This is a genomic window from Streptococcus australis, from assembly GCF_015553625.1.
GTDB classification, from domain to species: Bacteria; Bacillota; Bacilli; order Lactobacillales; family Streptococcaceae; genus Streptococcus; species Streptococcus australis_B.
Window position 1 is genome coordinate 172,800 of record NZ_JADNGY010000002.1, and the last position, 115,343, is coordinate 288,142.

Annotated in this window: 112 protein-coding genes, 3 pseudogenes, 2 riboswitches and 1 other annotated feature (1 of these 118 only partly in view); of the genes and pseudogenes, 4 read left to right on the plus strand and 111 right to left on the minus strand. The window is 39.3% G+C overall.

From position 1 onward, the window contains the following. The 41 genes and pseudogenes from I2D56_RS02320 to I2D56_RS02520 form a co-directional block, all read right to left on the minus strand. The coding region (locus tag I2D56_RS02320) for a BMC domain-containing protein (protein ID WP_195347952.1) at positions 1-155 on the minus strand (155 nt) is incomplete at its 3' end. 31 nt (positions 156-186) lie between these two features. Further along, complete coding sequence (locus I2D56_RS02325) at positions 187-1,671, minus strand: acetaldehyde dehydrogenase (acetylating) (RefSeq protein WP_195347892.1); 1,485 nt, start codon at positions 1,669-1,671, stop codon at positions 187-189. Positions 1,672-1,682: 11 nt separating this feature from the next. Further along, positions 1,683-2,315, minus strand: a complete 633-nt coding sequence (locus I2D56_RS02330) for a BMC domain-containing protein (protein ID WP_195347893.1) — start codon at positions 2,313-2,315, stop codon at positions 1,683-1,685. A gap of 14 nt (positions 2,316-2,329) precedes the next feature. Next, positions 2,330-2,983, minus strand: a complete 654-nt coding sequence (gene eutL / locus I2D56_RS02335) for an ethanolamine utilization microcompartment protein EutL (RefSeq protein ID WP_009730856.1) — start codon at positions 2,981-2,983, stop codon at positions 2,330-2,332. A gap of 16 nt (positions 2,984-2,999) precedes the next feature. After that, positions 3,000-3,923, minus strand: coding sequence for an ethanolamine ammonia-lyase subunit EutC (gene eutC, locus I2D56_RS02340; RefSeq protein ID WP_195347894.1), 924 nt, complete (start codon positions 3,921-3,923; stop codon positions 3,000-3,002). A 16-nt stretch (positions 3,924-3,939) separates the two neighbouring features. Beyond that, a complete protein-coding gene (locus I2D56_RS02345; RefSeq protein ID WP_006596184.1) occupies positions 3,940-5,310 on the minus strand; it encodes an ethanolamine ammonia-lyase subunit EutB in 1,371 nt (456 codons plus the stop codon). Between the two features lie 27 nt (positions 5,311-5,337). Then, positions 5,338-6,768, minus strand: coding sequence for an ethanolamine ammonia-lyase reactivating factor EutA (gene eutA, locus I2D56_RS02350; RefSeq protein WP_195347895.1), 1,431 nt, complete (start codon positions 6,766-6,768; stop codon positions 5,338-5,340). Between the two features lie 105 nt (positions 6,769-6,873). Beyond that, a complete protein-coding gene (locus I2D56_RS02355) occupies positions 6,874-8,310 on the minus strand; it encodes a sensor histidine kinase (protein ID WP_195347896.1) in 1,437 nt (478 codons plus the stop codon). Next, positions 8,297-8,875: an ANTAR domain-containing response regulator gene (locus tag I2D56_RS02360; protein WP_195347897.1), complete on the minus strand. Its 579-nt coding sequence runs from the start codon at positions 8,873-8,875 to the stop codon at positions 8,297-8,299. Before I2D56_RS02360 ends, I2D56_RS02355 begins: the two co-directional genes overlap by 14 nt. Before the next feature lie 22 nt (positions 8,876-8,897). Beyond that, positions 8,898-9,242, minus strand: a complete 345-nt coding sequence (locus tag I2D56_RS02365) for a BMC domain-containing protein (RefSeq protein ID WP_006596180.1) — start codon at positions 9,240-9,242, stop codon at positions 8,898-8,900. Between the two features lie 128 nt (positions 9,243-9,370). After that, positions 9,371-10,564: an acetate/propionate family kinase gene (locus I2D56_RS02370; protein ID WP_195347898.1), complete on the minus strand. Its 1,194-nt coding sequence runs from the start codon at positions 10,562-10,564 to the stop codon at positions 9,371-9,373. A 142-nt stretch (positions 10,565-10,706) separates the two neighbouring features. Beyond that, the gene (locus tag I2D56_RS02375) at positions 10,707-11,420 is read right to left on the minus strand and encodes an MIP/aquaporin family protein (protein WP_195347899.1); all 714 of its coding nucleotides are present in this window, start codon (positions 11,418-11,420) and stop codon (positions 10,707-10,709) included. Between the two features lie 17 nt (positions 11,421-11,437). After that, positions 11,438-11,923, minus strand: coding sequence for a GlcG/HbpS family heme-binding protein (locus tag I2D56_RS02380; RefSeq protein WP_229050171.1), 486 nt, complete (start codon positions 11,921-11,923; stop codon positions 11,438-11,440). Positions 11,924-11,955: 32 nt separating this feature from the next. After that, complete coding sequence (locus I2D56_RS02385) at positions 11,956-12,336, minus strand: glycerol dehydratase reactivase beta/small subunit family protein (RefSeq protein WP_195347901.1); 381 nt, start codon at positions 12,334-12,336, stop codon at positions 11,956-11,958. Further along, the gene (locus tag I2D56_RS02390) at positions 12,317-14,176 is read right to left on the minus strand and encodes a diol dehydratase reactivase subunit alpha (RefSeq protein WP_195347902.1); all 1,860 of its coding nucleotides are present in this window, start codon (positions 14,174-14,176) and stop codon (positions 12,317-12,319) included. The genes I2D56_RS02385 and I2D56_RS02390 overlap by 20 nt, the downstream gene beginning before the upstream one ends. 26 nt (positions 14,177-14,202) lie before the next feature. Next, on the minus strand, positions 14,203-14,712 hold the full coding sequence (locus I2D56_RS02395; protein WP_195347903.1) for a diol dehydratase small subunit: 510 nt from the start codon (positions 14,710-14,712) through the stop codon (positions 14,203-14,205). A gap of 15 nt (positions 14,713-14,727) precedes the next feature. Beyond that, the gene (locus tag I2D56_RS02400; RefSeq protein ID WP_195347904.1) at positions 14,728-15,399 is read right to left on the minus strand and encodes a propanediol/glycerol family dehydratase medium subunit; all 672 of its coding nucleotides are present in this window, start codon (positions 15,397-15,399) and stop codon (positions 14,728-14,730) included. A gap of 12 nt (positions 15,400-15,411) precedes the next feature. After that, the gene (locus I2D56_RS02405; RefSeq protein WP_009730844.1) at positions 15,412-17,076 is read right to left on the minus strand and encodes a propanediol/glycerol family dehydratase large subunit; all 1,665 of its coding nucleotides are present in this window, start codon (positions 17,074-17,076) and stop codon (positions 15,412-15,414) included. 18 nt (positions 17,077-17,094) lie between these two features. Further along, complete coding sequence (gene pduB / locus I2D56_RS02410; RefSeq protein ID WP_009730843.1) at positions 17,095-17,799, minus strand: propanediol utilization microcompartment protein PduB; 705 nt, start codon at positions 17,797-17,799, stop codon at positions 17,095-17,097. 42 nt (positions 17,800-17,841) lie between these two features. After that, positions 17,842-18,984 (minus strand): 1-propanol dehydrogenase PduQ, encoded by a 1,143-nt coding sequence (locus I2D56_RS02415; RefSeq protein WP_195347905.1) that lies wholly within the window; start codon positions 18,982-18,984, stop codon positions 17,842-17,844. Between the two features lie 276 nt (positions 18,985-19,260). Next, positions 19,261-19,406, plus strand: a riboswitch (adenosylcobalamin (AdoCbl) riboswitch). A gap of 310 nt (positions 19,407-19,716) precedes the next feature. Further along, positions 19,717-20,319, minus strand: a complete 603-nt coding sequence (locus I2D56_RS02420) for a cob(I)yrinic acid a,c-diamide adenosyltransferase (protein ID WP_006596169.1) — start codon at positions 20,317-20,319, stop codon at positions 19,717-19,719. Between the two features lie 21 nt (positions 20,320-20,340). Then, the gene (cobT, locus tag I2D56_RS02425) at positions 20,341-21,405 is read right to left on the minus strand and encodes a nicotinate-nucleotide--dimethylbenzimidazole phosphoribosyltransferase (RefSeq protein WP_123160357.1); all 1,065 of its coding nucleotides are present in this window, start codon (positions 21,403-21,405) and stop codon (positions 20,341-20,343) included. Beyond that, positions 21,398-22,273 carry a kinase gene (locus I2D56_RS02430; RefSeq protein ID WP_243634244.1) on the minus strand — a complete coding sequence of 292 codons (876 nt, stop codon included), beginning with the start codon at positions 22,271-22,273 and terminating at the stop codon, positions 21,398-21,400. Before I2D56_RS02430 ends, cobT begins: the two co-directional genes overlap by 8 nt. Further along, complete coding sequence (gene cobD / locus I2D56_RS02435; RefSeq protein ID WP_195347906.1) at positions 22,270-23,355, minus strand: threonine-phosphate decarboxylase CobD; 1,086 nt, start codon at positions 23,353-23,355, stop codon at positions 22,270-22,272. Before cobD ends, I2D56_RS02430 begins: the two co-directional genes overlap by 4 nt. Before the next feature lie 50 nt (positions 23,356-23,405). Continuing rightward, positions 23,406-23,840: a EutP/PduV family microcompartment system protein gene (locus I2D56_RS02440; protein WP_195347907.1), complete on the minus strand. Its 435-nt coding sequence runs from the start codon at positions 23,838-23,840 to the stop codon at positions 23,406-23,408. 9 nt (positions 23,841-23,849) lie between these two features. Further along, complete coding sequence (locus I2D56_RS02445; protein WP_195347908.1) at positions 23,850-25,169, minus strand: haloacid dehalogenase-like hydrolase; 1,320 nt, start codon at positions 25,167-25,169, stop codon at positions 23,850-23,852. Between the two features lie 391 nt (positions 25,170-25,560). Beyond that, on the minus strand, positions 25,561-26,262 hold the full coding sequence (locus I2D56_RS02450) for an MIP/aquaporin family protein (RefSeq protein ID WP_195347909.1): 702 nt from the start codon (positions 26,260-26,262) through the stop codon (positions 25,561-25,563). A gap of 69 nt (positions 26,263-26,331) precedes the next feature. After that, entirely contained in the window at positions 26,332-28,158 is a 1,827-nt protein-coding gene (gene glpO, locus I2D56_RS02455; RefSeq protein WP_195347910.1) for a type 1 glycerol-3-phosphate oxidase, read from the minus strand. Between the two features lie 33 nt (positions 28,159-28,191). Continuing rightward, positions 28,192-29,700 carry a glycerol kinase GlpK gene (gene glpK, locus I2D56_RS02460; RefSeq protein WP_195347911.1) on the minus strand — a complete coding sequence of 503 codons (1,509 nt, stop codon included), beginning with the start codon at positions 29,698-29,700 and terminating at the stop codon, positions 28,192-28,194. Between the two features lie 309 nt (positions 29,701-30,009). Further along, positions 30,010-31,449 (minus strand): annotated as a pseudogene (locus tag I2D56_RS02465) (helix-turn-helix domain-containing protein). Between the two features lie 132 nt (positions 31,450-31,581). Further along, on the minus strand, positions 31,582-32,256 hold the full coding sequence (locus tag I2D56_RS02470) for an ankyrin repeat domain-containing protein (RefSeq protein WP_195213809.1): 675 nt from the start codon (positions 32,254-32,256) through the stop codon (positions 31,582-31,584). Positions 32,257-32,439: 183 nt separating this feature from the next. After that, positions 32,440-33,189: a type II CAAX prenyl endopeptidase Rce1 family protein gene (locus I2D56_RS02475; protein ID WP_195213808.1), complete on the minus strand. Its 750-nt coding sequence runs from the start codon at positions 33,187-33,189 to the stop codon at positions 32,440-32,442. After that, positions 33,186-33,940, minus strand: a pseudogene (locus I2D56_RS02480) (CPBP family intramembrane glutamic endopeptidase). The gene I2D56_RS02475 and the pseudogene I2D56_RS02480 overlap by 4 nt, the downstream one beginning before the upstream one ends. A 61-nt stretch (positions 33,941-34,001) precedes the next feature. After that, the gene (locus tag I2D56_RS02485; protein ID WP_195213807.1) at positions 34,002-34,853 is read right to left on the minus strand and encodes a CbrC family protein; all 852 of its coding nucleotides are present in this window, start codon (positions 34,851-34,853) and stop codon (positions 34,002-34,004) included. Between the two features lie 67 nt (positions 34,854-34,920). Beyond that, entirely contained in the window at positions 34,921-35,310 is a 390-nt protein-coding gene (locus I2D56_RS02490; RefSeq protein WP_195213806.1) for a hypothetical protein, read from the minus strand. Positions 35,311-35,363: 53 nt separating this feature from the next. After that, positions 35,364-35,555: a hypothetical protein gene (locus tag I2D56_RS02495; protein WP_195213805.1), complete on the minus strand. Its 192-nt coding sequence runs from the start codon at positions 35,553-35,555 to the stop codon at positions 35,364-35,366. 53 nt (positions 35,556-35,608) lie between these two features. Beyond that, entirely contained in the window at positions 35,609-36,496 is an 888-nt protein-coding gene (locus I2D56_RS02500; protein ID WP_195213804.1) for a DUF4300 family protein, read from the minus strand. 211 nt (positions 36,497-36,707) lie between these two features. Continuing rightward, complete coding sequence (locus tag I2D56_RS02505; RefSeq protein WP_117744347.1) at positions 36,708-37,019, minus strand: hypothetical protein; 312 nt, start codon at positions 37,017-37,019, stop codon at positions 36,708-36,710. Positions 37,020-37,502: 483 nt separating this feature from the next. Beyond that, positions 37,503-38,195 carry an Ltp family lipoprotein gene (locus I2D56_RS02510; protein WP_117744348.1) on the minus strand — a complete coding sequence of 231 codons (693 nt, stop codon included), beginning with the start codon at positions 38,193-38,195 and terminating at the stop codon, positions 37,503-37,505. 144 nt (positions 38,196-38,339) lie between these two features. After that, entirely contained in the window at positions 38,340-38,879 is a 540-nt protein-coding gene (locus tag I2D56_RS02515) for an RDD family protein (RefSeq protein ID WP_117744349.1), read from the minus strand. Positions 38,880-38,958: 79 nt separating this feature from the next. After that, positions 38,959-40,710 (minus strand): annotated as a pseudogene (locus tag I2D56_RS02520) (glycoside hydrolase family 13 protein). Between the two features lie 174 nt (positions 40,711-40,884). On the opposite strand from I2D56_RS02520, the gene I2D56_RS02525 reads away from it, so the two are divergent. Beyond that, a complete protein-coding gene (locus I2D56_RS02525; protein WP_195213803.1) occupies positions 40,885-41,475 on the plus strand; it encodes a hypothetical protein in 591 nt (196 codons plus the stop codon). Positions 41,476-41,568: 93 nt separating this feature from the next. Here the strand turns inward: I2D56_RS02525 and I2D56_RS02530 are convergent, their stop codons facing one another. From I2D56_RS02530 to I2D56_RS02625, 20 genes are all read right to left on the minus strand, one after another. Then, positions 41,569-42,588: a DNA/RNA non-specific endonuclease gene (locus I2D56_RS02530; protein ID WP_195213802.1), complete on the minus strand. Its 1,020-nt coding sequence runs from the start codon at positions 42,586-42,588 to the stop codon at positions 41,569-41,571. A gap of 379 nt (positions 42,589-42,967) precedes the next feature. Next, on the minus strand, positions 42,968-43,459 hold the full coding sequence (locus I2D56_RS02535; RefSeq protein WP_195213801.1) for a phosphoribosylanthranilate isomerase: 492 nt from the start codon (positions 43,457-43,459) through the stop codon (positions 42,968-42,970). Between the two features lie 20 nt (positions 43,460-43,479). Continuing rightward, complete coding sequence (locus I2D56_RS02540) at positions 43,480-43,641, minus strand: hypothetical protein (protein ID WP_195213800.1); 162 nt, start codon at positions 43,639-43,641, stop codon at positions 43,480-43,482. A gap of 112 nt (positions 43,642-43,753) precedes the next feature. After that, entirely contained in the window at positions 43,754-44,164 is a 411-nt protein-coding gene (locus I2D56_RS02545; protein ID WP_195213799.1) for a DUF7668 domain-containing protein, read from the minus strand. A 298-nt stretch (positions 44,165-44,462) separates the two neighbouring features. Beyond that, positions 44,463-45,341 (minus strand): aminoglycoside phosphotransferase family protein, encoded by an 879-nt coding sequence (locus I2D56_RS02550; RefSeq protein WP_195213798.1) that lies wholly within the window; start codon positions 45,339-45,341, stop codon positions 44,463-44,465. Positions 45,342-45,447: 106 nt separating this feature from the next. Further along, positions 45,448-46,494, minus strand: a complete 1,047-nt coding sequence (locus tag I2D56_RS02555; protein WP_195213797.1) for a DMT family transporter — start codon at positions 46,492-46,494, stop codon at positions 45,448-45,450. A 342-nt stretch (positions 46,495-46,836) separates the two neighbouring features. Continuing rightward, positions 46,837-47,562 carry a CPBP family intramembrane glutamic endopeptidase gene (locus tag I2D56_RS02560; protein ID WP_229038959.1) on the minus strand — a complete coding sequence of 242 codons (726 nt, stop codon included), beginning with the start codon at positions 47,560-47,562 and terminating at the stop codon, positions 46,837-46,839. A gap of 196 nt (positions 47,563-47,758) precedes the next feature. Beyond that, complete coding sequence (locus I2D56_RS02565; protein ID WP_123160375.1) at positions 47,759-48,082, minus strand: TfoX/Sxy family protein; 324 nt, start codon at positions 48,080-48,082, stop codon at positions 47,759-47,761. Positions 48,083-48,252: 170 nt separating this feature from the next. Continuing rightward, the gene (rlmD, locus tag I2D56_RS02570) at positions 48,253-49,611 is read right to left on the minus strand and encodes a 23S rRNA (uracil(1939)-C(5))-methyltransferase RlmD (RefSeq protein WP_195213796.1); all 1,359 of its coding nucleotides are present in this window, start codon (positions 49,609-49,611) and stop codon (positions 48,253-48,255) included. A 62-nt stretch (positions 49,612-49,673) separates the two neighbouring features. Then, a complete protein-coding gene (locus I2D56_RS02575) occupies positions 49,674-50,999 on the minus strand; it encodes an LCP family protein (RefSeq protein WP_195347912.1) in 1,326 nt (441 codons plus the stop codon). Continuing rightward, positions 50,996-51,850: a prephenate dehydratase gene (gene pheA, locus I2D56_RS02580; protein WP_195347913.1), complete on the minus strand. Its 855-nt coding sequence runs from the start codon at positions 51,848-51,850 to the stop codon at positions 50,996-50,998. Before pheA ends, I2D56_RS02575 begins: the two co-directional genes overlap by 4 nt. Further along, on the minus strand, positions 51,841-52,326 hold the full coding sequence (locus tag I2D56_RS02585) for a shikimate kinase (RefSeq protein ID WP_195347914.1): 486 nt from the start codon (positions 52,324-52,326) through the stop codon (positions 51,841-51,843). Before I2D56_RS02585 ends, pheA begins: the two co-directional genes overlap by 10 nt. After that, the gene (gene aroA, locus I2D56_RS02590) at positions 52,319-53,602 is read right to left on the minus strand and encodes a 3-phosphoshikimate 1-carboxyvinyltransferase (protein ID WP_195347915.1); all 1,284 of its coding nucleotides are present in this window, start codon (positions 53,600-53,602) and stop codon (positions 52,319-52,321) included. The genes I2D56_RS02585 and aroA overlap by 8 nt, the downstream gene beginning before the upstream one ends. A 275-nt stretch (positions 53,603-53,877) precedes the next feature. Continuing rightward, complete coding sequence (locus I2D56_RS02595) at positions 53,878-54,216, minus strand: YlbF/YmcA family competence regulator (RefSeq protein ID WP_123159111.1); 339 nt, start codon at positions 54,214-54,216, stop codon at positions 53,878-53,880. A 99-nt stretch (positions 54,217-54,315) separates the two neighbouring features. Beyond that, the gene (locus tag I2D56_RS02600; RefSeq protein ID WP_195347916.1) at positions 54,316-55,422 is read right to left on the minus strand and encodes a prephenate dehydrogenase; all 1,107 of its coding nucleotides are present in this window, start codon (positions 55,420-55,422) and stop codon (positions 54,316-54,318) included. Positions 55,423-55,434: 12 nt separating this feature from the next. Next, positions 55,435-56,601, minus strand: coding sequence for a chorismate synthase (gene aroC, locus I2D56_RS02605; protein WP_195347917.1), 1,167 nt, complete (start codon positions 56,599-56,601; stop codon positions 55,435-55,437). A gap of 20 nt (positions 56,602-56,621) precedes the next feature. Continuing rightward, the gene (gene aroB, locus I2D56_RS02610) at positions 56,622-57,686 is read right to left on the minus strand and encodes a 3-dehydroquinate synthase (protein WP_154853199.1); all 1,065 of its coding nucleotides are present in this window, start codon (positions 57,684-57,686) and stop codon (positions 56,622-56,624) included. A 101-nt stretch (positions 57,687-57,787) separates the two neighbouring features. After that, the gene (aroE, locus tag I2D56_RS02615; protein ID WP_195347918.1) at positions 57,788-58,663 is read right to left on the minus strand and encodes a shikimate dehydrogenase; all 876 of its coding nucleotides are present in this window, start codon (positions 58,661-58,663) and stop codon (positions 57,788-57,790) included. Next, complete coding sequence (gene aroD, locus I2D56_RS02620; RefSeq protein ID WP_006596075.1) at positions 58,653-59,330, minus strand: type I 3-dehydroquinate dehydratase; 678 nt, start codon at positions 59,328-59,330, stop codon at positions 58,653-58,655. The genes aroE and aroD overlap by 11 nt, the downstream gene beginning before the upstream one ends. Further along, positions 59,327-60,490: a class I SAM-dependent rRNA methyltransferase gene (locus I2D56_RS02625; protein WP_195347919.1), complete on the minus strand. Its 1,164-nt coding sequence runs from the start codon at positions 60,488-60,490 to the stop codon at positions 59,327-59,329. Before I2D56_RS02625 ends, aroD begins: the two co-directional genes overlap by 4 nt. A 243-nt stretch (positions 60,491-60,733) precedes the next feature. Here I2D56_RS02625 and I2D56_RS02630 point away from each other — a divergent pair, with 243 nt between their 5' ends. Next, on the plus strand, positions 60,734-62,923 hold the full coding sequence (locus tag I2D56_RS02630) for an LTA synthase family protein (protein WP_154853211.1): 2,190 nt from the start codon (positions 60,734-60,736) through the stop codon (positions 62,921-62,923). A gap of 414 nt (positions 62,924-63,337) precedes the next feature. Here the strand turns inward: I2D56_RS02630 and pulA are convergent, their stop codons facing one another. The 4 genes from pulA to I2D56_RS02650 form a co-directional block, all read right to left on the minus strand. After that, positions 63,338-65,635 (minus strand): type I pullulanase, encoded by a 2,298-nt coding sequence (gene pulA, locus I2D56_RS02635; RefSeq protein WP_154853214.1) that lies wholly within the window; start codon positions 65,633-65,635, stop codon positions 63,338-63,340. Positions 65,636-65,703: 68 nt separating this feature from the next. After that, positions 65,704-66,672, minus strand: coding sequence for a diacylglycerol kinase family lipid kinase (locus I2D56_RS02640; protein ID WP_154853217.1), 969 nt, complete (start codon positions 66,670-66,672; stop codon positions 65,704-65,706). 8 nt (positions 66,673-66,680) lie between these two features. Then, positions 66,681-68,639: an NAD-dependent DNA ligase LigA gene (ligA, locus tag I2D56_RS02645; RefSeq protein WP_154853220.1), complete on the minus strand. Its 1,959-nt coding sequence runs from the start codon at positions 68,637-68,639 to the stop codon at positions 66,681-66,683. A 136-nt stretch (positions 68,640-68,775) separates the two neighbouring features. Next, positions 68,776-69,285, minus strand: coding sequence for a QueT transporter family protein (locus I2D56_RS02650; RefSeq protein ID WP_006596069.1), 510 nt, complete (start codon positions 69,283-69,285; stop codon positions 68,776-68,778). Beyond that, positions 69,283-69,418: riboswitch (PreQ1 riboswitch) on the minus strand. Its footprint overlaps the gene before it by 3 nt. Positions 69,419-69,446: 28 nt before the next feature. On the opposite strand from I2D56_RS02650, the gene I2D56_RS02655 reads away from it, so the two are divergent. Continuing rightward, positions 69,447-69,884 carry a GtrA family protein gene (locus I2D56_RS02655; protein WP_120701852.1) on the plus strand — a complete coding sequence of 146 codons (438 nt, stop codon included), beginning with the start codon at positions 69,447-69,449 and terminating at the stop codon, positions 69,882-69,884. A 201-nt stretch (positions 69,885-70,085) separates the two neighbouring features. Here I2D56_RS02655 and I2D56_RS02660 read toward each other — a convergent pair whose 3' ends face one another. The 21 genes from I2D56_RS02660 to I2D56_RS02760 all read right to left on the minus strand — a co-directional run bounded on the left by I2D56_RS02660 (position 70,086) and on the right by I2D56_RS02760 (position 87,393). Beyond that, positions 70,086-70,793 carry a B3/4 domain-containing protein gene (locus tag I2D56_RS02660; protein ID WP_117744374.1) on the minus strand — a complete coding sequence of 236 codons (708 nt, stop codon included), beginning with the start codon at positions 70,791-70,793 and terminating at the stop codon, positions 70,086-70,088. Further along, entirely contained in the window at positions 70,790-71,254 is a 465-nt protein-coding gene (locus I2D56_RS02665) for a MarR family winged helix-turn-helix transcriptional regulator (protein ID WP_120701850.1), read from the minus strand. The genes I2D56_RS02660 and I2D56_RS02665 overlap by 4 nt, the downstream gene beginning before the upstream one ends. A gap of 120 nt (positions 71,255-71,374) precedes the next feature. Further along, positions 71,375-72,343, minus strand: a complete 969-nt coding sequence (locus tag I2D56_RS02670; protein ID WP_154853223.1) for a YihY/virulence factor BrkB family protein — start codon at positions 72,341-72,343, stop codon at positions 71,375-71,377. Between the two features lie 89 nt (positions 72,344-72,432). Next, a complete protein-coding gene (locus I2D56_RS02675; protein ID WP_154853226.1) occupies positions 72,433-73,293 on the minus strand; it encodes a methionyl aminopeptidase in 861 nt (286 codons plus the stop codon). 18 nt (positions 73,294-73,311) lie between these two features. Then, positions 73,312-74,589, minus strand: a complete 1,278-nt coding sequence (spxR, locus tag I2D56_RS02680; RefSeq protein ID WP_125330046.1) for a CBS-HotDog domain-containing transcription factor SpxR — start codon at positions 74,587-74,589, stop codon at positions 73,312-73,314. Then, positions 74,582-75,133 (minus strand): GNAT family N-acetyltransferase, encoded by a 552-nt coding sequence (locus tag I2D56_RS02685; RefSeq protein WP_154853229.1) that lies wholly within the window; start codon positions 75,131-75,133, stop codon positions 74,582-74,584. Before I2D56_RS02685 ends, spxR begins: the two co-directional genes overlap by 8 nt. 12 nt (positions 75,134-75,145) lie before the next feature. Next, positions 75,146-76,408: a UDP-N-acetylglucosamine 1-carboxyvinyltransferase gene (locus I2D56_RS02690; RefSeq protein ID WP_154853232.1), complete on the minus strand. Its 1,263-nt coding sequence runs from the start codon at positions 76,406-76,408 to the stop codon at positions 75,146-75,148. A 261-nt stretch (positions 76,409-76,669) separates the two neighbouring features. Next, a complete protein-coding gene (gene copZ, locus I2D56_RS02695) occupies positions 76,670-76,876 on the minus strand; it encodes a copper chaperone CopZ (RefSeq protein ID WP_126404419.1) in 207 nt (68 codons plus the stop codon). 47 nt (positions 76,877-76,923) lie between these two features. Beyond that, entirely contained in the window at positions 76,924-79,152 is a 2,229-nt protein-coding gene (locus tag I2D56_RS02700) for a heavy metal translocating P-type ATPase (protein ID WP_195347920.1), read from the minus strand. Next, positions 79,149-79,583 (minus strand): CopY/TcrY family copper transport repressor, encoded by a 435-nt coding sequence (locus I2D56_RS02705; RefSeq protein WP_195347921.1) that lies wholly within the window; start codon positions 79,581-79,583, stop codon positions 79,149-79,151. Before I2D56_RS02705 ends, I2D56_RS02700 begins: the two co-directional genes overlap by 4 nt. A gap of 305 nt (positions 79,584-79,888) precedes the next feature. Beyond that, positions 79,889-81,079, minus strand: coding sequence for a methionine adenosyltransferase (metK, locus tag I2D56_RS02710; protein ID WP_154853242.1), 1,191 nt, complete (start codon positions 81,077-81,079; stop codon positions 79,889-79,891). Between the two features lie 194 nt (positions 81,080-81,273). Next, positions 81,274-81,888 (minus strand): hypothetical protein, encoded by a 615-nt coding sequence (locus I2D56_RS02715; RefSeq protein WP_154853245.1) that lies wholly within the window; start codon positions 81,886-81,888, stop codon positions 81,274-81,276. A gap of 194 nt (positions 81,889-82,082) precedes the next feature. Next, positions 82,083-82,532, minus strand: a complete 450-nt coding sequence (locus I2D56_RS02720) for a solute carrier organic anion transporter (RefSeq protein WP_154853248.1) — start codon at positions 82,530-82,532, stop codon at positions 82,083-82,085. Between the two features lie 422 nt (positions 82,533-82,954). Then, entirely contained in the window at positions 82,955-83,446 is a 492-nt protein-coding gene (locus I2D56_RS02725) for a hypothetical protein (protein ID WP_195347922.1), read from the minus strand. A gap of 135 nt (positions 83,447-83,581) precedes the next feature. After that, positions 83,582-84,010 carry a hypothetical protein gene (locus tag I2D56_RS02730; RefSeq protein ID WP_023026979.1) on the minus strand — a complete coding sequence of 143 codons (429 nt, stop codon included), beginning with the start codon at positions 84,008-84,010 and terminating at the stop codon, positions 83,582-83,584. A gap of 310 nt (positions 84,011-84,320) precedes the next feature. After that, positions 84,321-84,788, minus strand: a complete 468-nt coding sequence (locus I2D56_RS02735) for a deoxycytidylate deaminase (RefSeq protein WP_123159093.1) — start codon at positions 84,786-84,788, stop codon at positions 84,321-84,323. 130 nt (positions 84,789-84,918) lie between these two features. Then, entirely contained in the window at positions 84,919-85,278 is a 360-nt protein-coding gene (rplT, locus tag I2D56_RS02740) for a 50S ribosomal protein L20 (protein WP_000124834.1), read from the minus strand. 49 nt (positions 85,279-85,327) lie between these two features. After that, on the minus strand, positions 85,328-85,528 hold the full coding sequence (gene rpmI, locus I2D56_RS02745; protein WP_001125942.1) for a 50S ribosomal protein L35: 201 nt from the start codon (positions 85,526-85,528) through the stop codon (positions 85,328-85,330). A 33-nt stretch (positions 85,529-85,561) separates the two neighbouring features. Continuing rightward, a complete protein-coding gene (infC, locus tag I2D56_RS02750; RefSeq protein ID WP_006597373.1) occupies positions 85,562-86,092 on the minus strand; it encodes a translation initiation factor IF-3 in 531 nt (176 codons plus the stop codon). Between the two features lie 15 nt (positions 86,093-86,107). Continuing rightward, positions 86,108-86,238 (minus strand) — a sequence feature (ribosomal protein L20 leader region). Between the two features lie 20 nt (positions 86,239-86,258). Further along, on the minus strand, positions 86,259-86,942 hold the full coding sequence (gene cmk, locus I2D56_RS02755) for a (d)CMP kinase (protein WP_195347923.1): 684 nt from the start codon (positions 86,940-86,942) through the stop codon (positions 86,259-86,261). Between the two features lie 10 nt (positions 86,943-86,952). Continuing rightward, positions 86,953-87,393 (minus strand): SAG1386/EF1546 family surface-associated protein, encoded by a 441-nt coding sequence (locus I2D56_RS02760; protein ID WP_129821971.1) that lies wholly within the window; start codon positions 87,391-87,393, stop codon positions 86,953-86,955. 45 nt (positions 87,394-87,438) lie between these two features. Between I2D56_RS02760 and I2D56_RS02765 the strand changes: the two genes are divergently transcribed. Next, entirely contained in the window at positions 87,439-87,636 is a 198-nt protein-coding gene (locus tag I2D56_RS02765; RefSeq protein ID WP_023023647.1) for a ferredoxin, read from the plus strand. Here I2D56_RS02765 and I2D56_RS02770 read toward each other — a convergent pair. The 25 genes from I2D56_RS02770 to thrB all read right to left on the minus strand — a co-directional run. Then, positions 87,633-88,121 carry an EbsA family protein gene (locus I2D56_RS02770; protein ID WP_023023648.1) on the minus strand — a complete coding sequence of 163 codons (489 nt, stop codon included), beginning with the start codon at positions 88,119-88,121 and terminating at the stop codon, positions 87,633-87,635. The two genes, I2D56_RS02765 and I2D56_RS02770, sit on opposite strands and share 4 nt — an antisense overlap. Before the next feature lie 129 nt (positions 88,122-88,250). Then, positions 88,251-90,725: an LTA synthase family protein gene (locus tag I2D56_RS02775; protein ID WP_195347924.1), complete on the minus strand. Its 2,475-nt coding sequence runs from the start codon at positions 90,723-90,725 to the stop codon at positions 88,251-88,253. Between the two features lies 1 nt (position 90,726). Beyond that, entirely contained in the window at positions 90,727-91,587 is an 861-nt protein-coding gene (locus tag I2D56_RS02780; RefSeq protein ID WP_195347925.1) for a rhamnan synthesis F family protein, read from the minus strand. Further along, positions 91,588-92,787 carry an ATP-binding cassette domain-containing protein gene (locus I2D56_RS02785; protein WP_195347926.1) on the minus strand — a complete coding sequence of 400 codons (1,200 nt, stop codon included), beginning with the start codon at positions 92,785-92,787 and terminating at the stop codon, positions 91,588-91,590. After that, positions 92,787-93,596: an ABC transporter permease gene (locus I2D56_RS02790; RefSeq protein WP_003006678.1), complete on the minus strand. Its 810-nt coding sequence runs from the start codon at positions 93,594-93,596 to the stop codon at positions 92,787-92,789. Before I2D56_RS02790 ends, I2D56_RS02785 begins: the two co-directional genes overlap by 1 nt. Continuing rightward, positions 93,596-94,537 carry a glycosyltransferase family 2 protein gene (locus I2D56_RS02795; RefSeq protein WP_195347927.1) on the minus strand — a complete coding sequence of 314 codons (942 nt, stop codon included), beginning with the start codon at positions 94,535-94,537 and terminating at the stop codon, positions 93,596-93,598. Before I2D56_RS02795 ends, I2D56_RS02790 begins: the two co-directional genes overlap by 1 nt. After that, a complete protein-coding gene (cps2T, locus tag I2D56_RS02800; protein WP_195347928.1) occupies positions 94,534-95,682 on the minus strand; it encodes a beta 1-4 rhamnosyltransferase Cps2T in 1,149 nt (382 codons plus the stop codon). The genes I2D56_RS02795 and cps2T overlap by 4 nt, the downstream gene beginning before the upstream one ends. 143 nt (positions 95,683-95,825) lie before the next feature. After that, positions 95,826-97,073, minus strand: a complete 1,248-nt coding sequence (locus I2D56_RS02805) for a glycosyltransferase family 4 protein (protein ID WP_195347929.1) — start codon at positions 97,071-97,073, stop codon at positions 95,826-95,828. A 9-nt stretch (positions 97,074-97,082) separates the two neighbouring features. Continuing rightward, positions 97,083-98,381, minus strand: coding sequence for a DUF2142 domain-containing protein (locus I2D56_RS02810; protein ID WP_195347930.1), 1,299 nt, complete (start codon positions 98,379-98,381; stop codon positions 97,083-97,085). Further along, on the minus strand, positions 98,368-101,319 hold the full coding sequence (locus tag I2D56_RS02815; RefSeq protein ID WP_195347931.1) for a rhamnan synthesis F family protein: 2,952 nt from the start codon (positions 101,317-101,319) through the stop codon (positions 98,368-98,370). Before I2D56_RS02815 ends, I2D56_RS02810 begins: the two co-directional genes overlap by 14 nt. 195 nt (positions 101,320-101,514) lie before the next feature. Beyond that, entirely contained in the window at positions 101,515-102,732 is a 1,218-nt protein-coding gene (locus tag I2D56_RS02820) for a beta-carotene 15,15'-monooxygenase (protein WP_195347932.1), read from the minus strand. Positions 102,733-102,755: 23 nt separating this feature from the next. Further along, on the minus strand, positions 102,756-103,532 hold the full coding sequence (locus I2D56_RS02825) for a glycosyltransferase family 2 protein (protein WP_195347933.1): 777 nt from the start codon (positions 103,530-103,532) through the stop codon (positions 102,756-102,758). After that, positions 103,522-103,878 (minus strand): DUF2304 domain-containing protein, encoded by a 357-nt coding sequence (locus I2D56_RS02830; protein ID WP_195347934.1) that lies wholly within the window; start codon positions 103,876-103,878, stop codon positions 103,522-103,524. Before I2D56_RS02830 ends, I2D56_RS02825 begins: the two co-directional genes overlap by 11 nt. Next, positions 103,878-104,594: a glycosyltransferase family 2 protein gene (locus I2D56_RS02835; RefSeq protein ID WP_195347935.1), complete on the minus strand. Its 717-nt coding sequence runs from the start codon at positions 104,592-104,594 to the stop codon at positions 103,878-103,880. Before I2D56_RS02835 ends, I2D56_RS02830 begins: the two co-directional genes overlap by 1 nt. Next, entirely contained in the window at positions 104,595-105,563 is a 969-nt protein-coding gene (locus I2D56_RS02840) for a glycosyltransferase family 2 protein (protein ID WP_195347936.1), read from the minus strand. Positions 105,564-105,679: 116 nt separating this feature from the next. After that, complete coding sequence (locus tag I2D56_RS02845; protein ID WP_195347937.1) at positions 105,680-106,984, minus strand: oligosaccharide flippase family protein; 1,305 nt, start codon at positions 106,982-106,984, stop codon at positions 105,680-105,682. Between the two features lie 132 nt (positions 106,985-107,116). Next, positions 107,117-107,968, minus strand: a complete 852-nt coding sequence (gene rfbD, locus I2D56_RS02850) for a dTDP-4-dehydrorhamnose reductase (protein WP_195347938.1) — start codon at positions 107,966-107,968, stop codon at positions 107,117-107,119. Between the two features lie 65 nt (positions 107,969-108,033). Beyond that, positions 108,034-108,960, minus strand: a complete 927-nt coding sequence (locus I2D56_RS02855) for a glycosyltransferase family 2 protein (protein ID WP_195347939.1) — start codon at positions 108,958-108,960, stop codon at positions 108,034-108,036. Positions 108,961-109,137: 177 nt separating this feature from the next. Continuing rightward, a complete protein-coding gene (locus tag I2D56_RS02860) occupies positions 109,138-110,208 on the minus strand; it encodes an ABC transporter substrate-binding protein (protein ID WP_195347940.1) in 1,071 nt (356 codons plus the stop codon). Beyond that, positions 110,205-110,978 (minus strand): ABC transporter permease, encoded by a 774-nt coding sequence (locus I2D56_RS02865; protein WP_048687979.1) that lies wholly within the window; start codon positions 110,976-110,978, stop codon positions 110,205-110,207. Before I2D56_RS02865 ends, I2D56_RS02860 begins: the two co-directional genes overlap by 4 nt. Next, positions 110,975-111,781 (minus strand): ABC transporter permease, encoded by an 807-nt coding sequence (locus tag I2D56_RS02870; RefSeq protein WP_048687974.1) that lies wholly within the window; start codon positions 111,779-111,781, stop codon positions 110,975-110,977. The genes I2D56_RS02865 and I2D56_RS02870 overlap by 4 nt, the downstream gene beginning before the upstream one ends. Beyond that, positions 111,762-112,919 (minus strand): ABC transporter ATP-binding protein, encoded by a 1,158-nt coding sequence (locus I2D56_RS02875; protein ID WP_129821952.1) that lies wholly within the window; start codon positions 112,917-112,919, stop codon positions 111,762-111,764. Before I2D56_RS02875 ends, I2D56_RS02870 begins: the two co-directional genes overlap by 20 nt. Before the next feature lie 205 nt (positions 112,920-113,124). Continuing rightward, positions 113,125-114,027, minus strand: a complete 903-nt coding sequence (gene murB / locus I2D56_RS02880; protein WP_195213770.1) for a UDP-N-acetylmuramate dehydrogenase — start codon at positions 114,025-114,027, stop codon at positions 113,125-113,127. Positions 114,028-114,161: 134 nt separating this feature from the next. Continuing rightward, positions 114,162-115,088 (minus strand): hypothetical protein, encoded by a 927-nt coding sequence (locus tag I2D56_RS02885; protein ID WP_195347941.1) that lies wholly within the window; start codon positions 115,086-115,088, stop codon positions 114,162-114,164. Between the two features lie 156 nt (positions 115,089-115,244). Further along, positions 115,245-115,343: the 3' end of a homoserine kinase gene (gene thrB / locus I2D56_RS02890; RefSeq protein ID WP_195347942.1), read on the minus strand. The gene runs 777 nt beyond the window's last position; 99 of the gene's 876 nt are visible here — the last part of the coding sequence; the start codon falls outside the window, past its right edge; the stop codon is at positions 115,245-115,247.

Consider the following 115,343-nt stretch of genomic DNA (forward strand, 5'->3'; position numbering starts at 1 on the left):
ACATCACCGCGAACCATTACAGTTACCAATCCAGCACCAACTTGTTGTTTACCGATCAATGTAACGTTTGCTGCTTTCACCATAGCATCTGCTGCTTCGATAGCACCTACTAAACCTTTTGTTTCAACCATTCCTAATGCATTTGCGTTTGCCATTTTAATTTCCTCCAATTATGAAATGAATAAGTTATTTAGTTAATTTTGATAACACACGTTGAACAAGCAGATCAACTAATTGTTCTTCATCTACTTGCTTATCAACTTCACAGCGTTGACAGTCAAGATTTTCTTGATTTTCAGCCTTTCTCAGATCTGACAATTCTGCAGTACCATAAGCGACACGGCGAATATTAATCAAATTCAACGGGCTGACATTATCAGATGTTGCGCTTCCACCTACAGCTCCACAACCTAAAGTAAAGGCTGGGAACAAACCTGTTGTAGCACCAACTCCTCCTAAAGCAGCAGGAGTATTGACCAAAAGTCTTGAAACAGGTTTTCTTAAGGCAAATTCTCGAACGACACTTTCATCTTGGGTGTGGATAGCTAATGTGTGTCCAGCTCCTTCATGATGAAGAATTCGAATACTCAACTCACAAGCTTCTTCCCAATTTTTAACAGTGTAGAAACCAAGGACAGGAGCAAGTTTTTCCATAGAATATGGATATTGTTTTCCAACTCCTTCACCGTCTGCAATCAAGACGCGGGCATCATCTGGAACAGAGATTCCTGCTAGTTTAGCAATCACTTGAGGTGTTTTACCTACCATTTTTGGATTCATTGCTCCACTAGGTAGAATAATGAAGGAACCAAGTTTCTTAGCATCTTCTTTTGGAACGAAGTAAGCACCTTGACGTTTGAACTCTTCAACAACCTTATCTTTTGTTTCTTCTTCGACAATGATTGATTGTTCAGAAGCACAGATCACACCATTATCAAACGTTTTTGAATCTAGGATTTGACGAACTGCTTTAGGAATATCTGCAGTTTTTTCGATAAAGGCTGGACCATTACCAGGACCTACCCCAATAGCAGGTGTTCCTGATGAATACGCAGCTTTTACCATCGCATTCCCACCGGTTGCCAAAATTAGGTTTGTATCTTTGTGTTTCATCAATTCATTGGTTGCTTCAATAGAAACACGTTGAATCACACCGATTGCACCTTCTGGACAGCCTGCAGAAACTGCTGCTTTTTTAATAATATCTACAGTTTCATTGATACATTTTGCTGCGTGTGGGTGTGGAGAGAAAACAATACTGTTTCCACCCTTTAAAGCGATAAGAGCTTTATACATGACTGTCGAAGTCGGATTGGTTGAAGGGATTAGCCCTGCAACGACTCCAACTGGAACTCCAACTTCAATAACTTTATTTTCCTTATCTTCGCTCAAAATTCCTACTGTACGCATATCCTTGATTTCTTCAAGAATACCTTTTGAAGCAAGGGCATTTTTTAAAACCTTATCTTGCCACTTACCAAATCCAGTTTCTTCAGCAGCCATTTTGGCTAAACGTTCTCTTTGATCATAACAAGCTTTAGCTACAACTTTTACGATCGTATCAATTTGTTCTTGACTCATCAATGCGAGTTTTTGTTGAGCTACTTTTGCTCGTTGAATCAAATGGCGAACTTCTTGAATAGATAAGAGATCTTTATCTTCAATATACATTCAACTTTCTCCTATGATTTCAATTTTAGTAAAGCTTGAATTAGTAATTGTTTGTTCGCAAATTTAATTTCTTTCTTAGATAGATTGATTTTATTTTCCCGATAAGCAATACTTCTTAATTCAACAACTTTGAATTTATTTAATTCTTCCTCAGAATATTTCAGCTGTTCTTCTGTTGATTTTTCCTCTTCAACCACAATATCAGAAACAATATCGGAAACAATTTCTTCAATGCTAGTTTCTTCAACTTCTGACACTAAAGGTTCTGGACTTACCTCAGTTATTTCTAATGAATCAAGATCATTTGATTCACTTTCTTCAACAGATGAGGTAGTTTCAACTTTTGACACTTCTTTATTCTCTTCCTTACGAATTGGAATGAGGATTGAATCTGTTTGTGAGTCTAGTCGTGCAATCACATGACTATGAAGATAGTAAGGTTGATCCTGTGCAATCTCAACTGCAGCTTCTACAGCTGATCTTACTGCACTAACGTCGCCTACTAACTGAACTGTGTTCAAACCTGACTTAACAGTTTCTACATTTAATAGTGAGACATTTGCAGCTTTCAAAGCAGCATCTGCTACAACAATTGCTCCAAGAAAACCTCGCACTTCAATTAATCCAAGTGCCTTTTCTACCATGAGCATACCTCATCTTAATAATTCTGCGGATTGTCTGCAATACTAATAACAGTTCGTGCAAATGCATCACACGCAGCACGACAAGCAGATTGAGATCCAGTCAATAAACCACCAGCAAAGTTTGTTTCACTTGGTGGACCATAGAAGGCTCCAACCGTCACATCAGCAGCTTTTAAAGCAGCATCCAAACCTACCATAGCTTCAGCAGGAGGGGCAATCAAGTAAGCAATTGCTGTACCTTCTTGTGCATTAGCACCTTCAGACAAATAAGTACCTGCTCTTGAAATACAATGAGCAAAATATGGAATACTATCATCATCATTTGCGCTATAGAAGCTAGCTCCGTTTTCAATTTCATAGACCACAACATCCAAGCCACTGCGAACTTCTTCTGGATTTGGCCCAGCCAAGATACCGATTACTTCACCAGCTAGTTTAGTTGAGGCATTTCCAGCTCCAGCATACATACTGCGAGCGTAAACAACTTCAACATCGGCTGCCTTTGTCGCTTCATCCAAAGCAACATAGGTTACATCATCGCAGTCAGAGGTAACAATTCCCAAACTTCTGTGATGTGGTTTCAATTCCAATGATGCTGCTAACCCTGCATCTACATTAGAAATCAATAATGCACTTAATACGTTAGCGCCAAGTCTATCATTTCTCAAAATCTAAACCCCTTTTCTATTTTAATTCTACACCTGACTTCTTATTATCAAGAATCTTCTTAATAATTTCAGCCACGTAGGCACCAGCTTCAACTGCTGGAGTTCCACCTTTATGGATATTTGATACTACTGTACGACGAGATTCTGGCATACCAACTGTAGGTTTATAAGCCATGTAAGCACTCATAGATTCAGCTGTTACCAAGCCAGGACGTTCACCTACAAGCATACAGATCACTTCAGCACCTGTTAGTTCAGCAATTTGGTCCATTGCTGCAACACGAGCATGTTTGATGAAAAGAACTTCATTATATTCAAGACCAAACATTTTTAAACCTTGTTTCAAAGCTGGCAAGAAATCCTTTACGTTTGCTTCAATGGCTGATGAACTCAATCCATCACCAACAACGATCTGGACTTTAGGATTTGATTTACAAGATTCTTTAATGATTTTTTGTTGATCTTCTGGGAATACACGACCATAGTCTGGACGAGTTAAGTATTCATCCTTAGTTGCTGCTTTGGTTTGAACTGGAATGAATCCCATTTCTTTAACAAAATCATCTGATACATAAGAAAATACTGCATCTTGTGCCGCCGCATGGTCAGCACGGAAACGAAGAACTGTTTCAGTCTTGTAACGGTTACCAGCTCTCCACAATCCCAAACGAGCTGGTGTGAATTTTTTAATTTTACGATAAGCTTCTTCGTTAATGGCATTCGGAATCAAAAATTGTTCCTGAATATCCACTTCTGTGATATCTGGAATCATTCCATCCTCAATGAGGCTTTCTTCTTTATCAGGTTGAACACCATTACTCACAGGCGCCTTCAAATCAGAGTTAACTGTTTGCACCTCTTTTTCAGGCTCTGTTATAGCATTCGTATCTAATTCACTTAACAAAGAACGAATCATTTCTTTCAAATCTTGTTCATTCACTGTCAGTACCTCCTCACTAATTTCGTTTCATAAAGACAGATCCATCTCCACCGATTTCAGTAAGATGTCCATCTTTCATCAATCCCATGCCTTCCATCCATTCTTCAAATTCTTTGATTGGACGTTTGTTCAAGAGATCACGCATTGTTGCAGTTTCATGGTAACCAGTAGTTTGGTAGTTCAACATGATATCATCTCCATGAGGAATTGCCATGATGTAGTTAACGTTTGCTGCACCAAGTAGAACCAATAGATTTTCAGCATCATTTTGATCGGCTTTCATGTGGTTAGTGTAACAGATGTCACAACCCATAGAAATACCAGTCAGTTTACCCATGAAGTGGTCTTCCAAACCTGCACGAATAACTTGTTTTGAATCGTACAAATATTCAGGTCCGATGAATCCTACTACTGTATTTACCAAGAATGGATCAAAGCGTTTTGCAAAACCATAACAACGTGCTTCCATTGTTACCTGGTCAGCACCATGGTGAGCGTCTGAAGACAATTCAGAACCTTGACCAGTTTCAAAGTACATCACGTTTGGACCAGCTGCAGTACCAACTTTTTGAGCCGTATCTTTAGCTTCCTGAATCACTTTAGCATTAAAACCAAAGGCTTCATTTCCTTTTTCAGAACCAGCGATAGATTGGAAGACCAATCCTGTTGGAGCGCCTTGGTTCATTGCTTCAATTTGAGTTGTAACGTGAGCTAGTACACAGTGTTGTGTTGGGATCTTATACTCTTCAATAAAGTCATTGAATTTATGAAGAACACGTTTTGTACTTTCTACAGAGTCATCAACTGGGTTTAACCCTAGAAGAGCATCCCCACATCCATAGGCAAAACCTTCCATTGTAGAAGCCATGATACCATCAGGATCATCTGTAGTGTGGTTTGGTTGCAAACGAGATGAGAAGGTTCCAGGCATACCGATAGTTGTATTAGCGCGTTTAGTGATGATTATCTTATTCGCAGCGACAATCAAGTCAAGGTTAGTCATCAACTTAGCAACGGCTGCGACCATTTCTGAAGTCAAGCCACGAGATAGCCATTGAATGTCTACATTTTGGTGTTTGTTATCCAAAATCCACTCACGAAGTTCAGAAACTGTCCAGTTCTTAATTTTTTCATAAGTTCGAAGGTTTACATCATCAATAATAATGCGTGTTACTTCGTCTTCTTCGTATGGTACAACTGGGTTGTTAAACAAATCGGAAAGTTTTAATTGTGATAAAACTACCTTAGCTGCCACACGTTCTTCAGAAGATTCAGCAGCTACGCCCGCAAGTTGGTCACCCGACTTGTATTCATTCGCTTTAGCTAGAACTTCTTTTACTGATTTGAATTCATAGACTCTTCCAAATAATTTTGTCTTTAAAATCATTTAAAGTCTCCTCCTTTAATAATCTTCTTAATTAAAAACTAACGTTTTAACGACGACCGGTAAAACAGATCCCTCAATCACTGGATTACCAATGTCTATATAGTCCCCATTTTGAACATCAACGGAATCTATACATACAAATGGATAATCCTTTGGTAAAATAGCAAATAAACATTGTCCCAAAACTTTAGCCATATCTTCTCTCACGACCACAAGTAAGGGAATATTTTTTCGAATCGTTTCACCCATTCCTTGGACGATTGCTGTAGCATATTCTTGTACTCTTACAAAACTTGGACTTTTTTCTCCATTAAGTGCTAAAGCAACCTGTTGGACCTCATTTTCCAAAGTAAACCATTCTAATTTATCACGAATGATCTTGGTTAATTTTTCGCAACTTTCTAGTTCATCGTCCTTGGCTAATTTCAAAACAGGAATGTTACGTATCGGTAATGTTTTGGATATATAAGTAATGGTACTTCCACTAACTTCTGTTGTATGGCTACCAGCACCAACAACTGTTGCCCGAATAGTTTCGGCCGATTCAATTACTTTCTTTTGTTCGAAAATTTTTGATTGACGAATGGCGCGTCCAAGTATGATACCAATGTCCCCGTAAGCGAAATCATTAGCTACAGCTTCTTCAGTAATAGTATCTGCTACTCCGCCAGAAAACGAAACACAATTAATTTCATAATCCAGCCTCAAACCATGGTTGGTTTGTAAGAATTCATAGTATGGAGCATCAACATCTAGACCAACAGCCTTTTCTAATACACGGACCATAATTTGAATGACTTTATTCAACTCATCCTTATTAACAATATCATTTAAGAACAATCTTAAATTCTCTTGTTTAATAATTTCTTGTAATTTTGGTGCAATGTATTGGATTTTATAGGTCGTGGGATCAATTTTGATCAAGCGTCCACCAATATCTAGACATCCAGTATCTATTACGTCCCCTTCGCGAAACACTGCGAAGTTTGAAGTTCCACCTCCAATATCAATATTTACTACGGACGTATGGTGTTCTTGAGAATATTGATGAGCACAAGCGCCCTTGCCTGCGATGATACTCTCAAGGTCTGGTCCAGCAGTAGCAACTACGAAATCACCTGCGTAACCACTCAAGGCTTGTAAAACCTGACTAGCATTTTCCTTTCTAGCCGTTTCACCAGTAATGATCACAGCCCCCATTTGAATATTTTGCTTTTCAATTCCTGCTTTTTTATATTCTTGAATAACAAAGTCTTTTATCTTATCAACTTCTATCAAAGATTGATGAGAAATGGGTGTAAAAATAATTTCACTCTTATAAAGGACTTTTTTATCCGTTATATAAACTCGCGGAATTGTAAATACTGAAGCAATATTTTCAATTGTAAGTTCAGATAGGACTAGTTGAGTAGTTGCAGTTCCTAGGTCTAACCCAACACTCAAAATTTTATCCGACATAGGAAACCTCCAAAAAAGACGCTTAAAGAATGCACTGAAACATCGTTTCTGCATTCTTTAAGCGTCATTGCTTTTCGACTGACTTCATTGTTAGTCTTTAATTATTTACACTTTAAAAATTATCTTAACTTGCGTTCCCTCATAATTTGAGGTTGTTACAAGTCTTCCGGATAATTTGCTATCTACAAATCGTTGAACAAGGATTAAACCAAGATGCTCTTGGCCCACGGTTTCGACATTGTAACCGCTACCATTATCAATTACTTGTATACGTATTATATCATCATTTTTCGTCATTTGCAAACGAATACATTGATTTTTTTTATTTTTTTGATATTTTTTATTGGAAAAAGCATGCTCATAAGCATTTTGTAATAATTCATTAATAACCAGTGCTAGCGATGATGCTCTATTATGATCTAGATAGATTTGATCACATAATTCCAATTTTAATTGAATATCAGGTCTTTCTGAAAAACAGCGTTGAAGATTAGATGAAACAATTTCAATCAGGGACTTCAGATCGATTTGCTCATGTTCTTGACTAGAAAGAAGCTCATAGGTAGCAGCAATCGACAATATCCGGTTAATACAATCTTCGAAAGCAACCTTTGTACCCGATTCTTTGACCTGTGCTCCTTGCAATCGCAATAAAGAAATAATAGTTTGAAGGTGATTTTTAACTCTGTGATTAATTTCTCGAGACGCTATCACACTCTCTTGGATCTCTTTGTCTTTTTCTTGAAGGTCACTGATATCCCTTATGGTAATAACGGTTTGATGATTGCGAGCATTGGGGTAACACTTTACTTGAAAATAGTGCTTCCCATACTTAACAGTTTTATTACTATCTGAAAAATGATCTTCTACTAATTCAGAAAAGATGGTTCCATCCAAGGAAAGATTATCATAATGCATTCCTTGAACACTATCCAAGTAGCCTAACTTCGTTCGATATAAGATAACAGCAGACTGATTACAATGGAGTAGAAATCCTCCTTGATCAAACACTAATACTGCATCTTCTACATAATCTAATAAGGATACTTCGTCTTCTCGACTTGATTCTGAAGGAGCCTGAAAAATGTAGGAATTATCACCTTTAGAAGGCTTGAGAGAGAAGCCAGACGAAAAGCTATTTGAAAAATCACTTTCAACAATTAAAGTAGCAATGACTTTTTCTCCTCTAGTAATCGGAAAAACAGTCTGTTCAATTGCAACTCCTTCTTGCGATTGTCCACGGAGTCCAACAGAAGGAACTCCTGTCTGGAGAGTTCGTAGCACCCCTGGTTCGTTTTCCAAAAATGCTGATTGCCCTACCACTGTCTTTTCATACAAGCTTTCCTTTGTATGAGGCTTTCTATGAAAAACAACAATTGCATGGTCCGAATAAATATTTTTGACATCGATGAAGACGTCCTTATCCATAAACTCTTTGCTAGATAAAACCGCCTCTGATTGCCGAATCAAGTAATCAATATCCGCCTCATTTAAATCCGTTTTATCTTCACAAAATTTTTTTATTTGATTATTGTGCTTCATTATTTAATAACAGCAATTTTGCAATTTCAATCATTGGAACGCGTTTTTGCATACTAATGGTCCTAATCTGTTTAAAAGCTTCAGGTTCTGAAAGATTATCTCTTGACATCAGGAGCCCTTTTGCTTTTTCTAAAAGAATTCGATCGTCGAGCTTTTTACTAATTTTGATTAATTCCTTTGAAAGTAATTGCTGTTGCCGCCCTTTCTCTATACAAACTGCTATTGTAGGAATTAACGATTTTGCATCCAACGGTTTTACTAAATAAGCACTCGCACCCGTTAAACTCGCTTTTTGAACATAATGATCATCATTAAATGCAGAGAGAATAATCACCCCATACGCTAATCCATCATCTAGTATCTTTTTCCCCGCAGATAATCCGTCCAGTAATGGTAATTTAATATCCATAATGACTAGATCGAAAAAGTGTTTTTGGCAAAGTTCGATAGCTTCAAAACCATCACTTGCTTCTGCAGCCACTTCATAATCTGACTGTTCTAAAATTTGTCTGATATCTAAGCGAATAATTGGATCATCATCACAAATTAGTATTCTGCCCTTCATGAAATCCTTCCCTCGTTTGAAATTATGTTCTTGTTACAATGGTACTTGAAAAGCCTAGTATTTCCTCTAAGCCATTTAGAACCGCATGGAGTGAAGCATCTACTGATGCAACATCTCCAGTCATGACAACCGATCCACTAAAGCGATCGACAAAACCAATCTGTACTCCCGCTGCTTTCGTAGCAATATCCACAGCAATAATAGCTGCCTCACTTGGAGTGATGGTTAATATTCCAATAGCATCTTGAAAATCAGTCTGTAACCCCAATTTTTCAAAAATTACTGGATCAGGACTCGCAATCAAATGAGCTAATGTGACTTGTTTCCCAGGGACATATTCCTGAATCATTCTTTGTTTTTCCGACATATATTACCACCTCTGGATTGGTTTTACACTAAATATAGTTCTAAATAATATGATTATACTATAATTGGTATCCGCTTTCAACTCAAAAATTTCACAATCTTTGTTTCAAACGTCTATCTGCCATCTAGCTATAGGCTTAAACGATAGGTTTCTCGAGCAATCATCAATTCTTCATTAGTTTGGACGATAAGGATTTTACATTTGGAATTGGCATCTTGGATATACAAACTTCCATTTTCATTTAGCTCTTTGTTCACAGACATTCCGAACACCTGTAATTTATCAACGATCAAGGAACGGATTAGAGCTGCATTCTCTCCAATTCCTCCAGTAAATACTAAGGCATCAAGTCCATCAAGATCTACTATATAGGATGCTATTGTATGGGCCACACGATTCACAAACATCTCAATAGCTAATATTGCTTTTTGATTCCCTTCCGTCACGGCTTGAATCAAATCACGCATATCATTGCTCATTTCGGAAATTCCAAGAAGACCTGAAGCTTCATTCAGTAGTTTCTTAACTTCATGGATTGGCATCTTCTGTCTTTCAACCAAGTAAGGGATGATCATTGGGTCAATACTTCCACATCGCGACCCCATCATTAATCCATCAATAGGGGTGAAGCCCATACTCGTATTCACTGACTGCTGCTCTTTGATCGCACAAATACTTGCACCATTTCCTAAATGACAACTAATGATTTTTACATTTTGGTTAGGAAGCTCTTCTTGTTGAAATATCTTTTCTACCGTTTCTGCAATATAGGCGTGGCTGATGCCATGAAAACCATATTTTCGAACATGAAACTTTTCGTACAAACTATATGGTAAAGGATAAAGATAGTGAACTGGGTCCAGGGTTTGATGAAAAGAGGTATCAAAAACAGCGACATTTGTGATGCTAGGAAAATGAGTTTTAAATGACTTGATGACAGATAGACTGATCGGATTATGACTCGGTGCCAAATCTCCTAAATCTGAAATGATCTCCTCATTTTTTTCATCTACCAATACAGATCCCTTAAAACACTCTCCACCATGAGCAACCCGATGACCAACTCCAACAATCTCTTCTATTGAATGAATTTCTCCACTCTCTACAAGGGTCCCTAGCAATACTTGTACTGCAAATTCATGACTAGGAATACAAACATTTTTTTGAACTTGGTTTCTTTTGGTTTGATACTTTACTTTACCATCTTTAAAACCGATTCGATCAAAGATCCCTTTAGCTATAACTGCTTCACTTGGCATTTCTAGTAACTGAAATTTCAAAGATGAGCTTCCTGCATTGATTGCTAATATTTTATCCGACATTTTTTCACCTTCTAAATAAAGAAGTAGGACAGACCTTATTTCAATAGCTTCTGTCCTACAATCTATTATGTACAACTTTTTAAACTATCATGCTTGTTCTCATCAAGTTGTATATTTTTCTGCCTTTTTCTGTATTCCACGATTACATGACATTGACAAGTAGGACAGCTAAAATCGCTCCAATAGTAGGACCTACGATTGGAATCCAGGCATAAGACCAATTTGCATCCCCTTTATTTGGAATTGGTAAAATAGCATAGGCTAAGCGAGGACCGAAATCACGGGCTGGATTGAGGGCAAATCCTGTAGTTGATCCCAAAGACAGACCCACTGCCATGATTAATAAACCAACTAATACAGGTGTCAATCCAGGTGTGATTTCACCATGGGTAATCATCAGTAAAGCAAAGATAAAGAAGAAAGTCGCAATAATTTCACTTAGTAAATTATAGAAAGGATTTGGAATCGCTGGACCCGTTGCAAAAATGCCCACTGAATTCCCTTCTTCCTGACTGGTTTCCTTAAAGTGTGTATGGTACATCACCGTTATAATCGTAGCACCAACGAAAGCTCCTGCTACTTGCGCAATGATGTAACCAAACACTTGATCCCAAGGGAATGATCCGCCAATCGCAAATGCAATAGTAACTGATGGATTTAAATGACCACCTGAATTATAAAATCCTGCCGTATAAACGCCTAGAGTAACTGCTAAGCCCCAAGCAAAGACTGCTGTGAACCAGCTAGGAGCAAAATTTTTAGCGATTGCCTTATTTAAATTGAGAGATGCTCCAAGGCCATTACCAAAGACTATCAGGACCATTGTCCCTAAGAATTCACCTAAATATTTTTCCATAATGATACCTCTACTTATTATCTATCAATAGCATATAACGCAATTTCTTGGTCTTGTATAGAATTTCCACCACTGACTCCAATGGACCCCAGTAGATGTTCTCCCTCAAAAATTGGAACCCCTCCAGAAAGACTGACAATTTTATTGTCCAACATCATTTCCAATTGATATAACCATTGTCCTGGTTGAGTTAATGGTTTTAAATCTTTTGATTCCATTTTCATTCCTACAGCAGTATATGCTTTTTTATAAGCCATCTCATCGCTAACTAATAACGCATGTTCCATTCTATAAGTCATGATGACGCGAGCACTTGAATCAAGAACTGTAATGACCACATCAACTTGTAAGTCTTTTGCTTTTTTTACTGCTCTTTGTACAATATCCCACGCCTTTTGATAGAGTGGATTGGAATAATTCGAATGATTTGATTCAACAGGATAACGATTCAAAATTTCTTTAATAATCTTTAAAGTCATTTTTTCAATTTTATCCTCATTCATCGTCACTTTAACCACCTCCTGCTAATCTTGAACTAAAACGTAACATCAAAAATCGAACTTGTATTAAAGGGTACTCCTTTAACTAACCGAGCGGCATTCGTGCCCAATAAACGTAACTCCCGATTTCCTACACTGTCATATTGTTTAATTCTATAAACATATTTTTCTTTAGGTAAATTTCTATAATGAAGTACGATATCCTGTTTATTCGCCGCTATGCCAACCAGTAAGGACGATTCATGAGAAGCACGATGGGCTGTTAAAACAACATCTTCAACTGTTTCTGCCTGAATATATTCAAACGGTATCCCTTCTTCTTCAATACCAAAACCAACTTGATCAAAAACAGCTCTTTCACTATCCTTTGGAATATAGAAAATGATCTTTGGTTTATTAGATAATTGAATAGTCATAACGGCCACCCTCTGCCTCTCTAGCATACGTCAAGATTAACCCAGTGGCTACAGCATTCCTTGGCCCTTCATTTCCTCGTACATTTCCGCGACCTGCTACGATGGCATGTTGTGACAATGCTTCTGTCACTAGCTGCGGAATTTCAAAGTCTAATGCAGAACCACCAACGATGACGACGAAAGGAATATCACGAATATTTTCCGTAGGACTCACCCGTTTCAGAGCACGAATCGCATTGGTGACAAATACACGCTCTTTAGCAGATTGCCGAACCAAGCGAATCTTCTCAATGGAAAAGTCCTGGTTGTTCAATGGAACAAACTCTTGTTCACCTTTTACTATAACCACACGTGCAAATAAATCACTCGATAAGGGTTGATCAAAGAATTGAACAGTTCCGTCTTCATGACGGATATGGAAAAGACTCTCAACTTTAGCTAAAGGATATTTTTTGATATCTTCCGCCAAATGACGGTTCTCAAGGCCAAGCTCTGAGTTAATCAGCATGGTCACCATATCCCCTGCTCCTGCCAAGTGAATGGCATGGATCTCACCCTGCTTATTAATGATGGAAGCATCTGTAGAACCGGCACCCAAATCCAAAATAGCAAGTGGTGTGTCTGATCCTGGAGTCGTTAAAGCCCCTAAAATGGCCGCTTCTGCTTCAGATCCTCCTATTTCAACTGGGATGCCCAACTCATGCTCAATTTCTTTAGCTATGACAGACATTTGAAGTCTATCAGAATTAACCATAGAAGCAATTCCGACTGCTTGTTCCATAGAAAATTCACCAGCCAAGCCCCCTTGAACAGAGATCGGAACAAAAGTATTCACTGCCAATAAATCTTGAATAGCTATCTGATCTTGGCTTTTATCTGTTAGTTTGGCCATGGTTTGCCTTACTTTTTCAAGCATACCACCAACGTTTGTTCCCGCTTCACCAATCACGTTTTGAATATTTTTGGCAAGGACCACCTGCTCCATAATCGCTTCAGATCCTTTAGAAACATCCACACGTAAGATTTGATTTTCACCAATAATTTGAATGGTCCCAGCTGGAATTTTGCGGGCTTTGACATCACCTTTTGGCGTTTTAATGACGACTGCTGACCGATTTCCAATCAGTGCACGCGCGATTGGCACAATGCTCTTTGTTTCTTCCGGATTCAGTTCAAAAACAGTCGCAATCCCATAAGGATTAGATAACTGTGTAATGACTTTTCCCTGCTCTACAACTTCTACCGCAGCTAACATACCCAAAGGTACCTTATCAATGTATAGAATCTCATCAACGATCGGAATTTTAGATCTTAAACGATTATTGACCAAGACACCATCATCTGCTTGGAGCACAGCTCCTTGAATATTGTAACCGTTTTCAAAATAAGCATTGATCAACTTCGCTACTAAATCAAAATCAATATCCTTTGGAACAACTACAATATAAGGCTCCGTTTTCACTTGATTAATTAAGTCAAGAATATGAACCGTTTTCCCGACACCTAAACCAAGTCCGCCTGGGGTCCGAGGATTATGACCAATCATTGTGGATTCTGTAATCACAGTTTCCGTAATGGTTTCCATAGCTACATCCCCGATAACGGGGGTTGCTTCGTTGATACGAATCAAACTAATATCTTTTAAATCAAGTGACGTCTTAGCCATTAATTTGCGAAGAGAGTCATAGATTCCATGAACATTTTCTTTCGTTCCCTTAATTCCAGTCGTATCAGAAATAGCAGATGAAAGGAAGTGAAGTTTATTTTGTGCAGTATCAAATGCTGCTAACGCAGTTTCTGTTGAGGAATTCCCAATATCAACACCAATGATATATTTCACTATTTTCCTCCAATTCTATCTCGCTGCTAGTTATCGCCTTTCAATTTCTTACGACGTTCATAATGTTCAGCAGCTTCTCTAATAAATCCTGCACAAATCTTTGCTTGATATTGTGTTTCTAATTCTTCTGCAATGGATAAGAGTTCCTCTTTAGAAGAACGATAAGGACGTAAAGCATTGTAAATTTCTAGAACACGTTTGTCTGGAACACGAGTCAATTCAGCAGCCCGAGAAAAGTTATATTGAATAGCCTCACGACCAGAATTTTTTGCGATTTCACCTTGTTTAATTAGAATCTCTGGTTTAATCCGTAAGTCCTGAGATGAAATTTGACCTGAAAGAATATTTTCCAATGTAACATCTTCAAATTTCTTGTTATCTCCAATTTTAATCCAGTCTGGATGCTTTTTAGAAATTGGATAATCATTAGCGGTTGCTTCGTTTTGATTGCTACTTGAAAAGCTTGGAGCACTTGTCTCAGAACGATTCATTTGTTCCAAGATTTGTTTTACTAATAATTCAACTGATTCTGCCATTTTGGACCTCCTACTTTAAATTAACACACACTCATCTGCAGGCTTACCTTTTACGACCAATTTTGTTTCTTTAATGTGAAGCAAAGCTGAGTAAGCCTGATATTTTGGACGTGCCATTTGATCATTCAAGGTAGGAACAGGATTTGGAGTTTCACCTTTTGCATATTTGGCAGCATTTTTACCGATTAAACGATAGGTTTCAGGAGTCAAGAGTGGAGCTTGAGGGAAGAGTTCAAGATTACTCAATGGTGGTAAATCACGTTGGTGGATAACAGTAGTCCCTTTAGACTGTACACCAATAGAAATTCCAGATCCAGAAAGGTGATCCCCTTCAACAGCTACAAAAGCCACGTCAGACGAACGATACACTTTCACAATCCGAGCTTTCAAGCCTTCTTCTTCAATTCCTGCAACTAATTGTCTCAGTACTTCAGTGTGCGGTATGTCAACCATGGTTTTAACTTGCTGTTCCCCAAAAGCTGGACCAACTGCAATGACAACTTCATCAACGGATTGACTTGGCTGGGCAACTCCAACTTTTCGAATCACTGTACCCTCATTGACGGATGCTGTAGTTGTAGCATCTACATGATGAGTCGGTTCTACATGACCGTTAGATTCTGCTTTTACTTCTTTTAACACACTCTCGATGATCGAGCGCAACAACGTTTCATTTATTACTGTCATCGTTAAGTCCTCCTAAATATCACGAGGGTCGATCGCACGTGGAATATCTTTAACTTTTTCCCATTCTTCTCCCACTAAGCGATGTCCAGTACCGACACCAACATAATCGTTTGGAGAGTTAATAGCAGATATAACATTCCAATCTTTATCAAAAATAGCAGACGTTTGTAAAAAGTCACCTGCAGCACGTTGTTTAAACAAATTCAAGAGTTCATTGGCAATTTCTGGGAAGCCATTGTTTGCCAAAGCCTTAATAAGATCCACACCTTGAACACCACGTTCAAGGATACCTTGAGCCGCTTTGATATCTTCAACCTTATCACGGTCAGGCATATCTTTTGAACCGTGTGCATAAGTCGCCGCTTCCACTTCTTCATCTGTGATAGCAGGTAAACCTAAGCCTTTAAATAGAGCTTGCATCACGCGGGCAGCTTTATTCCGTACTTTGATAACTTCTTCTTCACGAACAGGGCGCAAACCACCATCTACACGTAAGTCACGTTGCAGAACATTGTAGTCGTCAAAATCTTCAGCATCCCAGTTAGATCCAGCAAACATATTGTCATAGTTTGGAGTTGCAGAATATCCAGAGTTAATAAAATCGGTACCAGGTGCAAACTGCATTAAGGTACGTACAGAACGCCGCAAATCTGAGTGAGTAAATGTTTGGTCATTTGAAGAGGCACATTCAAGGTCCAGCATCGTCGCAATTAAGTTTTCAGCAACGACTGCACGAATACCACTTGGAACAGCTGCTGGAATACCAATACAACTAACAGAACCATTTTGTGTTCCTTGAACACCCGCAGCTTTTGTAATATATAGACAGCGAGCTTCCAAGTAAAGCATAGACTTACCTTCTGCTTGTCCCATTTGAACTTCTGAACCAGTTCCTGAAGTAAAACGCATCTTCAATCCACGAGAAGCATAGGCAGACGCCAAAAAGGCTTTTGACCAAGGAGTATCATCACCATCTGTAAATACATCTTCTGTACCATAAACGGAGATAGTTTCAGCATAAGCTGTGAAGCCACGCATACCAAATTCAAGTTCTGTTGCTTCTTCCAATGAACACTGAGTGAGAACTCCAGGACGACCAACTTGCGAACCAATCATAAGAGACAAGGCATTGAAAGGTGCATAACGAACAACGGCTACTGTGGTTTCTTGTTCAGCAAATCCACGCAGAGCCCCTTCTGCAGCATCCGCAGCAATCTGTACCGGATTATCATTCACGTTTGTAACGTGCGCTTGTGTTGCTGTTTGTTTCCGTGTCCGCATTTTTTGCAAACACATCATGATTTCAACAACATTCATGTGATTCACAACTTCACAAATTTTTGCAGGAGTCATTGCTTTGGTCAATCGAACAATTTCAGAACGTGGTACATTCGGAGTTAAAATTTTGTTAGCGATCTCTTTAGAATCCATTCGAACAACTTCTTCTGCATGTTTCAAATCAATTCCATAAGTAGCGATAAACTGATCGATTAAATCAAATTCTTCTCTTGATTTTCCATCTAATTCAACTACGACGCCATTTTCAATACGAATACTAGGCTTTGGATCATTAGGGCTATCCATAGCCACTAAACCTTCTTCAACCCACTCTGTTACGAATCCATCCTGATTAATTGGTCGTTTACTGAGAACTTCAAAACGTTTTGATTTTGTCATGTTTCATTCCCCCATTCTCTAAATGTAGGATGGCTGACCATTCACTGGTGTGTCACCGAGACTTCCAAGCAATTGAAGCCCGATTTCTCTTGCAGAAACGACAGCTTGTCTCACTGCTCCAGAATCACCACTGATAAACAAAATAACCTCATTTGAATGGCTTGTTCCACCATTACCTGGTGAAGCATAACCAACAACATCAACTGTAGCTGATTTAACTGCAGTATCCGCCATAACAACTCCGATGGCTGCAGGCGCACCTACAATGAGACCAAAGGCACGACCAACTTCAGCACCAAAAGCTGTTTCGATGGCATGGCTTGCTCTCGCAGTGTATTGCAATTCGATATGGCCTGCTTCATTGGCATAGACATCCCCAAATGTACGATTGACTTCGCCTAAAGTTACTTCTACTGCACGGCGTACATCTGATACATCTTCTCCACCAAAGATAATTAAGTTACCATGTCCTGCTCCACCTTTTGTATCACGAGGTAATTCGATGCTAACGATCTCTGTATTTGTAGCTTTTACAGCTTCATCTGCAGCCATAATATGAGGTCCAGCTCCTGTACGAGCACCTATAATACCAATAGACCGATAGTATTTTTTCAACTTCATAGCATCCAACAACTGTTGATCGACATTGGCAATCACGAGACCAATGGTATCTCCTGTTGGATTTGAACCAACAAATTCAGTAACATTACAATTATTAGCCATTTTATTACTCCTTTATGTATGATAAAAACGACTGTAATATTTTTAAAAAGCCTGTTCTACAACTTTCAACAATTCTTCAACTGTAGGAACTCTTGGATTCGTAATCGTACACTTATCCACTAAGGCCGCTTCTGCAATCTCACGCTTATTCTCATTAAAATCTTCAAGTCCTACTCCATAAGCGCTCAATGAAGTTGGGTGATCTAATTTCTTCTGAAGTTTCCGAACAGAATCGACTAGTTGTCGTACACCAAGAACAGGTGTAGAAGCACTCAAGCCTAATAAACGAGCAATCTGTTGATAGCGTTCAGCAGTTTCTTTATTCAAATTACCTGTGCGGGCACCATTAGTTGTCACATTAGCATTATACTGGATAATATGTGGCATTAAGATGCTGTTGAGACGTCCATGTGGGATATGGAATTTTGCTCCTGCAGCATGGGCGATACTATGATTGATCCCCAATGAAGCTGAGTTGAAAGCCATTCCTGCCAAAGTAGAGGCTACATGCATTTTTTCACGAGCTTCTAAATCATGGCCATCTTTGTATGCACGAGGTAAGTATTCAAAAACTAATTTGATAGCTTTTTCAGCTAAAGCGTCAGAAAAATCAGTCGCTTTATTAGAAACATAAGCCTCGATTGCATGCGTCAATACATCCATACCAGTATCAGCTGTGATATTAGCTGGTAAAGTTTCCACCAAATTCGAATCCAAAATTGCGACATCCGGTAAAATATCCCAATCGACAATCGGATACTTCTGTTCTTTCTCTGCATCGGTAATCACTGCAAAACTAGTTACTTCAGAGCCTGTACCACTAGTAGTCGGTATAGAGATTAGTTTCACATCTTTAAAGACACCTTGTTTCTTAGCAAAGTAATACATGGCTTTAGAAGCATCGATTGCAGATCCCCCACCAACTGATAAGACAATATCGATTGATTTTCCTTCAGTAGCTTTAATCCCTGCCACGATGACATCAATTGGCGGATCTGGAACGATATCCGTAAAGATCACAAGATCGTTACTTGTATCTAAGAATTCAAGAATTCGATCCAACTGTCCAGATTCTTTTAAAAATGGATCAGCAACAACCAATATCGATTTGTTGTGATAATCGCCCAAGTGAGCCAAGGCACCCTTACCGACAAAAATTTGTGTTTTGTAGTAAATGTTATACATTTGTTCCCCTTTCTTTCTTGAGTTTCATTATTTTACCTCCTTTACTAGATGAAACTCTTCAGAATACATAAAAAGAAGCCACATGAAATACAGCCAAACCACATAAAGTTTTGGCATATTTCATATAGCTTCGTCGCTTAAATTTGTACTCCTTTGTACTTTATAAAAAGTATACCATAAAAACGTTTTCAACGCAAAAGAAAAAGCATATATTTTTATATTTTTAAGCATAATACTTGCAGTTTCTTCTAGATCATGATATCATGTAATTACTAGAAATGATTTTGGTACTTTTAAGGGTATGGAAGTTTGGTGAAAATCCAACACGGTCCCGCCACTGTGATAAGCTTTGCTTTAAGTCAGGTCTTTATTCTTAAATTTTAGTAGATTTCACGCCTCGATGTAAGGTGGTGATGTCAGTTAGGAAATACACCAAAATAGTGCTTTCCCCTATTGACTCTACGTTTAAGTACGTATCATTTTCTAAGGATGGATTTTCCATCATCTGCGAGGAAGCAGAGTCAATATTTGGAGAGCTACTGTTAACCAATGATGCTTAACACGAAGTTTGTACACTGATGTACATATGGCTTTCGAATGTGAACCTTGCCTTTCTCTCTGGGGAGGTAAGGTTTTTTATATTTTCCTAAAGGATGCTCTATTCCAAAACTTTAGTCTCGACATCAACAGAAAAGCACTACCCTATTTTTAGTTTGGGTAGTGCTTTTTCTATTAGCTATTATTCTTCTGTGCCCAACGCTCCACATCTGCCTTTGTAATATTGTGGAACACCTTAGCTCCTCTTTCATAAGGAATATCTTGGCAGTGTTTACGATAGTTAATGACACGTGCAAGCGCAAAGAAATAATCAGATAAACGATTGATAAAAATCAAGACTTGATTATTGATTTCATTCGTCCACATGGTCGCTACCACAAGGCGCTCTGCACGCCGAGCAATGGTTCTTGCCACATGAATCATAGAAGCAATTTCATCGCCACCAGGTAAAATAAATCTTTCCAGAGCTGGCGGGATATCCGCATAAGTATCAATTCGTTCTTCAATCCATTTAACGAGGCTTTCATCTACTTTATATGGGTATACACCATGAGGAGTAGACAAATCAGAACCACAATCAAACAGGTAATTCTGTAACTGATACAGTTCGTCTCTCAATTCATCAGCCGGATCCATTTTACTAATCGTATAACCGACCCAAGTGTTTAATTCATCTACGGTACCATAAGCATTGACACGATCTGAATCTTTTGCAACGCTTTGACCACCTACTAATTTTGTAAGACCTTTATCTCCAGTCTTTGTATATAGTTGCATATTTTCCTCCTTTATTACCCTTTATCTAATGTCGACGTAGTCATCCCGGTCCAGTTTTACCTCCTCAAAAGTCGGCATACGCTCTATAGTATACACGGAACTTTCCATTAAAAAGAAAGCTAAAGGACAACCAGATCCTTCCCCTAAACGCATATCCATCTGAAGCATTGGGGATAAGCCTAAATAATCCGAAACAATTTGATAGCCCGGTTCTGTAGAACAATGAGATGGGAAACAATAGTCAAGCACTTCTTTCTTTAACTGTGAAGCAATTAAGAGTCCTGTCAAAGAAATCAACCCATCAATGACACAAGGAAGTTGGTGCTGGGCACAAGCTAAATAGGTGCCAACCATCCCTAACATATCCAGGCCACCAACTTTGGAGACGAGATCGATAATATCGCTATAGGGGGCATGTTTGGTTACCGCTTCTTGAATGACAGCTGTTTTATGAGCCTTCATCTCTTCCGTCACTCCCGCTCCGTATCCTGTCACCTTTTGGGCAGGGATTCCCAAAGTGGCAGCAATGACTGCGGCGGAAGTTGTGGTGTTTCCAACCCCCATCTCTCCTGTACCAAATAAGGTATAGCCCTGATGGATCTTTTCAACCGTTCTTCTATACCCAACTAAAATGGCTTCCATGGCTTGCTCTCGCGTCATGGCAGCTTCTTTTAGCATATTGCGCGTTCCATGTAATACATGGTCCGGGTTATCGGAATAAATTGGACTCTTACAACCAATATCAATGACACAAATATCAGACCCAGCATGTTCTGCAATATTACAAACCCCTGCTTTACCATTTCTAATATTATTAGCTACAATAAAGGTTGTTTCGATAGGATTTGAGGAGATTCCTTCTTCACAAATTCCATTATCCGCCACATAGATCATGACGATTTTTTTTGATAGCTGGATTTTGTTAGGAAACATCGCATATAGCTTGGCATACATTTTTTCCATTTTACCTAATGCACCAAGAGGTTTTGCTAAGCGATCACACACCTTTACACCCTCTTCTAATGCTGTAACATTAATTGGTACAATTTTTTCTAGGATTTGATTTAATTCTTCTTGCCTATTCAAAGATCTCCTCCACCTTCTTTACCTGGAGCCCGTCGTATATAATCTTGCTTAGATTTCTGAGAGAATAATAACTTGCCAAAGGATGGTGTGCCAGTCGTCTTTCTAACTCAGTCATGTGCATCAGTTGGTCTTCTGTCAGCAGAATACCAACTACACTACCACTATGGGCAACATTAACTCCTAGTAGACCTAATTCATTTACGATGTCGATAATATCGTTTAAATAGGGTTTAGGTAGTCGTTTGTTATTCAACAAGGCACTTGTAGTCGCAACAGCGCCTAATAGCTGCACATTTTGCTGGTCACAGGCTATTTTAAAATCAGTCAATAATTTTTTTGATTGCTCAGCAGGATATTTGGGACTATCCGTCATTCTTATGAAACTCGTCGTATCAACAATTTGATCTGGCTCTAGAATGTATACATAAAGCTTTGGTTTCCACCTTGTCTGCCATTGAATCTCACCATTAAGAGGATTCATCACGGTCCAGTCTGAAAACCCAACGGAATCACTTGGTTCAATCTTTGAACAAAGACTCGTTAATAAGGGAATCGACACTTTTCCATGTTTATAGGCAGAATAAGCTCCTAAGATCGAAAGCATATCCGCTGTACTACTAGAATAGCCCTTTCCAACAGAAATATCTGTTTGAAAAGTATAGTCGAAATCTATCTGATCTGTTAGTTCATGGATAACTTGCAGCATTTTAGGGCGTAACACTTCTTCCATGACACCTGTTTGAGGACCAATCACTACTTGACTTTTCTTTTCAATCCCATAAGACATCAAAAATTCTTCACCATCCACCACACATTGAAACAATTCTCCGCAAGATCCTGGACAAGATGCTTTCATCGCTCTTATCACTCTTCTTCTCCTCCAAGAATCGCTTCCAAGGCAGCTAATAAACAGCTATTCTCTTCTCTACTACGAATCGCAATGCGGTAGTAATTACTCGTCAAATTCCGATAGTTCGCACACGAGCGGATAAAAATGTTATAACGCCATAATTCTTCTCGTAAATCCTTATCCCCTGTATACTGAAAGAAGATGTAATTGACACTCGGTTTTAGAACCCTTAATGCAGAAAAATTTTCCAAGGATTGATAGAGGAAATCTTTCTCATTCTGTAACCATTTTAAAGTTTGAGTTTGATAATCTCGATCCTTTAAAATTACCGGCAAGGCTTGAAGAGCCAATGCATTGATCGTCCACGGAGCCCGCCGTTCATTCATTTTTGCTAAACAAGGATGGATCCCAAGAGCATAGCCTAAGCGTAAGCCTGGTATTGCGTGAAATTTCGTTAAAGAGCGAACGACAATCGCATTTGCGAAATCACTCAAATAGGGAACAAAACTATACTCTTTCTCATCTTCTAAAAAGTCAATAAAAGCTTCATCTAGAATAAAATGAATATTCTGTTCCAGCAATCTTTTTCCAAGTTCTAGCAAGTGACCAACTGGAACAAGAGAGCCAGTTGGATTGTTAGGATTACACAATAAGACAGCATCTCCAGCTTCCAATTGGTCTATGTCGGACAATAGACCTTCCACAGTCCAAGTAAATTGAGGAGCCGTTAAATGATGATAAAGAATTTCTGTCCCTTCTTGATGAAAAGCTTTTTCATATTCCATGAAGGTGGGACTTAAAATCAGTAATCTCTTTGGCTTTAAGATCTGAGCTAGTTCATAAAATAAACCAACTGCACCATTTGACAAAAGGATTTCTAAATCTTGATTTCCATGATGCTCCCTTAGCAAATCCTTTTCATATTGGTTTGTGATATCTGGATATTCCGTAATTCTATCAATACTGTCCACCAAGACTTGTCGGAGGCTTGTAGAAACTCCAAGCGGATTGATATTGGCACTAAAATCAATCCACTTTTCAGAAGAGTTCCCATTTTTTTCAGCTAATAGACGTCCATTCCCTCCGTGTTCAACAATCATACACATCTCCTTCTTGAAAGATAAAGTAGTCCTTTTAGATTATATCATGTTTACTCACTCTCAAGAAAGGCCTTTAAAGCATTGATTCCAGTATTCTCTGTTGAAGAAATTTCAAAAATCCGTTTAACACCTGCATCTAACAACTGCTTGCGCGCGAATTCTAATTGCTCCTCAGAATCTACCAAATCAATTTTGCTAATGATTCCGATTACATCTTGGTTGAATAATGAAGAAAATCCTTGAGGAAAAGTTTGCATAGTTGAATTGGCTGCAATTAAGAGCCCAATAATTTCAGCTTCAGCCGCAGTCACCGTCAACGCATTATAATAACGTCTATGTTGTAAAAATTCTCCAGGCGTATCAATAATACTATCGTGGAATTGTACTGCTTGTGTTTTATAATACTGAATATCTAATCCTTTTAATCGTTGGGTTAGAGTAGTTTTACCAACCCCAACCGAACCAACAAACATGATTTTCCTCATATATGTCCCCTATTTTTTGATCAACTGAGCTTCGTCAGTTCCTAACTTAATGGTTTCTCTACTCTTGACCAAAACACCCTTGTTTTCGTCACGACCTTGTAGGAAATACTTAGCATCTTTGCTATCATATGTATCTACAGCAGTCTGTGATAACAAACCAATTCCTTTAGAAGGATCACGCAAGAGATTGAAGAGAATACCCATTTGTAATCCATCAAAGTCTTTCAACATTGCATAGTCCCCATTACTATCTCCCGCAATTAGGATAGGATCTTGGTTACCATGCTTGTCAGCAATGAATTTCTTGATTGTTTTCGTTTTTCCTTCGCCTTGTGTTTGGAAGTAGTCATTATTGTATTCTGATTGAATAACACCAGATTCATCTTTTACTAGTTCCATACCGTAAACATGGTCGTCAGTGATGTTGTAACCATATTTTTCTTTGGTTGCAAAAGGAACAATAACATCACGGAAAGATGCTGACACAACATAGACTTCAATACCGTTGTCCTGGAGAGCTTTATAAAGATTTTGCATTTCTTTTACGGTACGAACGCCACGTTTAAATTTGATTTCAACCTGCCCAGCTTCACCCTTTAAGCTTTCTGGACTTTCCCAAGTTTCGAAGACTAAATCTTCCTCAAGAGCCCGATCAATAGCTTTTTCGGTCAAGGCTTGAACCTCTTCAGAAGTCATTCCAGTAAACAAATAGGTTACCCATGGATAAGAAATATCTGAACTGAAGGTTCCACCAATCGCTTCGTAAAGATAACGTAATTTTGCACTGAAATCTTTGTACTCATCTAATTCTTTAACTTCTTCTAAGCTCTTTGACCCATTAAACCCCTTGTACTCATTGTAAATTACTGTATAATCAGAAACAATGTCCTTAGCAATCTTATGAATATTGACTGGTTTACCTTCTTTATTGTTATGGTCTTCCGTAAAGTCATCTTCCGGAATATTAGTACGAATCGCTTTGTCTAACTCTTCTGGAGTCATCTTAAATCCTAGGTTTTCAATTTGATAAGTAAAGGTTGCTTCACCAATATCATTGATGACCGTTGTATTGTCCCAGTCAAATACAGCATACGGTTTTGCAGATTCGTCATATTTAGAACTAGATTTCCCATTTTCCTTAATGACATTGCTTAATTTCTTATAAAGCTTATCCTCCCATTGACCACGTTCAAGGACTTGTTCTTCTTTCTTAACACTTGTTTCTTGACTAGCTTTGCTTGATTCCGTCGTTTTAGACGACTCTGAAGATTGACAGCCAAACATAAAAAGAGCAAGACCACACACTAAAAGTAATCGGTGTTTTCTCATTGAAAAACCTCCAAATAAATATTTTTGAACTACAAAAAGGCAACAAAGCATCTATGATTTGAAACGGTTGCTCCATTGCAATCATAGGCCTCATTGCCTTATGTATATTGACAAATCTATTATACTAACCTAACTATAAAATGTCAACCGAAAACGGTTTCATTTTTAGAAAAAAAACGATATCCATGTAATTTTTTTCTACCACATAGAATATCATTTTAGAATGATAGCAAAATCTAGTTCTTTAGAATCGTAAAAACATCCATTCTAACCTACTACTACTTGATTTAACAACATTCTTTTACATATCTTTACAGATGATTTATTATTCATCAAATAATCTTCCTCATGAATTGAAAAAGCCCTCTTTCGAAGGCTTTTAAGATATTCATTAAAACATACTAAATACGACAACTGCTAATATCGCACCGATGATTGGACCAACTACTGGGATCCAAGCGTAACCCCAGTCACCATCTCCTTTGTTAGGAATAGGAAGGAGGCTGTGCATGATACGAGGTCCTAGGTCACGAGCTGGGTTGAGAGCGCAGCCTGTAGTTCCACCGAGAGACAAACCAATCCCTGCAATCAAGGTACCAACGGCAAAAGTACCAAGTCCTGCTTGAAGGTCATAAAGACCAAGTGCAAAGATAGTCAGTAGCAAGACAAAGGTTCCGAGGATTTCACTGATAAGGTTTGAAATAGTGTCCTTAATTGCTGGACCAGTACTGAATGTTCCAAGGATATTTCCAGGATTTTCTTCTGCTAGGTAATGCGGTTTGAACTGTAACCAGACAAGGACTTGCCCCACCATGGCTCCAGCAAATTGAGCGATGATATAAGGAATCACAGATGCCCAAGCTAGTCCACCATTAAGAGCAACCCCAATTGTTACTGCAGGGTTCAAATGGGCCGGACTTAACTTACCAGAGATGAAGGAAGCGACAGCAACCGCAATCCCCCAACCAAGAGTAATGACGATCCAACCTGAGTTGTGGCTTTTCGTTTTTGGAAGAACCACTCCTGCTACAACCCCATTTCCCAAAAGAATCAGGATTAAGGTTCCTAAAAATTCACCAAATAATTCTTTCATATGATTTAATTCTCCATTATAAAGAGGGGAAGGTTAGACAGTCTTCTTTCCAACCCCTTTTTTGTTTTTTTAGTTTTTTAATGCTGCCAAGTCATTGTTTTCCAAAGCGACTTGCAAGTTTTTGCGGTAGCCAACTTTTTCTTCTTCTGACCATTCATAGAAGCGTCCCATTTCATCCAAAACAGGTTCGACAATTGCATCTAAGCTATCCCGCATGAAGAGCATGTGGTTCGTCCGACGAAGAAGGAAGTCAACTGGGCTAAGTGCCAATTCATTGCGCATTGCATAGTGAAGTGATAATGTATCTGCTAGGCTCAATCCAGGTGCCTGTTCCACGCTATGAGCAAGGGCGAAAACCTTAGGAGCATTAGAGCCGTATAGGTTAGCTAGGTAGTGAGCTTCCTTGCTATCCAAGCCACGAGATACGCCAAGTTGAGCAAAGGCTTCGATTTCAGAATCCACGTTGGTTGGGTTAATTTCTCCACCTGATACTGGATAGGTCTTAGAGTTGATCAATTTGAACTGACGGTCGAACTCTTCCTTGAGAATGGTCAAGACACGCTCCATCGCTCCTTCAGCCATCTTGCGGTAGTCTGTAATCTTCCCACCAGCAAGGGTCAAAAGACCATTGTCATCGCGATCCAGGCTTGATCCACGAGAAACAGCAGATGGATCCAAATGTTTTTCAGAAGTGCTGCCTTCCAAGTGGCTGATTGCTGATTCAACATCTTCACGCGATTTTTCTTTAGAAAGATAGCCTTCAACTGTTGCAATCAAAGCATTAAAGCTTTCATCACTGATAGTGCCGTTGTTTCCACCATTGTAGTCAGAAGCACTGTTTCCTGAGATCAACGGACGAAGACCAGCCCAGCTACTTTCGATATCATCGATGGTGATGTGAGCTTCTGGGAAGCGGTTATTCACGATTCCTAACAAGTAGTCGACATCTTCTTGAGTTACTGTTGGATGCTCTAAGTCGCCAGTGTAGTCCGTGTCAGTCGTTCCGAAGTAAGTTTTGTTTTCACGTGGCAAGACGAAGACCATCCGACCATCTCCAAGACCAGTATCAAAGTAGACTGGTTGAGAAACTTTGATCTTGCTTGAATCTACGACCAAGTGAACACCCTTGGTTGGACGCATTTGTGAATGCTGCTCTCCATCGTTTGAGAGGTTACGCACTTTATCGCTCCAAGGACCAGTTGTATTAATCACCAAACGAGCCTTGATTTCAAAGACTTCATCAGTCAAGAGATCACGCGCCACTACACCTGTGATCTTGCCAGATTCATCAAAGAGGAATCCTTCAGCTTTTACGTGGTTAGCAATGAGGGCCCCATCTTGGTTGGCACGTTTGATATTTTCAATCACCAAACGAGCATCGTTGTTACGGAAGTCTAGGTAGACCCCACCTCCGACTAGACCTTCTTGTTTCAACTCAGGCTCACGAGCCAACACTTCTTCTTTGGTCAAGACCTTGTTGGCAGCTGGAGTATTGCTGACACCTGCCAAGAGGTCATAGAGGTCCATGGCTACCTTAAGACGGAAGAGGCTAAAAGTTGCCCCATCTTCATCATAGACTGGTAAGAGCATTGGGTCTGGTTTTGGAATATGAGGAGCAATTTGTTGGACCACTGCACGTTCTGATACCGTATCTGATACCACTTCTACGTCAAATTGTTTGAGGTAACGAAGTCCACCGTGGACCAATTTTGTTGAACGGCTTGATGTCCCTTCCGCAAAGTCCTGCATTTCAATCAAACCTGTTTCAAGACCACTTGCTGCTGCCTGCAAGGCTACCCCAGCACCTGTGATCCCTCCCCCGATAATCAAAAGATCCAGGGTGCGTTCTTGCATTTTCTTAATCGATAATTCACGAGTTTTCTTTGAAAATTCCATAATTCTTCACTTTCTATCCTACTGAAGTCTTGACTAGTCTTCAATTTCTGCAAAGAGTTGGGTAGCTTTAACAGCTTTCTTCCATCCCTTGTAGAGTTGTTCTTTACGAGATTCGTTCATAGAAGGCTCGAAGAGTTCACCAGTTGCATTGAGTTCTTTCAATTCATCTAGGTCTTTCCAGTAGCCGACTGACAGGCCAGCAAGGAAGGCTGCCCCCAAAGCTGTTGTTTCCAAGTTTTTAGCACGAGCGATATCAATACCAAGAATATCCGCTTGGAACTGCATCAAGAAGTTGTTCATGGCAGCGCCACCGTCCACTTTAAGGACTTGAATAGCCGTCTTAGCATCAACCTGCATAGTATCGATGATATCCCGTACTTGGTAAGCAATGGATTGAAGAGTCGCCTTAATAAAGTCTTCTTTGGTTGTTCCACGAGTCAAGCCAAAGACAGAACCACGAGCATTTTGATTCCAGTATGGTGCTCCTAGACCTGTGAAGGCCGGTACCACATAAACTTCATCGTTGTTGTGAGAATCACGTGCATATTGTTCAGATTCAGGTGAGCTTTCCACCATGCGTAGACCATCACGAAGCCATTGAATGGCACTACCCGCGATAAAGATGGATCCTTCTAAGGCATAGTATACTTTCCCGTTAATTCCATATCCAATGGTAGTTAGCAAGTTATTTTCAGATAGCTGCATCTCTTCACCTGTATTCATGATGATGAAAGATCCAGTACCGTAAGTATTCTTGACCATACCTGGTTCGAAGGCCAACTGTCCAAAGAGGGCCGCTTGTTGGTCACCCGCCATACCAGAGATAGGAACTTCTCCACCGTAGAAATGGAAAGGAGCTGTTTTTCCATAGATTTCAGAGTTTGAACGCACTTCTGGAAGCATAGCCTTAGGAATATTGAGGACTTCCAAAATCTCATCATCCCATTTTAGGTCTTTAATATTGTAGAGCATGGTACGAGCAGCATTTGAATAGTCTGTTACGTGAGAAGCTCCGTCTGTCAACTTCCAAACCAACCAAGTATCGATGGTTCCGAAAAGCAATTCTCCTTTTTCAGCCCGTTCTTGTGCTCCTTCTACATGGTCCAAGATCCAGCGAATCTTAGTTGCTGAGAAGTAGGCATCAATGACCAAACCTGTTTTTTGGTGGAATTTTTCGACATACCCTTGGCTCTTAAGCTGTTCAGCTAAAGGAGCAGTTTGGCGAGACTGCCAGACAATGGCATTGTAGATTGGAAGTCCAGTATTCTTATCCCAAACAACGGTTGTTTCCCGTTGGTTGGTAATTCCGATAGCTTCGATTTGTCCTGGTTTGATGCCACTCTCGATAAAGGCACCAGCGATAACAGACTGAACAGAGTTCCAGATTTCATTTGGATTGTGTTCAACCCAACCAGCTTGAGGGAAAATTTGCGTGAACTCTTTTTGACTTGAGCTTACTTTTTCTCCTTTTTTATTAAAAATGATGGCTCTAGAACTTGTTGTTCCTTGATCAATGGCCATAATGTATTTTTCTTGTGACATGAACTGTCCTCCTGGGAAAAAGAAATATTCTTTAGGAGACGTACTCCTTACATTGTCTATTATACAAAAAAACCGCTTTCATGATCATCAATTTTTTTAAGAATTTTAAAAAAATTGAGTAGATGGATTCAGAACCCTTGTTTCATAAGGATTTTTAAGACTTAGAAAAAATGAAATTTTTAGAAAAATCTAATAAAAAAGCTAGGAGGAACAATTCGTTTTGAATTTGTTCTGCCTAACCTCAAATTTTTTATTACTTCTAACTCAGCTCAATAATATCGTAAAAGTCTCATCAAGCATTGAATAGCTTTATTGACCTTCTTCTTGGTAGATCATCTGGCGAATATTGGCTAGATCGATCATATCTAAATCATATTTTAAATAATAGACAGGAATCCGCTGGGTAAGGCTAATCGGATTGTTGGTCACGATCAAATCGTAATCTGAAGCTGGATCAAAAGCTTCAATGGTAATAAAACGATTGTACTCTAGGTAGCGCTTGAGGACTTCTGTCATCCGTGTATAGCCTAAATAGCCCACTGTTAAGTCTAAGCCGATCTTAATTTGTCTCCCACTATTTTCTGCGATATAATCCATTAACTGGAGCCACTCCCACTTGATTTTTTTATCCAGAGCTGTTCCTTGGCAAAAGATCGGAAGTTTGCTGAAGATAGTATCTGCTACTTCTCTATAATCATGACTACTAAAGACATAAGGATTGTGGCTTTCAAGTTGGTACTTATACTTGTCTTGAAGAAGGTAGCCTGTAAAAAGATAAACCTGCCCACAAATTTGGCTCAATTCATAGGTCACTGGACCCTCTATATACTCTCCTAAAAGCTTCTGCGTTTTCATCTCTTGAATGAGCTGCGTAGTCAAAGCCCCAATCTCTCCCCCAAAGCCTAAGATGTACTCCATAGTATGAAGCGGGAGGATCCGATGGGTGACAAGGAAAGCAAAGTGGACCAACATCTCTCCATCATCATGACTAAGGGCAATGTGTCTCCCAGAAAAGAGCTGGTCTACTCGACGAAACAAGCGTTGGTAAAAAATGTTGTCTGTATAGCCCTTCATCTTCTGTTCAATTTCTCGGAACTGACAGGCATTGACCTTTAGTCGTTGCTGGGTAATGTGAGACCAGAGAACAAAATCCAAGCGTTGGCCTTGAGACAACTGGGCACCACACACCTCCTCTAAGGTTGCAATTTCAGTTTGTCTTTCTTTCCTGTTCAGTTCTTGTTTCCAGTCTGCACTAGCCCAAACTTTTCGTAACAAGCCAAAATAAAAATAACGAATTTTATGTTCAGGTCCTTTCAAGCGCCCATTTTGAATTGAAAATGAAAACTCAGTTAATAATTTATTCAAGCCCGAAATATGACGCCCTAATGTCGCTTCACTAATCAAGAGCTCCTGAGCTAATTGTTGAGCTTGAAATTGGCCATGATAAAGTAAATAGATCAATAGTTGGTACTTGATAGCATTGTCCAAAAAAGCCCGCCGAATGTCCCGCCCCTTGGTATCCGAACCTACAAGAAGGCGAAGATTTTCATCTTCTAGTTCAATGGAAAGGGCCAGCTGATTCTCTTGGGCCTTGTCATTAATCAGTGCAAGATATTTGTTCAAGGTTGCTTTGGAAAATTCCGTCTCAGCCATCACTTCTGACAGACTACTTGGGGAATGCTATTGCAGATGTGACAAGATTAAAAACTGTCCACCCTCACTTTTTTCCATTAAATCAGCTAAATGCATTTTCAGAAAACCCTTCCATTATTCTATCTTTAGAGTACCATAATTTGCCCAAAAGAAAAAACAATCTGTTTCTACCCTCGTTAGCAGAAACAAAAAGAGCCCTAAGACTCTTCTAAGTCATATTTCAAACGCTTATAAAGATCTGCTCTGATCTAAGCGATTTAAGAATTCCATAGTCGGGCTGTCCTGGTAAAGTTCTTTGAGAGGAATCTTATAATAGGCAGAGATTTCGTCCGAAGTCACACCGTAACGAATCAGGAGATTATAAATACGATTTAAATCATGACGTAATTCCTCCGTGATGAGGACATTATCTCTTGTTTCTTTTGTTTTCCAAGAATAAGATGGCAGAACTTCTTTGGTTTCTATTAAGATAGTTTGTAATAAGGTTCCCCCATGACTATTCTTCTGAGAGATATCTGCCCCAAGTTCCAACATTTTCTCGAAAACCTTGAAAGACTGGTCCGCCTTTTCCTTAGACGAATACATTTCATATTGGCCATTCCAACGTTTGATCATGCGCCTGCAGTCAAATACAGCTCGTCCACCGGCTGTTTGGATGACCGGTTGACAAAATGGATTCAGCTCTGTCGGCTCTTCAATAAAGTTAAGATCTGCCCCTCTATCAATGAGTAAGTCTGCAATATCTAGATGTCCCGATTTGATAGCGACTTGAAGAAGGGATTGCCCTTGATCTCTTTTGGGTTTGTCACCCGAAACAGCATTGACTTCTTCTGGCTTTTTATCCAATATCTGACGGACGGCCTCTAGATCTCCTCTTCGCAACAACTGAAAGGTTTTTTGCATGGTCTTTCCCCCTTGAATCACCGATAATCCTAACTCTGAGTTCTTCGTTAAACTAATTATATCATTTTATAGACTTCTCTATGAAGTCCTATATGTTGGAATGCGTCATTAGCTAAAAAGTTTTATTTTATCACCGTATAAAAAACCTCCCACCGAAATTAGATGAGAGGTACAACACTATTTCTATGATTTTCGTATAGCCACTAGCCAAGAGGATACTAAGATTTCGAAAATAACTAGAAGGATAATCTGAGGAAGAGAGCTCTGTACCAGCATGAGGACAGCTAGACTATCAATCAGCATATGGGCAAGGATACAAGGAACAGCTCCTTTCGAGTACTCCTTGAGCGCTCCAAATAGGAAAGTATTCCCTAAAATCATCAGGTAAAAGATGAGGTAGTTGGACGAACCTGCTGTAATCCAAGGGAGTTGATAGATAGGAATATGCCAGAGGAACCAGACAATGGAAAGAAGCATCATTTTAGGTATAAAGTGCTTACTAAAGGAAAGATGATCTTGTAAAAACCAACGCCAACCGACTTCTTCTAGACCGCCATATAATAAGGTCCAAGGGAAGTATAGGAAGAAGGCCAAGAGGGAGTTCCCAGTAAAGCGAACGTTCATAAGCAGGATGGAGATCCCATAATAGATGACGGGGATGAAGAAAGCTAGGATCCAAGATAGGGAACTTTCTTTTTGAAGAAAGACCTTTTTGAAAAATTCACCCAAGGAGTTGACTTCACTCAACACCAGAGAAAAGACAGCCGCCACAATCATGGGAATCAAGTTCATTAGGATAAACAGTAGTGAGGCACCCATACTACTTCCATCCGGGAAAAACCAAAGGATAACTTGCCCCACTATAAAAGTAGCAAGGAGGGCAGTCAGTGCATAACAGATAGCGACTGATTGTTTTGAAATAAATTTGCTCATTTTTCCTCCTTTACAGTTATATACTTCTTTCTTGCAATCATAATTGCTAAACAAATAATAAGAATTTTACTGACTAGAGATAGCCATACCTCTTCATTCACTATCATCTGAGACAAGGAATTGATACAGGCATGAGTCATGACACAGAGCCATAAATTTTTCGTTTTATGATACAAGGCCGATAAGATAAAGCAATTAGTTAGCAGACCTACTAGAAACGGAAGCAACTGAATGACAGCTAAAGAACCATCAATGTAAAAGTAAAAAAGATGCCAGCTAGACCAGGCTAAAAAGGTGATAAAAGTAGCTGAAAGATAAGGTATTCTTTCCTCCAAAGTTGGTTGAAAGAAATAACGCCAGCCAATTTCTTCAATCCCACCAAAAAGAAGGGCCTTGAAAAAGAGCACCACTGGCAAGACCAACGATTGAGTGGTAATCTTACCACCTAAGATAAAGGGGAAAAAGTCGAGTAGCAAGAAAACAAGCACCAAACAATAATTTGCTAAACTGTCTTTGACTTGAAAAAATCTTTGAGAAGTTGTTTAAAACTAGATTGATGGTAACTAATGCTTGCAATACTGCCCCACAAAGCTGATGACAAACCACCTACAATAACAGCAATGCTCCCCATTGGTGATGTAAAATCAACCTTGACTCCTCCTACTCTTAAAAACCAAACCAGAAGGCTGACTCCTAATACTTGACCAAAGGTTCCTAACAAATACATAGATAGGGCTTGCTTTCTACTCATTCGTGATTCCTTTTCTATTCTTTCATCTAGTTCATGACTCTATTAGATTTGGAGCATCCTACTAATCCGCATCGACCCAAAGATGGTATTGTTCACAATGGAGACATCGAAAGAGATAGCCACACATAGAACCATCCTTGACTAAGTATTCAGCCACATCCTGAAATTCATCACGCTCCTCATATTCTTCCAAAACTCGCTCTGCAATGCCCATCTCTTCCAGTTCACGAGTGCCAACTGTCCCCATATAGGCACAGTAGTCTTGGCAACAGGAGAGCCAATATTCGCCCTGCCAGCTACTATAACCTGGAGTTTGACAGAAGAGGATCTGGTCTTTTTCCTTATTCATGACCCCTTGCCAATCAGCATCTTGGATAAACTCTGCTTCAAACTTTTGGGCAGCACGACCAGTAGAAATACAAGTTGGACAGAGATGTCTTAGCTCTTCTACACAATAAGGTCTCAAAGCATAATAGACGGTGTGGTCTTCCCCACACGAAGGGCAGGTCTTAGGCTCCCCTTCCTTAAAGGAACCCGTCGCTAGTGGATCCGGATGATAGCGGAAGGTTGGCAATTCACTGACTTTCTCCTTATGAGGCTTTTTTTCTTTTTCGGTCAAGGGACGAGAGAGAGCAAAGCGATCTCCATGACTTAGACTCATCTTTTCTAAGGTGAAAAGTTTCTTTACTTGCTTGCGATCAGACTTGTCTACTAACTCTGAGAAGAGAGCATAGGCACTGGCATACAAGCCCAACTCCTGATACACATCCACCAAGACCTGCTTAGCTTCTGGAGTTTCCTGTACGGTCAGCCAATCTGCAAATTCATAGAGAGCCAGCACGCTGGATGAATCCTTATCTTGCGCTTGGAACTGCTTTTTTAAGTAGATATATTCTTTCATAGAATCGTTCATAGAATTGCTCACTTTCGTTTTTACAGAGAATCAAATCCTAGTTTTGTTTCCTTCAGGTGATTGTATTCTAGCGTTGAAAATGTACTTTAAACCCATACTTACCAGCATTTTGCTTGAGTTTTTCAACCAACAGTTCATTCCGCTTGCTTTTACCGAAAAAGAAGGGAATGGTCTTTCCATTTCTGAGTTCGATATAGAAAGCATAGCGACTCCCACCACCAGCGCGACCACGGAGCAATAAGTAGGTTATCTGCTTCATCTCTTTCAATGGGATCATACGACGGCAGAAACACAAAGGCACATGAATGTAGAAGATGCCATGGTTAATATGGAAGGGCGCAAAGAAGGGACCACCACTACGTCGGCTAGCCAACCAGCGACGAACGAATAACGTAATGCTGAAGAAGCCAATAAAACCAACACTTAACAATACTGGTCCTGATCCCAAATTTGCCATTCCATTTCTCCCTCCATAAATTCTAAATACACAGTAAAATTGTTGACTTGGCCTTAATCAGTATGCTTTTTAGTCTTGGTTAATAAGATGATGATACCCACTAAGAGAAGAATTCCAAATCCGAAAGCAACTAGTTCTAAATCTTTTAATCCTTCAATAAAGGGTAGGACATACATACTTGATTCTACTAATAGAAAACCGATAAGAATAAGGGCTAGAGCAAAGAAGCTCCGTTTTTTATTCATCTTTAGCTCCTTTCCTTAGCTGGAATTCCATCAAACTTAACTAGCTTGAAATTCTATTTGGTTTCAACCCATTTTTCATTGTCCATGATAAAGGGCTTAGCCAGACCTTCACCCGTGTAATCTTGGTATTTGGTCTCCAAGTATTTGTAGACATCTTCTTTGGTCGCAAACTTAATGGCTTGGTAGGGCTCTTCAAAGGTTAGCTTTTCGACAAAGAGATAGCCGTCCTTAGCAGGCACCAAGACACCGACGTGCCCGACAAAAAGCGTGTTGCCATCTAGGTTATCATGAACGATGACAGAAAGCATGCGCGCATTTTCATTGAACTTGAAATTGGCAAAATACTCTTCCATCTTCTTGGCATGGACCTTGACATCTGTTGTCGCCTCAGTCGGAACCCGTGAATAGAGAATGTTAAAGGCTTCCTTGTCTGCCTCATCGAAGACCTTGCCTTTGTCAATAGCATCATTATCCACGAACAAGAGTTCACTATCCGCTTTCATCTTAGGAATCTCGATACGATTCTTTAGCAAGGTATAGCTATTGATCCGGCAGTTGGTCCCGACGAAATCGCCCTTCTGCTTGGTCCACAAGTCACTAATTTTTTCTACATTGTAGTCTGTTTTCTTGAACTTGCTGAAGTTACCCGTCAAACCGACCGAGCCGACAATGCTATCATAGTCCGTTACTAGACCCAGAAACTTGTCTACACTTTCCTGATCCAAATAAGCAGACAAGAGAGCCCGCACTTCTTCGACGCTTTCCTTGCTATTAAGGTTGCTGTAAGTTCCCTTGTAGTGCTCCTTGTCTGAAATGGACTGCTGAACAGTAGAGCTCTCCTGCTTTTCCTTGGATTGCTTTTGATTGGTCCCACAAGCCGCTAAAGCAAAGATCGCCAAAGCACAGCTAGTAAGGAGCATGAATTTTTTAAATGGTTTCATAAACTGGTTCCTTTTCTATATACTAAGATGTTTTGTAACATTGAATCGTGTTTTGTAACATCATTCATTTCTTCTTCCTATCGAATCTCCTTATCCTATATTATAGTTTAAAACTGACTTAGCTCCAACTATTTTTCACGAAATGAGGAAACTTTATAGGTAGCAAAAAAAGAGCTGGCAGACTGTCCAGCTCTTTAATGAATAATGAATCCTATTTAATCTTATGTTTGTTCATCTTTTCTTCAAAGACTTCCGTCATGATGACACGCAATTCTTCCCGTTCTTTTTCAGGAAGGTCTCCTTGGCGTTTGGCCACGGCATAGAGTTCAGGATAGCGCATAGCCACACGTTCGATCGTCTTTGTTGTCGCATGCCCTCTGACAAAGAAAGGAATACGCTTGACCCATTCTTGCGGTACAAGAGCAAGCAACTTCTTCGCCGCTTCTTTATCAGAAATCTCAGCTGTACTCAAACCTTGGTTGATCTGTTCTTGTTCTTTTTCTGTAAAATCTTTTAATTCCATATAAATCACCTTACTCTACTAATTTCTTTACCCAAGGACACATTATACACCTATGTAGGGGAAAAGTACAACTAAAGGAACCGAAAAATAGAGCTAAGGCAAGTCATCCCTCACTCTATCTCTTCATCGTTAAATCTTATGAAGTATATTGATTTCCGAATTACTGTGGTGCATCTTCCTTTTACTTTAAATAATAGTTACTTGCCTCAGTTAGTTTTTTATAATAATGATCGTAACTCTTACTTAATTGTCTAATCAGGGGAATAGCTACTTCATAGTAGTGATGGTCCATTAAAAATGTTTTCAGTTGATCTTGTATAGTTTTCATTGAACTTGTTTTGAAATCATCACTGTTCAAATAGCGATCATAAATAGTAATTGTGTCCTTATGCTCATTATGCCACTTTTCATAACTTTCTACCGCAGCTATCTTAGCTTCATTAACCTCTTTTAAGGTCTTTAAATAAATACTAGAACTATTGTCTAATCCAACAAATCTATTTTGGCATGTTCTATAGCATACTCAGCTTCTTCTTGAGTGAATTTTTTATTCTCAACAAGTATTTCTAATAACTTTTCTTTCGAAATCTTGCCACTGTTTACATAAGATTCCGCTTCTTTCACAGCATTCTCCTTCCAATCGAAATTTACTTGTTCTACAGCATAGTCAGCCTCTTTTTGAGTAAATAGTGCAACATTTATCAGTTGCTCAACTAACTTTTCTTTTGAATAACGATACTTTTGAAGTGATTTTGCTGCTAAAACAGCCTGCTCTCTCCAGTCTATATTAAGCTTATATACAGCGTACTGGTTAGCGCCTTCTGAATAATTATAAATCTTTATTTTATTTTTGATAGCCTGCATCGAAATAGGAGAATCCGCTGACAGATTTTTAGCTGTTTCATATGCCCTTTTAAATTCTTTTTCTACTAAAGTTGGAGAAAAAAGTTTTTTAACAAGCAAATTAAATAATAATTCGAAATTATCATTATATTCATCAATTGGATTAGAGTATTTTTCTACAGGATAAGTTACTTTTTTCCATGAATAACTCGAATGCTTATGAGCATTCTCATAAGCTCTATCATAACTATTTAACATAAGAGCTACAACTACTACCATCAATACAAAAATCGAAACAAACATCCAAAAAATAAATTTCAAAAATTCTTTCATAATGAATACCTTTACTTGTTTGTAGTCAAATTAATTTGTTACTTTGTTCTTAATAAAACAACAGTGTAACGCAACGCTCTCATTCATATAAATACTTCCTAACAATGTGTTTTTTCTTTAAGAACAGGATAAACATTCTGTATCCTATTCTTCTTTTAGTTGTACTTGAGTATGGGCTAGCAGGTCACCTAGATGTCTCTTATCTTTCCTAAACAGCGTCATTGCCAGTAGCAAAACTGCGAGTAGAGTCGCCGAAATCGAGAGGATAATGGATAATCCATCAAAATTACTATAGAAACCATGAATTGTGCCCATATGGCCTATTTGCCAAGGTAAAAATTTAATGGTGTTTCTGATCAAGCTAGCTTGTACTGTTTTTTTCTGGTAGACCAGTTCAAGTCCTGCTTTTACCTTCCCAAAACTCCCATTTTTTGCATAATCCAAGTATGTGAAAAGGAGTGTGATTGGTAAAATAGAGGTAAAAAATACGAGCCACTGCGACTGAATTTCTGTAAACTCTGGGACACCATTAAAAAAAATAATGTAAATAAGCATCGAAACTATAAACAGAAAAACTAAATAAGTTAGAATGAAAAGATAATCGAATAGAAATTCTATCATTCTTTTTTTAACCGAAATAGGATTGATTGCTAACATCTTCATCACCGTCTCCCCCTTTCTCATCTCCATTATAATATAAGGGTACGAATAAAGAAACTATTTATAAAAAAAGACTGCAATCTAGCAATTGCAGTCTTCAAACCTACTTATCTTCTCTATAAATAACAAATCCATTTGGCTGAATAATCAATCGATCATCGGAAATGCTCCCAAGAATCATCAGATCTGCCTGTCCTTTTTCTAAGACAACGTCTTTCTTCGACTGGTTAAAGTAGGCTTTGAGCATGTTACCTTCATGCTGCCATTCTACTGCTACCACATCCGACTCAACCTCTGCTAGACTCACTTGACCATGTTGGATCAACTCTGCTACTTCTTTTCGTAGCTGGATCAAGTCCTTCATAAAGTTCAACATGTCATTGTCCGCGGCCACGCGCTCCCATGGCATGACACGGCGGCAATCTGGGTCGGGACCACCAATGAGGGCTAACTCCGTTCCATAGTAGATACATGGTGTACCGCGTTGCAGATAGAGGAAGGCGAGAGCTGACATGACGGACTGGAGATTGCCTTTGGCCGTCGTCAGGATGCGCTCTGTATCATGCGAGTCCAAGAGGTTAAACATAACCTCAGAGATCTGCTGCCTGTAGTACATTGACTGGCTATTGATCTCTGAAATAAAACGTTGCGTCTCCTTAAGCCCCCGCAGGAAATAATCTTTAATACTTTCAGAGAGCGGGTAATTCATAACCGCATGGAACTCATCACCATTGAGCCAAGGTTGGGACGAATGCCAGATTTCTCCGAGGATATAGAGGTCTGGTTTCTTGGCTAAGACCGCCTTACGGAAATCTCGCCAGAATTGATGGTCGATCTCATTCGCTACATCCAGACGCCAAGCATCAATATCGAACTCTTCAATCCAGTATGTCGCAACCTTCAACAGATAGTCTTTCACCTCTGGATTCGCTGTATTGAGCTTGGGCATATAGCCCGCGAAGTCAAAAGCATGATAAGATAAGTCACGACTATTCCACAAATTATCAGTCTCTACCGGGAATTAATTGATGTGGATCCAGTCCTTATAAATCGAATCCTCCCCGTATTTGACCACATCCTGCCATTGGGGGGAATCGTAGCCAATATGGTTGAAGACGGCATCCAACATGATCTTCATCCCACGCGCGTGGGCCTCTTTCACTAGCTGGTGGAAGGTCTCCTTATCACCAAAATGTCGATCAATTTCAAAATAGTCAATAGTATCGTACTTGTGATTGCTCGGAGATTCAAAAATCGGACAAAGGTAGAGCCCTGTAATACCTAACTCCTGCAAGTAATCTAGGTGATCAATAATGCCTTGTAAATCTCCACCAAAGAAATCCAATATTTGAGGAGCAATTGATGCATCCCACGGACGGACGCCTTCTGGAGAAAGGGCTGGATTCCCATTGGCAAACCGTTCTGGGAAGATTTGGTACCAAACCGTCTGCGCCACCCAATCTGGAACAGCACAACCATCAATCTCATGGATAAAAGGTAGCTTAAAGCCGTTCATGACGAATTCAAGGTTCTCCTTGTTATAGGAAGCCATACCTCGATCTCCGTACAAGACCTTCTTCCCTTTTGTATCTTCTAATTCAAAGAGATACTGGATCCGTGCATAGCCAACGGCTACGGAAACCTGCCAATAATCAAACAAATCATCTGAGGTTACCTTGTCCATCTCCTCAGTTTCCTCATATAGATCCTCTGTAAAAATAAAGGGATCCCCATAATGCAAGACGATCCGTTTGATATCCTCTTTTTTGGTCCTGATGCGAATGTGGAGCTGGCCGTCCTTATAAAGATAGGCGTACTCCGATTCAGGCCGATGATAAATAGCGGTTAATTCCATCTGTCTTGTCTCCTACTTTTATTTCTTTACTCATCATTTATCAATTTATGCAAACGATTACAAAAAATCATGTACTAGGATACAACTTTAGAAAAAGGTTTGCAAGTCAAATTCTGATTGAACAAAATACTCCATTCTGCTAAAATAGAGCTATTATAAATATAAGGAGTTCCTATGCAGAAAGAAATTAAAGGCTTATACACCATTTATGGAATGTGGTTGTTCTTCAGTATCATTGGGATGATTTTTATCTCCTTCAATCTTCCGTCAGCTCTTCAGAAAAACGATACAGTTGGGATTGTCTTTTCAATTCTGTTCGGCATTATTTTCTTAGCGATGATTCTTGGATTTGGCTATTTAATCCGAGTTGCACCAAAAAAAGTTCAAGCAAAATACCAAGATATTTTTGACCACTATCCAGAACTTGAAGAAAACGTGGAATTATTCAAAGAGAAGGCGACTGCTGTCGATAGACTTAACCAACTCTACCTATACCGCGAAGCTATCTTCAATACAGAACATGGACGCTTCGTTAATCCTATCTTTCTCAATGAAATTGAGGCACTCGGTGTTCGTATCAAGTGGGTTCGTAACGGACAGGTACGCTCGAAGAATCTCTTCTTAATCGAAAGAGAGGGAGAGAAAGAATTCGAATTCGATTTAGGTATGGTTTCGCCTGCAAAATATGAACAGTTAATCCTCTTCTTACATGCTGTACTAGATGTCAAACCAGAACTTGAGTTCTTTAATGAAGTTGAAGATTGATTAACAAAAAGATATTCATTAGTTTTTCTATTTCGTTAAACTTCAACACACAAAAAAGCCCTTCAGGGCTTTTTTTATGCTTAAATCTTAGCCTTATTCTTTGGATGTATGCCTTTTTCCGAGACTTAGTGCTTGCTCTTCTGACATCTGAACAACCTTAGAAAAATTAGTATTGCGAGGCATGTTGTCTAAAGAATACCAATAAACATCCGCACTCCCATTTCTTGCCACATATACTACTGGAGCCAATTGACGACTTGGTTCTGTAGGCTCCACAGGTTGAACTGGCTGAGCTGGCTCTACTGATTGACTCGGTTGAGGAGCTTGACTTGGTTGGGTCTCTACAGGAGGACTGACAGGTTGTGCTTGACTACTTGGCTCAGTCGGAACCAGTGATGGAGTTGCTGTTCCTTTTACATAATCAATCGTTGCATTCTTAGAGTAGTTGTCCAAGGTAACAGTGGTAATCCCATAAGCATCTACAGATTCTTTTGGACTTCCTAGGTTTATACGGAGTAGATTTCCTTCTTGATCAATCCCAACATACTGCAAGATGACTTGTCTCGGAATTAATTCATCACCCTCATAAACCGGGGTCACCTTGTAGTCTAACCAATAATGAGGGTGAGTCGCCAACCAACTATCCAAGCGCTTTTCATAGTAGAGCATCCCCTCATTATTACTATCAGCAGTGCCACTATAATTTCCACTATTGGTCCAGGCAGTTAAGGGAACTAAATTTTTCCCTTCATTAGACAAGCCACTAAATTGATAGCCGACCAGATGTCCTCTATGGAACAACCAGGCCTTCTTCCCTTTGTTTCCATAGGACAGCTTATAATTATGCCAGCCAACTGGATTGTAGGTAAGCCGCGGCTCTCTTTTCTGCTTTGGTTCATCCTTATCTTGTAACTGTATATGAGCTGAAGTCGCACGACCTAAATGATCAAACTCACCTAAAACGAGCTGCTTGCTACCAGTAAAAGGTAGTAGGTTAAGACTTTGGTAATCGAGTCCAGTTTGCTGAGCTTGAACCCCATGGACAAAGGTTAAGGACATGAAAACCGCAACTATCCCAACGATGACATTTTTAAAAAAACCTTTTATAACCATAATAAACTCCCGCATTACTATCTAGTATTATTATAGCAGAAAAAAGCGGTTACAAACATAGAAATTCGGTTTAGATTTCAATTTTTAGTTTGATTGAATAAAACAATGGATCCTCTTTAGTAAGTTTTTACAACAAGTCCACATCAACACCAGCATCATCAAAAATTGCTTTGACTTTGTCGAAAGCACTGGAAAGGAAGGGAAATTAAAAAAATAATCAGCTTATTGGAGTTAAACATGAATGTTCCTACTTGTTATTTGATTATGATTAGATCAATTGGACAGATTTTTCTATAGTATAAATTAAATAACCAACAAAAATGATAATAAAAATAACATAGCAGCCAGTTTTACAACTTACTACTTTTCATATGATAATTTACAAATGTCTTTCCAGCCACTCGATCTTTTTAAAATCCTTATTGTCATTGTGATCATTTCGATAGGAGTCTTGAGAGGAAGCTTTGTAAATACTTAGATACTGCTCCAGACTTGGAAGACGAAAAGTGATGCCTTCAATGTGAATAAGCTCTATATCCGATTCCGAAACTCCTGCAAAATCAGGTAAGGAATCGATACTTCCAAATTCAACACTCACTCTATCCTTTTGGAATTCATGCTCATGAATATCTATTAAGACGTAGCCTAAGTCTTTCATCACTTTCATTATCTTGTCCCAGTCATAAATTCTGAGATGATCAGGTGCTTCCCAACCTCTAGGGTCACCAGGCACATGAATGTCAATGTCAGACGGCTCCCAATTTTCTTTCGTTCTAAACTCAAATCCCAAAGAACCCATCAGTGTTGGTGTAATTCCAACTCGATTTAAATAGAAACAAATGGTTTTAAATTCTTCAAATAAGAGACTCATGTTTACTCTAAACCTTTCATCTAAATGTTTGTTATTTCTACTTTATTACCTTGAACAAAATCATCTTCATTTTCTAGAGTATATCCAGTTATTTTGGGTACAAATTCTTTTCCTTCTTTTAAGGACCCAAATGCGACTATATCTTTGTAATAATCATTTTGATACAATTCCAATAGATACATCTTTCATCCCCTCTATATTTGAAAAACTAACCGAGATTCTATGCAACTTACAATCTAATCATCTATTCTTAGTATACATATGTAATATATAACGAAGATCATTAAGTTTGGTCTATCCAGGATCGACATCTATAGAAGTTACTTTGTAACCATCCTCATTGTATAAAAATTCTAATTGTAGGGTTAAATCTACTAATTCAGAATCGGAGGTCATCTGATATTCAACAGCAAAGCCAGTTTGATCATTAAATTCATAAACTTGTAGTTGAGAATACTCATAATTCGGATGGAAATTACATTCTACACCATATTCATCAATTTTATCGAAATCATTTAATTGTAATGAATCCTCAATATATTCAAGTAACTCTTTTACATCATCAACTTCTGAACCATCAACACAATCTATAATATCTCTATAGTTATTTTGATGAATTGCTCTTAAAATCTTTTTAAGTACTTCAATTACTTTTTCTTCATTTTGGTAGTTTTCTTTGTACTCAAAATCATCGAATATTCCCATGATAATAGTTCCTTTTTTTAGTAGTTAATTTTAAATCTCATGAAGATTAAAAATTTTTTTCTAACAAACTTAAACACTCGATGTGTGGTGCTAGCAAGCCTCTATATTATAGAACGAAAGGGATAGAGTTGTTGTTTAAAATTAAACTTTAGAATGAAACTATTTTATAGTTACCATTTTTCCAACTTTATAGCCGATAATTGTCACTTAATAAATTTACTTGCTAACTTGTAAACCTGTTGAGTCTCCTTACTCTTAACGTTCCAATTATCAAGTTCTTCTTTAATCAACTCTTTTATTATTCATCCTTTTTCTCAATCAAATACCAACTAGGAATGATTTGCTTCATATCCTCATACCATTCTAAAATTTCCTTAGCTTGATTTTGCATTACTGCTATTTCTTCAGTTCCATAAGGAACAGACCATGGAAGAGCACCAACTATGTTATTTATAATATAGATAGCAAGAAGTTCCCAAAATAAATCTGGAACCTTACCATCAAAATATCCATCTATCATACCAGATGCAAAAGAGGGAGAGACTTGAGCAGACCACACAATCCGATTGAACTCCTCCCAAGGATCTCCAAGATCAAATCGATCAAAGTCAATGACATAAATTTTGCCATCTTCACCAATCATGAAATTTCCGATATGATAATCCCCATGTTGGAAAACCTGAGGTCTATCTTTTAGCCATTCTCGATTTGCATTTAAAAAATCAATAAAGATCTGACCGTTTTCATATTGAACGGGACATTCTTTGTATTTGGCGATTTTGTCATCAATTTTTCGATTAAAAAAGCTTTCCCAATCTTCACGAACTTCTGTTACAGGGAGTGAATGAATTTTATGAAGGATGCTTCCTGCTTCTACTCCGTAAGTGTATTGTTGTTCTTTTGAAATAGTTAGAATGGTTTCTCTTGCATCTTTTCCGTCAATCCATTCGTGTAAAGAATATACTTTGTCATCGCAGAGTTCTATGCTAATTGGTTTACACATCGGAACTCCAAGAGAAGCCACTTTCTCCATCATCTCAAATTCAAATTTCTTAGTATCTAACTTATCCTTATCAGAAACACGCAAGAAATAGTTTTGCTGATTTTGATCTGTCACACAATATTTTTTATCATCTGACCAGCCTTTATTTATGGCTATCTTACTAATAAAATTCATCAATCACTCTCCGATTCACCTTCCAACACTTCTTGCAGTTTTCACTAGTAACTCATCCAGTTCGTCTACACTTTAGTTACCTAGATCAAGATTTAGATAATGAAAACTAGTCAATTCTTTTTTCCTCTGCTAGACTCTCTAGTTCCTTGATAGAATGGCGATGTATGTGGTTCTCTTCTGTTAGATAATGCTTGTGGACATGCGAATGCCATACCGTATGCGTGTGGGTACTTCCGCCATGGGTATGGCTGAAGCTATGCTGGTGTTCATGGGTGTGTTGGCGAATAAGCGTATCTACCACCACTAGAGCAGAACCAATGATCATCACGATCAAGGCGATCACATACATCCAGGATAAGGATTCACTTAAAAACACAAAAGCAAGGAGGGCTCCAATCAACGGATTGACAGCATAATAGGCACTGGTCTTAGCTGCTCCGAGAACATTCTGGGCTCTCACATACATGAAAATGCTAAGACCATAGGCCACAAAACCTAAAGCCAAGGCAATGGCGATATAGCCAAATCCTGGAAAGGACTCTTTTTTTATCAGGGCAATGACTAGAGCGCAAAGTCCAGAGCAGAGGCCTTTTAGTATGACAATTTGATAGGTGCTCTTTGATGATAGCTCTCTCGTGCAATTATTCTCAAGTCCCCAGCAAATGGTAGCTAGGATCACTAGCAAAGAACCATAAGAAAAATGAAAGCTGTCTGTTCCTTCAAACGACAGCAAGATACTTGACAGGGTGATCAGCCCAATAGCAAGCCATAATCTTTTGGTGACAGCTTCTTTGAAGAGAATCAGTGCAAGGACCGTCGTCGCCACAATTTCAAAATTCCCCAGAAGCGAGGCATTTGCTGAAGAACCATAGCTAATTCCAAGCATCAGAAAAATCGGAGCAGCAATATCGAGAACAATCATTCCGATAATATAGGGAAGATCCGCTTTTGTCAGGCTCTCTGCTTTCTCTCTATCCTTCTTGTTAAACAAGGACATTATCCCAATACCAATCCCGGCACCAAGGTACAGCGAAGCTGCCATTGTAGTCGGGCCAACATGCTGCAAAAGAACCTTTGATATTGGTACATTTATGGCATAAAACATAGCTGCCAGAAAGGCGAATATAATTGCTTTTGGCTTATTGTGCTCCATCAATTCAACTCCTTTATTTCATTTTTTCTGGCCATGACCTCCATATCAGAGCCAAGATCAAAACTACAGTACCACTCCGCTCCCAAAACATCCAAACCGGAATCTCGCTAAGGACTTAAAAGGTTTGGGAGACCTTTTGAGGATTAACTGCGTTTCACTAACAAACTCACACACTCGACGTTAAACGAGTGAACACTAAGTATGTCAAGTGAACCTGTCTGCATATGGAAACATGTCTATAGACCTTTTAACGATAGCATAAGGTTATCGTTAAAAGGTATTACCTCTACAAACTGGTATTTGTTTATTATGATACCTTTAAATATATAAAATTCAAAAATACTACATAAATATCATGAAAAATACAATTCCAGCTACATTGCAAAGAATGTGCGAAACTGTTGAAATCAAACAATTTCCTGTCTTTTTATAATTTATGGCATAGATTATACTGTCAATAAAAATCGTAAAAACATCATAGAATACGAGTCCAAAGTTTCCGATAGCAATATGGGCTATTGCAAACAATAAAGCAGACATAAATGCACAAACCCAAAATGGAAAAAATTTAATTGCTTTACCAAGGAAAAATCCACGCCATGCAATCTCCTCTACTAACGCTGCAATAACTATTTGAATCGTAAGGATCGGTATTTTATTATAGGACAACATCGTATCTGTTCTTCCAATAACATGAGCAGAATACGTCCCATTAAATATAATATCTCCAATAACCACCGACACTATAGCCGTAGCTACTGTAAGTAGTACCAGAGGAATTACCCATTGTTTTTTCATATCACTAAAAAAAGTTTTAAAGCGTAATCCTGATTCTATTTGTAATTTTTTGTCCATGTTGTCGACAACAAAGAAAAATAGGACTCCTGCTATAACTGAAGCTCCTGCAATGGATGTTTCGGGTTTTATCTTTGTCAAAGATAATATAGCCATCAAAGCAATCCCCATCATTGTTATATAGAATGTCTTATTTTTTATTTTAGTATAACCCCACATATAATTATGCCCTCCATAAATTCTAATTTGTCTTTGTTTAAGAATAAATCCCATTATATAATTCCATAAACTATTTAGCAAACTTTGTTGCAAGTTCATGATCAAATGCAGTGGCTAAGGTTTATCTTCTCATTCTACGAGTCCTATCCTAGAGTATAAAATATTCTTCTACTTCGCTGATACCTCAGCTCGTACAAGCAGTGATACCGCCTCAACGTGGTGCGTTTGTAGGACTCAAAATGGAATTCTGTCAATATTTCTTTTTCTTTGGTTTTGGTGCAGGTAACTCATCATACATTGAATCAAATAAGCAGGTTAAATATTCTTTGTTGTCAACATCATCTACCAATAGCATTTCCTTTGCTCCATCATATGGTAACTCGTACTTTGCATTTGGCATGTATGCTATTGCGGATTTGACAGGCTTCACTAAAAATCTATCATCATAAATTCCACCAATGATTTTCCCACGATAATAAATTATATATTCACCCATCATTGCTCTATATGATATTTCTTCCAACTCGGATAATTGTTCTAAAATGAAATCTAAATATTCTTTACTTGAAGCCATACTCCACCTCCAAAATTTGCATTGGTCTACAGGATTTTTAATACTTATATTAGTTCAATATGGTGGGCCTTCCGTTTCTACTATGCTACTTCGTAGCTCGTACAAGCAGTGAAACCGCCTCAACATGGTGCGTTTGTGGGACTCAAAAGGTTCAGTGAACCTTTTGAGGATTAGCTGCGTTTAACCAACAAACTCACACACTCGACATGATGCGTCTGCGGAAATAAGTCCACCGGCTGTACTTTCTTCAATTCATAGCCTAACTCTTGATAGAGTTTAATATCACGCGCCATGGTAGCGACGTTACATGAGATATAGGCGATGCGGTCAGCTCCTGTTTGGGCACTTGCTTTGATGAAGCTTTCAGTCAAGCCCTTGCGTGGTGGGTCGACCAGGATGGCAGTTGGTTGGATACCTTCCTTGAGCCAATTCTTCATGGCATTTTCAGCTGTATCACAGACATAGTGGGCATTGGTAATGCCATTTAAGCTGGCATTCTTCTGGCTATTCTCAACTGCTTCGGGGATGACTTCTACTCCATAAACTTCCTTGACATGCTTAGCAACTGATAAGCCAATGGTCCCAATTCCTGAGTAAGCGTCAATCACCACATCATCTTCTTTTAAGTCTGCAAAGTCAATGGCTGTTTGATAGAGCTTCTCTGCCATTTCGGTATTGACCTGGTAAAAGGCTGGTCCTGAGATTTGGAAGCTATTGCCCAACATTTGGTCCGTAATAAAGTCTTGACCATAGAGAACCCGCCATTCTTTCCCGAAAATAGCATTGGTATTCTGGTCGTTGATGTTCTGCATGATAGACACAATCTCAGGAAATTGCTTGATCAGCTGCTCGATCAACTGGTCCACACGGAAAATCTTGGGACGAGTGGTGACCAAAATGATCATGATTTCTCCTGAATGGTGCCCTCGGCGGACGACAAGGTTACGAATCAAGCCAGATTGTTCCTTCTCATCATAAGGCTTGAGATCAAAACGACGAATCAAATCCCGAAGCGCCAAAACTACCTGATCAATGACTGGATCTTGAATGTAGAAATCTTCGATCGGCATCAAATCATGAGAATTCTTCCGAAAGAAGCCTGTCTCGACTTGACCATTGACGCGACGAACAGGGACTTGGGCCTTATTGCGGTATTGAACAGGATGGTCCATGCCCAAGGTCAGGGGTACTTCTATATCAGAGATTCCTGCCATCTTGTAAAGACTATCCTTGACCTGTTTGGCCTTAAATTTTAATTGCTCCGGATAAGCTAAGTGCCCCAGGTCGGCAACACCGCTTCGCAAATAGGCAAGATCCAGCTCCTCATTGCGGTGAGGCGATTTTTCCAGGTACTCCTCTACTTTTCCATAGCCGATCTTTTTATTGACCTTGAGCACGCGCATGCGAATGACCTCTCCAGGCAGGGCATTCTCTACAAAAAAGACCAAGCCATCCACCTTAGCCACTCCGGCTCCTTCATGGGTCAGGTCAACAATTTCTACGGTTACAATTTCATTCTTATTTAGCATTTTTTTATCTTTCTACAAATTAAAAGGGACGGAGTTTGGAACACTCCTATCCCTTAATTATATCATCTTAAGCCCATTTGGGACAATTTCTTTTTATACGCATCAAAATCGACCAGCAGTCCTTGACCGCCATACATATCATAGGCATCGACCCAATCCCCATTTTCTGGAATGGTAATGCGTTCAATCCCCTTGCTGGCACTTCCGACTAGGCCAATCCCGTTGGTTAACAAGAAGGAGAACGGTACATTGGTCGAGGTCATAGCGAATACCTTTCCTAATGCTTCAGAACCAGTGAAGAGTTTTGTTGGATCCTTGATTTGGTGAACAATGGCAGACATGACTTCTTGTTGGCGTCTCGTACGTCCAAAGTCACCCTCATCATCTTTACGGAAACGAGCATAGTTGAGGAGGGTCCGGCCATCCATCCGTTGTTTTCCGACCTTAATGGTCTGATTCGGAACGACGCCATCCTTCATATTCAAGTCATCCGGAACTTCAACTTCAGAAACGGTTTCACCATCAATGGTGGAGAACTGCGCATTCATCTCCACTCCATTAGGAAAGAGGGTATCGATGGCTGTAGCAAAAGTCTGGAAATCGACCATGGCATAATATTGGATATCAATGTCAAAGTTATCCTTAAGCATCTGACGGACCAATTCCGCCCCTTGGTTGTTATTCTGCTCTCCAATGGTAAAGGCCGTATTGAGCTTCTGGTCATAGTAATCTGGATAGTCTGGATCCGTTTGCTGGCTGACGCCATCGATATGGACTAGAGTATCCCGCATGAAGCTGACCATCTTGATCTTGCCATCTTTATTATTGACATTGACCACCATGATGGAGTCTGTACGAGTCTCAGACGAGCTTTCCCCTATTCGACCATCAGTACCCAAGATAAGGATATTGACCCCGTCACTGGTCTTCTGGCCGTTAAAATACTCTTTTACAGCTGGTTGAGCATTCGTCCCACCAGGTTTGCTATTCAAACCCTTGATAAACATAAAGACCATTCCACCAAGAACCAATAAGAAGAAAAGGGCAATCCACTTTAAAATACGTTTGAAGCGGATTTTTCTTCCCTTCTTACGTTTGGGAAGACCTGTTACTTCCTCTCGATTCTTTTTATTGGATTTGGCTTTATCCTTTCGACTACGTGATGGATAGACAGGTAATTCATCAGACTCATTTTCTCCTCTACTTGAAGAAGCCTCAGACTCTTCAGCAATTGCTGAAACGGGGTCATCTTGGAAATGTCCCTCTGATTTATTTTTTAGGTACTTGTATTCCGACTGCTCTTTCTCGTTCAGGTAATGGTAGTTGGAATAAAGGTAATCCAATCTCTTTTGTTCATGATAGGATAGGTTTTCTGATTCTCTACTCATACGTTCTCCGTTTCATTGTCTTTTAGCACATAGACCGAATAGTGGCCTAAGGTTTTGATGGATACTCCTAGGGACTCCAGTTCTTGATAGGCAGAAGCAAACAGTAATTCGTCAGCATCCACCACATCGATGATAAAAAAATATTCCCCTAGGGCCGTCTTTAAAGGACGGCTCTCAATTTTTGTTAAATTTAATTCTCTTGAAGCAAATGTAGATAGGGCCTGGCATAAGGAACCTGCAATATTACTTGGCAACGTGATGGCCAGACTATCCTTACAGGCAACACTCTTTAAGGAGCGACTGCTTTCAAAAGGTCGCTGACCAAGAATCCAAAAGCGGGTATAATTCTGATCCATCTCTTGAATATTACTGGCTACAACTTCCAAACCATATTCATCCTTAGCCTCCAAAGGCGCAATGGCTGCAATAGGTAGTTCCGGATGTTGAGAGACATATCGAGCTGCATAGGATGTCGAAGTTGTCATCTCCAGTCTGGCTTGAGGGAAATGCTCTTGGACATAGGCTTTTCCCTGGGCTAAAGCTTGTGGATGTGAATAGATCACTTCAATGGCTCGATCCTGCTTAACGGCCAATAGTTGTTGCTTAATGGGATAAACCACTTCTGCGATAGCCTGGAAACTGGCCTGGTGAAAGAGATAGTCAATGGTCTCATGGACACTGCCTTCAATGGAGTTCTCAACAGGGATGACTGCATAGTCTACTTGATGGGATTCATAGGCTTTCAATACCTCAGTAATAGAACCATAAGGGCACAATTCGGACTCTTCAAAACTTTCCAGAGCTACATGATGGGTAAAGGATCCCTTAGGACCGAGATAAGCTACAAGCATCGAATCATCTCCACTATTTCTTCGGGTGTCTTATCAGCAACTTCAATCACATGGGTGGCTACTTCTTCATATAGAGGCAGGCGTTGTTCATACAAGTCACGAAAGTCTTCTTGATTTTTAGCAAGAAAGAGAGGACGCTTATTTACAGGATCAGTCGCCAGTCGTTGATAGAGGCGATCAAAATCAATCCGAAAATAAATATTACAAGGATTCTTCTTGAGAAGCTGACGATTTTCAGACCTTAGGACAATCCCCCCACCAGTAGCAATGACTGGGATTTCTTGTTCGAGCAATTCTTGCAACAAAAGTGACTCTTGCTGCCGAAACCTCTCTTCTCCAAAGCGAGCAAAATAGTCTGAAATCGGCATTTCTATGCGTTGAACCAAGAGCGCATCCATATCTACAAAAGCTGGATCCAATAAACGGCCAATGGTTGTTTTCCCTGCTCCCATAAAGCCGAGTAGTACTTTAGGCATGGGACACCTTTTCTAAGTCTGCAAAGAAGGAAGGATAGCTGGTATTAATAGCTTCTGCACGCTCGAGTTCCACTTCACCCTCTCTCACAAGCAGGGCTGCAATCGCCCCCATCATGCCGATCCGGTGATCGCCAAAGGTTTGCAGACTAGCAGCATGCAAGGGCGTTTTCCCTTCAATGATCATGCCATCCTCTGTTGGAGTGATGGAAGCTCCCATGGCATTTAGACTATCTGCCACGACTTGAATGCGATCCGTTTCTTTAACTTTCAATTCTTCAGCATCTTTGATAATGGTTTTGCCAGAAGCTTGCGTTGCTAAAAGAGCAATGATAGGAAGCTCGTCAATCAAGCGAGGAATCAAATCACCTGAAATTTCCGTTCCATGGAGATCAGAAGTCTCTACGACAAGGGTCGCAGCCTTAGCAACTGGATCAAGATCCAAGATTTGAAGCTTGCCACCCATTTTTTCAATAACCTCTAGAATGCCTGTACGGGTCTCATTGATCCCGACATTCTCCAGACGAATCTTGCTATCAGGAACAATCAAACCAGCTACCAACCAAAAGGCCGCACTGGAAATATCACCTGGTACCGTCACCTCACAGGCTTGGAAGCTCTGGGGCCCACGTAAGCGAATCTCTTTGCCCTTCACGCTGATCCGGCCACCGAACTGCTGGATCATATCTTCGGTGTGGTTTCGTGTCAGTTCCTTCTCTAGAATGACTGACTCCCCTTCTGCTTGCATAGCTGCAAAAAGAAGAGCTGACTTGACCTGCGCAGAAGCTACCGGTAATGAATAATGGATTGGTTGTAACTCTTTTGATCCATGCAGATGAAGGGGCAACATGTCTCGATCTGTTTGGCCCTGGACCGTGACTCCCATCTCTCGAAGAGGGATCGCCACTCGGTCCATTGGTCGTTTGGACAAGCTATCATCTCCAACCATGGTAACTGGGAAGGGACTTCCCGCTAAGACTCCTGCTATTAATCGAGTAGAAGTGCCTGAATTCCCCATATCCAGATCATTCTTAGGCTGTTGAAAGGCCTCAAAACCTTTCCCCTCGATGGTGATCACTTGACCATCATCTTGGATAGAGACGCCTAGGTCCCTAAATACTTGAATAGTGGATAAGACATCTTCACCACGTAGGATATCATAGACCTTAGTGGTTCCATGAGCAAGGCTACCAAAGATAATCGAGCGATGACTGATCGATTTATCCCCTGGAACACGAATGATTCCATTTAAACCCTTACAATTCGTTTGTAATTTCATGGCTTACCCCTTCAAGCTTTTCTAAAAATTCTACCATAAAAAAAAGCCATTTTCAACGTTCACTTGGAAGGACCTCCAAGAGGGGAGAGAAAAAGAGAGTGGGACAGAAATCGGTCATTCGTTAGAATTCGATTTCGTTGTCCCACCTCCGCACAGTTGAGTAGGGCTGTAAAAGCTGATGAAATCAGCGTAGTAGAGCCCACTCAACCACTGCGTCTTGCGCGACAATCCAAAGACAATTGAGAGGCTAGGACTTTTGTCCCAGCCTCTCTCCCTTATTTAAATAAATCTTGAACTGGATCAAAAATAATCCGTTCAATATCTCCTAGATAAACAGATAATTGCTGTTGTTTTGTGAAAAATTCATTCACAATTGGGTTTCCTTGTAATTTTTCAGCAAAATCTTGCATCTTCTTTTGTTGGTCTTCAGTTGGCATTTGTCCAGACTGGATGACCCCATGAATTTCTTGTTGGAAAGCGAGGTAGTCTCCGAATAATGCTTTTGCATCCGCATCTGCATCAATGGCTTCCTTACTAGCAAGAACAGCTTTGTATTCTGGTAAGTCACGAATTCCACGCGACAATTCATTAGCTACATCATAAATATTTGACATGTAATTTCTCCTTAAAGGTTTGATTTCATTCTATTATACAAAGAATATTTTACATATTGTATTAGAAACTGCTATTTTTTAAAAAATCCTACTTGAGACCTATTTGATCACTACGCTATAATCCGTTTGCTCTGTAATCAGGGCTTCAGCCCTTGCTTGATCTGCAGCTGTCTTAAAGGAAATTTGGAGGATTCCATAAACATCTTCCCGGTTTTCCTCATTAATATGAATATTGACTAAGGAAGTCCCGCGAAGCAACTCCAAGATCCGAAGGATGACATCTTCTTCGTCTGGGACATCCACAAAAATGTCAAAGGTACTTTCCACCCCGCCTCGTTTGTGGATTTGCATGTGCTGGCGTTGCTCCCGACTCTGATCAAAGAAGGACCAAATGTCATCTTCTTGCCCTTGTCTTATCATATCAGCAACTTGATCAAGGCGATTTTGAAAGTCCGCTATCCGATCAAGAACAGCACTTGGATTGGACAGCAAGATAGAAGTCCACATGCTAGGCTCACTCTCTGCAATCCGCGTCATATCACGGAATCCACCTGCAGCAAAGCGACCTGCTAGGCTGTGATCCTCAGTATAAGCCGCTGCTTGTCCCATAAGGGTTGCAGCCAATACATGAGGAAAGTGACTGATTTGAGAAGTGACTCGATCATGTTCAATTGGATCCACCACGATGAAACGGGCTCCAAGCCCTGAGAGCAAATCCTTCATTTCTAAAATAGCACTGGAATCAGTCTCAGCTGTTGGAGTAAAAATATAATAAGCATTTTCAAAGAGGGTAGAGTCAGCCGAGGCAGCTCCCGTCTTGTGACTCTCCGCCATGGGATGCCCACCGACAAAACGGACTGGGAGATGGTTAAAAGCTTCTTGACCTGCTTTTACAATAGCCCCCTTGGTCGACCCCACATCCGTTACAATAACCCCTTCTTTCAGTGGCATTTTTGACAATTGCTGAAAAGTTTCAATCGTTTGTTTCACAGGTAAGGAGACGATGATGACATCTGCTTTAGAAGAAAACTCTTCAAGATTGGCCGTCACCTTATCAACAATCCCATTCTTCAAAGCAATATCCCGCGAGGCTTGACTGCGATTATAACCTAATAGAGTAACTTCTGGATGGGCCTTCCGAATCCCCATGGCTAACGAAGCTCCAATCAGTCCTAGACCAACGATATATACAACCTTTTCTTCCATTTATTTCTCCAGTTAGAAAGCTTTGGTATAGGCCCGATGACGCTCGACAGCTTCCTTCAATTCCTCCAGATTATCAGAAGAGAACTTGTCCAAGACTTCTGTGGCTAAGACCGTTGCCACTACAGCCTCCATGACAACTCCTGCAGCTGGAAGTGCTGTTGGATCACTCCGTTCCACCGTTGCCTTATATGGCTCATGCGTTTCAATATCGACACTCATGAGGGGCTTATAAAGGGTCGGGATAGGTTTCATAACCCCACGGACGATAATGGGCTCTCCATTGGTCATGCCTCCTTCAAATCCGCCTAGATGATTGGTTCGACGCGTATAGCCATTTTCTTCAGACCAGAGAATTTCGTCCATGACCTGACTGCCCTTACGACGACCTGCTTCAAAGCCCATTCCGAATTCTACTCCTTTAAAGGCGTTGATGGAGACAACCCCTTGAGCAATTTTGGCATCCAATTTCTTGTCCCATTGGACAAAAGATCCTAGACCAACAGGCACACCACCTACAATGGTTTCAACGATCCCTCCGATGGTCTCTCCTTCTTTCTTCACGCTATCGATATAGGCCTTGATTTCTTCCTCTCGCTCTCGATTGACAATAGAAACCTCGGATTGAGCGACCGCTTCCTTGATTTGCGAAACCGTAAGATTTTCTGGAACCTCTACTTCGATGCCACCGAAATTAATGATGTGGCTGGCTACTTGGATCCCAATCTCTTCTAATAATCGTTTGGCTACAGCACCTACTGCTACCCGCATCGTCGTTTCCCGAGCTGATGACCTCTCCAAGGAATTGCGTAAGTCATCGAAACGGTACTTAATCCCACCGACCAAATCAGCGTGGCCTGGACGAGGCTTAGTAATTTTCCGAAGCCCCTTTTTCTTTTCCTCCACATCACTGACAGACATGATCTCCAGCCATTTTTGATGGTCTAGGTTGGTGACATTCAAGGTGATGGGGCCTCCCATGGTCAATCCATGGCGAACTCCGGAGGTGATCTCGACCTGATCGCTTTCAATCTTCATCCGTGCTCCACGACCGTAGCCCCCTTGCCGACGTTTCAACTCAGCATTGATAAAATCAGCCGTCAAAGGGAGTCCTGCAGGCACTCCTTCAATAATAGCTGTTAGTCGTGGTCCGTGTGATTCTCCTGCTGTTAAATAACGCATGGTATCTCCTTTGTCGGTTTCTAGTTTAAAAAGTCTCTCATTTCTTCCAATGGGACTGGGTGAATCTGACAAGTACCAATTTCTGGTACCAAAACGAGTTTTAATTGATTGCCCCTCGCCTTCTTGTCCAAGGTCAAGGCTTGATAAAGCTCTTCCTTATTCCACCCATGGAATTCTACCGGTAAGCCAAATTTTTGACACATTTGACGAATGGCCTGTGTTAAACCGGCTTGGACGAGTCCCTTGGCTTCTGCCACCTTAGTGACTTGTACCATCCCTATCGCTACGGCTTCTCCGTGCATGACCTGGCCATAACCTGCAGTCGCTTCAATGGCGTGTCCAAGAGTATGACCAAAATTCAGATAAAGACGGATGCCCTGGTCTAGCTCATCTTCGACGACCATCTTGCGTTTAACTTGACAAGAATGGGCAATCAGGGATTCTGCATGCTCATAAATAGACTCGACAGAGCCATCCATTCCTTCCAATTCTTCCCATAATTCTGGATCCTCAATGAGTCCATACTTGATGACCTCCCCCATGCCCTCGATCAACTCACGTTGACCCAGGGTCCGTAGCATCTCAGGGTCAATCAAGACTCCATCAGGTTGGGCAAAGGTTCCTACCATGTTTTTAGCATAGAGCGTATTTACTCCAGTCTTGCCTCCAATAGAAGAATCGACTTGAGCTGTCAAACTAGTTGGTACTTGGACGAAATGAATCCCACGCATGTAAGTGGAAGCCACGAAACCAGCTAGATCTCCGACAACGCCACCACCCAGAGCAAGGATCCCATCCGATCGTGTCATGCCATTCTTCGCTAAGAATTCATAAACTTTCTGAACAGTCGTTAGATTTTTACTAGCTTCTCCTTCTAGAAACTCATAATGAACAACTGTAAATCCTTCACTTTCAAGGCATTTCACTACCTGACTTGCATAAAGGGATCCCACATGGTTGTCTGTTATGACTGCTACTTTTTGAGGTTCCCATAAATGACTGAGCCAAGTTCCAACCTTTTGGATTGCTCCATTCTCAATGACAATCTCATAACCATTCTTTGGTAGATCAACATTCACCTTCATAAAGATCTCCTTTCAAATCTATGTGAAAAACATTACAATTTCACCATTGTATAAAAATAGAAAACAGAGCATACTTGATTAAGTTTATCTGTTTTCTTCCATCATTTTTCTAATACATAATCAGGGTATTCCAATTTCAAAGCTTGCCATACTTCCTGCTCTGGGAAGGTTTTTTCCGTCATCAGTTCGAAGGCTAGGGTAGCTTGATGAAACAGCATTCCAAGCCCATTTACCGTTTGCACCTCTTGTTTTTCCGCTAATTGAAGAAAAGGTGTCTTGGCAGGAAAATAAGCTAAGTCGGCTACTAGACATCCTTTAGGAAAGGTAAAGTCCTTAGGAACAGGAAGGGAAACCCCATCCATTCCAAGTCCAGTAGCATTGATCAATAAATCCGCTCCCACCATCATTGCATTGACCTGGTCCCAACTGGATAAGTCATGGAGGACAATTGAAAAAGAGAGAGCTTCGGACAGTGGAGAATAGATAGCCTGATACTTGGCTAAACTTTCTGGGCGAACAAATAAATGTATCTCTGCCACTCCTTGTCGAATAGCTTCTAGGATAATGGCAGTTGCTGCCCCACCTGCTCCCAAAAGGACAAGTTTCTTATCCTTTATAGAAAAAGTCTTGGGTAGACTCTTTAAAAAACCAAGTCCATCGGTATTGTATCCTGTTAAGCAACCATCCTTCTGAACAATTGTATTGACCGAACCGATGAGTTGGGCACTTTCATCTACCTGATCTAAGTAGGGTAGGACCTTTTTCTTATAGGGCATGGAAATATTGGCCCCCAACATATCCAGTACTCGTAACTGTTGAAGACTTTGTGCAACTTCATCTTCTTCCACTTCCCAAGCAAGATAGACCGCATTGGTAGCGGTTAGTTGGTAAGCATGATTGTGAATAAAGGGAGAGATACTATGACGAATGGGCTTGGCAATGACAGCCGCCATTCGCGTATAGCCATCAATCTTCATCTAAGATCTCCCGAATCTTGTGCATGCTGGACAAACTGATTTGACCTGGTGCACTTTCCTCCCCTACACTGGCATAGGACCAAACCGAACCAGTTAAATCGGCAGCAATGCGAGAGATTCGGCCAATTTTCCCCATAGAAATGGTAACGAACTCTTGTTCTGGATTCAGCGTCTTAAAGCCACGTGTATAGTTCATCAAATCAAGAACATCCTGCTCGGTATGAGCCATCACAGATACCTTGACCAATTTTGGTGTAAAGCTGGTTAATTCTGACATAATCTCCATCATGTTTTCAGGTGTTTCCTGGAAATTATGGTAGCTTAAGCAAAGATTGGAATAATCCATCATCTGATTAAATTCGGCCTGATGACCAAAGTACTCAAAGTCGACATAGTCTGGATGATAGATGTTGTTGATATCATGGATAAGGGCTACGTACTCTTCACCAGAAAGGTCAATTTCACCTCCCTGCTCCCGTGTCCGCAACGTAAATAAAATCTCACGACCGGCAAATTTTTCAAAGATGGCAGGCGCAACTTGTAAGATATCATGTTTGTCCAAATAATCCGCACGCCATTCAATGACATCTGCATCCTGATAACGACTGGCATCAATGGCCTGTGCTTCTTCAAAATTTCTTGGCATTACAGAAACGACTAATTTCATTGATCCACCTTAATTGTAAAAACTTTCAAGTAATTACTACTTTCTTCATTTTCATTGTATCGAAAATCAGCTGGAAGTCCTACTTCACTGATATAGCGATGTTTTTGGCCTTTGAAGCCCTTTTCAATTTCTTTTTTAAATTTATCTCGACTGACATTAGCAGCGTTGGTACTTGCAATCAAAATCCCTTTTGGATTTAAAATCTCTAGGGACTGCTCAATCAGTTTGTGATAATCCTTCGCAACAGAGAAGGTACGCTTCTTATTGCGAGCAAAACTCGGCGGATCTAAAACGATCACATCATAAGTCAAGGCATGACGCTTGGCATACTTATAATAATCAAAAACGTCCATGACAATAAAGCGGTGCTGGTCCAATTCTAGACCATTTGCCACAAAATGAGCTTGGGATAGTTCCCGACTACGCTTGGCAAGATCGACAGAAGTTGTTTCTACAGCTCCTCCCATGGCAGCTGCTACCGAAAAAGCCGCTGTGTAGGAAAACATATTGAGTAAGGATTTACCTGCAGCTAAGCCATCTACTAAGCTAGCACGCACATCATGTTGGTCCAAGAAAATCCCTGTCATCAAGCCATCATTCAGAAAAACTTGGTAACGAACTCCATTTTCCAAAATACAGAAGGTCTCTGGAGCTTCTTGACCAAATAGATGAGCTGACTCATAACCGGGATCCTTAAAACGGATTTTTTCATATCCTCCCAAGACTTCAGGAAAAACTTCTTGAAAAGCTGCAACGATCAAGTCTCTGATTTGATAGACAAAGGCATTGTAAATGGAAAAGACGGCATAATCTTCATAGAGATCAATGGTTAAACCACCAAATCCGTCGCCTTCTTGATTAAAAATTCTAAAAGCAGTATCCAATTCCGACTGATAATAAGACTGACGTTTTGACTTAGCCTCAGCAAATAAGTGACAAAAGTAAGCCTGATCCAAGGTGATTTTCTTCGGAGAGATGACCCAACCAAGTCCCTTGTTTTGCTCAGAAAGGTAGCCTGTCCCAACAAAGTGGCCCGAAGCTGTAACTAGTTCGACAACCTCATTGTCAAAGGGGAGCTGCCCAAAGTCAATCTTCTCTAAAATCTTATAACCTTTATGGATTTTCTTCTCAACTTGTCGGTTAATTGTCAGCTTTTTCATACTCTCTATTGTATCAAAATTTTCAAAATTTCACAAAGTCTCTTCCTTAAAAATACGATTAATAACAAAGTGATCACCATCGTTTTAAACATTCTTGCTCTTTTTGTTTAGTAATAGATTACAAATCTCAATCTTAGACTTTCTATCCCTCATTATCTGCTTGCTTTATTTTCAAAACGATCTAAATTATGGTATACTGTTGTAAGAAAATTTTTAGGAAATAAGGCAAGGAAGTATATTTTTGTGAAAAAAATTACCAAAACGATACTCGATGCTATGAGTACCAGACTAGGATTTGTCTTTACCCTACTGTTGCTTTATTGGTTTAAAACCATGTGGGCCTATACAGTAGACTTTAATCTAGATATTCAAGGCTTCTATCAGGTTTTTCTTGCAATCATTAACCCGATACCGTTAAGTCTCTTATTCATCGGTCTCGCTTTTTATATTAAGAGAACCAAACTCTTCTATTTGCTATCTTTTAGCATCTATGTCATTTTATTTATCTGGTTGATATCCAATTCGATTTATTATCGTGAGTTTACAGATTTCGTAACTGTCAATACCATGCTAGCCTCTAGTAAGGTATCCGCTGGTCTTGGGGCAGCAGCCTTAGAATTGTTCCGACCTTGGGACATCATCTATATTCTAGACTTTCCAATTCTAGCTTTCCTCTTTTTTAAAAAATTGGTCAAACTAGATCCCCGTCCATTTAATAAACGGGCAAGTTTTGCAGTTACTTCTCTCTCTGCTATGCTCTTCTCTGCCAACCTTTTCTTGGCAGAAATTGACCGTCCGGAGTTGTTAACGCGTGGATTCTCCAATTACTATGTGGTTCGTGCGCTTGGCTTGCCAGCCTTCCTAGGTTACAGTGCCAACCAGACTTACATGGCAAATAAAGAACGCTCAAAAGCCTCTGAAGTAGACTTGAAGCCAGTTGAAGAGTATGTTGCTAGCCACTATGCTCAACCAAATCCTGAAACCTTTGGTCTAGCTAAGGGACGAAATGTCATCTATATCCACTTGGAAAGTTTCCAACAATTCTTGATCGATTATAAATTGAAGGTCGATGGCAAAGAATACGAAGTAACCCCTTTTATCAACTCGCTCTACCATTCAAATGAAACCTTTGCATTTGCTAATGTTTTCAACCAGGTAAAAGCTGGTAAAACATCAGATGCAGAGACCATGATTGAAACAGGCTTGTTTGGTTTGAACCAAGGTTCCTTTATGGTGAACTACGGTGGCACCAACACCCAGCAAGCAGCTCCTTTTATTCTTTCTAAGAATGGCTACCAATCCAGTGCTGTTTTCCACGGAAATGCCGGAAGCTTCTGGAACCGTAATACAGCTTACAAACAATGGGGCTACCATTACTTCTTTGATGCCTCTTACTTTACCAAGCAAGATGATACCAATTCCTTCCAATATGGACTCAACGATAAGATCATGTTTAAGGATTCCATCAAGTACTTGGAACACATGCAACAACCGTTTTACACCAAATTCATTACAGTTTCCAACCACTATCCTTATACGACGAGTCTGATTGGTGACGAAGTCGGCTTCCCTCTGGCAGAAACGCAAGATGAAACAATTAATGGGTATTTTGCTACAGCCAACTACTTGGATGCTTCCGTCAAGGCCTTCTTTGATTATCTCAAATCTTCAGGCTTATATGAGAACTCTATTATTGTTTTGTATGGTGACCACTACGGTATTTCAAATTCTCGGAATCCAGCCCTAGCTCCTCTGCTCGATAAGAACTCGGAGACATGGTCTAGCTATGACAATGCCATGTTGCAACGCGTGCCTTATATGGTGGTGATTCCAGGTATGGACAAGGGGAAAGTGATTGAAACCTACGGTGGAGAGATTGATATGCTTCCGACATTGGAACACTTGTTAGGAATTGATTCTAAGAACTTCCTTCAAGTTGGACAAGACTTATTATCTCCAGATCATAGTCAAATCGTTGCTTTCCGTTCATCTAACTACTTTGTGACCCCTGAGTATACAAGTTACAGTGGCCGGACCTATTACACCAAGACTGGTGAAGAAATCACCAATCCAGACGAAACAACGAAAGAGCAACTCGATAAGATCCGTGAGGCAGCGAATCTTCAACTCAAAATTAGTGATAGTATTCAAACTGGTGATCTCTTACGGTTCTATACCGGTAATGATCTTGGAAAAGTCAACCCAGATGATTACTCTTACAATAACTCGATGAAAGCATTGAAGAAAATCGAAAAAGAAAAAGGGGATGCATCAACCAGTCTCTATAGCCAAAAAGGCAAGCAGTCAACGGTTGATCTCTTCAAGGCTCCTAGCTATAAGGAACTCCATCCTGAACAGTTCAGTTCTTCTTCATCATCGAGTGACGATTCTAGCTCAAGTAGTTCCAGTTCATCTTCATCAGAAAAAAAATAAGAGTGGGACAGAAATCGGTAATTCGTTAGAATTCGATTTCGTCGTCCCACCTCCGCACAGTTGAGTTCTGCTATAAAAGCTGATGAAATCAGCGTAGTAGAACCCACTCAACCACTGCGTCTTACTTGACAATCCAAAGACAATTGAGAGGCTAGGACTTTTGTCCTAGCCTCATTTTAAAATGTAGACAAACTATTTTTACTTAAGGTATCTGGATTGTTTTCAAAAACAACTTCTATTAATTTGGGTCATTAAAGCAAATCTAAAACTTTCCGCTGTGAGAAAAGTTTTAGATCTGTTTAAATGGCACACAAATAGAAGTTATCTTTTTTAAAATCATCTAGCTATTATTTAGAAATAATTGTGTTTCTACATTCTAAAAAAAGATTGGGATTTCCCACTCTTTTTTTTTATTTATTTCTTCCATTCAAAGACGGAAGCTGTTAGATTCTCAACATAGAATGGTCGTTTATTTCGACTATTTCCAACAAGAAGCTCAAGATGATCTGCGTTCTGGAGATAGAATGGAAGTCCACTGGTGTTAAAGATGACAGAATAGTGTTTATCCCAATTTAATTCAAAGACGATGACACCACTACCCATATCCGCTGTATGCACAAAGACATGTTGGTAAATTTCCTCATAAGACTCAAGAGACAAGGCAGGTAAGGTCTTCTTCAAATGAATGATTTGACGAATATAGTCAATCGTATCCTTGTTGACAGACACCAGATTCCAATCGACTTGGTTGACGGCATCTGGCGCATTATAGGAATTCATAGCGCGTTCTCGATCTGCCTGGGTCACTTCTCCATCTTCACCCGTTGCAACCAACTTGGTTCTTAGGAACTCTTGACCAACTTGCATAAAGGCCATCCCTTGGAAGAGGAGATTCATGGCTGTCGCCACTTCTACCTGCTTCTTAATTTTTTCCTGAGAGTCATCTGGATGGACATAAGAAAGTAAATCATAGAGGTTGTAGTTATCATGGGCTTCTACATAGTTGAGAACCTGACTTGGAGTTAGGAAGGATCCCATCTCTGCACTACCTAGAACAGACCGCGCAATGATGTCTTCTGTAGACTTCCGACTAACATAGCCACGTTTGATAGAGCCAAAGACCTCAGCCCCCTTAATGGCATCTCGAGAGGTATCATTAAAGAAACCAACCTCAGCCATTTGATAAGCATTGTCCTTCTTGGCCTTATCTTCTGGAGCTAAGCCTGTCCCCATATCCCAACCTTCTCCATAGAGGAGGATCCGTGGATCAATCGCATCCATGGCTTCCCGGATTTCATTCATCGTATCCACATCGTGAATCCCCATCAAGTCAAAGCGGAAACCGTCAATCTTATATTCCGTTACCCAATGTGTCAAGGAATCAATCATGAACTTGCGATACATCTCATGCTCACTGGCTGTCTCATTCCCAACTCCTGTACCATTTTGGAAGGATCCATCTGGATTCATCCGGTAATAATAATCAGGAACAGTTGTTTGGAAGGCGCCATCTTCTGTCGAATAGATATGGTTATAAACGACATCCATAACCACTGAGATTCCTGCTTCATGGTAGGCGTGAATCATTTCTTTTAATTCGCGCATGGTGGTTTTAGGATCGTGAGGTTTGGTCGAATACCAAGTCTCAGGTGCTGAATAATTCTGCACATCGTAGCCCCAGTTGTAGAGGACATTGCCTTCTTCATCGTAGGTCTTATAGCGGTCGGTAACTGGCTGCAATTGCACCACATTAACCCCTAATTCCTTGATGTAATCAAAAGCAGTAGCATCACCCTGGGCGTTCTTAGTCCCAGTCTGGTGAGCCCCTCGGTAGGTTCCTCGATAAGCTTCGTCCACACCGGAAGTTGGAGAAATGGTCAAATCCCGGATATGCATTTCATAGACAACCGCCTGACAGGGATTATCCAGCCGCCAGTCAGCCTTCTCATACGCTTCTGTTTGAAAGGCAGGGAAGATGCGATCATAATGGGAAAGAATGGCTGATTTTTTCCCATTTTCACTGGTAGCGATCGTATAAGGATCACGCGCAATCTCCGTATGGTAATCAAAATAAACCTTGTACTGATAAGCTAGTCCACTGAGGTTCCCCATGACATCGGCATACCAGACACCACAATTATTTCGAACATGGTCGCTAGATTCACGCTGGCCACGAACCATTGGAACAATCTTCCAAACCTTGCTGTCATTAGCAACAGAATCATAGATGAGGAGGTCTACTTTATTGGCAGTAGGTGCCCAGAGTTTAAAGCGGTAATCATCATCCTGCTGGCGATAGCCCAACCATCCTTGATATCCCCATTTGGCATCAAATTCCTGATAATGAGTCGCCATATCAAAAGCATGCGGCTTCCGACGGCTGTATTCATGACTAGTCATTGCAGCCTGTATGGAATAATAAACGGTATCATCCCCTTGAATTAACCAGACTTCTCGCACATGCCCTTCAGGCAAAAACTCAATATGGTATTCGTCTGACTGACTGATCCAGTTTCCTTCCTTGATAATGACATGGCCAAATCGTTGAGGTGTCTCACAGTTATAAACTAAGAGCCCCTCAACACCAAAATAATCGAGCTTGGAGAAGGACACTTCCTCTCCCCAAACTCCTTCATGCCACTTCCACATATCACGGGCAAAATAATCGCCTACAGGATGATGGTAGTGGATTTTAACTTGATACTGATGCATCTTATTGTATTTCCTATTTCCTAACTAAGAAGAAACGAACATTGCCCACTCTCAGCAACGATTCTCCATTATTCTTCTAATTTATATTCCGAATGGACCAAGGCATCGTCATTAATTTCATCGATGTTGGCAAAAAATTCTAGGTGATTGTGGAAGACTTCCAGTTCCACCGGTGTATCTCCACCGTATTCACCATCTAGATTGATTTTGAACTCTTCTTTCTTATCCAAAACTTCAATCTTCAATTTAGAGGTTTTGAGGTATTCAATATTTGAATCCTTGACATGTTTTCCACCATTGACGGCTTGCATAATCAAAGACAACATATCAAATAATTTAGCAGTTTTCACTAAAATTAAAGTGAAATTACCATCATCCAGTTTAGCATCTGGTGCTACACTTTCAAAGCCACCGATCGAATTGGTCAAAGCCACGAAAACAAGAGAAACTGGTCCAACATAGACCCCATTATCGTGTTCAATCCGTACCTTGCGGGTTTTATTTTTGGGGAACTTCTTCACCCCTTCAGCCACATAAGCAAAGTAGCCATAACGCGACTTCACCTCACTCGGTACACTAAAGGTCAATTCAGACAAGGTCCCTGCAGCAGCAATATTGATAAAATATTTACTTCCGTATGCCCGTCCAATGTCCATTTGGATGGTTTGGTTCTTTTCAATAATCCGTGCAGCTGCAACTGGATCCCCCATTGGAATCTTCAGAGCACGCGCGTAATCATTAGTTGTTCCCGTAGGGATAAAAGCCATTTTTGGACGGTGTTCGAGACTAGCAACCCCGTTAACTACCTCATTAATGGTTCCATCTCCCCCAGCGGCAATGATCAAATCAAATCCTGCCTTAGCAGCCCGTTCTGCTTCTAATTGGGCTGATAAGGGCTCTGGAGTGGTCTGATAGGCACTTGTTTCGTAGCCGACATCCTCTAAAACATCTAAGACTTCTGCGATGTTCTTTTTAATGATTTCCTGACCAGAGGTCGGATTATATATCACTCGTGCTTTTTTAATCTTATTTTCCATACATGCCTCTATAAACTCTCAAGCCAGGCTTCATCCTGTATTTCAATCGATAATTCCTGCGCTTTGCTTAATTTACTGCCCGCATCACTACCTGCAACCAACAGGTCAGTTTTCTTGGACACGGAGCCTGTGACTTTAGCCCCTAAGGCTTCTAATTTAGCCTTAGCTTCAGAACGAGTCAGACGTTCCAGTTTACCTGTTAAGACGACTGTTTTACCGGACAATGGTGCGTCTGCTGCAACCTTTTGTCCTAGGTACTCTAAGTTTACCCCAGCATCCTTAAGCTCTTCTAAAAGAAGCCGAGAGCCTTCCTGAGCAAAATAACGCTGGAGACTTTCTGCAACGACCATTCCTAAACTGTCTATCGCTGCAATCGTTTCAACCTCTGCTTCTGCTAAAGCTGGAATGGAATGAAACTCTTGGAGCAAGAGCTGGCTGGCCTTACTTCCTACATGACGAATTCCCAGTCCAAACAATAGTTTTTCAGCAGAATTCCCCTTAGACGCCTGAATAGCATCTACTAACTTCTGGGCAGATTTCTCTTTAAAACCTTCTAATTGCAAAAGATCCTCAACCGTCAGCCGGTAAATACCTGCCACATCCTGTACCAATTCTTTGGCAAACAGTTTTTCAACCACAGCTGGCCCCAACCCTGTTATATTCATGGCATCCCGGCTGGCAAAGTGGGCGAGCCCTTCCTTTATTTGAGCAGGACAACGGGGGTTGATACAACGCAAGGCCACTTCATCCTCAAAATGAAGGAGCTCACTCTGACAACTTGGACAGTGACTAGGAATCTCTAATAACTCTTCTGATACGCGCTTATCCATAACAACCCGTAGAACAGCTGGAATAATATCCCCTGCTTTATAGACAATGACGGTATCGTCTTTGCGAATATCTTTCTCAGCAATATAATCTACATTATGGAGAGTAGCCCGACTGACAGTCGTACCTGCTAGTTGAACGGGAGTCAAATTGGCAGTTGGTGTCACCACTCCTGTCCGACCAACAGTCCAATCAACTGACAAGAGTTTTGCTTCCTTCTCCTCAGCTGGGAACTTGTAAGCCACTGCCCATTTGGGAGCTTTGACAGTAAAGCCAAGTTCTTCTTGGACAGCCAGGTCATTCACTTTAATCACGACCCCATCGATATCATAAGGAAGCTGGTCACGCATCTCAGTCACTTCTTGAATATAGTCCCAGACTTGCTCGATACTAGTCGCTATCTTGTGATGCGGATTGACGACAAAACCGAGTCGATCTAACTTGGCTAACACCTTCTCTTGACTGGTTTGGTCAGTTGGACTAGCTTCTTGATAGAGGAAGGTCGCGAGTTTTCGCTCCGCAACAATCTTTGTATCCAACTGTCTAAGAGTACCGGCTGCCGCATTTCGAGGATTCGCAAACTCTGCTTCCCCATTTTCTTGGCGAGACAAGTTGACAGCATCAAAAGATGCACGGGGCATATAACATTCTCCGCGAACTGTTAATGTAAGAGGTTCTGGCAAGACTAGAGGAATATCGCGAACTCGCTTGAGGTTCTCTGTGATATTTTCTCCAATGCTCCCATCCCCACGTGTAGCACCCGTTTCAAGAACTCCATCAACATAAGAAAGTGAAATAGACAGGCCGTCAATTTTTAATTCACATACATAGGTGATAGCAGGGAATTCCTTGCGAACCCGTTGATCAAAGGCCACTAATTCATCATAAGAAAAGGCGTCCTGTAAGCTATAAAGCGGGTAGGTATGCTGGTATTTTTCAAACCCTTTAAGAATAGTTCCTCCGACCCGATGGGTTGGGCTATTGGGCTGGACCAACTCCGGATGGGCTTCCTCTAAGGTGACTAATTCCCGATAAAGTTGATCGTACTCATAATCCGATACGGACGGAGCATCTTTTGTATAATATTCTTCTGCATAGTGATTCAGGAGTGTCACTAGCTCTTTTATTCTGGTTTCCATATCCCTATTTTACCATAAAAACGCTTTACTGGGGCCTTTCTGACTACTCCATTAGCGAAAAATATCTATTATTTGAATGAATCGGATTCGGCAATGGCAACAAAAAAAGCCTAAAGCAAAACTTTAGGCCAGTAGGTTATTGAGTCAAATCAATTCGTTGGGCAATCTTTTTAATCAAAATAGCTCCGACAATCAGGGAAGCAAATTCACCCAAACCAGTTGTCAACCAATTCAAGAAGAATGGTGTTTTGTTTAAGATATGCAATTCTAAAGCAATCGTAAACATAGAGAGGGCAAAGAAAATTGAGAATAAGAAATGATCCTTGCGAATCCATCCATTAAAGAGATCTGTCTTTTCGTAACGTTTAAAGAGATATACTCCAAGTGTGACGAAGACCAAAGTAGATCCGCCACCAACGACCACGTCGACAATCCCATAACTCAAGAAGTTAGAAATCATACAGCCAATTGTCACCGACCAAATATATTTCCGATTGTAGAAAGCCATGAAATTGAGCATTTCAGAAACACGGAATTGGATCTCATTGCTTCCGATGGCATTCAATGGGGGAGTAATGGTCAAGGCCACATAGAGAGCTGCAACTAGAGCAATCTGTGCCAAGTCACGAACAGTATAGTTTTTCATCGTTTTCTCCTTTAGCGGTTTTTCCGCTCTAATATGCTTGGTGAAAGAAGCTAAGCACCAAGGGTTGATCTTTGCCAATGAACCCCTCTTGATAGAGTTGCATTTGACAAACCAACTTTATAAGTATAGCACAAATAAGGGAATTATGATAGACTAATTGTATGAAAAAACTACTCAATCGAATCTTTAATAATGAAATTTTAGCCTACCTGATCTTTGGTGTTGCTACAACGATTGTTTCTGTTGCCACCCGGCTGATTGTCTTCCAACTGACAGACCAGGAACAACTAGCTACCTTGATTGGAAATATTGCAGGGATTCTCTTTGCCTTTGCTACCAACGATACTATTGTCTTTAAACAAGAAAGAAAAGGCTGGTTTAAGCGATTAATTGTCTTCTCTTTCGCTCGGATGGGCACCCTCGTTCTGGATCTCCTGATGACCACCATCTTTGTGACCCAGTATCCGCAAATCATTGGTCAGTTTGTCAATATGAATCGCACGGCTATCAATACCATCGAAACGTTTGCTGCCCAAGTTATGATTGTCATTTTAAACTATGTCTTCAGTAAACTTTTTGTCTTCAGAAATAAGAAGTAATTTCCATAAAAAACCAAAATGAGGCTGGGACAAAAGTCCTGGCCTCTCAATTGTCTTTAGATTGTCGAGCAAGACGCAGTGGTTGAGTGGGCTCTACTACGCTAATTTCATTAGCTTTTACAGCCCTACTCAACTGTGCGGAGGTGGGACGACGAAATCGAATTCTAACGAATGACCGATTTCTGTCCCACTCTCATTTTTTTATACTTCTAAACTAGATGTTTGGGCGTTTAAATAAGAAATTTTTCCTTCTACACCAAAATAGTCCTTGACTAAGCCTTTTAATTCGTCCATCGCCTCTTTGGCACGGTTCGCTTGCTCTTCAGTCACTGCTTCCATAACAAGAATAGCCTGACGAGTTTCTTCTGTCAGCATCGTCCTTTTAGCTTCCCGCCAATTTAAACACCGGCAAACAGCTCCTTCTTGGTCATAATAGATGATCTCTTCCGGCAAAGCTGGAGCATCTTCCTCAGCTCCTAATGGGAAGAATGGCTCTCCACCCTTGGCTTTTCCTAAAGATAAGCCTCCAGCTAACTTTTCCATATCCTCACCACCACAGGGGATAGCATAGGCAAGAGAGACACTATTATACAAATCCACTAAAGGATTAATGGGATAAAACTCTCGTCCTTGCGAAACACGTTTCAATAAGGCTTCAATGGAAGAGCGGGCTCCTTTTTTGGTCTTGAATTTGCTAAAAGCCTGACGCCATTCCTGAACAACCGGGCTGGCAGTGAATTGTTCATCATCGATGAAGGCTTTTGATCGTGCGACTCCCTTGTCGAGTAAATCCTTAAAATAGGAATCCTTGCTCTCGTCGACATGATTGTCGATTCCTTCTACAGTCATTACCACTACTTGTGCTTGGGGAAACAAATCCCAAAACTCTTGATCTATTGTAACTTTCATTTCTTTTCCTCACTATAATTTCTTTTTTGGCCTTTTTTCACTAGCTCCCAATCCGCTGCGACGTTTTCACTCATTTTTGCCAGCCATTTTTCTAATTGAAGAATTTCTGTCTGTGAAAAACCTTTTAAGGCAGCCTTCTCAGAGTAAGCATGCTCAGCAAGTATGAAAGGATAAAGCGCTTGTCCCTTTTCCGTTAGGATCCATTTTTTTATCTTTTGATTTGAATGATCATTTAATTCTCGGATAAATCCTTTATCCGCTAATTTTTTGACAGAGCGGGCCACTGTTGAGCGGTCCACTTTTAATAGATCAGATAACTCCTCTTGTATAATCCCTGGGTGCTCCCCAATCCGTACCAAATACAAGTATTGGCCTCTTGCCAGCTCCAAATCTCGGAACTCAATATTAGCGATTGAATCTAAGGCTCGGGCAATGATACCAATCTCTCTTAGGACCTTCATTTGCTCCTCCTTTCCTTTAAATGGAGTTTATCACATTTTTGTTGCATTTGCAACAAACTATTCAGAAATAACAAAAAAGCCGGATGAAAACCGGCTTTTTCCTATTTTATTTCTTTAAGATTATTCTTGATTTTTTCTCAAATTTTTAAGATGAAAACGACGCTTGAGTGAAGCTTCCTTTTGGTGAAAAGCTACTTGACCTATCTTATACTTGGCTACCACATCCCCGTCTTTTGTCTCGAATCGTGCTTCAATCGCATACTGAATACTAGCATTTAAGATACAACCAATAATCAACACCTTGGCTACCAAGATAAACCAGAACATAATAATCGCTAAGAGGACCGACCCGAAGAAACGTGCATCTAAGAAACTCGTGATATAGTGGTCGACATATTTCCAGAAAATATTCAGGGTCAAATAAAGAACTGCTGTTACAAAGATAGCTCCCGGAAAGACATAGCGAAACTTAGGAATTTTGATATTGGGTAGCGTGTAGTAGAGCAAGAGCAAGGTCAAAAAGAGAAGAACGTAAACCGAAGGTCCTGAAATATTTAGGAGACGAAGGTAGATACTTTCATCAAACTTGAAAATCTCATAGACCGAACGAATAATCATCCGTCCAAACATAGTCAAAACCAGAGATAGACCGAACAGACCTTGCAGAGCAAAACTAATCAAAATACTGAAGATTCTCGCCCAGATAATCCCTCTCTCCTTCTCCACTCCATAACTTTTATTGAAGGCCCTTTGCAGGTATGCAATACACTGTGAAGAGACCCATAAAGCAGAGATGATGGAGAAACTCAGCAAACCAGTAGAAGGCTTAGTAAGCACCGATGAAATAACTTGCAAAACAATCCGGTACATGGAAGCAGGTAATACTTCTCGCAAAGTCAGCAAAATCTGAGTCGGACGAATCTGAAAGTAAGGGAGGATATTAGCTGCAATCAACAATAAAGGAAGAATCGAAATCAACAAATAATAGGCTACAGCTATACTCGTGATATCCGATTCAGAGGCCATATAAAAGCGCAAGAACCCCTTAATAAATGGTCGTTGGCCTAGCCATTTGAAAAACTTTTTCATATCTTCCCTCCCCCTAAACAAAGTGATAAAAAGAGAAAAGAGCGAAACCGTTTTTTATATTCAGCTCCATTCTTTCCTCTCTACTTGTATTAATAGGTTCCTTCTTCGCCTTGACTAGTCAAAATAACAGGACCATCTTTTGTAATCACAAACTGATGTTCGTACTGACAAGAAAGACCACCATCAAGGGTTTTGTGGGCCCAACCTGTCTTCATATCGGTATCAATTTCCCAAGTTCCGGTATTAATCATTGGTTCAATGGTCAAGACCATCCCTTCACGCAAGCGCAATCCACGTCCTGCACGACCGTAATGAGGCACCATTGGTTCTTCATGCATAGTTGGACCGACACCATGACCGACCAAGTCTCGAACCACGCCATAGCCCTTGCTTTCAGCATATTCTTGAATAGCGGCTCCGATATCTCCTAGACGATTTCCGACAACGGCTTTTTCAATCCCCTTGTAAAGACATTCCTTGGTCACATCCATGAGGTCTTTAACTTCTTGAGATACATTTCCTACTGCATAAGCCCAGCAAGAATCCGCCAAACCACCAGAGTAGTTTTCTGTATACTTTTTCACCTGCGCGACATTGTCAAAGTCTAATTTTGAGACATCAACAACAGACTTTTCTAAGGGCTCAGACAAGACCATATCCACCTTTAAGAGGTCCCCATCTTTTAAGACATAATGGCGAGGAAAGGCATGAGCCACTTCATCATTGATCCCACAACAAGTCGCATAGGGATAGTCCATCAAGCTTCCTTCAACACCAATCTGAAGGGGCAAGACATTGGCTTCTTTACAGCGACGTCGAACATACTCTTCTACTTCCCAAAGATCGAGACCTGGTTTGATCAAATCCCGAAGGCCAATATGGATACTAGCAAGAAACTCTCCTGCACGGTCCATGGCTTCAATTTCACGCTGTGATTTCAATGTAATCATCTATTTCCTACTTCCATTCTAATTAATTTTCAAAGTGACGGTGGCCTTCGTAACTAACTGTAGATTCAAATACAAATCAAAATCTATAATAGCCGATCGTCTTGTCTGACGAACGATGCGCGTTTCAATCCGCAAGGTATCGTCCACTTGAACAGCTTGAAGATAATAGACCAACAGTTGTTCAATAATTAAATTTTTCCCAGAATTCATCATGAGCTGGCGAGTGACCGTTGTTAGAACTTCAGTGAGCACGCCATTCGAGAGAACTCCACTCTTTTCTAACATACTCGGTTCAACCGTTAATTCAAAATGATTGGCTTGCAGAACCACTTTTTGACTGATTTGTTCACTAAAAGTAGGCAAACCAGACAATTGTTCCTTGCTCATCCGGTCCATGACCGCACGACGGGTAATAACCCCTAGAAGGGTCTGATTGCTGCGAATCACAGGGATCATCTCAAAATCTTCTGCAATCATGCGTTGACTGACGTTGGCAATACTAGAGGATAAGTTTGTCGTAAAGACGCTACGGGACATGACCTTGTCAAGAGTTGTCTGGGGTGTCTTGTCTCCTGCATCCCGCATGGTCACCACTCCGACAACCATCTGGTGTTGATTGACGACAGGAAAGCGACTAAACCGGCTCTTTCTTACCAGATCTAGATAGTCACGTACGGTATCCGTTTCCCGTAAAAAACCGTATTCATGCATGGGGGAATAGACTTGTTCGACCGTTAAAATATCTGTTTTGATTTGCATGTTGGCGAGAGCACGGTTGATCATGGTCGCCACGGTATAGGTATCATGCTTGGTACGTAAGATAGGAGTTTGGCCACTGCGACCTAGTTCCAAAATAGAAGGATCGACGTCGAAACCACCCGTTACAAGAACAGCATTGTCGTGTTTGAGGGCCAGACGCTGGATATTGGTCCGGTCTCCAACAATGAGGAGCCCACCTTCAGAGACATAGTCTAAAATATGCTCTTCAGTCATAGCACCGATATAAAATTTGTTGAACTCGCGTTCCAGTCCTTCTTTACCTGCCAAGACTTCCGAACCGGTTATTTCTACAATCTCTCGAAAAGTCAGATGTTCCAGGACAGCCTTTTTGGACTTAACACGAACAGTCCCACTACGAGGTCTCGTCTCAACAATTCCACGATTTTCGGCTTCTTTAATGGCCCGATAGGCGGTCCCATCACTCACCTGCAAATAGTTCGAGATACTCCTCACACTGACACGCTTGCCAATTGGTAGTTTCTCCAAATAATCTAAGATCGCTTGGTGTTTACTCATTGAGATCTCCTCTATCTACGCAGAACTCGTAATAATCTCGCATCTTTCGGGTATAGCGGTCACTTCCCTTGAATTGACGTTTCAAGCTATACCCCGCATGCAAAGCCACCTGTTGGCTGGCTATATTTTCAACATGGGTAATAATTCGGACTTGTTTGAGATGAAATTCCTGGAAGGACAAGAAGGTAATTTCTTTGACAACCTCTGTCATGAGGCCTTTGCCCCAATAATCCTTGTGTAAGAAATAACCAAGTTCCGCTTCTTTCTTAATTTCATCCAATTTTTCAAATTTAATTGATCCAATCACACGGCCAGTTTCCTTGTCACAAATCGCCCATATTCCTAAAGGATTCTTTAAAAAATAATTCGCCAAGACATACTGGCATTCTTCAAGGGAAGTTTGTGCTGGGAAAATAAAAGGCAAATTATCTGGATTGGAGGAAATGGTATAAAAGTCAGCTGCATCACTATATAGAAAGGGCCTCAAGAAGAGGCGCTCTGTTTCGAAACATGAATATGCTGCTAGTTGCGTCCAAATGTTCATAAAAATCGTTCGTTATGCTTCATCAATTAGCTTGATGTCAGCTCCCAATTGTTGCAATTTTTCAATGATATGCGAATAGCCACGAAGGATAAACTCAACATTGGTAATCTCTGTTTTTCCTTGAGCCATTAGGCCAGCAATCACCAAGGCCGCACCTGCACGCAGGTCTGTCGCTTTAACTGGAGCCCCCGTTAATTGATTTGGCCCTTGGTAGACAATACAATCACTAACTGTTTCAATCGTAGCTCCCATCCGCATCAGTTCAGCCACATGGTTGACTCGCTTTTGATAAATAGTATCGACAATGCTTCCCTTTCCATTAGCTGTCAAGAGCAAGGGAGTCAAGGGTTGCTGCAAATCAGTCGCAAATCCAGGGTAAGGAGAGGTTTTTATATGGACAGCTTTTAGATTTTCCTGCTTTTCAACAAAAACACTATCCTCAGAAATGGTCATCCGAACGCCCATTTCTTCCAGCTTAGCGATAAAGCTTTCCAAGTGTTCATAGAGGACATTGTTGATTTGAATCCCTTCTCCCACAGCTGCAGCAAGGGCGATATAAGTCCCCGCTTCGATGCGATCTGGAATCACTTGGTGACGTGTCCCGTGGAGATAGTCTACTCCTTCAATGGTAATGATATCTGTACCTGCACCACGAATGTGAGCCCCCATATTATTGAGAAGAGTCACGACATCAATGATCTCAGGTTCGCGAGCAGCATTCTCAATAACGGTACGACCTTCCGCTTTAACAGCAGCTAGAATGGTATTAATCGTTGCTCCAACGCTAACCGTATCCATATAGATCACTGCGCCACGGAGACGCTCTCCATTTGTGGAAAGGTTCATACTAGAACCATCCATGGTCATTTTAGCGCCCATCGCCTCAAAGGCTTTCAAATGCAGATCAATGGGACGTGGACCTAAATCACATCCCCCTGGTAAACCTACAGTTGCCTGGCCATAACGTCCCAAAAGACTTCCGTAAAAATAGTAAGAAGCGCGAAGACTATTGATCTTTCCAAATGGCATTGGCATATCTTGTACACCACGTGGATCGATAACAAGGGTCTCCCCATCTCGCTCCACTTTTGCTCCCATGAGGATCATAATGTCAATCAAGCTAGCCACATCTGAAATATCTGGAACACCATCAAGAGTCACAATTTCGTCTGCTAAAATAGTTGCAGGAATAAGGGCCACCACACTATTTTTTGCACCACTAATGGTCACCTCACCTTTTAAAGGGCGACCACCATTAATTATAATTTTTTTCATGTAAATTTGTATAAGCTCTTTCAATCATTCGGTAAAAAATTACCGCATCCATTATATCATAAAAACGCTTCATTTTCCACTCATTCTTATCTTTTGATCGGTCAATCCAATCCTTAGAAAACCTCAACTATATGTTTTACTATTTTTTTATATTTTCAGAATCTTAACTATTTTATTTATGTTGTTTGTGAATTGGCTGTAACTGTTGTCACTTCTTTATAATCAAAAAAAGCAGTCCTTTTCGGACCGCCTTTTCTGAGTTTATTTCACTTCATTTCCTAGTTCATATTTACTGCCTTTTAGAGCTCGGGTCAAGGACCATTTCCAAGGTTTCCCTTCAATGGTTACTTGTTTTTTCTCTAAATCAACTTTTACTTCTTCTACACCTTTTACAGCAGATAGTTTTTCAGTGACAGCATTGGCACAACCTTGGCATTTCATTCCTGTAATTTCATATGTTTTTGACATGATTCTTTCCTTTCTTTTGCATGAGGAGATGAATTTTCTCCTAGTTTTTACAATTTTTTTCTCTTTAATCTTAGAGCATTCAGTACAACCGATACTGAACTAAAACTCATAGCTAGACCTGCTAGCATCGGGTTTAAGAGCGGGCCTCCAAAGAGATAGAGAACGCCCATCGCCACAGGAATAGCTAAAACATTGTAGATAAAGGCCCAGAACAAGTTTTCCTTGATGGTCTTAATCGTATAGCGACTGATTTCCAAAGCCCGGACAACATCCATCAATTGCGGTTTCATGACGACGATATCCGCACTTTCCATGGCAATATCTGTCCCAGACCCCATGGCAATCCCGATATCAGCAGTTGCAAGAGCCGGTGCATCGTTGATTCCATCTCCAACCATAATCACAGACTTGTCTTCTGCTTGCAACTCTTGGATCACCCGTGATTTTTCTTGAGGAAGGACTTGACTGATGACCTGCTGGATTCCAGCTTTCTTAGCAATGGCTTGAGCAGTTCGGTCATTATCCCCAGTTAGCATAATCACCTTCTTGCCCATTTTTTCTAGACTAGCAACCATTTCTAAACTATCTTCCTTGATGCGGTCTGCTACGCCAAATAGAGCCATGAGTTGTCCATCTTCAGCCAAGAAAATCGGCGTTTGTCCATCCTGGGTCAAGGCTTCCAAGTCAGCCTTGGCAAGACGAACATCGACCCCTTCCTCTTCCATGAGCGTTTGATTCCCAGCCAGATAAACCTGCCCAGCATAGCTAGCTGTAAGGCCTCTTCCTGTTAGACTAGAGAAGTTTTCCATCTCTAAGATGTCTACATGCGCTTCCTTTGCAGCATCCAGAATAGCTTGTCCTAGTGGATGCTCGGACTTAGCTTCCAGAGAGGCTAGTATTTGTAAGACATTCCCAGCTTGTCTATAAGTATAAGAAGAAGACAACTGAGGCTTTCCTTGAGTGATGGTCCCCGTTTTATCGAAGACCAAGACTTGTGCTTGATGAGCTAACTCAAGGACATCCCCTCTCTTGTAGAGGATCCCATGCTCTGCTCCTAATCCTGTTCCCACCATAATGGCTGTCGGAGTCGCCAAGCCTAGAGCACATGGACAGGCAATGACCAAGACACTGATCGTTACCGTCATAGCAAAGGTGAAGGTTTGGCCCATGATGAAGTACCAAAAGAGGCCTGATAAGAGGGCAATCCCCATGACTACAGGGACAAAGACCCCTGCCACTTGATCCGCAATCTTGGCAATCGGTGCTTTGGTTTGTTGGGCATCTTCCACCAGCTGAATGATTTGTGCTAGTAAGGTATCCCGACCAACTTTCTCAGCCCGATAAACCAAACTACCTTGTCCATTAATGGAACCTGCGTAAACTTGACTGCCTTCAGTTTTTTGGATGGGGATAGATTCACCCGTCAGCATGCTTTCATCAATGGCTGATTGTCCGGAAACCACTTGACCATCAACGGCTATTTTTTCACCTGGTTTGACCAGGATCTGATCTCCAATGACCAAGTCTTCTACAGGTAGTTCCACTTCCTTTCCATCACGTAGGACCGTTGCCTCTTTAGCCGCCAGATGCATGAGCTTTTTGATAGCTTGAGAAGTACGCCCTTTTGATAATGTTTCAAAATACTTACCCAAAGTAATCAAGGTCAAAATCACGGCTACAGATTCAAAATAAAGCTGGTGCACGTGATGGTGGTGCCCAAGCAAAATGTGATAAGTCCCATAAAGACTATAAAGAAAGGCTGCACTAGTCGCTAGAGCTACCAAAGCATCCATATTGGGATGGCCTTTTACAAGAGTCCGGAAGCCATTTCGATAAAAGGCTCGTCCTAAGATCATCACAGGGATGGTCAAAGCCAAAAGTACAAGAGTATAAGCCACTGGTGCTTGATCAGGTGAAACAAATGCAGGTGCCGGTAGGCCAATCATGGGCCCCATTGCTAGATAAAAGAGAGGCAGGGTGAAGACGGAAGACCAAAAGAGGCGTTTTCGGATCAATTGTAGCTTGTCACCTTCTCGCTCTTCTTGGCTCTTAGCTGTATCTGGATTGTATACTACTGCCTCATAACCGGCGTCCGCTACTGCTTTTGAAATAGCCTCTGGACTCAAAGGTTCCCCCTGATATTCAACCGTCATTTTTTCAGTGGTTAGGTTCACTGTCGCTTTTTCAACACCCTCAAGATGGTTAACAGCTTTCTCCACATTGATCACACAGGATGCACAGGTCATCCCATTGATGACAAAAGTTTCTTCTTTCATTTATCTTCCTCCACATGACTGACACAGTGACATTGGCCTGGCTGGCAATCACATTGAACCCGCTCCACGCTTTCTTTGGATGCGAGGATTTCTTGCAAGTCCTTGATCTGTTCTTTGGTCATTGGTGTTTGCTGGATCAGTTTTCCCAATAATTGGCTATGCTTGGTCAAGCAGATCTTACTTAAGACTGCTTGGACAGCTTTTAAATTGGACTCTTCTTCATTGAGAAGGGTCTGATAGAGATAGGTTCGACCTTCTCTTCGACTCGTCAGGTAGCCTTTATCAGCCAATCGTCCCAAAAGGGTTTTCACTGTCGAAGCTGACCATTCCTGCTTGGTGGAGAGAATCTTGGTTATTTCTGTAGAAGTCGCTTCCCCCTTAGTCCAGAGAACTCTCATGACTTCCCATTCCGCACTTGAAATCTTTGCCATTGTTTTTCCTTTCTATCTCCTATCAAAGACAATATATTTACATTTGTAGTTTAATTATACACCTTCTTTTTTTCTTGTCAATAGTTTTGTTTACATTTGTAAATTTATTTCATAAAAAGAGAGTGGGACAGAAATCGGTAATTCGTTAGAATTCGATTTCGTTGTCCCACCTCCGCACAGTTGAGTAGGGCTGTATAAGCTGATGAAATCAGCGTAGTAGAGCCCACTCAACAACTGCGTCTTGCTCGACAATCCAAAGATAATTGAGAGGCTAGGACTTTTGTCCCAGCCTCCTTTCTATCTACTTAGTTAACTGCTTCTTTCAAGTCTTCCACCTTGTCTAAACGTTCCCACGGAAGGTCAATATCTGTACGTCCCATATGTCCATAAGCCGCTGTTTGACGGTAGATTGGACGTTTGAGGTCAAGCATTTGGATAATTCCTGCAGGACGAAGGTCAAAGATTTGACGCGCTGCTTTTTCAAGCTTGCTTTCAGCCACTGCTCCAGTACCGAAGGTATCGATCCGAACAGATACAGGTTGGGCTACCCCAATGGCATAAGCCAATTGCACTTCTGCTTTCTTAGCAAGACCTGCAGCAACAATGTTTTTAGCAATGTAGCGAGCTGCATAAGAAGCGGAACGGTCAACCTTAGTCGCGTCCTTACCAGAGAAGGCACCACCACCATGACGTGAATAACCACCATAGGTATCCACGATGATCTTACGACCAGTTAAACCTGAGTCTCCTTGAGGTCCTCCGATAACGAAACGACCTGTTGGATTGATGAAGAATTTAGTCTCATCGTCAAGATACGAAGCTGGAATCACTTCTTTGATAACCTTGTTGATTACATCCTCACGGATTTGTTCATTGCTGACTTCTGGATCGTGTTGAGTTGAAATAACGACAGTGTCCACACGCACTGGTTGGTCATTTTCATCATATTCAACAGTAACTTGGGATTTTGCATCTGGACGAAGGTAGCTAATTTCACCAGACTTACGTAGCTCTGCCAAGCGACGAACCAACTTATGGCTGAGTGAGATTGGCAATGGCATGAGTTCTTCTGTCTCATTCACTGCAAAACCAAACATGAGACCTTGGTCACCAGCTCCAATCAAATCAAGTGGATCTTGATCCGCATTCCCACGAACTTCTAAGGCTTCATTAACCCCTTGAGCGATATCTGGAGATTGCTCAACCAAGGATGGATGAACTCCCACCGTCTCCGCTGAGAAACCATACTCAGTATTGGTATAACCAATCTCAGCAATGGTATCACGAACCACTCGGTTAATATCGACATAAGCATTAGTTGAAATTTCACCGAAAACATGTACGGAACCAGTATAAACAGCTGTTTCAGCAGCAACGTGTGCCTCTGGATCTTGCTCTAGAATAGCATCCAAGATAGCATCTGAAATTTGGTCTGCAATCTTATCTGGATGCCCCTCAGATACCGATTCAGACGTGAATAATTTACGTTCTGACATAAAAATGTCCCCCCTTAAAAAATAATCGTTATAGAGTTACAAAGAACTGGTAGATTCTTTCTACCACCTTATCGGGACCATATAACCTAACTATTATAACACGATTTTGCACCAGTTTTCCTTTTTTTATTAAAAGAAAAAGATATAGTTTGAAACTATATTTTTTGAACTTAACCGCTATCCAACTCTAATCCCTACAGTAGCAAGGTCCCTATTAATACAAGGATAGTGGAAATCATAGATGGAATTTGAATAGCTAACCAAGCTGGATCACCAGCAAAAAGCATGGACGCAAAATAGAGAGTTACTGAAACAAATAGCATCGTCTTATTAGCCGTTTTCGTTCCAATGCCAAGCAAGACTGTCGCAGCAATGTAACAAGTAAGGTAAGAGCCCAAAAAGAACAAAAAGACAATCGCCCATCCTCCCATTAACACAGCACTACCTATAAAAAGCATCAGTAAGCCCATATTTACGAAAAATACAAGAGTTAGAAGGCCCCTATTAGGAACAGAATTTTCTGGGGCTTGCTCCATTATTGATGGCTGAGCAGGATTTTCTGGACCTTGATCCGCCATTTGTGGTTGAACAGGATTTTCTAGACCTTGATACGTCATTGGTGGCTGAGCAGGATTTTCTGGACCTTGATACGTCATTGGTGGCTGAACAGGATTTTCTAGGCCTTGTTCTGCCATTGGTGGCTGAACAGGGTTTTCTGGGCCTTGATCCCCCATTCGTTGCTGAATAGATTCTTCAGGCATTCCGTCTTTGTCTTGGTTTGTTTCACAATTTAGCTGTTGATCTGTCATAATTTTCTCCTGACATTTTTCTAAAATATTTTGCTTTTCTTAAAAAGCTGGAATAAACGATTTTATAAGTGATATTCACTGAATTCTTCCATGCCTCTAATGACATTTTAAAAATATACAAGTTGATAGAATTTCTTGACTCGATAAGATCATTGATCAAGCAAATACTGATTTAAAAGAGTTAACATCCCTGTTTAATATCTCAATACTTCTTTAACTTCTTTCGCTAGGATTGTTCCTATTAAAACAAGAATAGCCAAAACTATCGGTGCAACTCGGAAAACTCCCCAGTCTGGATCATAAGCTAAAATAATGGACAGTATATAAAGTACGAAACTCGTATAGAGTAGCGTTTTATTTCCTTTCTCCATCCCTATTCTAAGAAAAATGGCCCCAATAGCAATACTTAATAAGTTTGGTCCTAGAAAAATTAAAATGAAAAGTCCCCAAGCATTACCCGAAAGTGCAAAGTAAGAGATAAACAATACAAGATAGATAATGGATAAGTAAAAGGCGACTGAAAGAAGAATGGAAGTAAATTTGATTTTTGTTGGATAATTCTGGATAGATGCCGAATAAAAACCATCTCCACTTATCCTAATCGTATCTTTAGTTTCTTCAAAATTATTCTGCTGATTTGGCATAGCATTCTCCTCCCTTTTCTTATTACTTTATTTATGTTTTCTCTTAAAACATTTATACACTATTTCATCATTCTTTTCATTAACCGTAAGACAACTGGAATCCTACCAAGGAATTGCAGGATAGTGACGCCCAAGGAAACCAACGGAACGATCGGATACCAGTTATGCTCTTTTCTAATCGAAGAACATAATCGTACCCGATCCATTTTCACTACCTGCTATCCAAACAGTCGAAATATAAAGAAAGGTTATAAAATAAATTAGCCCGGATACCATTTATTTCTAGACATTTATTTAACTCCACTTTCAAAGTAAAGTATAAATTGATTTATTACCTCTCATTATACCACAATTTGTAACCGCTTCCTCCATGTTTTCTCGCTATATAAAAAAGATAGGATTTTTCGCCCTATCTTCTATAATTACTCTCCATTATCAAACATTACAGTTCCGAAAAAAACCACTATAGCTATTACAAGAGGCATAAACAAAAATATTCCCCCAGCTGGGTCATACGCTAAAATCATCGAAACAAAATATAAAACTGCGGATGTATAGAGAGTTGTTCTATTCCCCATCGTCTTTCCGTTCCAAAGCAGGAGGGTCGCAATGATAATACAGAGAAAATGGAGCTGTAGCATAATTGTCCATTCTATAAGTACGATTGCGCCGAGTAGAGACCATCCTAGGTATATAGTTGCCAAAACAAGTGCAATAGATAGTACTAGCGTACTTCCGACTCTTTTTTCTGGCTTCATCTCATTGTTAGAAAGGAGACTATCTCCTAAAACATATGCCTCTTTATCTTTATTATTTTGGGGATTCTGCTCTTCCCCCACCATGGGTGGCTGAACAGCCCCTTCAGGCACATGATTATACTCTTGGTTTGATTCAGAATTTTGTTGATCTGTCATAACTTTCTCCTAAAGTACTTCCTTATTCTTTCAAAGAATAGCACTCAAAAATCGACAGGAAGAATTGATTTAATTATAGCTTGGATCGGCCCGAATACTTTTTATTGAGTAGAGTTGTCCATCCCTATCTTTTCATTAATAGCTATTTTCGTCTTCAACTAAGAGGTTTCCAATTAAAACCAGAATAACTAGCAGTAACTGTGCAATTCGAAAAAATTCCAAGTCTAGATCAATACCCAAGATGATAGACAGCAGATAAAGTACGAAACTTGTATAGAGCAAGTTTTTGTTTCTTCTCTTCATCCCTAGTCGAAGTAAAATGGCACCAATAGCAACACCTAAGAAGTTTGGTGATAGAAAAATCAACATGAAAAGTACCGCGATATTAAAGTAATAGATAAACAATACAAGATAGATAATGGATAAGTAAAAGGCCGCTGAAAGAAGAATGGATGTAAATCCGATTTTTGTTGGATGATTCTGAATAGATGCAGAAGTAAAACCATCTTCACTTATACTGCTATGTTCTTTATTTTCTTCAAAATGTTTCTCTTGGTCTGTCATAGCTTTCCCTACCCTTCTTTTTTATATTTTCTTTTAACACCATTATACATGATTTCATCATTCTTTTCATGATACTTACTGTTAAGATGACTTGAAATGTCAGCCATAAAAGAAGCAAAAGCAATGACAGCACGATGACAGGGAGATTCTCTCCATTTTCAGGCTGTCCGGATAAGAGTATGACTACTTGATAAAGAGCACCAAAACCCTAAACAAGCAAGATAATTTGGTAGCAAATTTGACATGTCATCACAATCTCTTTTCTCTAGACGAATCAGTGAAGCGTGATCTCAAAAACAAAGTTTCTTTTTTAAATAAAATCTGCCTCTGCAATAGCTTCTTTGACCTCTTCCAATGGGAGGTGGACCAGTTCTACTTCTTTTTCACGATAGAGATACTGAGCATATTCGTCAATGCGGTATTGATGGATATAAACAACCCGCTTGCAGCCAACTTGAAGCAGTTGCTTGGTACAGTTGAGGCAAGGGAAATGGGTCACATAAGCTGTGAAACCTTTGGGAATCCCCCGTTCCGCTCCCTGTAAAATGGCATTGACTTCTGCATGGAGGGTCCGAACACAATGTCCTTCCACCATGAGACAGTCATGATCCAAGCAATGTTCTGTACCAGAGACAGAGCCATTATAGCCCGTCGCAATCACCTTATGATCCTTGACCAATACAGCACCCACCTTGGCTCGCTTACAGGTTGCTCGATTTGATATTAACAAAGCCTGTGCTGCAAAATACTCATCCCAGGCTAACCGTTTGTGTCCCACAGTCTTGTCCTCCTTCATAAACCTTCTAATTTTTTTCATTATAGCACGAAATCAGCTGAAATAAAAGAAGTCATTGTCACAACCGATTCCTTCATCTAAAAAAAGAGACCCAAATGGATCTCTTTATCAATTATTTACCAAGTTTTGCTTTTGCTGCGTCTGCAAGAGCTGTGAAAGCTGCTGCATCGTTAACAGCCAAGTCAGCAAGCATTTTACGGTTTACTTCGATCTCAGCCAATTTCAAACCATGCATCAATTGTGAGTATGAAAGACCGTTCATACGAGCTGCCGCATTGATACGTGTGATCCACAATTTGCGGAAGTCACGTTTCTTTTGACGACGGTCACGGTATGCATAGTAGTAAGAGTTCATTACTTGTTCTTTTGCAGTACGGAACAAGATGTGTTTAGCTCCATAGTAACCTTTAGCTAATTTAAGAATACGTTTACGACGTTTGCGTGATACAACGCCACCTTTAACACGTGCCATTTATATTTCCTCCAATATTTCCTAGAATTCTTTACTTACAAATACGCGATTATTTCAAGCGAGTAAGCATTGCTTTAATACGTTTGAAATCTCCTGAATGCACCATAGATGCTTTACGAAGATGACGACGTTGTTTCTTAGTTTTTCCGTGGAAACGGTGAGAAGTGTAAGCACGGAAACGTTTAAGTCCACCAGAACCTGTACGTTTGAAACGTTTAGCTGATGCGCGGTGTGTTTTTTGTTTTGGCATGATATTTTCTCCTTTTTTTAACTTTCTGACAGATTATTTCTTGTCAGTTGCTGGTGCCAACTGCATGAACATTTGACGACCATCCATTTTAGCACGTTGTTCGATGATAGCAATATCTTGAGTTGCTTCAGCGAAATCGGCTAAAACTTTTGCCCCAATCTCTTTATGGGTGATCATACGACCCTTAAAGCGAATGGAAACCTTCACTTTGTTCCCTTTTTCAAGGAACTTACGAGCATTGCGAAGTTTCGTATCGAAATCACCCTTGTCAATAACTGGGCTCAATCGAACTTCTTTCACGGTCACAACGCTTTGTTTTTTGCGTTGTTCTTTTTGTTTCTTCTGGTACTCAAATTTGAACTTACCGTAGTCCATAATTTTCGCAACAGGAGGTTTAGCTTGAGGTTGAATGAGAACCAAGTCCACATTAGCGTCGTCCGCAAGTGCTTGCGCTTCACCAAGTGGTTTGATACCCAATTGTTCGCCCTCAAGACCGATTAAGCGAACTTCACGTACACGAATTTCATCATTGATGAATAAGTCTTGCTTTGCTATGGTTTTCACCTCTTTTTTTATTTTAGAGAAAAACAAGAGCGGACTTGCTAACGCAAACCCGCACTACATGATTATAGTTCATTTCTGAAACTTGATCCGTAGGGGCCAGACAACGTTAGTCGCAAGGCGAGAAGTTCTCACTTCTGCTTTTCTCAACTTTTATATGATATCAAGTTTATGATGGATTGTCAAGGATTTTTTTTGCTTTTTCTTCAATAAATGCAACCACTTGATCAATTCCGACACCAGTCGTATCAAAATGAATGGCATCGTCTGCTGGTTTCAATGGCGAAACCTCTCGGTGACTGTCTTTGTAGTCCCGCTCAGCAATTTCTTTTTTCAATACTTCTAAATCTGTTTCAATGCCCTTGCTCAAATTTTCCTTATAGCGACGTTCTGCACGTTCTTCTACAGAAGCCACTAGGAAAATCTTCAATTCTGCATCTGGTAAGACAACCGTCCCAATATCACGACCGTCCATGACGATCCCACCTTGAGCAGCAATCTGTTGTTGCTGAGCTACCAAGCGCTCACGGACAGGAGCCAAGGCAGATACCCAAGAGACATTATTGGTCACTTCATTGTCACGAATTGGATGAGTCACATCGACATCAGCTACGAAGACTAATTGTTGCCCGTCTTCAGAGCGCCCAAAGCTCACAGGATATTGGTTCAGCAAATCAACCAACTGGTCAACATCTGCTTCGGTCAGATCATGACGAAGAGCCAGATAGGTCGCTGCGCGATACATGGCACCCGTATCGAGATAAGTGTAGCCTAAATTTTTAGCAATAATCTTAGCAACAGTTGACTTCCCGCTAGATGCAGGGCCATCAATCGCGATTTGAATCTGTTTCATAGCTTATCCTTTATTTAATCTTGACGACATCTCCTGGATTTGCATACCATGATCCAGTAGACATGTGAGATGGATTCAGTTGCTCTAATTCGGCGATCGAAATGCCAGCACGCGCCGCAATTGCTGCTTCTCCTTCACCAGCTAGGACTGTAATCGTACCTTCTTCAGATTCTTCTGCACTTGCTTCTTCTGTCTTTTCTGCAGCTGGAGCACTGCTTGCTGCAACGACTGTTGTTTCACCATTGTAGAAACCGCTCATTTGTTTCTTCTTATCGCTTCCACCTGTAGAAAGGTAAACTAAGAAGCAGACCATCGCTACAATAATAATAAAGAAAATAATCGCCAAGATGGTCAACAAGCGATCAGCTTTTATCCCATTTAATTTGTTTGTTCGTTTCAATGTTTCTTCTCCGTCATCATAAATTTCTTCTTCCCATGGCTCTTTCGGCATAACTTCCTCCTTGTGTTTTCCTGTTAAAATCATTACAATATAGATATGAAAATAACCTTAATACCTGAACGTTGTATCGCATGTGGCCTTTGCCAAACATATTCGGACATTTTTGACTATCACGATAATGGCATCGTTAAGTTCGCTTCGGAAGATGAACTGTTGGAAAAAGAATTTCCTACCGATGCAACCATCCAAGAAGCTGTTAAAAATTGTCCGACCCGAGCTCTTATCAAAGATTAAGAGCTTTTTTCATTATTAGCGTAGTAGAGTTGATAATAGTCCACATGGATGAAGTTATCAGTCAACTCAATCTCACCCTTGAAATGATCGTTCAAGGCCAAAGCATTAATAAAGTATTTTTTTGGCCACTTACGCATACAGAAAGTCCGACTTCTTGATCCATCGTTGAAAATTAACTTGATGGAATTCTTTGTGACTTCCACTTTTTCAATCGATGAAATCGGAACTTTTATAGGAGTTAACGGATTCGCCGTGATAATACGTAAAATCCCATCATCATAAATCGTAAAATAGCGATGCACTCCTACAGCCAGCAAGGCCATAAAGAGAAAGAATGAAAAGAGTACCACTGTCGGAATATTAGAACTCTCATACATCAGAGCTAGTCCAATAAAGACAGGTATAACCGATAAGGACCAATAGATAATCAGCATGGATAAATCAGGCTGCCAATGGTATCGGATTTTCCCAAAAATCTTAATCATATGCGGAACCCCCTCCTACTAGTTTAGCATAAAATCAACAAAAATAGAACAGGAAAGCCTGTTCTATTTTTAATAATTTCAGTAATCAAATAACTGAATGACAGCTTCAAGAAAGAGAGTCTTTTTCTACTATTTTTTCGCCGATGGTACTTCGAAGAAATCTTTGGATAGATAGCCTTTGCCACTAATTAAATCATACTCCACCATCTTCAAATCTTCAGCAATCTCTTGCGCTTCTCCTTCCAAAGCTTTTTTGTCCACACTTGCTTTCTTCAAAACTTCAGTCAACAGTGCATAGTAAGGAGAGACCTTAGAGTTGGTCTGTTCAAAGACCATAGCAGAGAAATCACTTGAATTGACTAAAGGATAGTCCAACTTCGGAGCATCGAAATTACTCCAAATAAAGTAGTCTGTTTGGTATTGACCTTCTGGATAGTTCTTAAAGGCAGATTCTGGATACAAACCAGGCAAATGATCTCCGTAAAAGACAACTGTAATCTTTTTATCGATTTTGGATAGCTTTTCTAGGAAATCTTGTGTGGCATTGTCAGTATGATATAACATTCTGATGTATGCAGATAATTGCTTATTTGCATTATCAGAAAATCCTGGATAAGATGCGTTCATATCAATTGGATTAGGTTCATTCCATGGTGTATGATTTTGCATCGTCATTACTGAAAAGAATTGACTATCTTTATTCATATTTTTTAGTACTAATTGGTAAGTAGACTCATCACTATAATTCCCACCTATATTGTAACCCTCTTTTCCTTTATTACCATAATGAATAAATTTAGCAAAGTCAAGGTTTCCATAAATAATATTACGCGAATAATTACTAGGACTAGCTATATGTATGACAATCCGATTATTAGAATTGAAAGAATTACTTATTGAAGGAAAGTAATTCATGACTGGAGCAACTTGTGTATATAATATAGAAATGGAAGGAGATAAGTTATACATAGGTAAACCAGTTAAGGTTTGAAACTCCATATTAGCAGTTCCACCTCCATAGCCATCCGATTTCATTAAACCACTTGTCGTACGTTTTTTTATTTCTTGGATTTTAGGAATAGGATTAGATGATACTTTCAAATCCTCAATACGCGAAGGATCAGAAAAACTTTCACTTAATACATAAATGACTGTTTGTTCGTTTATATTCTCTTTTCTGGTTAGATTTATATTACCTGCAACTTTTTTATATTTTTCTTCAATTTTTTGAATAGAACTTTTACTATAGTCTTTTGGTTTTATCATAACTTCTGATGTTAAATGAGAAAACCAAACATATGATAATGATTTAATTTGAGCATTCGTTGTATTTCCAAACCAAGAAATATCATGTTGATTGTTTAAAGTACCAATTATAGGTATACTGTCATCAACCTTACCATCTCTTCTCTGTTTAAAAACACTATAAATACCAATGAAGAATGAAAAGATAGAAATTATTACAATTCCTCTTAGATAATAATTTTCCAATACACTCCCATAAAGTAATATTTTTCTACAAAACAAGTACAAACCCAAAAAAACTGAAACTATTAAAAACGCATAAAAATACGATTGAGGCCCAAGCGAATCGAACATAATACCTGGATGCATCAACCAACTTAAATCACTTGGCAAAATAGGCTCTTGCCTATATTGAAACTTAAAATAGCTAGCTATTGATATACCAATGATTAAAAATACACTTAATAAAGTACTTAATAAAAACTCATTAAATAAACAATAAATAAGTAAAAATAATGCAAAAAATACAAGTACTTGAAAGGCGGTTGCACCAGGAAATAAATTTCTACCTAAAATAGTAACATCTGTTCTAATACTATTTTGAATCGTATAATTAAAGGTGATAGCAAAAAAAGAACTACAGACTAAGGCAGCACCGAATTTAGGTCTATTTCTGTATAATTCATCAATACCAATAATACTACAAAAAACAAAAGGAAAAAGTATGATAATTAAAAGAATAATAAATTTATCTAATTCCATTAAATATGAAAACTGGTTTTTAATCAGACCGTCTGTAAATAAATCTCTTAAATAACTAGTTTCCGGTAATATTTTATAAATTTTTGAATCAGTTAGACAAAAACCTATTAACATGAAGCTGTGGAATAATATTGAGTAATATTCCTTGTACTCAGAAATTTTAATAAGCCTATTCTCAAAAATAGGGCAATAAATTGAGATTACATAATGATAAATAAATGCAATTAAAAATATAGAGAAAAGAAATAGAAGAAAATTAACCTGAAAAAAGTCATTCGCTTTAAAAGAAAAAACATTATATTTTAAAACATTTACGTTTCTACTACATTCAATAATATACGACCCTGATAAGTATAATAAGTATATAATACCACTCTTAATAAAAAAGTATCTTGACCAAATTTTTGATAGGACAACGGATATAAAACTAATACTTATAAAAAGGAGTAAGGGAGCATAATGAGAATACGAAAAATATAAAATTGAATGAGTGGAATTGAAAGGTAAAAAATAATTAAAATTGACAACTAACAATAAAATAAAGCTCACTAAGAATAAGCATATTTTAATGTATTGATTTTTAATAAAGTTAAGCATCTTATTCTCTAAATATTCTCCTAACTAACTTTTTTATTCTGGAAATAAAATCTTTATTTTCTACCGTCGCATCAGTTATACTATATACATTTGAAATCAATTGTTCATTTAAAACCGACATAGGAAAATCAGTTAAATTGTTGATTTGACTCTTTATGTAATTAGTCTGTTCAGAATTAACTTGAAATACCTTAACTTTTATAAATGGTACTTGTTGATTAAGAATTTCTTCGGGTCTATAATAGGAAAAATCAGGGTGAATTAGATTACCTGCATCTTCATTTATAGTATTAAAAACCACACCGTATTTAAATCCAGATTTAGTTAGAATACCAGTAAATCTTGTCTCGTAACGATCAATCACACTTCTTATATTTTCATAATCCCTAATACTTGTCCAAAATTTTTGAAAAACTTTTGACGACACAACTTGACGGGAATAAGAAACAAAATAACTCTGAAGATGTTCCTTGAAATACTTTGTTTTTCTAAAATTAGTCATTCCCCAAAAATCAATATCTACTTGTTTTTCAAATTTTCCGAAATACTCTTTTAAATCCCACAAGGGACCAATACATGTATCGTTCATCAAGGTAACCGAATCATAATCTACCAAGGAATTAAATCCTATATAATTCATACCATCTCGCCAGGCAGCAAAATCATACCCAATATTCTCTCGTTGAATAACTTCTTCAATGCCAATTTTTCGTAGGGATTTTAAATGTTCAGTTGATAAGTAACTATTCGATATCAATAGAATACGCGAAAAAAGTGGGGAAAGTTTTTCCAATTGATATAAAACATGACTACTTAAATCATCAGACTTATTGTAGTGAACATAAAGTAGAATTCTATTCATCTACATCGTCTCCCATTTCCCATTCCTTTGCAATAATCCGGTAGCAGAATCTTTCGCTGACAAATCATCATCTAAAATATCTGTTCGATTTAATAAAATTATAGGTGAATTGTCTCCCTTTGCAAATGCAAGCATTGTATTCGAACTATCTCTTACTGAAACTTGAAGTTTTAATTTGATATCATTCAAGCTTGATAAACTACAAGAATAGCGGAAATTCTTTCTCCCTTTCCCATCAGTTAATAAAGATAAAGAATTATCATTATATACCCAAAGACCGCGGTCAATTTCAGTTAGCGAGAAAGCTATGTAAGTTTTTATGTCCTGATTAACATCATATGACACCTCAAACTCAATGGGATCTTCAGGACTTGACATTTTATTCGAAAGCAATTTTATGTTTAAATTGCTTACATCCGCATCCTCAATTGTAACATCATCATTTGAAACCTTTTGATTTGCTGCATTATCATAACTATATTGATTTGCAACATCATCAGGATTTCCAACTACTTTAACTAACCCATTTTCAATTAAAACAGCCTTATTACAATATTTTTTTACAGCATTCATATCATGGGTAACAAGAATTGTCGTCTTACCTGATTTTTTGCGTTCCATAAAGTAATCATTACACTTACGTTGGAAGGCCTCGTCTCCTACTGCAAGGACCTCATCCAAAATCAAGATATCACCTTGGGCCTTAATCGCGACCGAAAAGGCCAGACGAACCTGCATCCCTGATGAGTAGTTTTTGAGCTTCTGGTTCATGAATTCATGCAACTCAGCAAAGTCTACGATATCCTCATACATAGCATCAATCTCTGCTGTTGAGAAGCCTAGCATAGCGCCATTCATATAGACATTTTCTCGACCGGTCAACTCTGGGTTGAAGCCGACGCCAAGCTCGATAAAGGATACCAGTTTACCATCGATGGTGACAGAACCTTTTTCCGGCACATAGATTTCAGAAATAATTTTTAATAGAGTAGATTTTCCAGAACCATTTCGTCCTACAATACCATAGAAATCTCCTTTTTCAACTTCAAAAGAAATGTCACGTAAAACTTCTTGTTTTTTGTAACCCTTAATCCCCCTAAATCGGTTTACTAAAGTTGTTCGTAAACTTTGAGTCGATTCAGTTGGTAACTTAAAGTATTTGCTGACATGGTCAACTTTAACTGCAATATTACTTGACATTATAAAATCTCCGCAAATCGTTTAGAATTTCTGTTAAATACAATAACTCCAATAATAAATACAACTATTGGAATACAATATGGAATACATGCAATTAACTTATTATCAAACAAGTCCCAGCCACGAGGATTGACTGGATCAATAATATAGTGACGCATATCTTGCAAAATTTGTGCAATTGGGTTCATCATCAATAGTTTTGCAACATCAGTATGATTTCGTTGTAATAAATATGTAATTGAATAAATAATTGGACTCGCATACATTCCAGCCTGTAGCACTACTTCCCAAACTGGACCTATATCACGGTATTTAACAAATAGAGCCGATAGGATAAAAGCAAAGCCTAAGGAAAGAAACAAAATCTCAATAAATAAAGGAATGATAACAAGAGTATGAATCCCAAATGAGACATTATTAATCAAGGCGAAAGTGAACACAACTAATAAATTAATCGAGAAGTTGATAGCTGCTCCTAGTACCGATGAAACAACAATAGTCTGTTTTGGAAAATTCAACTTTCTCAATAAATCGCCTCTTGAAACAATAGACAACATCCCCATATTTGTCGCTTCTGTAAAAAAGCTCCAAAAAATCATCGACAAAAGCAATCCAACTGCGTAGTGCGGAGTTCCATCATCAAATCTTAAGAATCGAACAAATACTACATACATGATACTAAACATCATCAAGGGTTTCAGAATTGACCAAAGGTAGCCAATAGCTGAGCCTTGGTAGCGTAATTTAAAGTCTGTTTTAATTAATTCTCGTAATAAAATTCGATTTTTCTGACTAAAAACATCAAACATTATTTTTTACCTCGATATGCAAACTTTGTCAGAATCAAGCTGGTAAACACAAAGGTGTGAAAAGCCCGGTTCTTCCGATAACCATACTGACGAATCCGTCTCAAACGTTCTTTTAGTGGAACGTCCATGATGGTGACAAAGTTTTCAATGATTTCTTTATTTTGGGAACTGACTGGCAGATCCAATAAATTTTTTGCTTGTTCTTGACTGGACTCGATGAGATTCCAATATTTAGCAAACAAAATATGAGGGCGAACCCAGTTTTTAACCCGTTTTCTTAGGGTTCGAGCTCCAAGAACGTTGCTACTGTGCTGCCGGTACAGTTCTGTCGGCTGATCGATATAGATCAACTTTCCAAAGGCAGTTGCCAACAAAGCCAAGTACCAGTCATGCATAAGGAGTGCATGTTTTTCTTGACCCGTCCATAAGTCCGCCAGTGGATGGTTAATCATGGCTACCCCACCAGTTACTGTATTTTCCGTCAACTCTTGAATCAATTCTGTATTGGCATGATCAGACTGGGTGCGAATCATACTCTCATGTTGCACGTTCAAGTTTTCATCGACCACTTTTAAATCTGTGTAGACCAGCAAAGGAACTTCTTGAGGCTGCTTGGTCGCTTCTGCTACTTGAAGAGCAATTTTTTCAGGAAGCCAAACATCATCTTGATCACTGAAGCAATAAAGATCAGCTTTTTCATATTTCAAGAGGGCATGGAAGCTTTTGATGACACCAAGATTTTCGATAGCACCTTGATTGATAAAGCGAATGCGCTCATCCTGGGCTACCAGCTCTTGAATGATCTCCACCGTACCGTCGGTTGACCCATCATCTCGGATCAAGAGTTGCCAATCCTGATAAGTCTGGTCTTGGATACTTTTGACCTGCTCTTTTAGATACTGTTCACCATTATAGGTGGACAACAAGATATTTACTTTCATGATAAGAATAATTCCTCGTACTCACCTACAATTTTTTCCCAGGTAAAGTTTTGCTTCATATTGGCCTTGGCCCGTTGCCCCCATTCAGATGCATCTTCTAAAGAATCAAGCTGATCAATCAAATGCGCCAAATTCCCAGCTTCTTTGGTCCAATATTGAGCTGCGTCCTTTGCAACTGTTTGGTTAAAGGAGACTCCTAAAACCAAATTCAGATCCGTATGAGCAAGAGCCTCTAAGAGACCCGGATTGGTTCCGCCCACTTCATGACCATGGATATAGGCAAAGGCTTCTTTACGGATATACTTCAATAGGTCTTGATCATAGACCGTTCCTACAAACTTGACGCGTGGATCCTGATCAAATCCTGTTCGAGCTCGGAGTTCTTCAAAATAAGGATTGCCTTCATGATTACAAATAATCACCAAATCCCGCTTGGTGGAAGAGGCCATAAATTCACGAATGGCGGTCTCATAATTATTTTCTGGGACAAAGCGACCCAAGATCAAGTAATAGTTCTTCTCCTGAGTCTGCCATTTCTGATAGAATTCTCTGACCTTATTATCCAGACGGGTCAAGCTGGTCGGAGATAAGTCCGTCCCATAGGCAATATAGGTCGTCTTGGACCAAGGATAGGCTTCCTTGATATAGGACTCAATACCTGGGTTGTCAGAAATTACCAAGTCAGCGTGGCGTGTCATGATTTTTTCAGAATACTTGAGATAGGCTTGAATCGGTTTAGTCCACTTGGCCCGCTTCCACTCCAGTCCATCTGGATTGATATAGAATTTCCCACCCATCTTATGAATCTTACGCGCAAAGGGTGCCACAAAGGCTCCAATCGTATTGCCCAAGACGTAAAAGATCGGCTTTGCAATTCCTTGCTTCTTGATAATCTTCAAGGCATAGTTGATGGCCATCATGTCATAGGCAATGACCCTTGCAGGCCCAAGCTTGGGTGCTTTGATCGTGAAACAATCGACACCCTTATAGTCAAAATGATGATAGGCTTGATCATTAGAAAGGCAGGCAACATGGTACTGGATATCTGAAGACACTTGATGGGAGACCAATTGGTCCACAAAAGTCTCAAAACCGCCATATTGAGCCGGAAGCCCACGACTTCCGATAATAAAAACATGTTGCATAGAGTTCCCTTTCAAATCATTCACAGTCTATCCAATTATACCATTTTCTAGGCTTTTTGCCTAATCCAAACAGAAAAGGGAGTGCCACAGAAGGAGCTTTAAATAAAATTCCTTCTGTAATACTCCCACTATGATAAAGAATTCTAACCCAGTTTCTTCAGTCGAAATATTTTTTTAAAAGCAGATCTTACACTCTTTATTAGAGCTTTTCGGCTGTTTAAAAAATCTGTATCTTTCAGATTTACTTTTTTATGACGCAATTCATCATCCTCAATCTTTTCAGTAATATTAGCATAAACTCTCTCAAGAGAATATCTCTCTTTTAAACATGGAACTGATTGTACTGCTTCAAATTTCTCTTGGTCAAATCCATCAAGGACCTCTGAAATCATTCTAGTTAAAGAATCTAAATCACCCAAAGGGTAGATACGACCTTGCTCTTTCATATATTCAAAAGCAGATTTATGTCCCGCATTATCTGATAAAATTGTTGGAATACCATTTAAAACAGACTCAACATAAACAAGACCAAACGTCTCCATACTAGATGGAAAAACAGCTAAATCCTTATCAGTAATCTCCGACCAAGGATCATCTAAATACCCCAAAAATGAGATATTTTTCAAATCTTGCTCTGCAATATAATCATCACAGAGTTGTTTGTAATCCTCATCCCATGCGCCTAAAAATACAAGTTCAGTTCCTGCTCGATTAAGCATCTGAAAAGCTTTAATTAACTCAAGCTGATTCTTTCTCTGAGTCAAGCGACCAACCGAAACAATACGATGTTGGTCATTAGATTCAGCTTTTATATCTTCTTTTGGTTCAATTTGAGTATAAGGTGCAAAGGAATAAATCTTCCTATTTGGAAAATACTTTTCTAAATCCTCAGTTAAAGCTCCTGTTACAGCAAATATTTCATCAGAAAACTTATCTATAAAGTCTAGTTTTTCTTTGTAGTAACCGAACTCCCCCTCAGGAAATTCATGAATCAACCAAAAATGTTTGACATTCTCAAAAGCTGCAGCAAGTGCTCCTTGAAAGACGTTGACTGTATTACTGATGACAAGTTCCACCTTGTTATCTACAATAATATTTTGAATATCTTTGACATTTTTATTATAAGATTTCACTCGTATAAAATGATTAGCCGGCAAACCACCCGGTGCTTCTTCCCACCACCATTTGACAGCTGAAAGACCATAGGTCCCAATCCCTTTTTTCTGAAGTCCTACTTGATACTCTTCTTGAGATGGAACTTTATAATCAGGAAAAACGTTTAATACACGATAACCTTTTTTCACAAGAAATTCCATCAGATTCACAATTGAAATTTCAGCACCATTATCCAACGTTCCTGTTGGTGAAATGAATAGAATTGTTTTGGCCATAATTTTCTCCTACATCCAATAGAATGGAATTATCAAAAAAATGGAAATTAGAAAATTTACTAGTAGTGTTATGGTTGAAATTTTTAAAACTTTATTTTGCGAGATTTCAAAATTTCCTAAATTTGCCACTAAAGGTAAAAAGAGGATTAAAAATGGTGTAAAATATCTCCCTTGAGAACCAACTGAAACAGAAGCCCCGTGTCCAAGAACAATCGGTGTCCATTGAAGGTACATAACTGTTACAGTAGCTAGAACTTGAATTGGAAACAACCAGGCTGCAAAAATTGAAAAATCTTTTGAAAAGAAATCTTTTTCATTAGCTAAGAAAATTAAAACCAATACTGCTATATCTATAAAAATCAGCCATAGAGGTAACTGCAATGTAAAGTTTCCTAAATAACCAAAAACTCCTATTGTGAGAATAGAATTTAAATCTCCATTTTGCCTTGCATTTACAAGTGTATTTAAAAGGACATGAATATAATGGACGAGACCACCTTCATTTCTCATTAAAAATTGTAAAATGAAACCTATTGTTATAAGTAGTAAAAGATAAAAGACAAACTTATATCTAGAAACTATAATCTTTAATGACTTAAACGGTCTATTTAAAACTTTTAATACACCCCTAAATTCAAATGATACAAAAGGTATCAAACCTAATAACAAAATATTATTTGGTTTTGTTGCTAGAAGCAAAATCGCAAGACCTATCACTTGAACAAAATTACGATTGGTAAATCGTTTCGAATAGGCGATATTCGTGATAAAACCAAAAGCCAACATCACTTCCAAGTAATTCATCACATCATAAGAAAGAGATGAAGCTTGTTGGACCATAATTGGTAATAGTGATATAAACATCAAGGCTGTCTTTCCATACTTAAAATAACGTATTAAAAAGTATAACCCAAGTATATAAGCTAAAGCATTAAAGATACGCCCCATATAAATGATCATCCCAACCGAGGGACTAATCCAACTTCCTATCGTCATCCCAATTAATTGAGGTAAAAAAGAAATCGTTTTTAGACTAATACCAAATTTAAATGGCTCATTCTTCATTTCAATTTTGCGTGCTAGAAGTTGTTTATATTCCCTTGGTTTGACCTTATCACTACTTGGTATCTCATCCATCCACTTAAAGGAATTCTCCGTTGGTTTGTGTATAGTCTCCCAAGTCATACGCGCGTGGTTCATTTCATCTGGCACACGATTAATCGGAAACAGAAACATAAATGAGAAAATAAATATCGTTGCTAATATGAAAAATAAATTTTCAACTTTTATCTGTTTAATTCTGTTCAAAATAAGTCACCATTTCATCTTTCTTGCTTAAGGTACAATTTTCAAGGACTGCTCGGTATGCTGATTCTGCTAAGTTTTGCCTTAATTCTGGAGATAAAACTAAAGCTTCTAGCTTGTCAAACCACTGATCATCAGTAGCTAACAGACCTGTTTCACCATCAATAACCATATCCGAGAAAGCTCCTATCTTGCTTGCTACTGTTGGTACTTTCACCAAAGCAGCTTCAATCCACTTAATCTCAGATTTGGCACGATTAAAGATAGAATCCACAAGCGGTGCCAGGTTAATATCAACCTCGCTAATCAATACAGGTAATTTGTCCCAGTCCACATAATCGTGAGTGACAATTTGATTTTCAAAGGGCTTCATATCTTTTGGAATATCAAGAATTCCGACAATATGTAATTGAACATTACTGTATTTTTTAAGCAGTTGCTTAATAGCTGGTTTAATCAATTCAAAATTCTCATTATGACTTATTGAACCAGAGAAATAACCAATCTTAACCACGTCTGAGACATGAGAATAGTCCTTAAGAAATTGACTACTGATAGAGATTAACTCATCAGAGGCTAGATTACGATTCAGCAAAACCTTGCTTTGATACTTCTTCAACTCTTTTTGCAACTGATTCGTTGAAGTAATAGCACCGTCACAGTTCTCTAGCATATAGCCATAGTTTCGAACATTAGCATCATAATTTTCCTTCTCATGGCGTAGTAATCCTTTAGTATAACTCAATTGATCAGTATATAGCGTATCAAACACCAAATCATCAATATCAAAGAAAATTGGTTTTCCATAGTCCTTTGCCAAATGGCAAAGACGGAGAAGTTCAGGAGAAATTGGTGACCGATATATAATAATATGACTTGCATTTTGAGCTTGAGTCAATTCGAATTCTGATAAATTTACTACCTTAACTTCAAATCCATGTTTCCGTAATTGCTCTGCTTTGTTTAAAACACGATAGCGCGTACATTGTGGAATAATATTTTCAACACCATCAATCAATAAAATATATTGTTCACGAGGAACAGCTTTGAATTTATTGACAATTTCTTGCAAAATTGACACTGGGTAATCTGTCTTCTCAGCAACATACTCTAGCAAATCCGGAACTTCTGACTCACGCTCAAGACCTTGCCACAAGAATTGATCCTCATCATAATTTTTCAAAGCTGTGTATTTGACCAAAGGGCTACCTGCTTTAAGCATCCTCAACGGGTGAATATACATAGCAGAATCTTCGTATTCTTGCACCACAGCATCGAAACGATAACCTAAATCAGAAAAATACTTGGTAAAACGCGTCTCATGTCGACCAATAGCCTTATCGCGAGAATCTGTGTCTGTCAAATGTGTCCAATATTCATAAAAAGCATCATCATTTAACATGAGCTTTTCAATAACTAGAAAATACGACTGAAGGTGCTTAGGAATATAGCCGTATGGGTTCTCCTTAGTAACATCTTCTTGCTCTTCTCCAAATGAAATACCCCAGAAATCAAGATGCTTATCAGTCATCTCTTGACAAACTTGAGACAGATCCCTCATTGGTCCAATATTGGTATCATTGACCAAGAACAGTTGATCGTAATCTTTAAGCGTATCTTTACCAAGAGCAAAGATCCCCTCTCTAAAGGCTGCTGTGTCATATCCCTTATTGTCACGAGTCAAAACTTGTCCATAGGGTTCAAGTATATTGATATCCTCAACATGAAGCTGACCGTTTACAACAACAATGACATCATCCACCAACGAGGACAAGGCCTGTAAAAAACGTAATTTGTATTCTTGCAACCGATTTTCAGATTCGAAAATGACATAGACTAGCGCTCTTTTACCAGTAAATGACAGAGCAGACCGTTGACTATTTCTAAGACGACGTAACCGACGAACCTTAAGTGGGGTCACATGACGACGTAATCTAACAATTTTATCCTTTGTAGCATTTAAATAAGACTTGATTTTTCGTGGATTTTTTAATAAAACCTTCGTGATTTTAATAGGTTTAATCAGAGAATTCCCTATACGATACGAAAGAGAACTTCGAATCAGTTGTATCTCTTTACGAGCCTCTTTCAATTCTACTACTTGCGTTTGACTCTTACGATTAAGCTGTTTCTGCTTTCTTTGTAATTCTTTTACATATTCAGAAACATCATTATGGTGACTTATTAAACTTTCTAAACGATCTTCTAAAGTCATGAGATTATCACAAACTGCTTTATAAATGTCATGAGGAAGCCTATCCAGATATTTCTCAAGAACTTCGAGATAGATCTCATAATGATATCGTACGGAGTCCCTTTTTGAAATCGAATCTTTCTCAAAAACGCGATAATTAAGCTTGGTATTCGGCTGATATACTGCTTTAGCACCATTATTAATAATGAGGTTCAAGAAAAAATCATAGTCTTCAAGTTTTTTCCCTGAAAGTTTTTCATCATAATAGATACCCTTTAATATTGTTTTTTTTACTAAAGAACAGTTTGAAATATAGTTTGATTCCAATAAGTTATGTAAATCAAACTCTTGTGCTTTTAAATAGGTTTCATCTTTTTCAAAATTGTATAAATCACAATACACTATATCCGCTTGATGATTATTCGCACAATCATATAACTCCTCTACATATCTATCATCCAAGAAATCATCACTATCTACGAATAAAAAATAGTCCCCATTTAAAAAATTGAGTCCTTTATTCCTTGTTCTCACAACACCTATATTTTCGTGAGATTCAAATATCGTCACAAAAGGCGATTCTTTCAAAACCTCCTGAATAACTTCTGAGGAAGAATCTGTCGAACCATCATCAAGAACAATTAATTCAATGTTACGATAGGTTTGGTTAAAAATACTTCGCAAACATTGTTCAATGTAATTTTCATGGTTGTAACATGTTACAACTACTGATATTAATTTAGTCATTTTTCTATCCATTTCGATATTTATTCTAAAAAAAAATCAAAGTTTAATAATAAAATATTTATGATACACTTTTATTCACAAAAAAGCATACTAACCTCAATCTTTAAAAAGAGTACATATAATACTAATTATACTACAGTTTTTAAAAAAATGGAAAAACACATTAATAATAAAAAAAGTAGAATGAATCTACTTCTAATTAATTTTTCTATGTTTTATCTTTAAATAAATTTCATTTATAAACTTACAGGTTATTATGAAAACACTTAACATTATTGGTAAATAGGTCCTAGTATCTGAAGCATACAAAGTTGGTGAAAACGAAATAACCATACGTCCCAACAGGCCAATTATAAACAAATAGGAAAGCCAAACCTTATCTTTAGAATCTGAAAGACTCCATATAATAAACAGTAAAATAAACAATATAACAAAATAGAATAGAACTGCTCCAAAATAAACGAAATTAAATTCAAATGTTCCACTTTCTCTGGCAAGCTTACTAACAGCGGATAGCGTGAACAATATACTTCTCCATTCAAATTTATGACTTAATATAGTTAATAAAACAACTGTAGAAAGTATAAAACTAGTAAAATTATTTTTGTAAATAGATAAAATTACCGAAACAATTAAAAATAAAGTTACAAATGCAAATGAGACAGATAATAGTCCATCTCCCGTTTCTAAAATGCCTAGACCCACCTTTTGAATACTATTTAAATTAATAAAATTTGGAAACCAAGAATCTACATTTTTCATAAATCTTATTGTGTTTCCAGGAGCTAATTTCGCTGATAAGATTCCTAATGAAGAAACCACAACAAATAGAATATTCCAGTTTCTGTCACTGTTAATCTTCCAATCTCTAATGAGTTCAAAAACAATCCATAGAAAAGCATAAATTGCTAATTGTTCTTGCATGACAGCGAATACAAAACTTACAAAACTAGCAATCTTTACCAACAAGTTTGATGAATGACGAAAATAAAGAGAAAATAACATGAATGAAGCCGGAAGAATATAATTTACATAGGTCGGAATTGATCCTGCACTCAAAAATTCACTTGCAGGAATACAAATGAATATTAAGAACCCTGGAAGCCATGGAAGTTCCTTTGAGAACTTTTTGCTAGGTAATAGGAATACAAACGTTGCCAAAGCAGATACAATGACAAATAGTTTTTCATGAACAGAAAATAAAAGTGTTGCTGATTCAATTAACAGTCTGCTACTCCATGTAAAATAACGATCAATTCCAAAATAGAGATAATTATATTGAAATTCTTCTGCGTATTTCAAAAATGCGGTTTGATCTCCAACTGGTGTAATTTTATTATTAATATAATACTGTATTGCATACAACACAGATACGATAAATATATATAAATAAAATCTTTTACTGTTTTTCATTTTTTCTCCCTAAACATAAAAAACTAATTATTTGAATGTTGACTCTTCACATATTGTCTCATCAACAACTTGGCCATCCATTTTGGCCAGAAGAGTTCATACATGTATAGATCTTCTTTACTACGCGTATTGTCTGCAATGGTTTTTGATGTTTCAGACTCTCCATGGATACGGTGGCACATGAGTTTGTCAGATACATAAGCAAAACGACCTTTATACTCGCTGATCTTATACCATGCGTACCAATCCAAACTCACTCTCATTCCTTCATCAAAATAGAAATTCTTCAAATTTTCTCGATTATAGGTAACTGCTGGACAACAAATCGGATTCCCAAAAGCCATCACACGGTTTCGCCAAAAGTGACTAGCAGGAAAAAGATTCATGGTTTTTAACATCAAGGTTTTGATCTTCAGATTTGTATTCGCAGGAATTTTATGGCCATCTTTTTCTTCAAAATAATCAGAATACCCAATCAACACATCTTGATTTTTTTCCATCTTAGCCAAAACTTTCTCAGCATAGTCCGGATCATAATAATCATCCTGATGGGCAATCGTAGCATATTTTGTCTCTACAAAAGACATGGCATTATTCCAGTCCTTACCAATTCCTCCACCTTGTTTGGTATAAAATGGAATATCATACCGCTGACAAAGTTCTTTGATCGAGTCCAGTGGTGTTGAACTATAACAGATAATCTGTGATTGGAGAGTTTGATTCTTCAAAGATTGAATACAAGCTTCCAAATATTCGCTCTCTCCATAAGCACAGATCACCCAAGTATGATTACTGTTCATCATTCTCCTCTTTCGTTTCTACATGACTTTTTAAAATAGATAATTCTTGAACTAAATGCTTTATCTGTTCTTTTTGTTTTGACAAAGTCATGGTTTGTAAAAATCCAATAACCAACAGGAAAAAAATAGTAAGAGACAATAGAAAATTGGAGGTCAATTCAAATCCAAGTAATTTAGCAAAGTATCCAGGAATAGAATCAAACACAGAAATAACAATCATGACAAGACTGATAACAATCCACATGAATGCCTGTTCAAATAATATATTATTTTTGTTGATATTTCTAATGACTAAATAAAGGAAAAAGATTGAGGCTATCAACATCACAATAGATAAAACTGACATTATTCACTCTCCTTCATAAAGGCTGCGATAAGAATTGACGAACACACTTCTATCATGTAACGAATGGATTTAATTGGCGTAATGGAAGAAGCACCTCCAGTACGTTCAAACATATTTGCTGGTCGTTCAACAACACGATATTTACGTTTCAAAATATGAACAATAGTTTCTGGTTCAGGATACTTGATTGGATAACGCATAGCGAACTGTTTAATAACAGCTTTATCAGCTAAACGGTAGCCTGATGTTGTATCTAAAACTCTTTGGCCTGTTGTCCATTTGATAAGATTAGAAATCACACCGATTCCAAAGCGTCTCATAAAAGTCGTTTGAAATTCTGATTTAACGTCACCAACAAAACGAGATCCGATAACTAGGTCTGCCACGTTTTTTTGAATTGGTTCTAGCAAGTCTGATAAGGATTCAATATCATGCTGACCATCGCCATCAAATTGAACTGCTACATCATAGTCATGCTCTAGTGCATATTTGTATCCTGTTTGAACCGCACCACCAATACCAAGATTCATCACAAGATGAACAGCATTAAAATGATTCTCTTCTAGAATTTGTTTTGTCTTATCTGTTGAGCCATCATTGATAACAACATAGTCCAAATCAAAATCAACTTTCTTGCGGTAATTCAAGATACTTGTTACCGTGTCGAAAATGCTTTCCTCCTCATTGTAGGCAGGAATTATCATTAAAACTCTCAACTACTTTTCCTTTCCTTTACAGTAAAATCTCGAAAACAGTGAAACTAATCTCAAACGTTCTAAAGTTCTAAAAGCCATTACAGAAATAACTGTTTGAATTCTTTCTCCTGTTATCTCAGATGAAAATGGTGTTAAATTTGAATCAATACCTTCTTTAGAAACCCATTCTTTAATTCTTCTATATTGATCCATAAATGACGAACTTGAAGCGGCTCTTCCAGAAAAGAGTAAATACCAAATGTAATATCGTTTAATAAAATAGCGAATATATTTTGAATCGCCAGCAACTTGAAGCAAGTGACTCAGGAAATACACAATATCTATATTCGGATTAAAGCCTCTTTGAGATGTGTTTGAGATACTCTTCTCATTAAAAAACCAATTATAGCCATTATAATCAATTATTTTAATTTTTTCTGTTAAATTGTAAGCAGTCAAAGTAAAGATAACATCTTCACCTATTGGATAATCAAAGAACTGGATATTATTATCTGTTAAAAACGAAGTTCGATAAATACGTGCCCAAGGTGCAACGACTATATACTTAGACCATTCAGATTGTGTTAAATCTTGCTTAAAAAGTGTCTTCATTTCCTGATTAACGCGCTTATAACCACCAAGAACAATATCTAGTTGTTCTTGGTCTATTTCATTATAAAAACGCTCTAAATAATCCGAATCAACAAAATCATCATTATCAATAAAGACGAGATACTCGCCCTTAGCAAGTTGTATACCTTTATTTCTAGTTTTAGCAACTCCTTCATTTTCTTTATCAATTACTCGGATAAAATCATTATGAGTAGCATACCTTTTAATAACTTCTAAACTATTATCAGTAGAGCCATCATTTAAAAGAATAATCTCAAAATCTGTAAATGATTGATTGAGAAGAGAATCCATACATTGTTTAATTCCCTCTTGTGCGTTATATACAGGAATTATTATAGAAATTGCTGGATTTGTCATTAATATTTCCTCACTTTGTCTATATAGGCCTCTAAAAATTAACACACGAAAACGTACTAATTAATTTTTCAGCAAATGAACTTGATTTTATATCATACTATTATAGCCAACAAATATTATTGAGATTTTAACTTCACACTTTTATAACTTACATAAAGATAAATTAAAAAACTAGATATTAAGAAAACAGTCATTGATATTAAAAATGAAACGGAAGCTCCAAAAATACCATTATTCATTACAAAAGGCATTGTAACAAATTTTGCAATAAAAAATGTAACTATATAGGCAATAACTAAATAAGATTGTTTCCTAAAGATTGTCAATACAATATCAATAACCAATGCAAGAACATTTAAAATGCCTGCTGTAAGTAATACAGTAAATGGAACTTTATATTGTACTAAGGAAGTACCATACACAAACCCAAGTACTTCTGTACCTACTAGATAACCGATACCAATAATTATTAAACCTAAAATAAACATTACAGAAAAAAGAATATGAACCTGTTTGTAAAATAATTTATATCTCTTTTCATACCAATAAATTGATAGCTGAGTTGTTAAGGGACGCAAAATGAAAAATAATAGAGATAAAACAAATACTGGCATAAATAAAACATTAAAATCTCTTTGAATACCATTTGAAAAATAGCCCTGTGCTAATAATGTATCAATATCTATTTTAGCTTCATTATAAACATAAGTAATTAGAAAACCATTTAAAAATAATGGGAAAGCATCTTTTAAAATTGAAATGATATTAGAACTATCATTTTTCAACGATGGTAAAAAATCAATATCAAAATATTTCTTCGAAATTCTATAGTCTAAAATTATTGTAAGAAAAATATTTGCTAAACAAACTATAACACTTGAAATCATTAATGAATTTGAGAGAAATAAACACAAACCAAAAATGATGATGCAGACCCAACTTCTATAAAATAAAATTTTTCCGGCTAAATCTGATCTATTATGTTGTTGAAAAAAACCCTGAAATACATCTGAATAAGCATCAAACGCACGGTAAAGTACTAACAATAACACAATTAAACTTTTATACAAATCATATCCTTGTATAATAATATAGAAAAAAGAAGTTAGTATCATTAACAATAGCGTCACAATACGAGTGTTATGGTATGAATTAAAAGTATATTTTTCTTGTACATCTGTCGACTGCATATTTCGTATTTGAAAATATCCTAACACATAGAACTGTTGTCCTAATGCAAAGGCTATACTGAAAATATCTGAATTTTTTGGATCAAGTAACCTTGAAGCTAATAACAAAAGAACAACTGACACTAAAGATGATGAGATCGTTCCTAACATATTCCAAATATAATTCTGTTTTGAAGAAATTTTTGAAAAATCTCTATCATTCATTATGTTTACCTTCTTTAATAAATTCATTATACTTTGAAAAAATATTTCTCCTACAAAAAACTTTCCCCTTATTATACTATAGTTTTTATAAAATGTGTAAAAGACAAGCAAATATAACACAAAAAGACCTGAAAGGCCTTTCTTATATTATCAAAAAATTTATTTCACTTCTTGTTTATAAAACTCTTTCAAAGCATCCTTCCAAGTTGGAATAACAAATCCTGTTGCTTTCGCTTTTGCCAAACTCATTGTTGAGTTCAGTGGGCGTTTCGCCTTAGCTGGGAATTGGCTAGAATCCACTGGTTTCACTTCAACATCCGTATCTTTGAGGATTTCAACTGCAAAGTCATACCAAGTTGTATCTTCTGCTGCATCATTAGACAAGTGGTAATAACCATATTCCTTACGATTTTCAGCTAGATAGGTCATAAACTCTGCTAACGTACGTGTCCAAGTTGGACGACCATGTTGGTCATTAACGACTGTAAGCGTCTTGTGAGTTTTAGCAAGGTTTTGCATCGTGAAAACAAAGTTCTTACCGTAATTACCAAAGACCCAAGCAGTACGGATAATGTAGTAGTTAGTCACATGTTTTTCAACTAGCTCTTCCCCCATACGTTTAGTCCGACCATATTCTGTTTGAGGATTTGGCTGATCATCCACTTCCCATTCTTGACCAACTGGCTTATTCCCATCAAAAACGTAGTCGGTCGAGATATAAACCAAGGTTGCACCGTGTTTTTCAGACGCTTTTGCTACATTTTCCGTACCTGTCACGTTGATGGCGTAATCCAATTCTTTTCCTTCATCTTCTGCTGCATCAACTGCGGTATAGGCAGCACAATGGTAGACCAAGGTCGGCTTCACTTCCGCAAATACTTCATCTACTTTCTCTGCATTTGTGATATCCATTTCCGCCACATCAACGGCTACATATTCTTCATTTCGTTCATCTAACAAATGGCGCAGCTCAGTTCCAAGTTGCCCATTTGCACCTGTAATTAAAATCATGGTAAATTCCTTTCATATGCTTTATCCTTATCATTATAGCAAAAAAAGCAGAAGTTTTCTGCTTTTTACTTGCTTTTCTCCTTGATGACATAGATTGGACGTTTCTTGGTTTCCATAAAGATTTTACCGATATATTTACCCAAAATTCCAATGGTTAGCAATTGGAATCCTCCCAGAAAGAGAATCACCGTCATGAGGGATGGCCATCCAGAAGTTGGATCTCCAAAGACTAGAGTACGGACCACAATCAGAACCATCATGACAAAGGCTAAGATCCAAGATAAAAGTCCACCAATAAAGGCAATATTTAGTGGGGCATCTGAGAAGTTAACAATCCCTTCAATAGAGTATTTAAAGAGGGACCAAAAATTCCAGGACGTCTCTCCTGCTACGCGCTCTACATTTTTATATTCGAGGTACTCTGTCTCAAATCCTACCCAGGCAAAAATCCCTTTTGAAAAACGATTGTACTCGGATAACTCCATGATGGCATCGACCATAGGGCGACGCATCAAACGGAAATCACGCGCTCCGTCAACCATTTCCACTTGGCTGATATGATTGATCAATTTATAAAACATCCGTGCAAAGAAGGAGCGAATCGGCGGCTCCCCATCACGGGTCACCCGACGGGTTCCGACACAATCTAGATTTGGCTGCTGATCCAACTTCTGCTTCATTTCAATCAACAGCTCTGGAGGATCTTGTAGGTCCACATCCATGACCGTAACATAATCTCCTGAAGCATGCTGAAGTCCTGCATAGAGAGCAGCTTCCTTCCCAAAGTTCCGTGAAAAAGAAAGATAGTGGGCACAAGGATTCAAGAGATTGAGTTCTCGTAAAACATCTAAGGTTTTATCAGAAGACCCATCATTAATAAAAATATATTCAAATTCTTCTCCCATCGCTGTCCGAACACGTTCCATCTCTTCATAAAATAATGGAATCGATTCTTCTTCGTTAAAACATGGGACTACAACAGATAGTGCCAAAATTAACTCCAATCATTATTAGTAATACTATTTTATCACAGAATTGATCTTTCTTCTAGTTTATTGATAGACTCTAAGAATTTTCTACAATTAATACATTATAAAAACAAGCCCATAGCCCCTTTTAAGGACTATGAGCTTATTAACTATAATTAAATTATGTATACTTCTGCTATCCTACTTCCGATACATCTTCACTTGTAGGTAGAGGTCGTTATAGACTCCCAACCACTTCTTACCAAGTTGTTCATAGACTTCTAAATTCTTTAGCGTGTCATCGCTTGGATAGAAGGCCTGGTCCTCTTGGACCTCTTCTGGTAGCATCTTCTTAGCTTCTTTGTTCGGTGTGGAATAACCGACATAGAGAGCATTCTTATATGCATTTTCTGGGCGAAGCATGAAGTTGATAAAGGCATAAGCTGCTTCTTTATTCTTCACGGTCTTTGGAATGACAATGTTGTCAAACCAAAGGTTGCTAGCTTCTGATGGGACGACATAGCGGAGGTCCTCATTGGCCTCTAGCATTTGACTGGCTTCACCGGAGAAGGTCACCCCAATAGCCGCATTGTTTTGGATCATGTAGCCTTTCATTTCGTCGGCTACAAGGGCCTTGATATTGGGCATCAAGGTATAAAGCTTATCAACAGCTTCTTGGAGTTGCTGAGGATCCTTGGAGTTGAGACTATAACCTAAGCTATTGAGTCCAATCCCCATGACCTCACGCGCCCCATCGTACATCATGATGTCATTCTTGTACTCTGGTCTCCATAGATCAGCCCAGTGCTCAGGTGCCTTATCCACCATCTTGGTGTTGTAGATGATACCAAGAGTTCCCCAGAAGTAAGGAACTGAGTACTGATTGTCCGGATCAAAATTCAGGTTCAAGAAACGTGGGTCAATATTGTCTAAGCCTTTTAGTTTGGACTTATCCAACTTTTCAAGCAAGTTTTCGTCCATCATCTTGGCGATCATGTATTCACTTGGGATGGCAATATCGTAAGCCGTCCCCCCTTGCTTGATCTTGGTGTACATGGCTTCATTGGAATCAAAGGTATTGTATTGGACTTGAATGCCTGTCTCCTTGGTAAATTCCTTGAGCAATTCTGGATCGATATAGTCTCCCCAGTTGTAGATGACCAGCTTGTCACTGTCTTTTGGATTGGTCTTTGCTTCAAGACGGGCACTTAGTCCCGCTAACACGAGGATGACCACGACAATCCCTAGCAAGAATGAATAGAGTTTTTTCATACTGTCTCCTCCTTCTCTCTAGTGATGAAGTAATAGCCGACCACCAGTAAGATACTGAAGAGGAAGACCAAGGCAGAAAGGGCATTGATATTCAACGAAATCCCTTGACGAGCCCGTGAGTAGATCTCAACAGACAAGGTCGTAAACCCATTTCCTGTAACAAAGAAGGTCACCGCAAAGTCATCCAAGGAATAGGTAAAGGCCATAAAGTAACCAGCAATGATGGCAGGTGTCAAATAAGGAAGCATGATTTCCTTCAACATCTGTACCTGAGTAGCTCCTAGGTCATAGGCCGCATTGACCATATCACGGTTCATTTCCTTCAAGCGCGGCAAGACCATCAAGACCACGATTGGAATAGAAAAGGCCACGTGACTCATCAAGACAGAAGCAAAGCCCAGCTGGAACTTGATGGTCGTAAAGAGGATCAGGAAGCTAGCCCCAATCATAACGTCAGGTGCCACCATAAGGATGTTATTGATGGACAAAAATGGTCCTTCAAACTTCTTCTTAGACTGGTAAATGTAGATTGCCCCAAAGGTCCCAATAATAGTCGCAATCAAGGCTGACAAGAAGGCCAAGAGGAAGGTCTGTGAGAGGATCAACATGAGACGCGTATCCTCAAAGAGACTTTGGAAATGCTCCAAGGTAAAGCCTGTAAAAGCATTCATATCCCCACCAGCATTAAAGGCATAGGCAATCAAGTAAAAGATTGGGAGATAAAGGAGCAGGAAAATCAATCCTAAATAGATACGTGAAATCTTTTTCATCGTTCACTCCTTTCTCTCGTTACCCACATGACTAAGAGCATAGCAAGGATCAAGACCACCCCAATGGTGGATCCCATTCCCCAGTTTTGTGTTGTGAGAAAGTGTTGCTCGATGGCAGTCCCCAGAGTAATGACCCGGTTTCCTCCGATCAAACGCGTCAACATGAAGAGACTCAAACTTGGAATAAAGACTGACTGAACACCCGAGCGAACCCCGTTCATAGACAGTGGGAAGACAACTCGACGGAAGGTATCCCACTTGTTAGCTCCTAGGTCATAGCTAGCATTGATGAGGTTTGGATCCAAATCATCCAAAACATTGAAGATAGGAAGGATCATAAAGGGCAACTCAATGTAACTAGCAACAAAGATGAAAGAAAAGTCCGTAAAAAGGATCTGTTGCGGACCGATTCCGATGAAGCTCAAGAATTGGTTAATAGATCCCCCTTGACCAAAGATCCCGATAAAGGCATAAGCCTTGAGCAAGAGGTTGACCCAGGTCGGAAGGACAATCAGCATGAGCCAGAGTTGGCGATGTTTGAGCTGGGTCAAAAAATAAGCTGTCGGGTAAGAAATCAAGAGCGTCACAAAGGTGACGATTCCAGCATAGAGAATGGAGTTAAAACTCATCTTGAGGTAGGTCCAATTCTGCGCTGTAAAAAAGGTTTGGTAGTTCTCTAAGGAACCCTGTCCCTGGACATTAACAAAGGATTGCCAAATAATCAAAACTACGGGAGCCAAGACAAAGAGGAGGATCCAGAGAAAGTAGGGAACCACAAAGAGGTTAGAGGTTGTTTTCTTCATCTCTTTCCTCCTCGATGGCATTGATCAATCCGGCTTCTTGCTCTTCCACTTCGACGTACTCTTCGATCCGAGCATCAAACTCTTCTTCCGTTTCATTGAGACGCATGACGTGGATATCTTCTGGCTCAAAGTCCAGACCGATTTCCTCTCCTACGATAGCCTTACGGGTTGAGTGGATCATCCACTCATTTCCCAATTCATCATAGGCGATGATCTCATAGTGTACCCCACGGAACAGTTGGGTATCCACTTTTACCTGGAGCTTACCTTCTTCGGGCAGGGTGATTCGCAAGTCTTCGGGACGAATGACGACTTCGACCGGTTCGTTTGGTCTCATCCCTCCATCGACTGACTCAAAGCGTTTACCGTTGAATTCTACTAGATAGTCTTCGATCATGATCCCTGGAAGGATATTGGACTCACCGATAAAGGTCGCAACAAAATGATTAATGGGCTCATCGTAGATATCAACTGGCGTTCCTGATTGGACGATTTCTCCTTCGTTCATGACAAAGATCCAGTCACTCATCGCTAGCGCTTCTTCCTGGTCGTGGGTTACAAAAACAAAGGTAATACCCAAGCGTTGTTGCAATTCACGGAGCTCATACTGCATGTCAGTCCGTAACTTCAAGTCAAGGGCAGACAAGGGCTCATCCAAGAGGACTACTCGCGGTTCATTGATAATCGCCCGTGCAATGGCTACCCGCTGGCGTTGACCACCAGAAAGTTTCTGGATGGACCGTTTCTCAAAGCCTCCCAATTGAACCATCTTGAGGACTTCTGTTACTCGTCTCTCGATTTCAGACTTGTCAACTTTCTTCAAACGGAGAGGGAAAGCAACATTCTCAAACACATTCATATGTGGGAAAAGGGCATAGGATTGGAAGACGGTATGGACGTCCCGTTTATTGGTCGGTACATCATTGATCCGAACACCATCCAAGAGGACATCTCCTGTCGAAGCGTCTAACAAACCAGCAATGATGTTCAGAATCGTTGATTTACCAGATCCTGAAGCACCGAGGAGGGTATAGAATTTCCCTTCTTCCAACTCAAAGTTGATGTCTTTGAGAACCACTGTATCACTGTCTTCAAATACTTTTGAGACATTTCTAAACTCAATAATTGGTTTTTTCAATTCACATAAATTCCTTCTTTTTCATGCGTTTCCTTCTGAGACCAACCACTAGTCTCATAGGCTGACGAGCGAACCCGTCAGGCCACCAACACCTCTCGGGGACTTATAAGACTGCCCCACCTATTTTCGGTATCGATAGGCACTCACCCCCCTTCTAAAGTAGGAAGGGTCTACCCTAGAGTAACCCTTATTCCATCTCGAACCCTTAATCTTTCCCAATAATACGGACTTCGCGCTCCAAGGTCACACCAGCTGATTTTTCAACTGTCGCGATGACATGAGCGATTAAGTCTTCATAATCTTTGGCAGTACCATGATCGACATTGATCATAAAGCCAGCATGCTTTTCTGAAACCTCTACACCACCAATCCGGTGTCCCTTTAATCCAGCTTCACTAATCAATTGTCCAGCAAAGTGATCCACTGGCCGTTTAAAGACCGAACCACAAGATGGATACTCAAGTGGTTGCTTAAGCTCACGCAAATGAGTCAAGCGAGCCATTTCTTGATTGATCTGATCATAGTTGCCTGGCGCTAGAGCAAACTTAGCAGCAATCACCACATCTCCTGTCTCTTGGATCTTGGAATGACGATAGCCAAAGGCTAATTCTTCTGCTGTTAAGGTTTTAATTTCTCCTTCTGGCGTCAAGACCTTACACGATTGGAGAATGTGGGCAATCTCACCACCATAGGCGCCAGCATTCATATAGACAGCTCCACCGATGCTACCTGGAATCCCACAGGCAAATTCAAAACCTGTCAAGCTATGGTAGCGGGCTACATGAGTCACATCGATCAGCTTAGCACCTGCCTCTGCTTCAATCACATACCCATTGACCCGGATATCATGAAAATGATCAAACATGATCACAAAGCCTTCAATCCCACCGTCACGGACGATAATATTGGAAGAATTCCCCAAGACCATCCAAGGGATTTCCTGGGCATTTGCAAAGGTAACAATTCGTTTTAATTCATATTGATTACGAGGAAAGGCTAAATAATCTGCCGCCCCTCCAACCTTGGTATAGGTGTATTGTTTGAGTGGCTCATTGAACAAAATCTCAATACCAGCCAATTCCTCTTTGATTTGCTTTACGATTTCCATCTCACAACTCTCTTCTATACGTTATCTTATCCATTATAACAAAAACCAGCCCACTTTTCGACCCAGAAGTAAAAAAACAGAAACAGCCAAAGGACCGATTCTGTTTTAATTTTTTTAAACAAGGGTTAATTGAATTAGCCAATCTTACGTGCAATCCCACGTGTTTTTTGAGTAGACAAGGCTGAGCTAATGGCAACACCACCCCCAATAATAGTGAAGACTGCCAACATAAAGAAGTTAAAGAAGTATTTTTCAGGTGCTTCACCATTTAGTACAAGGGAATTGATCAAATCAAATCCATCACTAAAGTCGAGTCCAAGCTGTTTAACTGCTTCTAAGGCATAGTCAAATTGGTGAACGAGAACAATAGTCACCAACAAGAGGATACTAGAAATAACTGCACCAAGTTTGCTAAATTTCTTCCCTAAGATCTCATAGCCTTTGACAACACAGATCCCAAGGATAAAACCAGCATAAAAAGCTACGTAGCCGAGACGGGCAATAAAAAGAGTAACAGCCCCTCCAATAATGGCACCAATAAAGGCACCGACTGTTCCAAGAAGGACATTTTCTTTCTGACTATTATATGAATCTGTTTCAATTTTTAGTTGGGAACTCACAATTTGATAGTTTTCTTCATTCATCAAGAAAAGGGAATCTCCAATCTGGTAGAGACCAACCGGTCCTTTTTCACCAGAGTAGCCACAAACAGTGTAGAAGCCATTGGTCTGTAAAAATTCCAGGATTTCTGTTACGGCTTGGTGAATGTTTTCAATCGTTTTTGCTTTGGTCATCCCAGCTTTTACAGTGAAAGTTGTGACATATTGGTTGAGGCTAATGCTCTTTAGAACAGAAGATTCTTTGACCATTTGATGCAATTGAGCCGCTGCTTCTTCTGCATCATCACGTGAAACAGAAAGAGCAATGGTAAAAACATTTTTTGTGTCGGTTTCTTTCATTAAGAAGAAATAGCCAGAGTTTTCCCCATAAATAGATGAGGTTTCCGGATCATACTGGAATCCAAGTTCCGTAGCAAGTTGATGACGTTCAAAGTCTTTCATTAGAATTACAGTCTCCTTTACAATTCTATCTATCTTTCGAATAATTGTTTATTATCCTAAAATAATTTGATAGACAAATGATTTATAGAACTATTTTATCATAGATAAATAAAATTAGATAGACTAATTTAGCCTATCTAATCATTTTTTATTGAATCAAGATTCACTGGCCTCTACCTTCACACCAGTTGTGTCAATCTTTAATGAGAAGACCTGACCATTTAAGTCCTTAGACTCCAAGTCTTTGGCAAAGGT

Coding starts and splice junctions, on each gene's coding strand:
- I2D56_RS02325 (WP_195347892.1), bottom strand. CDS start 1,671: ATGTATATTGAAGATAAAGATCTCTTATCTATTCAAGAAGTTCGCCAT.
- I2D56_RS02330 (WP_195347893.1), bottom strand. CDS start 2,315: ATGGTAGAAAAGGCACTTGGATTAATTGAAGTGCGAGGTTTTCTTGGA.
- I2D56_RS02345 (WP_006596184.1), bottom strand. CDS start 5,310: ATGATTTTAAAGACAAAATTATTTGGAAGAGTCTATGAATTCAAATCA.
- eutA (WP_195347895.1), bottom strand. CDS start 6,768: ATGTCGGATAAAATTTTGAGTGTTGGGTTAGACCTAGGAACTGCAACT.
- I2D56_RS02355 (WP_195347896.1), bottom strand. CDS start 8,310: ATGAAGCACAATAATCAAATAAAAAAATTTTGTGAAGATAAAACGGAT.
- I2D56_RS02360 (WP_195347897.1), bottom strand. CDS start 8,875: ATGAAGGGCAGAATACTAATTTGTGATGATGATCCAATTATTCGCTTA.
- I2D56_RS02365 (WP_006596180.1), bottom strand. CDS start 9,242: ATGTCGGAAAAACAAAGAATGATTCAGGAATATGTCCCTGGGAAACAA.
- I2D56_RS02370 (WP_195347898.1), bottom strand. CDS start 10,564: ATGTCGGATAAAATATTAGCAATCAATGCAGGAAGCTCATCTTTGAAA.
- I2D56_RS02375 (WP_195347899.1), bottom strand. CDS start 11,420: ATGGAAAAATATTTAGGTGAATTCTTAGGGACAATGGTCCTGATAGTC.
- I2D56_RS02380 (WP_229050171.1), bottom strand. CDS start 11,923: ATGAATGAGGATAAAATTGAAAAAATGACTTTAAAGATTATTAAAGAA.
- I2D56_RS02385 (WP_195347901.1), bottom strand. CDS start 12,336: ATGACTATTCAATTATCTAATAAACCAAAGATCATTTTCTATATTCCA.
- I2D56_RS02395 (WP_195347903.1), bottom strand. CDS start 14,712: ATGGCAGAATCAGTTGAATTATTAGTAAAACAAATCTTGGAACAAATG.
- I2D56_RS02400 (WP_195347904.1), bottom strand. CDS start 15,399: ATGACAGTAATAAATGAAACGTTGTTGCGCTCGATCATCGAGAGTGTG.
- I2D56_RS02405 (WP_009730844.1), bottom strand. CDS start 17,076: ATGACAAAATCAAAACGTTTTGAAGTTCTCAGTAAACGACCAATTAAT.
- pduB (WP_009730843.1), bottom strand. CDS start 17,799: ATGGCTAATAATTGTAATGTTACTGAATTTGTTGGTTCAAATCCAACA.
- I2D56_RS02415 (WP_195347905.1), bottom strand. CDS start 18,984: ATGTATAACATTTACTACAAAACACAAATTTTTGTCGGTAAGGGTGCC.
- I2D56_RS02420 (WP_006596169.1), bottom strand. CDS start 20,319: ATGCAACTATATACAAAGACTGGAGATAAAGGTCTTACAAAATTAGTA.
- cobD (WP_195347906.1), bottom strand. CDS start 23,355: ATGATTGTTGAACACGGAGGGAATGGACGTCTATTAGCTGAAAAAAAT.
- I2D56_RS02440 (WP_195347907.1), bottom strand. CDS start 23,840: ATGAGGAAAATCATGTTTGTTGGTTCGGTTGGGGTTGGTAAAACTACT.
- I2D56_RS02445 (WP_195347908.1), bottom strand. CDS start 25,169: ATGAGAAAACACCGATTACTTTTAGTGTGTGGTCTTGCTCTTTTTATG.
- I2D56_RS02450 (WP_195347909.1), bottom strand. CDS start 26,262: ATGAAAGAATTATTTGGTGAATTTTTAGGAACCTTAATCCTGATTCTT.
- glpO (WP_195347910.1), bottom strand. CDS start 28,158: ATGGAATTTTCAAAGAAAACTCGTGAATTATCGATTAAGAAAATGCAA.
- glpK (WP_195347911.1), bottom strand. CDS start 29,700: ATGTCACAAGAAAAATACATTATGGCCATTGATCAAGGAACAACAAGT.
- I2D56_RS02470 (WP_195213809.1), bottom strand. CDS start 32,256: ATGCAAAAAACCTTTCAGTTGTTGCGAAGAGGAGATCTAGAGGCCGTC.
- I2D56_RS02475 (WP_195213808.1), bottom strand. CDS start 33,189: ATGAGCAAATTTATTTCAAAACAATCAGTCGCTATCTGTTATGCACTG.
- I2D56_RS02485 (WP_195213807.1), bottom strand. CDS start 34,853: ATGAACGATTCTATGAAAGAATATATCTACTTAAAAAAGCAGTTCCAA.
- I2D56_RS02490 (WP_195213806.1), bottom strand. CDS start 35,310: ATGGCAAATTTGGGATCAGGACCAGTATTGTTAAGTGTTGGTTTTATT.
- I2D56_RS02495 (WP_195213805.1), bottom strand. CDS start 35,555: ATGAATAAAAAACGGAGCTTCTTTGCTCTAGCCCTTATTCTTATCGGT.
- I2D56_RS02500 (WP_195213804.1), bottom strand. CDS start 36,496: ATGAAACCATTTAAAAAATTCATGCTCCTTACTAGCTGTGCTTTGGCG.
- I2D56_RS02505 (WP_117744347.1), bottom strand. CDS start 37,019: ATGGAATTAAAAGATTTTACAGAAAAAGAACAAGAACAGATCAACCAA.
- I2D56_RS02510 (WP_117744348.1), bottom strand. CDS start 38,195: ATGAAAGAATTTTTGAAATTTATTTTTTGGATGTTTGTTTCGATTTTT.
- I2D56_RS02515 (WP_117744349.1), bottom strand. CDS start 38,879: ATGAGAAAGGGGGAGACGGTGATGAAGATGTTAGCAATCAATCCTATT.
- I2D56_RS02525 (WP_195213803.1), top strand. CDS start 40,885: ATGCAGAAAGAAATTAAAGGCTTATACACCATTTATGGAATGTGGTTG.
- I2D56_RS02530 (WP_195213802.1), bottom strand. CDS start 42,588: ATGGTTATAAAAGGTTTTTTTAAAAATGTCATCGTTGGGATAGTTGCG.
- I2D56_RS02535 (WP_195213801.1), bottom strand. CDS start 43,459: ATGAGTCTCTTATTTGAAGAATTTAAAACCATTTGTTTCTATTTAAAT.
- I2D56_RS02540 (WP_195213800.1), bottom strand. CDS start 43,641: ATGTATCTATTGGAATTGTATCAAAATGATTATTACAAAGATATAGTC.
- I2D56_RS02545 (WP_195213799.1), bottom strand. CDS start 44,164: ATGGGAATATTCGATGATTTTGAGTACAAAGAAAACTACCAAAATGAA.
- I2D56_RS02550 (WP_195213798.1), bottom strand. CDS start 45,341: ATGAATTTTATTAGTAAGATAGCCATAAATAAAGGCTGGTCAGATGAT.
- I2D56_RS02555 (WP_195213797.1), bottom strand. CDS start 46,494: ATGGAGCACAATAAGCCAAAAGCAATTATATTCGCCTTTCTGGCAGCT.
- I2D56_RS02560 (WP_229038959.1), bottom strand. CDS start 47,562: ATGGGATTTATTCTTAAACAAAGACAAATTAGAATTTATGGAGGGCAT.
- I2D56_RS02565 (WP_123160375.1), bottom strand. CDS start 48,082: ATGGCTTCAAGTAAAGAATATTTAGATTTCATTTTAGAACAATTATCC.
- rlmD (WP_195213796.1), bottom strand. CDS start 49,611: ATGCTAAATAAGAATGAAATTGTAACCGTAGAAATTGTTGACCTGACC.
- I2D56_RS02575 (WP_195347912.1), bottom strand. CDS start 50,999: ATGAGTAGAGAATCAGAAAACCTATCCTATCATGAACAAAAGAGATTG.
- pheA (WP_195347913.1), bottom strand. CDS start 51,850: ATGCTTGTAGCTTATCTCGGTCCTAAGGGATCCTTTACCCATCATGTA.
- I2D56_RS02585 (WP_195347914.1), bottom strand. CDS start 52,326: ATGCCTAAAGTACTACTCGGCTTTATGGGAGCAGGGAAAACAACCATT.
- aroA (WP_195347915.1), bottom strand. CDS start 53,602: ATGAAATTACAAACGAATTGTAAGGGTTTAAATGGAATCATTCGTGTT.
- I2D56_RS02595 (WP_123159111.1), bottom strand. CDS start 54,216: ATGTCAAATATTTATGATGTAGCTAATGAATTGTCGCGTGGAATTCGT.
- I2D56_RS02600 (WP_195347916.1), bottom strand. CDS start 55,422: ATGGAAGAAAAGGTTGTATATATCGTTGGTCTAGGACTGATTGGAGCT.
- aroC (WP_195347917.1), bottom strand. CDS start 56,601: ATGCGTTATTTAACAGCAGGAGAATCACACGGACCACGACTAACAGCT.
- aroB (WP_154853199.1), bottom strand. CDS start 57,686: ATGAAGGTGAATGTTGATCTACCAAAGAATGGTTATGAGATTGTCATT.
- aroE (WP_195347918.1), bottom strand. CDS start 58,663: ATGAAGATTGATGGCTATACGCGAATGGCGGCTGTCATTGCCAAGCCC.
- aroD (WP_006596075.1), bottom strand. CDS start 59,330: ATGAAATTAGTCGTTTCTGTAATGCCAAGAAATTTTGAAGAAGCACAG.
- I2D56_RS02625 (WP_195347919.1), bottom strand. CDS start 60,490: ATGAAAAAGCTGACAATTAACCGACAAGTTGAGAAGAAAATCCATAAA.
- pulA (WP_154853214.1), bottom strand. CDS start 65,635: ATGCATCAGTATCAAGTTAAAATCCACTACCATCATCCTGTAGGCGAT.
- I2D56_RS02640 (WP_154853217.1), bottom strand. CDS start 66,672: ATGGAAAATAAGATTAAAAAAGCACGAGTGATATATAATCCGACCTCT.
- ligA (WP_154853220.1), bottom strand. CDS start 68,639: ATGGAAACCAGAATAAAAGAGCTAGTGACACTCCTGAATCACTATGCA.
- I2D56_RS02650 (WP_006596069.1), bottom strand. CDS start 69,285: ATGAAAAACTATACTGTTCGTGACTTGGCACAGATTGCTCTAGTTGCA.
- I2D56_RS02655 (WP_120701852.1), top strand. CDS start 69,447: ATGAAAAAACTACTCAATCGAATCTTTAATAATGAAATTTTAGCCTAC.
- I2D56_RS02660 (WP_117744374.1), bottom strand. CDS start 70,793: ATGAAAGTTACAATAGATCAAGAGTTTTGGGATTTGTTTCCCCAAGCA.
- I2D56_RS02665 (WP_120701850.1), bottom strand. CDS start 71,254: ATGAAGGTCCTAAGAGAGATTGGTATCATTGCCCGAGCCTTAGATTCA.
- I2D56_RS02670 (WP_154853223.1), bottom strand. CDS start 72,343: ATGAAAAAGTTTTTCAAATGGCTAGGCCAACGACCATTTATTAAGGGG.
- I2D56_RS02675 (WP_154853226.1), bottom strand. CDS start 73,293: ATGATTACATTGAAATCACAGCGTGAAATTGAAGCCATGGACCGTGCA.
- spxR (WP_125330046.1), bottom strand. CDS start 74,589: ATGAGTAAACACCAAGCGATCTTAGATTATTTGGAGAAACTACCAATT.
- I2D56_RS02685 (WP_154853229.1), bottom strand. CDS start 75,133: ATGAACATTTGGACGCAACTAGCAGCATATTCATGTTTCGAAACAGAG.
- I2D56_RS02690 (WP_154853232.1), bottom strand. CDS start 76,408: ATGAAAAAAATTATAATTAATGGTGGTCGCCCTTTAAAAGGTGAGGTG.
- copZ (WP_126404419.1), bottom strand. CDS start 76,876: ATGTCAAAAACATATGAAATTACAGGAATGAAATGCCAAGGTTGTGCC.
- I2D56_RS02700 (WP_195347920.1), bottom strand. CDS start 79,152: ATGAAAGAAGAAACTTTTGTCATCAATGGGATGACCTGTGCATCCTGT.
- I2D56_RS02705 (WP_195347921.1), bottom strand. CDS start 79,583: ATGGCAAAGATTTCAAGTGCGGAATGGGAAGTCATGAGAGTTCTCTGG.
- metK (WP_154853242.1), bottom strand. CDS start 81,079: ATGTCAGAACGTAAATTATTCACGTCTGAATCGGTATCTGAGGGGCAT.
- I2D56_RS02715 (WP_154853245.1), bottom strand. CDS start 81,888: ATGACAGATCAACAGCTAAATTGTGAAACAAACCAAGACAAAGACGGA.
- I2D56_RS02720 (WP_154853248.1), bottom strand. CDS start 82,532: ATGCCAAATCAGCAGAATAATTTTGAAGAAACTAAAGATACGATTAGG.
- I2D56_RS02725 (WP_195347922.1), bottom strand. CDS start 83,446: ATGACAGATCAACAAAATTCTGAATCAAACCAAGAGTATAATCATGTG.
- I2D56_RS02730 (WP_023026979.1), bottom strand. CDS start 84,010: ATGACAGACCAAGAGAAACATTTTGAAGAAAATAAAGAACATAGCAGT.
- rplT (WP_000124834.1), bottom strand. CDS start 85,278: ATGGCACGTGTTAAAGGTGGCGTTGTATCACGCAAACGTCGTAAACGT.
- rpmI (WP_001125942.1), bottom strand. CDS start 85,528: ATGCCAAAACAAAAAACACACCGCGCATCAGCTAAACGTTTCAAACGT.
- cmk (WP_195347923.1), bottom strand. CDS start 86,942: ATGAAACAGATTCAAATCGCGATTGATGGCCCTGCATCTAGCGGGAAG.
- I2D56_RS02760 (WP_129821971.1), bottom strand. CDS start 87,393: ATGCCGAAAGAGCCATGGGAAGAAGAAATTTATGATGACGGAGAAGAA.
- I2D56_RS02765 (WP_023023647.1), top strand. CDS start 87,439: ATGAAAATAACCTTAATACCTGAACGTTGTATCGCATGTGGCCTTTGC.
- I2D56_RS02770 (WP_023023648.1), bottom strand. CDS start 88,121: ATGATTAAGATTTTTGGGAAAATCCGATACCATTGGCAGCCTGATTTA.
- I2D56_RS02775 (WP_195347924.1), bottom strand. CDS start 90,725: ATGCTTAACTTTATTAAAAATCAATACATTAAAATATGCTTATTCTTA.
- I2D56_RS02780 (WP_195347925.1), bottom strand. CDS start 91,587: ATGAATAGAATTCTACTTTATGTTCACTACAATAAGTCTGATGATTTA.
- I2D56_RS02785 (WP_195347926.1), bottom strand. CDS start 92,787: ATGTCAAGTAATATTGCAGTTAAAGTTGACCATGTCAGCAAATACTTT.
- I2D56_RS02790 (WP_003006678.1), bottom strand. CDS start 93,596: ATGTTTGATGTTTTTAGTCAGAAAAATCGAATTTTATTACGAGAATTA.
- I2D56_RS02795 (WP_195347927.1), bottom strand. CDS start 94,537: ATGAAAGTAAATATCTTGTTGTCCACCTATAATGGTGAACAGTATCTA.
- cps2T (WP_195347928.1), bottom strand. CDS start 95,682: ATGCAACATGTTTTTATTATCGGAAGTCGTGGGCTTCCGGCTCAATAT.
- I2D56_RS02805 (WP_195347929.1), bottom strand. CDS start 97,073: ATGGCCAAAACAATTCTATTCATTTCACCAACAGGAACGTTGGATAAT.
- I2D56_RS02815 (WP_195347931.1), bottom strand. CDS start 101,319: ATGACTAAATTAATATCAGTAGTTGTAACATGTTACAACCATGAAAAT.
- I2D56_RS02820 (WP_195347932.1), bottom strand. CDS start 102,732: ATGAAAAACAGTAAAAGATTTTATTTATATATATTTATCGTATCTGTG.
- I2D56_RS02825 (WP_195347933.1), bottom strand. CDS start 103,532: ATGAACAGTAATCATACTTGGGTGATCTGTGCTTATGGAGAGAGCGAA.
- I2D56_RS02830 (WP_195347934.1), bottom strand. CDS start 103,878: ATGTCAGTTTTATCTATTGTGATGTTGATAGCCTCAATCTTTTTCCTT.
- I2D56_RS02840 (WP_195347936.1), bottom strand. CDS start 105,563: ATGACAAATCCAGCAATTTCTATAATAATTCCTGTATATAACGCACAA.
- I2D56_RS02845 (WP_195347937.1), bottom strand. CDS start 106,984: ATGAATTTATTAAAGAAGGTAAACATAATGAATGATAGAGATTTTTCA.
- rfbD (WP_195347938.1), bottom strand. CDS start 107,968: ATGATTTTAATTACAGGTGCAAATGGGCAACTTGGAACTGAGCTGCGC.
- I2D56_RS02860 (WP_195347940.1), bottom strand. CDS start 110,208: ATGAAAAAACTCTATTCATTCTTGCTAGGGATTGTCGTGGTCATCCTC.
- I2D56_RS02865 (WP_048687979.1), bottom strand. CDS start 110,978: ATGAAAAAGATTTCACGTATCTATTTAGGATTGATTTTCCTGCTCCTT.
- I2D56_RS02870 (WP_048687974.1), bottom strand. CDS start 111,781: ATGAAGAAAACAACCTCTAACCTCTTTGTGGTTCCCTACTTTCTCTGG.
- murB (WP_195213770.1), bottom strand. CDS start 114,027: ATGGAAATCGTAAAGCAAATCAAAGAGGAATTGGCTGGTATTGAGATT.
- I2D56_RS02885 (WP_195347941.1), bottom strand. CDS start 115,088: ATGAAAGACTTTGAACGTCATCAACTTGCTACGGAACTTGGATTCCAG.